Here is a 113797-nt window from a genome sequence, read left to right on the forward strand (position 1 = left end):
CAGCCAAGGCGAGTTGCAGGCCTACGTTGGCCGAACGCTCGATACGCCCGATGCCATCGGCAAGGAGGCAATGCGCATCGTCGAGACCGGCAAGGCCCGGCTCGTGGCGGTGACGATGGGACACAAGGGCGCGGTGCTCGCCCGGGCGGAAGGCCCGGTCTTCCTGCCCGCACTGAAAATCGAGGCGGCCAGCGCGGTAGGCGCGGGCGACAGCTTCGTGGCCGGGATGGTCTATGCCCTTCATGCCGGCAAGAGCGAAACGGAGGCATTCCGTTTCGGCGTCGCATCGGGTACCGCGGCGGTCCTGCGCGCCGGGGCCGGGCTGGCTCACCCGGTGGACATCGAAGACTTGCTGCAGCAGCTCCAACCGCTGTAACGCTAGATCTCTGGCCCGAGCCGGCAAATCATCGAGGCAGGCCTATGAACGATGCGAGTTCACCCCGGGCGCGCATAGACGCCAAAATCGCCGAACTGGACGACTGGCGGGGCGCAACTCTGGCGCGAATGCGCGCACTGATTCACGAGGCGGACCCGGAAGTGGTCGAAACGGTAAAATGGGTAAAGCCCACCAACCCATCGGGCGTGCCGACATGGGAACATGCCGGCATCATTTGCACTGGCGAAGTCTACAAGGCCTACGTCAAAATGACGTTCGCGCGCGGCGCGGCCCTGAATGACCGCGAGGGCGTATTCAATGCCGGCTTCGGTGGTGGCACGCGGCGGGCCATCGACATTCGCGAGGGTGCAACGGTCGACGGCGAGGCATTCAAGGCATTGGTGACCGAAGCCGTCGCGCTCAACATCGACAGAGGTCGAAGACGCGCCACGCCGGCCAGCCCTGAAGACTAGCCGACCGGGACATGCTCCAGGGACCTGAAGGCGGCCGGCCAGATTGACTGGCCGGCGCCGCTTCAACCCACGCTGATCTTCTTTTTCGCGTCCTTGGCCGACTTCGGCAATGTCAGCGTCAGTATGCCGTCTTCGTACTTCGCCGAGGCTTCCTCGATCGAGACTTCCGCCGGCAACGAAATGCTGCGCGAGATGGCACCGTAGTAGCGTTCCGAGTGGATGACCTTGTCGTTTTCCTCATCGGCGTCGTACTGCGATACTTCAGCGGTGATGGTCAGCACATTGTTGTCGACGGAAACGTCGATCTGGTCCTTGCTGACACCCGGCATTTCGGCATGGACGACAAGATTGTCGCCGTTCTCCTTCACGTCGATCTTGATCTTGCCGGGGTGGGGCAAGGGATCGCCATGCAGAGGCGCAATCGAATAACCCAAGGGAAAGTCACGAAAGAGCTCGTCGAAGAGACTGCGGCGAGCAGGGGTTTTAGCCATGAGACCTCTCCATTCCTCAACAGTTGAAGACCGGGGCCGAATAGCTCCGGCGGGAACGGAGTTCATTGCGTTTGCGCAATTTCCACTCAGGGCCCGCAATGCTCCGTTCCTGCTTGCCGATCGCAGATCCGGCCCCTGCCGATAATATGCGCTCGGGAAGGCCTCAGTTCCATACCCAGAGAAGGCCATTTGTCTCCGGAAGGCCGATAGTTCGGATGCCGCAATCCCTCGGGTTTTAATTGACTCGCTCACGCGCCGCATGGTTGCTTGGCGCTTCAAGAAGAGGGGTTGGCATGACTATTCCCGATTTTGCCGGCAACATAATCGATCCGGCCCATGAAGACTTCGATACGGCGCGTTTCGGCTGGAATCGCATGATCGATCGCAAGCCGGCGCTCATCGCGCGCTGCGCCAGCGTCGACGATGTCGTGGCGGCAGTGCGTCATGCAGCGGCGCGAGGCATGACGGCAGCCGCACGCTGCGGCGGGCACTCGGTCTCCGGTGCCTCTTTGCCTGAAAACGGCCTCGTGATCGATCTCTCCGGGGTCAAGGATATCGAAGTCGATCGCGAAGCGCGGGTCGCCCACGTCGGCGGCGGCGCATTGCTCGGCGAACTGGACGCGGCGACTCAGGCCCACGGGCTTGCAGTGACTGCCGGCATCGAGCCGGAAACCGGTGTCGGCGGTCTCGCGCTCGGCGGCGGGATCGGCTTTCTCGCGCGCAAACTCGGCCTGACGATAGACAACCTGATCGGTGCGCAGGTTGTCCTGGCCGATGGCAGCGTAGTCGAGGCCAACGAGAGCGAGCACCCCGACCTGTTCTGGGCCATTCGGGGCGGTGGCGGACAATTCGGCATTGTCACCCGCTTCGATTTTCGCCTCCATCCGATCGGGCCCGACATCATCACCGCATGGTCATTCTATCCTCTGGACAAGGCGCAAGACGTGCTCGGCTACGTCCGGGAATTCATGCGCGGTGCTTCGGACGACGTCAGCCTGGTACCGGCCTTCATGCACGTGCCGGGAGCCGAGCCATTTCCCGCCGAGTGGCAGGGCAAGCCGTGCCTGGCCGTAATCGCCTTCCATGTCGGCGACGAACCAACCGCGCGCAAGGAAGTGCAGCCGCTGCTCGAAAGGGGAGAGATGATCTTCGGCTACCTCGCCTCCCAGCCCTACGTCGAATTCCAGAAGGCACTGGCAGGATCATCGCCCCATGGCGGCCGCTATTACTGGAAGTCGATATTCGTCGAGGACCTGTGCGATGATCTCGTCGATGTGATGATCGAAGGTATCCGCAGCATTCCCGGCGAATACTCGATGATCTTTCTGGAGACGCTGGGCGGTGCAGTGGGCCGGGTCGGCATCGAAGAGACTGCCTTTTCCAACCGCGATGCTCGATACAACCTCGGCATATCCGCCGGCTGGTCCGACTCGGCGACCGATGACGCTGCGGTCGCCGCGGCCCGCGCGTGTTTCGAAAAACTGAAGCCGTTCTCGGACGGCACCGTGTACCTCAACTACCTCGATCGCGACGAAGCGGCACGGGCGCGCGAAGGATTCGGCCCAAATTACGACCGGCTGCAAAAGGTGAAGACGAAATACGATCCGGGCGGGCTGTTCCCGGGGGTGCTCAACGCTCGGCAGGACAACCTTCGCGGAGAATAGCGGCGGCACTCCTTCAGTTCTGGCGACGTGCGCCGCGATGCATTAGAGAACCGCAGCCCGACGACAACCGGGCTCGCCGATGTCGACACGCTACTTCAGGCAGTCAGCCTGTTTCCCCGCGAGATCCGACATTCTACCGATAGGGAGACCGGTATCGTGAAAGATGCAATGGAAGTTCCTGCCCATTCCGGGAGGGCGCACTGGATCCAGCCCGAAATCCAGCAGAAGATCGCATGGCGCGATGGCGATGTCGTCATTTCGGTGCCGCCGAAGAGCGGGACGACCTGGACAATGAACATCGTGCACCAGCTTCTCACCGGGGGGACAAGCGACTTTCGCGATATCTACGAGGAAGTGCCCTGGATCGAGTTCGTCGGCCATCCTGAGGAGACCCATGACGAGATCCTCTCCCGTCTCGACGCCATGCCGACCGATCGCCGCCGCGCCTTCAAGACGCATTCCGCGCCGCCGGTGGTCCCCTTCCTCGCGGCAGGGGAAGGCCCGCACGTCCAGTACATCGTCGTGTGCCGCAATCCGGAAGAGGCATTGGTCTCGTTTCAGCCGTTCATCGCGAAGCACGCCGATGAGTGGTTCGATCTCTGGGGAATGCCGAGGGAAGCCATGGCGAGGCCGGACTTCCCCTCCTTCTACCACGAGGTCGTCGCCGCCAGGGGGATGCACGAAAACGCCTTTTTCCGTTTCCTGGAGGCCTGGTGGCCGCTTCGCAACAACGACAACGTCCTCTTCCTGCACTATGCCGACATGAAGCGCGACCATGCCGGTTCGGTCCGGAAAATTGCAGATTACCTGGGCGTTGCGCCGAGCGAAGGCGAATGGTCCAAGATCCTCGAATACACGTCGTTTCCCTGGATGAAACAACACGAAGACAAGTTCGAGGCCCGCACGGCCGGGAAGGTGCCTATCCTCAAATCCGGCGCGATGATCCGCAAGGGCGAGGCCGGTAAGGCGAAGGCCGACGGCATGACCGACGCAATCGCTGGTGAATTGCGCAAGTTGGGCGACCGGATTTGCTCCGGTGCTGCCGTGGACTGGCTTTACGAAGGCGGCGTTCGCCCCTGAGGGCGTGGCCAGCCCGGCCGCCCCCTATGCGAGGACGCCGCGGCGGCAGAACTCCCAGATCGCGTCGGCCAGTTCTTCGCGCTCCCGGCGGTCGCCCATGCCCTCTTCTTCGGCCAGCAGCATCGTGTGCACCGTGGTCGAGACGAGGTTGTATATCAGGCGGGCCTGCAACTGGCTGTCGGCCTTGCGGAACTCGCCCTCGGCCATGCCCTCGCTGACATAGCCGGCGATCAGGTCCAGCAGTGGTTGCAAGGCGGACTGCAATTCGCCCGGACGCGTCTGCGCCAACCGCAAGTGCTCTCGGCTCAGCGCCGCCCCGCGCCGGTTGGCACCCACGTGATCCTGGCCGAGTTGTCCGACGACGATGTTCCGGACGATCGTCTTCAACGCCTCTTCCGGACTGGCGCAACGTGCAGTGACCTCGCGAAACTGCAGTGCGGCCGCGCGCAGCGAGCTGTCGAACACGGCAAGGACCAGATCATCCTTGCCCTGGAAGCACTCGTAGAAGGCGCGGCGGGCCAGCCCCGTACGCGACAGCACGGCACGGATCGTCAGGCCTTCCAGGCCGCTCTCGTCGAGCAGGTCGTAGGCGGCCTGGATAAGCAGGCCCGAGCGATCACGCTCATCGGCGGCGTCCGCAAGCGGCGCGAGTTTTGGATAGGCACTGACCATTGGCAAACCGGTAAGGCGAGTTCTGTTTGCGGTCCAGTGATAGTGTTACGATATTGCTACATGGTGCTGGAGATTGACTCCGCAGGCCCACTCGGAGTAAAACTTTGAGAACGACGTTCTCAACGAGTTTCGCGAGGAGAGATTCATGCCCAAGGTTCATTATGTCGACCACACCGGACAGGACACGCCGATAGATGTTCCTGCTGGTGAGAACGTCATGCACGGCGCCGTCTACAACGGGGTCGAAGGCATTGCCGGCGAATGCGGCGGTGCCCTGTCCTGCGCGACCTGCCATTGCTACGTCGACGAGGCATGGACCGCGAAAGTCGGCGGTCCCTCTTCCGAGGCCGAGAAAGAGCTGCTGGAGAATGCCTCTTGCGAGGTGAAGCCGAACAGCCGGCTGTCCTGTCAGATCGAGATGACCGACGAACTGGACGGTCTGGTCATCCACATGCCCGAATCCCAATACTGATCCGCCCTTACCGACCCGATAGCGCCCATAGGGAGAGAGCCTGTGCCAATCGACGCCGCAAACCCCGTTCCGCCCACCTTTCCGCGCCACGTCGGCATGGATCAGGTGCCGGCGCACGTCCCCAAGGACCTCATCCGCCAGACCGGCCTGACCTTTGGCCCCGAGTTCCTGGCCAACCCGCACGACTTCATGGCCGCGCTGCATGAAAAGCAGCCGACGATCTATTACGACGTCAGCCCGATGGGCAACATGTGGCACCTCATCAAGCATGAGGACGCCCTGTTCGGGCTGCGCCATCCGGAAATCTTCTCAAACGAAGGCGCCACGCCCTTTCCGCGCGATCCGAACGACTATTTCTACTTCATCCCGATCGAGATCGACCCTCCGCACCACCGCAAGTATCGCAACATCGTAGATCCGGTGTTCTCGCCCAAGGGCGTGCAGAGGCTGGAAGGCCTGATCCGCAAGCGCGCAAACGACATGATCGACAGCTTCATCGACAAGGGCGAGTGCGAATTCACCGAGGAATTCGGGCGCCCGCTGCCGGTCTCGGTATTCCTCGACATCATGGGCCTGCCGCAGGACATGCGCGATACCTTCGTCTCGTGGGCCATGGAACTGCTCCATTCCAACGACCGCGAGCGCATGGGCGCGGCGATGGTCAGCATCACCGAGTACCTCAAGGACGCGATTGCAGAGAAGAAGGCGAATCCGGACGACGGTGTCGTCAGCCTGATCGCCCATGCGGCGCCGGACGGGGTGCCGCTCTCCGACAAGGAAATCTTCGGCTTCGTCTGCTTCCTGTTCATCGGCGGGCTCGACACCGTGTTTGCCACGCTGAACAACATCTGGCTCTGGCTTGCCGAGAACCCGGACCGGGTACAGGAAATCATCGATCGTCCGCAGGACATCGATCGCGTCGTGGAAGAACTCCTGCGCCGCTGGTCGGTCACCTTCTCGGGCCGCGTGCTCGACCAGGATTACGAGATGCGCGGAGTGCAGATGAAGAAGGGCGACCGCGTCACCTTCATCCTGCCGGCCTGCAACTTCGATCCGGAAGTATTCCCGAACCCGAAGGAAGTCGACTTCGACCGGCCACGCAAGACGATCCTCGCGTTCACCGTCGGGGTGCACAGCTGCATGGGCGGACATCTCGCCCGACTGGAGCTCAAGATCGCCCTGCAGGAATGGCTCAAGCGCATTCCCGAGTTCAAGCTGAAGGAAGGCGCGAACATCGAATACCGGCCCGGCGGCGTGATCGGTCCGGAGGCCGTGCCGCTGGTCTGGTAACAGCAGACCCGCCGGCAAAAATCACGAATAGGGGAGCCGGATTGCCCGGCTCCCCTTATTTATGGGCGTATTGCAATGGCAGCCCGTGTCGCATGGCCGGTCGTCCTCCGCGCGGCGTCGGTGCGACCCGAAGGGCGTCCCGCGCGGAGGAGCAACCTGCAGCGCGATGGCCATGCCGATCGGCCATCGCGACTGCTCTTTCAGCCCGCCTGACGAAATTGGTCGGGATCCCCCCTCGCCTTGCACCCCGGCGATAGTGCCTCACGTGCATGCGACGATCCCGACCGCGTTCACCCGGGTCTTTCGGCGGCGCGCGGCATTGCCCCGATTACCCGAACGGCGCAGACCCCACGTTCCGCGCGTTGTTCGACGCCGCTTCGCCTCCTGGGCCAAATGCCCGAGTTCAACAAACCGGTCACCGGGATCGGGCGCGAACCCCCATTCTGACGCCCGTTCCCGCTTTCCGGTTAGCCGTGCCCTTCAACGACACCATGCGGTGCCCTGGTGAGGACGGCAGCTTTCAGACCATTGCAGTGCTGACGCGGCAGTTCCCCGCTGGCCGCATCATCCATCGCCGACCGCCCCCCGGTCGATCGTGACGACAGCTTCATGTCCTCAAGCACGTCCCGGAAATTGCCCGATAAGCGCCAATGAGGAAAGTCAGGTTTGGTCCAGATTGTATGGCAACGCGGCATTCGAAGCGGAAATACGCTCACGCAAGCGCGAAAAAAGCACCAATTTGGAAATCAATGCAAACGATTGGCCCCCGCAGGGCTGTTACGTCCTTCCTCGAACCTCTCGATCCAGCGGTGCAGCGAGAATCGACTCAAGCGCCGCCTCGAACGCTTCAGGCCTTTCATACATGGCCCAGTGCCCGGCACCCTCCACGACGCGAAAGATCGTATGGGGCTGGATCGAACGCAGAACCGCTTCCTGCGCAGCGGGATCCGGATGTGGCAGATCGAACTCACCCCAGATCGCGTCGACCGGAACGGGGATGCGCGGCAGTACTTTCAGCAAACGGTCCGGCAGGACCAGGCCGGAGACATCGAGGCGCGCCGCCTTGGCGGTCGGCAGCAGCATATGAATAGCCAGATCATCGGCGCTGTCGGGATGATGCAGCATGAGGCCGAGCAGGTTGGCCTTCAGAGCGGCGCGGCGCTCTTCACCGACCAGTCCGCTGATCCGACCGAGGCGCGGGTGCCCCAGCGGCGTATCGAGGCCGCCACAGCCGACGATCACCAACCTTCGCGCCACCTGCGGATACAGGGCGGCAAGATACGCCAGGGCCACCCCGCCGAAGGAAAAGCCGCACAAGTCGACCGGGAGTCCATCCTCGCCGAGGACTTCGCGCAGGCCGAGCGCGATAGCATTCGATATGCCTTCGTGGTCCTGCGGCTCGGGCAATGCTGACTGACCGTGACCGGGCAGGTCGGCGACGATGAGCCGGCGCCGCTGCGAGAGCCGCGCAATGTTGCGCACCCAGTGCGTCCACGTTCCCTGCGCGCCGTGCGCCAGGACCAGCGGCGGCCCCTCGCCCCAGATCCGCCAGACCATCGTTCCGTTTCCGCACGGCGTCTCGATTCGCTCCGCCTGCGCTTCGAGGGCTTCGAGGTACGCGGCCGGATCGGCGTTCTGATCTGCCACCTCGGTCATGCGTAGCGACCACCCTGCACTTCGCGCGCCGGCATGGCCTGCTCGATTTCAGCAAGGTCGGCGTCTGACAGTTCGATGGAAGCAGCCGCGATATTCTCCTCCAGGCGCTCGAGGCGACGCGTACCGGGTATCGGGACGATATCGTTGCCCTGACGCAGGACCCAGGCCAGCGCCAACTGCGCGGCAGTCACACCCTTCCGACCAGCCAGCGCCTGAAGCGCTTCGACAAGGCGGAAGTTATGTTCAGCAGCCTCCCCCTTGAAGCGCGGCATGTTGGAACGCCAGTCGTCGCGTGCCAGTTCGCCGGGCTTGACCTGGCCGGTGAGAAAGCCGCGCCCAAGTGGACTGTAGGGCACAAGCCCGATCCCGAGTTCGCGAAGGGTGGGGAGTACCGTATCCTCGACCTCTCGCGTCCACAGCGAGTATTCGCTCTGCACCGCAGCGACCGGCTGCACGGCATGAGCGCGGCGGATCAGATCGGCCGGCGCTTCGGACATGCCGAAGTGACGCACCTTGCCCTCGGCGATCAGATCCCTGACCGTTCCCGCGACATCCTCGATGGGAACATCGGGATCCACGCGGTGCTGGTAGAGGAGGTCGATGCAGTCGGTGCCCAGGCGAGCCAGCGAGGCATCGCAGACCTCGCGGATGTGCTCGGGCCGGCTGTCGAAGCCCTGGATCGGCCGGCCGGGTTCCACCTTCCCGCCGGTGCGGAAACCGAACTTGGTGGCGATGGTGACCTGCCCGCGGATCGGGGCGAGCGCCTCGCCCACCATCTCCTCGCCAATGAATGGGCCATAAATCTCCGCGGTATCGAAGAAGGTGATGCCACGCTCGAAAGCGCCGCGCAGGAGCCCGTTGCATTCGTCCTGCGAAAGCTTCGGACCGTAGGCACCGCTCACGCTCATGCACCCCAGCCCCAAAGCCGAAACCACAAGTCCATCGCCCAATGTGCGCCTGTCCACGTGCGCCGCTCCCTTGTTCGTTCTGTCTCAGCGATATCGGATCACGCCAGCCGACAAAGCACAACCGGTCCGGACAAAGATCGCCCCGGTGGCGATGAACGCTTCGACAGCGAGCGTTTGCTGCGCAGCAAATCATGCGATTCTTGCTTGGCGTCGCGCATTTTATGTTGCAAAGTGAACTTGAAAGGTCGTTTTCGACCTTACCGGCGTTGGGAGAGAGCGCGCCGGGGAGATTTCGATCCTCCCGGCGCGCCGATTTTCTTCGCGGTTGCAGCAAATCATGAACTCTCGTTTTTGCCAATACTTGCGCCGCTTTTGCGCGGCAGTGGCGCTGAGCAACCGAACATATTGCACCCGCGCCGCTCTCCATATTGTGCAACGCATCATTTTTCCCGGCGACTCCTGGGGGCCGTGGATGCACGCGGCGAGCGATTCGCCGGTCGGGCAGGTACGCTTGCGAAAGAGGGTCTTCGCCGATGCCGTGCCAACCATCATCCGTCCGGGTACAGGCCAGCCGGAGTCACGGAGCGAAACGGCGCTCGGTGGTCACCGACAAGATTGCCGAGTGCCGCCGGGTCCGGTAGGGCAAGGGTGAAACTCATCGCGCGTCCGGCCGTCTCATTCCCGTGAATCAGATCTACCTGCCCCTAGCCCAACGACGGCTGATGACGTTCTTCGTCATGGCCTCGGCGATCATGAACCAGATCGACACGACGATCGCCAACGTGGCGCTGCCGCATATCCAGGGCAGCACCTCGGCCTCGCGCGAACAGATCACCTGGGTCCTCACCAGCTACATCGTGGCGCTGGCGATTTTCACGCCGCTCACCGGCTGGCTCGCGGGGCGCTTCGGACGCAAGCGGGTGGTGCTGACGTCGATCTTCCTGTTCACCCTGACATCGGGCCTTTGCGGGGCGGCGACGAACCTCGACGAGCTCATCATCTTCCGCGTCCTCCAGGGCATGTCCGGAGCCGCGCTGGTGCCGATGAGCCAGGCCACGCTGCTCGACGCCTATCCCCCGGAGGAACACGGCAGTGCGATGGCCATCTTCGGGCTCGCCGCCATCACCGGGCCGCTGGTGGGGCCGCTCGCCGGGGGCTGGCTGACCGAGCACATGTCATGGCGATGGTGCTTCTTCATCAACCTGCCGATCGGAGTCATGGCCTGGGTGGGGCTGATGGCGACCATGCCCGATTTCCCGGGCCAGAAAGGTGTGAAGCTAGACTTCTTCGGCTTCGTCCTGCTCGCCGTCGGCATCGGCGCTCTGCAACTGCTGTTCGACCGCGGTCAGGTGCAGGACTGGTTTTCCTCGACCGAAATCTGGATCGAAGCAGTGCTCGCCGGTTGCGCGTTCTACCTATTCATCGTCCATTCCCTGACGAAGAAGCACCCGTTCGTCAGCCCGGCGGTATTCATGGACCGCAACTTCGTGGTGTGCTCGATCGTCGGCTTCTTCCTGGGCGTGCTGATCTACAGCCCGATGTCGCTGCTGCCGGAAATGCTGACCAACCTGTTCGGCTACCCGATCATGGACGTCGGTCTGGCCCTGGCACCTCGCGGCCTCGGCGTGCTGGTGGCAATGCTCATCATGGGCCGCGTGATCAACCGGATCGATCCGCGCATCCTGATCGGCATCGGCATGTTGCTCGCCGCGTTCTCGATGTGGCATCTCTCGCACATGACGCTCCAATCGAGCAGTTGGATCGTCATCACGACCGGCGTGATCCAGGGCATGGGATCCAGTTCGATCTTCGTGCCGCTGTCGATGATGACGTTCTCGACACTACCCGCGCACTTGCGCAACGAAGGCGCCGCTCTCAACACGCTGCTGCGCAGCTACGGCGGCGCCGCCGGCATTGCCTTGGTCCAGGTGCTCATCTTCCGCAACGAAGCCAAAGTGCAGTCGCGGCTTACCGAGGGGTTGAGGCCCGATAATCCGGTAGTGCAATCTGCGCTTCCAGGGATGGACTTTTCCGCTCCGACCTCGGTTGCCGGGCTCCAGCACGAACTGGTGCGGCAGGCGACCATGGTAGCCTACGTCGATGCCTACTGGGCACTGTCCATCGTCGGCCTGCTGGCCTGCGCGATGGTCTTCCTGCTTCGCCGCCCGCGCCGGTCCGAAGCGCCCGAAGAAGCGCTGGCAGCGGAGTGACCGCCCCGCCCTCGCACCCCGGTACGGCGCGCCTGCTTTGGACCATCGCCCTGCCGGCGATGCTGACGAATGTCGCGACCGCGCTGTTCGGCCTGGCCGACATGTGGGCCATCGGCCGCCTCGGCGATGCTCCAGCGCAAGGCGCGGTCGAACTCGGCGCCAAGTACATGATGGGGCTGCTCAACGTCTTCAACTTCCTGCGCACGAGCACGGTCGCGCTGACGGCGCAGGGCGCAGGCCGGGGCGACCGCGCGGCACAGGGACAGACCCTCGCCAGAGCCATGGCGGTGGCCCTGGGCATCGGCGCGCTCCTGCTGATGGCAATGCACTGGGCGATCCCGATCGGCCTGGACCTTCTGGAAGCGAAGGGACAGGTCCGCACCGATGCGCAGCTCTACATCGGCATCCGCTACTGGTCCGGTCCGGTCTGGCTCGCCAACTGCGTGCTGGTGGGCTGGCTGATCGGGCAGCGGCTCGTGCGGCACGTGCTGGTGGTGGAGATCACCGCCAACGCCGTGCATATCGCTCTCGACCTGTTGCTGGTGCTGGTGGCGCACTGGGGCGTCGCCGGCGTGGCTTCGGCGACGCTGGGGTCGGAGATTCTCAAGTTCATGCTTCTCGCCGCGATCGTCCTGCGCCAGCCTGCAGCCCGCGACGCCTTCGCCGCGGCCTGGGACCGCGCTACCTGGCACCGCAACGCCCTCGCCCGGCTCTTTGCGCTGAACCGCGATCTTTTCGCGCGCACCCTGCTGCTTACTGCCGCGATCCTGATCTTCGCCCGCAGCGGCGCCCAGCATGGGCCCGTGATACTGGCCGCCAACGGCATCCTGTTCCAACTCTTCATGCTCTCCACCCTGATCCTGGACGGCTTCGAGAACGCCTCGCAGGTCCTTTGCGGAGAGGCGCTGGGCGCAAAGGACCGCGCACGCTTTGCCGCGACCGTGCGGGTGGCGCTGATCTGGGGCGCCGTGATCGGCGTGATCCTGACGTTGACCTACGCCATCGGCGGGGCACCGCTGGCCGCATGGTTCAGCACCGATGCGAATGTCGTTGCCACAACCGCCACCTATATTCCCTGGATCGTCGCCCTGCCGCTGGTGGGCGTGGCCTCGTTCGTACTCGACGGCGTATTCGTCGGCGCCGGGTGGACGCGCGCGATGCTCGGCACCATGGCCGTGGCGATGGCGCTTTATCTGCTGCTGCTCTGGCTGCTGCATCCACTGGGCAACCACGGTCTGTGGGCGGCCTTCACGGTCTTCTTCGTGGTTCGCGCGGCAGGCCAGTTCGTCGTCCTGCCGCGTCTGACACGTCGCAGCTTCAGCGTTTCCTGAACACCACGGCGAGATTGTTGGCCGGCATTTCGGTCACGCGCTCAAGCACAAGGCCATGGCGCGCCCCACAGGCCTCCACGTCCTCCAGACGGCGCAGCCCCCAACGGGGATCGCGCCGCTTGAGGTCCTCGTCGAACGCCTCGTTGCTCGGCGCCGTGGGCCGGCCTGATCGCCGATAGGGACCATAGAGGATCAGCGGCTGTGCGGGCGAAAGCAATCGCCCGGCCCCCGCCATCAGCCCCTCGGTCGACGCCCAGGGACTGATGTGGATCATGTTGATGCACACCACGGCATCTGCGCGGTCCACCGGCCACGTCGGCGCAGCGGCATCCAGCTCGAGCGGTTCCAGCAGGTTGGGCAGGTTCTCGAGTTCACGCCAAGCGCAAATGGAGGCGCGCGCATCGGCATCGGGATCGCTGGGTTGCCAGCGCAGGCCTGGCAAGGCGCGGGCGAAGTACACGCCATGTTCGCCGGTCCCGCTCGCCACTTCCAGTATCTGGCCGGACGCCGGCAGAACCTCACGCAGAACGGCAAGGATGGGATCGCGGTTGCGGGCGGTCGCGGGGGCATGGCGGCGTGCGTCTTCGGTCATGGTCCGCCATTGGGGATGGCGCGCCTGCAGTTCAAGGCAGGACGACGTTTCAGCCCGGACGCACGTGGCCCGCGGCTCGACGACCCGCATCGTCAAACCGCGGGACAGCGTTTTCAGTGTGGCACGCGCATCCGCGAGCGCCGGAAGGGCATCAATCCCACAGGTTCACGTTATCCGGCGTGACGGGGGCATCAAGCGGCGCGGCGGCGGAAGACACGTCCTCCTCCATGAAGCCGCAGAAACGCCGGCGGATGGCCTCGAGGCTGATCCGGCGCATTTCCGCTTCGCTGAAACCCGCCGCGATAATCGCGGCAAGCGCACGCTGCTTCTGCGCGATCAGATCGATGGCCTGAAGCTCGCGCATGTGCCTTGCGGCGAAATCCTCGTCCCGGCACAGCACTTCGCCCAGTGCCTCGATCTCGGAACCGAGTTCGCCAAGCACGTCGGCCATTGCCGTGAATTTGGGTTCGTGGATCATCGGTTTCAGGCCGCGATCGCGCGGTCCTCGGAGGCGCTGAGGGCCTGCAGGTCGAGCACCATGACCATGCGTTCTTCGATCGCCGAGAGGCCTTCGAGGAACGGCGCCACGTCTTCCTGACCGGCGGTCGGCGGCGGCTGCAGGTTGTCGGTATCCAGCGCGACGATGTCGCTGACCGAGTCGACAATGAGCCCCTGCGACTGCCCATTGACCTGGCACACGATGATCGCGTGGCGCGGCGTGGCCTCGGTCGGTGTCCAGCCCAGACGTGCGGCCAGGTCGATCACCGGCAGCACGGTGCCGCGCAGGTTGACCACGCCAGCGACGTAGGATGGAACGCGCGGCATCGGGGTGACCGGCGTCCAGGCCCTGATTTCGCGGATCGCCATGATGTCGAGCGCGAATATCTGGCCGGCGACTTCGAAAGTAATGAGTTCGCGGTACATATCCTGAACCTCCTGTACGGGCAGTGTCAGTGCGCGACGCGGCGCACGGCCGCGACGAGCTTGTCGGTATCGAATGGTTTGACGATCCAGCCGGTCGCGCCAGCAGCGCGGGCGCGGGCCTTCTTCTCGTCCGAACTCTCGGTCGTGAGCACCAGGATCGGACGGTCGCGATGGCGCGTGCCGCCGCGAACCTGCTCGATCAGGCCGAAGCCGTCGAGACGGGGCATGTTGATGTCGGTAATGACGACATCGACCTCGTTCACGGCAAGCCATTCAAGCGCGGAGACCCCGTCGTCAGCCTGGGCGACGTCGAAGCCATTGGTGGAAAGGGCATGATTGAGCAGCGCACGCATGGATGCGCTGTCATCGACGGTGAGAATGCGGGTAGTCTTGGACATCAGATGCCTCGTTTGGTCAGAACAGTTCGACTTCGCCGCGCGGAACCGGGCGGAACACGGGTTGTGGTTTAACCTCGGGCGCATCCGAGGAGGCGACAGTTCGACATCGGACCTGGCCGGATGCCGGACGGAAATCGACGCGGCGGGCATTGGCCCCACCGAGGTCCTCGCGGACCAGTTCGATGCGTTCGCGCAGCAGGAAGCCGCGCGCGAAATCGGCATTTGCCGTGCCGATCTGCTGCATACCGCTGCGAATATTGGCCCCGCCGTAGAGATGCGCGCGCAGCCTGTCCTTGCGTGCGCCATAGGCGAGCATTTCGTTGATGAGCATTTCCATCAGGTAGACGCCGTAGTGCACGTCGACCTCGCCCCGGTTGTGGCTGGCCGGGGGTTCGGACAGCAGGAAGTGATTCATCCCGCCCAGTTCCACTTCCGGGTCGTAAAGACAGGTGGCGACACAGGAGCCCAGAACCGTGCTCAGTTCCACCTTGGGCCCGGCGCTGACCTTGAACTGCCCCTGCAGCACGGTCAGCCGAGTCATGTTGGGCGGGGAAAGATCGAGGGGCATGGCGTCAGGCTGCCTTGTTGAGCGCGTGACGCGCGATGCTGTTGATGGGGGCGACGACCTGCGCGGCGCCGAGCGAAATGGCAGCGCGCGGCATGCCGAAGACGGTGCAGGTCGCCTCGTCCTGGGCGATGGTGTGTGCCCCGGCCTTGCTCATCGCCAGCAGACCCTTGGCACCGTCCTGCCCCATGCCGGTAAGCAGGATTCCCACTGCGCCTGCACCGACGAACTGCGCAACCGAATTGAACAACGCATCCACGCTGGGCACGTGACCCGAAATCGGCTCGCCCCGGCGCAGCTTGGCGTAGAGCGTCGAGTCTCCCTTGACCATTAGATGGTGTTCGGCTTCGGCGGCCAGATAGACGTGGCCGGTCTTGAGCGGCATGTCGTTGACAGCGACCTGGACAGTGGCCGGGCAGACCTGGTCGAGAGTGCGGGCAATTGCCGGCGCGAACCGCGGGTTGACGTGCTGGACGATCACGGTGGGCGGACAATCGCGCGGGAACTCGCGCAGGAGCACCTGCAGCGCCTCGACTCCGCCGGTCGACGAACCGATCGCGATCAGGCGCGTGTCGCGCTTGATGGAGCGGCGGCTTTCCTCGACGACCGAAGGCGTGCTGCGGACCGGCTTGGAAAAACGGACTTGCGCTGCATCGCGGATCATCTTGGCCAGTTCGCCACTGTCCTGCAGGGCCAGCTTGCCGGTGGGATCGTACTTCGAATAACAGTTCACCGCGCCCAGCGCGAGCGCGCGCGCCGTCACCTCGTTGCCCTCCTGCGTGGCGCCGGAAACGATGATCACGGGCGTGGGCCGCAAGGTCATGATCTTCTCGAGGAAGTCGAGGCCGTTCATGCCGGGCATTTCGATGTCGAGCGTGACCACGTCCGGGTCGAGCTTCTTGATGAGCTCACGGCCTTCGGCGGCATTCGACGCGGAGCCGACCACTTCGATGTCGGGCTGTTCGCGCAGGCGCGACATCAGGATCGCACGCATGGTCGGCGAATCGTCGACGATCAGGACGCGAACGCTCATGCGGCCCTCCTGCGGTAGATGGTCGGCCCGACCAGCTGAAAGTCGTTGCCGGCCGGACCGGTCACGCGTTCCGAATGGCCGATGTACAGAAACCCGTTGGGCACGAGCGCGTCGCTGAACCGCTTCACCAACCGTTCCTTGGTCGGGTTATCGAAATATATCATGACGTTGCGACAGAAGATCGCATCGAACTTGCCCTTGATCGGCCACTCGCCGTGCAGGTTGAGCAGGCGGAAGCGGACGATCGCCCGCATGGCATCGGCCATTACAGACTGGTCGCCTTTCTCGCTGGTCCAGGCACGCCGCAGATCTTCGGGCACCGGCTTGAGGTCCTTGGTGGGATAGGTGGCTTCCTCGGCGCGCTTGATGGCGTGCGGGGCAATATCGGTGGCCAGGATGCGCAAGTCGCCGCGTCCGATGTTCAGCCCTGCAGAACGGTCTGCGCCCAGCAGGGTCATGACCAGCGACCAGGTCTCCTCGCCGCTGGAACAGCCTGCAGACCACACGCGCACCGGCTGGCGATTGCGCAGCTTCTCGATCAGGCGCGGGCGCACTTCATTGCCGAGGTGTTCGAAGTGATGCGCCTCGCGGTAGAAGAACGTGTGGTTGGTGGTGAGCGCCGCCACGGCCTTGTTGAGTTCGGCCGGATCGTTGCCGATCAGTTCGATGTACTTGGAAAAGGTGACGCTGTTCGCCGCACGCACCAGCGGCGCGAGCCGCGAGTAGACCAGCATAGCCTTGCCCTGAGGCAATACGATGCCTGCAGCGCCGTAGATGATCTTCGCGATCTGCGCGAAGTCCGCGGCACTGTAGATATCCGGGCTGACGCCAGGAATCGTATCGGTCGGGGCGGTCAGCGCGTTCACGCAGCCTGCCTTTCATTGGAAGGCAGCGCGCAGGCGACGAGGCCATCGACATCGACGATGAGAGCGACACGGCCGTCGCCCAGGATCGTCGCGCCGGCGACGCCTTCGACCGAGCGGAAGTTGGTCGCCAGGCTCTTGATGACGAACTGGCGCTGGTCGCAGATGTCGTCGACCAGGAGCGCGGCCTGACCGGCGCTTTCGGTATCGACGACGATCAGCACGCCATCCCTGGGATCGGTGGCGCCTGTGGGCGCCCCCAATGCATCCTTGAGCGAGATTATCGGAATGAAGCGACCACGCACGTTGAGCATGCGGCGGCTCGATCCCAGGCCGTGGATCTCGGCCTCGCCGGGGCGCAGGCTTTCCACCACATGCGCAAGCGGAACGACCAGCGTCTGGTCACCCACATCGACGATCATGCCATCGGAGATCGCCAGCGTCAGCGGCAGGGTCAGGATGAAGGCAGTGCCCTTGCCCGGCGTGCTGTCGATGGTGATGCGACCGCCGAGGTCCTTCACGTTCTGGCGGACGACGTCCATGCCGACGCCGCGACCGGAAATGTTCGAAACGACCTGCGCGGTGGAGAAGCCAGGCGCAAATATGAGGTTGTCGATTTCCTCGGCCGAGAGCTGAGCATCGGGACTGACGATGCCCTTCTCGATGGCCTTTCGAAGCACAACCTCGCGATTGATGCCGGCGCCGTCATCGGAGATCGAGATGACGATGCGGCCCGAACGGTGCTCGGCAGACAGCGTGAGCGTGCCTTCCGGCGGCTTGCCGGCGGCGATTCGGTCTTCTGCGCTTTCGATGCCGTGATCGACGGCATTGCGGATGAGGTGCGTGAGCGGCTCGCCCAGGCGTTCGATGACCGTCTTGTCGAGCTCGGTGGTCTCACCGAAGACGTCGAGCTTCACGTGCTTTCCGGTCGAGGCGGCGAGATCGCGCAGGATCCGCGGAACGCGGCTGAAGACGCTGGCAATCGGCTGCGCTCGGATCGACATCGCACTTTCCTGGATGTCGCGCGTCAGGGTTTCGAGAAGGCTCAGTTCTTCTGTGGCCGTCACGCTGGCCCCATCGAGACGCTGCACCAGCATAGCCTGGGCGATCACGAGTTCGCCGACGAGGTCGATCAGTCGGTCGAGCTTGAACAGGTCGATACGGATCGACTGGCCACTGGTCGCGGCAGGGGCTCCCGAAGCCGGCCCGGCCGCCTTTTCAGGTGGAGCGGGCTTGTCCGCAGTTACAGCCTTATCGGCGGCAGCCGATTTCACCTCGGCAACTGGCGCCGGCGCCTCGGGCGCCTTTTCGGGCGCCGGTGCGGGAGACGCCGCGGCGGCAGGTTCAACGGCCGGCGCCGGGTTGATGGCGATCGGCTCCGGCTTGGGCGCCGGTGCGGCCTCGACGATCTGCACGGCGGGAATTTCCACGTCGTCACCAATCGCCAGCGCACAATCGTCGCCGATAAAATCGAAGATGTCGCGCACAGCCTCTTCGGACACGTCTGCCGGCATCGCGAATGTCCAGCCGAGATAGCCCTGCGAAACATCGAAAGCGTCGAGCGGGGGAACCTGGCTGACGTCGCAGATGGCGCACTCGCCGCCCAGCTCGGCCATGTCACGCAACATGAGCAGCGGCTCGGAACCATTGCGCATGGCGCCGGCGCGCGGTCGCAGATGGACCTTCCAGCGCTTGTCCTCTGCCGCCGATGCCTCGGCGGCTGGAGCTTCGGCGGCCTGGGGAGCGGGCGCCTCAAAGCCCGCGGTCAGATCGTCGAGCAACGCATCGAGATCGAGATCGTCGCCGGCGCCTTCCGAAGCCTCAGCCTCCGGCGCAGGCTCCGGTGTCGGCTCGGGTTCGGGCGCCGTTTCCGGAGCCGCGGCGGCACCGCCGCCGTTGGCTGCCATCGCGCTTTCCATCTCGGAAATCAGCGCCGCATCGGCCGGCGCATCGCCGCCTTCGCGGGCTGCTTCGACATGGTCGGAAAGGGTATCAAGCGCGCGCAGCAGCAAGTCGACGAGTTGGCTCTCGATCGCGACGAGACCCTCGCGCACGTCGGACAGCAGGGTCTCGAACGTGTGCGTATAGCCCTGTAGCGCCGTATACCCGAATGCACCGGCACCGCCCTTGATCGAGTGGACCGCGCGAAAGACCGCGTTAACCGTATCCGAATCATGCGTGCCGGCATGGCAGGCCGCCAGTCCCGATTCGGCCGCGGCGAGCGATTCCTCGCATTCGGCAAAGAATATCTGCTGGATTTCTTCGGGGCTCATAGTTCGCTCTCTTCGAACAGTTCGGCGGTCAGCCCGGTCAGGCGGGCGGCATCTTCAAGTGCCGGCGACGGCGTGATTTGCGCACCGTCGCCGCTGCGCCGCGCGGAGACGAGAAGCTGCAGTACAGCCTGGCCCACGTGCTCGACCGCGCTGGCGTCGATGCGGATGGCGCCACTACCCAGCGCGGCAACGAGCTCCGGCCAGACCACTTCTGCCGCGGCCCGGTCGCAACGCGCTGGCAAGGTAATGCTGTTCATCATTGTCCCCCATTTCTCCGGTCTAGGTTAACGGCCGGCAGTTCCTGCTCGGTATCAAGCCCCATCCGGAATTTCCCTCGTGCGCATGCAATACTTTCCCGCTTGAGGCTCCCCGGGGCTGAAATCCGTAAAAAGTGAAGCACTTAACCATCCTCTTTCGGCCGGATCGACTGGTCGCCCCGGATTGCCGGCGCGGGTGAACAGTGCAGTGTTAGAAGAAACCGTGCGAACGTGACGTTTGCCCGAAACTCAGGCGAAGTGCGTAGTGTGGTTAAGGAATTTCATCGGACCTTTAGCGGTATGTCGTAATCACGAAGCGATTAGAGATAACAGAAGGTCCCAATCCCATGCATGACGCCCGCGTTCTGGTAGTCGACGATTCGGCGGCAATGCGCGCCCTGTTCTGCGACGTGCTCGAGCAGACCAAGAACGTCCTTGTCGTCGGCACTGCAGCCAACGCGGACGAAGCACGCGACCAAATCGCCGAACTGCGCCCCAATGTCGTCACTCTCGACGTCGAAATGCCCGGCATGAGCGGAATCGAATTTCTCGAGGAAATCATGAACACCAATCCGCTGCCGGTGGTCATGCTCTCGAGCCTTACGCAAAGCGGCACGGAAACGTCGCTCAAGGCCTTCGAACTGGGCGCTGTCGAATGTTTTCCCAAGCCGCTCAAGGCAACGCCGGAGCAGTTCCAGAAAACGGTGGGCAAGCTCGGCAAGATCGTGCTTGCCGCTGCCAATTCGAACTTGCGCGAAAAGCCCCGCCCCCGCGCCGCGAAGGCCGAAGGCGATGCCGGTCCCGACTATTCCCCCAACGGCAAGATCGCTGCCTTCAGCACCTCGATGGGCGGCGTCGACGCGCTGACCGAAGTGCTGGGCCACTATCCCAAGAACTGCCCGCCCACGGTCATCGTCCTGCAGACCGAACCGGCGCTGGCCGAAATGTTCATCGCGCGCGCCGACAAGGAATGCGCCTGCTCGGTCAAGGCCGCCGCCGATGGCGCCGAGTTGAGCGCCGGCACCGTCCACATCGTGTTCGATCCCAACAAGCACGTGATCGTCGAACCCGGAATTCCCGCCAAACTGCGCATGGTCGAACGCGAACCCGTGGAAGGGTTCCGCCCTTCTGCGACGCTGCTGTTCGGCTCGTTGTCTCGGGCCGGAATGGCCACCATCGGCTCGGTCCTGACGGGCATGGGCGAAGATGGCGCAAAGGGCCTGAAGCTGTTGAAGGCCGCGGGCTTCCGCACGCTGGCGCAGGACCGCACCACCGCAACCGTGCCGCAGGCTCCGGCAGCGGCCGTCGAAGCCGGCGCAGTCGATGCCGAACTCAAGCTCGAGGATCTGGCCGCCGATGTGCTGGCCAACTGCGGCACTGCCGCCGTTGCCGAGGCCGTCGCCTCCTGACCGTACCCAGCCGCACCCGTTACCGAAAACGCTGCGTCCGGCCATGCCGGGCGCAGCGTTTTCATTTCGCAGGGGATGATTGCCCGGTCCGCGAGGCCTTTTTCGCGTCCGGGGAAAGGTCGGTCAGTGACCCGCCGCCGGCTTCACGTTCTTTGGCGGCCGCGGTGCCAGCCAGATCGTCGTAGCTGCAAGGAACAGCGCAACGGCCGCCAGCGCGAAGAGGTGCGTAGTGCCTTGCGCCATGCCCTGCCTCGCCACCATCTGCGCAATCGCGGCCCGCGCCTGCTCCGCCGACATGCCCACGGACTGCAAGGCCGATGAGACGGCATCGGCACCGTTGAGCGTACCGGCCATTTCCGCTGCGTCGGCCCGGCCCATGTTGCTCCAGAGCGTCGTGACGATGGCCGTCGCGACCGCACCGGCCAGCGTCCGCCCGAAATTCGCGATACCGGCGGCGGACGCTGTTTCCTCGGGATCCACTGCGGCCAGGCTGATCGTCGTGAGAGGCACCATGAACATCGCCACGCCCATGCCCTGAAGCAGTTGCGGGTAGGAGAACTCCCAAAACGTCGAATCGGTCGACCACCACGTGCGGAAGATCGCGCAGACCCCGATCCAGGCAATGCCGATGAACACCAGCAGGCGAGGATCGTAGCGCTGCATCAACAGCGGCACCAGCGGCGACATGATCACCGCCAACACACCGGAGAAGGCCATGGCATAGCCGGCCTCCGTCGCGGTGTAGCCCATCGTGATCTGCAGGAACTGGGGGATCACGACCACGGACGAGAAATAGGTACCGAAGGCGATCATCAAGGCAATGACCGCCGCCGTGAAGCCGCGATGGCGAAACACCTTGAGATCGACGATGGGGTGATCTTCCGTGAGCTCCCAGATCAGGAACACGCAGAAGAAAAAGGCCGCGCTCGCTGCCAGCAGGACGATGCGGGTCGAGCTGAACCAGTCCTCCTCGCGGCCGAGGTCCAGCATCATCTGGAACGAACCCACCCAGAGCACCAGCAGGACCAGGCCGACGAAATCGATCGGCAGCTTCACGGTCGGCGTCTCGACACCCCGAAGCAAGGCTACGATCGCGGTGAAGATGATCGCCACGATCGGCACGTTGATGAAGAATATCCATTCCCACGACCAGTTGTCGCTGATGTAGCCGCCCAGGATCGGCCCGAAGATCGGTGCCGTGACCACCGTCATCGCCCACAGGGCCATGGCCTTTGCATGCATGTCCTTGGGAAAGATGCGCAGCATCAGCGTCTGGGTAAGCGGCATCAGCGGGCCGCCGCAAAGGCCTTGCCCCAGACGGAACACGACAAGCATGTTCAACGTCCCCGACAGACCGCAAAGCGCGGAGAACACGCCGAAGCCTGCCAACGAGAACAGGAAGGTACGCAAGGTGCCGAAGCGGCCGGCCAGCCATCCGGTCAGCGGCACGCAGATCGCTTCCGCCACGGCGTAGGAAGTGATCACCCAGGTCGCGCTCTGGGTCGACACCGCGAGCCCGCCCGCGATGTGCGGGATCGAGACGTTGGCGATCGTCATGTCCAGCACGACGATGAAGTTCGCCATTGCCAGCACAAACCCGGCAAGGACCAGGCGCGCACCGTGGAAGGTGGTTGCGCCGTTACCGTTGCCCGCGCCCTGCGCGGGAGCAGCTCCGGCTGTTCCCGAAGAGGCCATCAGTTCTTGCTCGTAAGGTCGATCGTGGCTTCCATCGACAGGCCGATTCGCAGCGGATGCTTGTTCAGTTCCTTGGGATCGAGCTCGATCCGCACCGGCAGGCGCTGCACGACCTTGATCCAGTTACCGGTCGCGTTCTGCGCCGGGATCAGCGAGAAGGCCGCTCCCGTACCACCGGCAAAGCCGACAACCTTGCCGTGGAAGACGACGTCATCGCCATAGAAGTCAGAGATAACGGTCGCCGTCTGGCCGCTGCGCACCTTGCCGAGTTCATCTTCCTTGAAGTTCGCATCGACATAGAGCCTCCCTACCGGCACGATGATCATCGCCGCCGTCCCATTTTCCACCTTCTGGCCGACCTGGATCGTGCGCTTGGCGACGACTCCGTCGATCGGCGCACGGATCACCGTGCGTTTCAGGTCCAGCTCGGCCGCTGCGAGTCGGCTCTTGGCAAGAAGCACCTCGGGGGCAGTGGCGACGTCGGTTCCGCGCGTCAGCGCGCGCGCGGCCTCTTCCTGCCGGCGGGCGCTGTTTGCATCCGAACGGGCAGAGGCGAGCCCGGCCTTGGCTTCCTGCGCGGCTGCCCTGGCGGACGCCAGCGCTTCACGCGCCGCAGTCAGTTCCTCGGCAGAAACGGCTCCGCTGCCTTCAAGCGCGGCCCGGCGATCATAATCGGCCTTTGCCTTTGCCAGAGCCGCACGGGTTGATTCGACTTTGGCCTGGGCCGCGCCGATCTGCGTGGAACTGGCGTCGGCAGCGGCAGCCAGCGCCTTGTTGTTGGCGAGCGCCTGGCCGTACCGCCGCTTGGCATATTCCAGCCCGGCCTGAGCCTGGGCAAGCGCGATCTTCTGATCCGCATCGTCGAGCCGGAACAGGATCTGTCCGCGCCTTACCGGCTGGGTGTCGGTAACGTAGACTTCCGCCACCTTTCCGGACGTCAGCGGCGTTACCTCGGCCGTCTCGCCGGCGACATAGGCATTCTCGGTCGATACCGAACGGCTGCCGATGAACACCTCGTAGAGATAATAGAGCCCGGCAATCGCGACCACCGCGATGGCGAGACCGATCAGCAAGGGCTGGCGCTTGTTCTTGTCGACGACGCTCCCGGATGACTTTCCTGTCTCGCTGGTTTCGGCGTTATGCGCATCATCGGGGGCGCCGGCAGGCTGATCCTGCACGTCTTCACTCATTGTCGGGAGCCTTTTCATTGGAATTGTCTGCGAACCCGCCGCCCAGCGCGCGCTTGAGAGCGACTTCGCTGGCGAGGGTGCGGAAATGGGCATCGACCTCCGCCTCGCGCGCCTGCAGTGCGGCGGTCTGGGCATCGAGTGCCTCGAGATAGCTCGACAGGCCAGCGCGATAGCGCTTCATCGCGAGATCGAAGGCCGCGCCGGACGTCGAGGCGGCCTCGACCGCCTCCTGCTCCTGCACGGCGGCGGCCTCTTGGCTGGCCAGCGCATCGGCAACGTCCTGAAGCGCTCCGGCGACCGTAGCGTTGTAATCGGCCACTGCCGCATCATAGGCGCCGCGGGCCTGGGTGAAGTTGCCCTTGAGCCGCCCGCCCTGGAATATCGGCAGGGTCAGCGCCGCACCGGCATTCCCGTAGGTCGATCCGCTGTCGACGAGGTTGGAAATCCCCAGCGACGTCATCCCGATCAGGCCGCGCAGCGAAATGTCGGGCATGAACTGCGCCCGCGCGACGTCGATCCGCGCTGCTGCCGCTTCGGCACGCAAACGGGCCGCGACGATGTCTGGACGGCGACCGGCAAGCGCGATGCCCGCTTCGGCCGGAATACCGGTCCCGGGCACGGATGCCGGCGCCGGGGGATTGATGGCGAGGCCACGGTCGGGCCCTGCCCCGAGGAGGGCTGCGATGGCATGGCGGCGCAGCGCGATCTGTTCTTCGTTTGCGGAAACGGCCGCCCGAGCGGACGCCGCAGCGGCCTGAGCCCGGCGCAGCGGCGTATTGTTCTCGAGTCCATGCTGCACGCGCTTGGCGAAAAGGTCGACCATCGCCGCGCGAGCCTCGCTGGCTTCGCCAAGCGCCTTCCCGCGCTCGATGAGGCGCGCGAGATCGAAATAGGACGAGACGACATTGCTCGACAGCATCAGCTCTGCCTGCCGTGCGTCGGCCATGGCCGCTTCGGCCTCCGATGTTGCAGCCGCGAGCGCCTTGCGGTTCTTGCCCCACAGATCGAGATTGAAGTCGCCCGAAAGCGCCAGCGTACCCGTGCTTTTCCAGCCATGGGGCACGAAGGCCGATGGAATGCCCATGTTGTAGCTTTGCTTGGTCAGACCGCCGGATGCTTCCGCGCCGACCGAAGGGAGCGTGGCAGCACCGGCCACCTGTGCGGCTCCGCGGGCTTGCCGGATACGGGCCTGCGCCAGGGCGACGCTGGGTGAACCTGCCAGGGCTTCCCCCACAAGGGCATCGAGCTGCGGATCGCCATAGACGGTCCACCAGTTGTCTGCCGGCCAGGTCCGCGCGGCGCCGTGGTCATGCAGCGACTGCGCCGAAGCCAGCGCCCCGGGCGCAGTCATTTTGGGACGAGGGCCGAGGTCAGGTGCAGCGCAAGCGGAAAGTGAAAGCGCGCTCGCCAGCATCACTGCGGCGACTCGCGGACGATTACGTGTACTCATTGGTACACTTTTATCGAGATGCCCATTGCAAGTGTCAACTGGAAAGTGTACTACCTAGTACAAATATGACAAACCTCATGGGAAAGAGAGAGCTCAACAAGGCCCGCAAGCGCGCGGAGATCGTGAACATTGCGACACGGTCGTTCTTCGAACGCGGCTATGCCGCCACCACCATGTCGGCCATTGCCGAAGAACTGGGCGGCTCGAAAGCCACTTTGTGGGCGCACTTCGGCTCCAAGGAAGAGCTGTTCGAAGCCGTCATCGACCAGCAAGTCGAATCGTTTTCGCGCGACATCGACGAGGTCCTGACCAGCCAGACCTATTCGAAGCCTGCGCTGCGGCGTTTCTGCCTTCGCTTCCTGGAATGCATGATGCGCGACAATGCCGTGCGCCTGTTCAGCCTGATACTGAGCGAAGGCGAGCGCTTTCCGGAAATCAGGGAGATGTTCTACTCGCGCGGCCCGGCGAAAGTCCGCAAGTGCATCATCGCATTCTATGCCACCCATGTTTCCGAAGCCGAAGCGCACAGCCTGATGCAACTGACGGTCTCGGCCATCTCGGGCTACCGCTCCGACGTCCAACTGCGCCCCAAGCGGCCCACCAGGGCGGAACAGGAAGAATTCGTCAACTGCCTCGTCGAGTTGATCGCGGCGCGCGCCGAACACGAAGGCGACGCCTCGCTTCAGCCGTAACGCGCCAGGGCCTCGGCGACCCGGGCCTTCGCAGCGCCGACCGGGTCCTGCTCCCCGAGCATCGCGAAAGTTCCGTTGATCGCGAAGAAGCAGTGGCCGTGCACGCTTGCCAGAAGCGAACGCGCGAGCGGCAGCGCGTGCTGCCTGGCATCGGCCGGCAGAACCGCGGCAATCTCGCGCACGATCACACCGGTGATCGCCTCCACTTTCTCACGGTAGCTTTCCGATGGCAGTTCGCCGGCAGGCAACCGAAAATCGTAGAGCGCCGTCCACGCGTGGCGATGGCCCAGCGCGAAGTCGAAATAGGCTTCGATCGCGGCATCCAGCCTGTCCTTCTCGCGCCCCGCCAGCCGCTCTTCGAGAAAGGCGAGCCATATATCCAGTGTGCGCCCGTTCAGTGCCAGCATCAGGGCGCTATACGAGCCGAACACATTGTAGATCGTGCCGATCGAATAGCCGATGCCCTTGGCAACCTCGCGCGCGGAAAATCGCGCGAATCCGACCTCGGAAAGCTGGCGATGCCCTTCCTCCAGTATCAGCTCGCGCAGTTCCTCGCGCGTGTGGTCGGACCGTCGTCCCATGTCTGCAAACCCTTTCCTTTCCGGCCCTTTTGCAAATTAATTGAACGCCGTCCAATTTTTTAATTGAACACTGTTTAGTTTTGTGGGACACGAAGCCTGCCAAACGCGGGTCGTCCTATTAACGCCTTGCGTCTAGAGCATCGCTATCAGGAGGAACCGGCGTGTCCGCACCAGACTTCTCACTGCTTGCAAAACGGCGTTTCGCGCCGATGTTCACGGTCCAGTTCCTGGGCGCCTTCAACGACAATCTGCTCAAGTACGCGATGCTGCTGCTCGCGAACTACGGCCTGTTCCGCGATGCGCCGGACAAGGCGGGCATGCTCTCGGTGGTGGCCACCGGGCTGTTCACCCTGCCCTATTTCCTGTTCTCGGCGCTCGCAGGCCAGGTGGCCGACCGCATCGACAAGGCCACGCTGGTGCGCTGGGTCAAGCTCGCCGAGGTCGGCATCATGGGCATCGCGCTTGTCGGCTTTGCGTGGGAATCGATCCCGCTTTTGCTCGCCAGCCTGTTCCTGATGGGCCTGCACTCGACCGTATTCGGCCCGGTCAAGTATTCGATCCTGCCCCAGCACCTGCACGAGCGCGAGATCATGGGCGGCACCGGCCTGATCGAGGCAGGCACGTTTCTGGCCATCCTGACCGGACAACTGCTCGCCGGGCAGGTCCTGCCGTGGGAGGCCGGACTCGTCGCCATGGGGCTTGCCGTGCTGGGCTATGTCTCGGCGCTCGCGATCCCGAGCGCACCGCCCAGCCGCGGCGGCCATCCGGTCGACTGGAACATCGCACGCGGGACCTGGCACGTGCTCACCACCGCCCACAAGGGCCGCGGCGTGTGGCTGGCGGTGCTGGGCATCAGCTGGTTCTTCACCGCCGGCGCGGTGCTGCTGACCGAATTCGTCCCGCTCGTCTCCGATACGCTCAATGCGCAAAAGGACGTGGCAACGCTGTTCCTCGTGATCTTCTCGGTGACCATCGCGCTCGGCTCGATGACGGTGAACCGCCTGCTGCAAGGCGAGGTTTCGGCCAAGTACGTGCCGATCAGCGCGCTGGCGCTGGCTCTCGGCCTGATCGACCTGTCCTTCGCCGCGGGCGGCTTTGCCGTCACCTATCCCAACGCCAGCATTGCCGAATTCGCCGCCAGCCCCGGTTCGTGGCGGATCTTCGCCGACCTGTTCGTGATCGCCTTTTCCGGCGGCATGTTCATCGTGCCCCTCTACGCCATCCTGCAGGTCCGCTCTCCGGCCGAGGAGCGCTCGCAGGTGATCGCGGCGAACAACATCCTCAATGCGGGCATGACGGTGATTGCCGTCGTCATCGTCGCGCTGCTGCTGTCCGCCGGGTTCAGCGTGGCGCAGGTCATCGGCGTGCTGGGCTTTGCAACGCTGGTCGTCGCGATGGTCTCGATCTGGCTGCTGCCCGAAACGCTGTTCAAGGCGGTGATCCGCGTGGTGCTGAAAGTGCTCTACCGCGTCGATGTGACCGGGATCGAGAACATGCCGGCGCCCGGCGAGCGCGCGGTCGTGGTAGTCAACCACCTCTCGTTCCTCGACGGTGTATTGCTCGGCGCCTTCCTGCCCGGCAAGCCGACCTTCGCGGTCCACACCGCCATCGCGAAGAGCTGGTGGATCCAGCCCTTCCTCAAGCTGTTCCGCGCCTTTCCGGTCGATCCCACCAACCCGATGGCAGCCAAGGCCATGGTGCGCACCGTGCGCGAGGGCAATACGCTGGTGATCTTCCCCGAAGGCCGCATCACCGTGACCGGCGCGCTGATGAAGGTGTTCGACGGCCCCGGCATGGTCGCCGACAAGGCCGACGCGCCGATCGTACCGGTGCGCCTCAACGGCCCGCAATTCACCCCCTTCTCGCGCCTCAAGGGCAAGGTCCGTACCCGGGTCTTCCCCAAGATCAGCATCGACGTGCTGCCCCCGCGCCGCTTCCGGATTGAAGGCGAGATGTCGGCGCGCGAACGCCGCGCCATCGCCGGGCGCCGTCTCTACGACGAGATGAGCGCGATGATCTTCGCCACCACCGACACCGACCGGACGCTGTTCTCGGCCCTGTGCGCCGCCCGCGCGGTGCATGGCGGCAAGGCCGAAGTGGTCGAGGACATCAAGCGCGAACCGCTCTCGCTCGACCGGCTGATCCTCGGCTCCGAACTGCTGGGCGACCGGCTGGCCCACCGCACGCGCCCCGGCGAGGCGGTCGGCCTGCTGCTGCCCAACGTCAACGGCGCGGCGCTCGCGTTCTTCGCGCTGCAGGCCGAAGGGCGCGTGGCGGCGATGCTCAACTTCACCGCCGGTCTCACCAACCTGCTCTCCGCTTGCGAGACCGCCGAAATCCGCGCGGTCGTCACCGCCCACGCCTTCGTCGAACAGGCCAAGCTGCAGGACACGATCAACGTGCTGGAAGCCAGCGGACGCCGCGTGCTCTATCTGGAAGACCTCGCGCAGGAGATCGGCACCGGCGCCAAGCTGTGGCACCTGCTGCTGAAGAACGGCGCGGAAGGGCGTCATCTCAAGCGCAAGGTCTCGCCCGATGCGCCCGCGGTGATCCTCTTCACCAGCGGATCGGAAGGCACGCCCAAGGGCGTAGTCCTCACCCACCGCAACCTGCTGGCCAACTGCGCCCAACTTGCCGCGCGGATCGATTTCAATACCAGCGACGTGGTGCTCAACGCACTGCCGGTGTTCCACTCGTTCGGACTGACCGGGGGCACGCTGCTGCCGATCCTCAACGGCATCAAGACCGTGTTCTATCCCAGCCCGCTGCACTACCGGATCGTCCCGGCGCTTGCCTACGACGCCAATGCGACGATCCTGTTCGGCACCGACACGTTCCTGTCCGGCTATGCTCGCATGGCGCACAGCTACGACTTCTACTCGCTGCGCTACATCTTCGCGGGCGCCGAGAAAGTGCGCGAGGAAACCCGCAAGACCTATGCCGACAAGTTCGGCCTGCGCATCCTAGAAGGCTACGGCGCCACCGAATGCGCGCCGGTAATAGCGGTGAACACGCCGATGCACTTCAAGGCCGGCACTGTCGGCCGCCTGCTGCCCGCGATGGAAGCGCGCCTCGAACCGGTGCCGGGCATCGAGGAAGGCGGCCGTCTTTACGTGAAGGGCCCCAATGTCATGGCCGGCTACATGCTGGCGAGCGATCCGGGCAAGCTGCAGCCGCCCGCCGAGGGATGGCACGACACCGGCGATATCGTCACCATCGACGATGCCGGCTTCGTGACGATCCGCGGCCGCGCCAAGCGGTTTGCCAAGATCGGCGGCGAAATGGTCTCGCTTCCGGCCGTGGAAGGCTATGCCGCGAAAGTCTGGCCGAATGCCGATCACGCGGTCGTGACCCGGCCGGACGCGAAAAAGGGCGAACAACTGGTGCTCTACACGACTACCCCCGACGCCGATCCCAAGGCCCTGCTCGCATGGGGTCGGGCCAACGGCGTCACCGAACTGATGCTGCCGCGCGACATCCGCGTGCTGGATGCGCTGCCGGTGCTGGGCACGGGCAAGCTGGACTACGTGACGCTGGGCGAGATGGCGAAGGGGTGTTAGACGGCCCGGCATGGACCTGCCCCCCATCCTTGTCGTCACCACCGGCGGCACCATAGACAAGCAGTATTTCGACGCGCTCAGCGAGTACCAGATCGCCGAGAGCGTGATCGAGGACATGCTCACTATCTCGCGCGTCACTCACCCGTTCCGCATCGTCGAGCTGATGCGCAAGGACAGCCTGGAACTTACCGACGCGGACCGCGCGCTGATCAGGGCAACCATTGCCGCGGCGCCGGAAACGCATGTCGTTGTCACGCACGGCACCGATACGATGACCGAAACCGCCAGGGTGCTTGCGGACGTCACGGGCAAGACCATCGTCCTGACAGGCGCGCTCGCCCCGGCGCGCTTCGCCGAGAGCGATGCCCCGTTCAACCTCGGCATGGCCTTCGCCTGCTGTCAGGCGGCCCGGCCCGGCGTATGGATCACCATGAACGGTTCGGTGTTTGATGGCCTCAAGGTAAAAAAGGACCGAGCCGCAGGAAAGTTTTCAGGAATTTAACCCGCGCAATCGTTTGTAGCGCAATGCAATCGTTGCGAATGGGTCGCACCTAGGTAAACTTTCGGAAACCTTTTTTCGCTATACGCAAAGAACGCTGCACTATTCCTTGCAGTCGACAGGTAGCGGTGCTCTTCCCCCCCCCCGTTCCGCCGTAGCATCGCTGCCTGTCTGCCCCCCGGGCGGCAGGCTTTCAGGCCGCCCCTGCAAAGGGAGATCCAGCAATGCCTGCAAGCATAGCTACGGATGATTTCAAGGGCGCGCTGGCCCATGCCCCCATCGGCGCAATGATCGTCGACGCAGCCGGTGCCGTATCCTGGGCCAACGACGCTGCAAGCGCCATGATGGGCACTGCCGCTTCCGCAGACCTTGAAGATTTTCCCCTCACCCTTCGGCTTTCGGCGCAAGATGCCGCGACCTTGCGCCGGATGCTCGCCCTGCATTTCGGCGCACCGGTTTCCAAGCGTACGACACGCGACGCCTCGCTGGCCCTGCCAAGACAGTCCGGCACCTGTCGCCCGGCGCTCTGGACTCTCGCGCCGCTCGAGGAAGGCGACGGGCGTCACGCCGTCCTGTTCCTGCAGGACGTGAGTGACGAAATTTCCGCCGACCCTGGAATGCCCTTGTATTTCAGGGGGGAGCTGGTTCACCTCGCCCCCTGCTCCCGGCGTTCGCGCCCCGCCAAGGGCCCGGCATTCCTGGAGCGGCTGGGCGGCGGACCCACTGGCGCCGTCTGAACCGAGACGCCGGGATGCCGTCGCAAGGCCCGAATCCGCCCCGATGATACTTCGCCACGGCGATGCGCCTTGACTGGATCGGCACTGGACCGGGGCCGCGCTATCCGCGATCCTCTTACCTCATTCCGGGCAGAGGCTCGGTAAGGAGAGGGAGAAGCGCCATGAGCGACGAATCGTCCGCGGCCATCCGCGATACGCGCAAGGACTGGGTTGTCGAACACCGGGACATGTACCTCAGTTCCGGCGGGGCCCAGGGGCACATCATGGACGTCACCCCTGTGGGCGGCCGCAGCTTCGCCACGCACTGCCTGGTCAAGTACACCGGCAGGAAGAGCGGCAAGGTCTTCATCACCCCGCTGTGCTACGGCGACATCGGCGGCGAGGTGGTCATCTGTGCCTCGAAGGGCGGCGCGGACCATCACCCGGCCTGGTACCTCAACATCCGCGAGCAGGAATTCGTCGAATTCCAGGTTGCCACGCAGGCGTTTCGCGCCACCTGGCGCGAGCCGGAAGGTGCCGAGCGCGAGAAAGTGTGGAACTTCATGGTCGATTGCCACCCCTTCTACGGCGACTACGCCAAGGCCACCGACCGCGTGATCCCGCTGGTGATGATGAAGGCGATCGAGCCGATCCCGGTCTTCAAGGCGAGCGACGCCACCGGCATCCGCCAGTTCTAGGCCTGCCCGGACATCCGGCCTCCGTTCGCGAGGCCGTCTAACGATATACCCAAGAAGGCCACGAGATATGAGCACGGCAACTCTCGATACCTCCGACATCGACCAGTACCTCGGCAAGGTCATGGATTTCTCGCCCCTGCGCGAGCCGATCGCCGCCAACGACATCCGGCGCTGGGTCCATGCCATGCACTACGCCAACCTGGTGCATTTCGATCCGGACTATGCCGCCGAAAGCCGCTGGGGCGGGCTGGTCGCGCCGCAGAGCTTTCCCATCGCCACCGACGACGGCCACGGCGCGGCGCCCGCCTGCGTCGGCTGCATTCCCAATTCGCACCTGCTTTTCGCCGGTGACGAATGGTGGTTCTACGGCCCGCGCATCAAGCCGGGCGACATGGTGAAGAACGAGCGCATTCCCTTCGACTATACGGTCAAGGAAACCGGCTTCGGCCCCACTGCCTTCCAGCGCGGTGACAACAACTACTACAACCAGGACGGCGATGCGATAGCCAAGCAGCGCTCCACCTCGCTGCGCTACAACGCGCAGGCTGGCGGCGCCTCGGTCAACCAGGCAGACTTCGACGACCCCGACTGGTCCGACGAGGAAATGGCCGACGTCGAAAAGCGCGTGTTCTCCTGGGTGCAGATGCTGCACGACCTCGGCCACAAGGAGCGCTGGTGGGATGACGTGAATGTGGGCGACCAGTTGCCCGAGCGCGTGTTCGGCCCGCATTCTATCGCCAGCTTCGCCACTGAATGGCGCGCCTACATCGTCAACACCTGGGGGACGATGAACCTGCGCAAGAACGACCTGGAAGCGCTGGGCTTCACCCGCGAAATGGCCGGTTACGAGAACGACCCCGACATGATGAAGGAGAATCCCTTCCTCACCGACGGCGCCTACTACGGCCCGTCGCGCGGGCACCTCTTCCCCAAGTATGCCCGCCGCATCGGCATGCCGCGCGGCTACGGCTACGGCGCCTCGATGGGGTCGTGGGTGACGGACTTCCTCTCGGGCTGGGCCGGCGAATACGGCATGGTCGTGCACTCCACCGCCAACTATCGCGGCCCGGCGCTGACCGGCGACATCACTATCCAGACCGCCGAAGTGACGGAAAAGTCGGTCGATGACGAGGGTCGCCATCTCGTCCACGTCAAGCACCTGATGACCAACCAGCGCGGCGTGAAGATGTGCCTCGGCACGGCGGAGATCGCGTTGCCGAAGAAGCCGGCTTAGCGCGGCAGAGCCCACTCCTCCCCCTCCCGCTCGCGGGAGGGGGATGGCAGCAACTCACGCCATGGCTTTACCGCCTCCGTTCGTGTCGAGCGAAGTCGAGACACCGTAGCGCCGGTTTAACGTGTCTCGACTTCGCTCGACACGAACGGCTGATAACTTGTCCCAGCAGGGACGTCCGCTCACCAACCCGCCAAGTCACCGCCCGCAGAAACGGTCGCCACGTTTCCGGCCACCCACACCGCGTCGTCTTGCTGCGAGCAGCGGACCCGCCCGTCGGCGCCCACCTTGCGCCCCTGTGTGGCGACATAGCTCCCATCCGCCAAACCCGCGCCGAACAGGTATTGCGCAACCGCCGCGTTGAGACTGCCCGTCACCGGATCCTCGCACAGGCGCCCGGTCGGATCGGCGAAGAAGGCGCGCACTTCCCATTGCGCAGGACCACCCGGCACGCAGGGGCCGAGTAGCGCCACGTCGGTCGGCACCGGCGCGCGGGGCGCAGGCTCGGCTGCGAGTACCGCTTCAGCCGACTCCAGATGAAGCAGCCGCCAGTTGGGCCCGTTGTTGGCGTGGACGGCCGCGACGACCTGATCGGGCGCGACACCCGTGAGTTGCAGCACCTCGGACCGGTCGGACTCATCCAGCGGGCCGGACCGGATCAGCGGGGGCGCCTTGAAGGCTAGCCGTTCGTCCTCCTGTCGCACCTCGACAAGACCGATGCCGCATTCCTGCACGATCCGCCCCGACGCCTTCGGTGTCCCGCCAGCCGCCAGCCACGCGTGGGCTGTGCCGAGCGTGGGGTGACCGGCAAAGGGCAGTTCGCCTGCCGGATAGAAGATGCGGACCTTGTAATCGGCTGCCGGGTCGGTGGGCGGCAGCAGGAATGTCGTTTCGGAAAAGCCCAGCCACCGCGTAAGGCGCAGCATTGCCGCGGCGTCCAGATCCTCGCCGCCACGCACGACGGCCAACGGATTGCCGCTGAGCGGGCCGGAACCAAACACGTCAACCAAATCTAGCAACATTCTTGCATCCTTGCCTTGCGATCTGACGATTCATCGCAGGATTGCTTCACCCTGTCTGCACTTGCCTCTGTGTAATGTCCGGTTCATCCCGTGTTGAGGAGTGAACAGACAATATCGGCGCCAAGATTCAGGCTTTGCTTTCGCAGGAGGACTACGATGAAAAAGATGTTGCTGGCTCTGGCCATGGCCGCGGTCGCCCTTCCGGCCGTGCCGGCTGCCGCCGATCCGCCGCCGTGGGCACCGGCGCACGGCAAGCGCTACAAGGACGACTACCGCCGCCACCATAACCGCGAGCGTATCTATGATTCGCGCGGCCGCTACCTCGAGCCACGCCGCATTACCCGCAATTCCTACGTCTGGCGCGGCCGCGACGGCCGGTATTACTGCCGGCGGGACAACGGGACGACCGGGCTGATCATCGGCGCCGGAGTCGGGGCGCTTGCCGGTCATGAACTGGCGGGCCGCGGCGACCGTACGCTGGGGGCGATACTGGGCGGCGTGATCGGCGGCGTCCTCGGCCGCGAGATCGACCGCGGTGATCTCAAGTGCCGCTGATCTGATATCCGCCGACATGCGAATAGAGGCGCGTCGCAGCCACCTGCGGCGCGCCTTGTTCTTGCCCGCGCTCCGGCATTTCACCGTGAAACAGCCTCCATTTGGCGCGCTTTCGCCACTCTGCCGATCCGTTCATCTGAGGTTGTGGATCCATGAACAAGGTACGGTGTTAGCCATCCACCAATGCAGCAGACTATGAGGGTCCGAACATGCGCAAGGTAATCGTGGCCGCCACCATGGCGGCGCTCAGTATCCCCGCCACCTTGGCGGTTTCCGCCCCTGCCGCGGCACATGACAGGCATGAACGGCGCTACCATCACACCGACAATGGTATTCGCTACTGGCGCGGCGATGACGGCCGGTACTACTGCAAGAAGTCCAACGGCACGACCGGCCTGCTGATCGGCGGCGTTGCCGGGGCCCTTGTCGGCAGGGCCATCGACACGCGCGGCGACCGCGCCACGGGCACCATTCTCGGCGCCGCGGCAGGTGCCCTGCTGGGCCGCGAAGTGGATCGCAACAACTCGCGCCCCCGCTGCCGCTGAGACGATTTCCCGTCGAAACGACCAGGCGCGCCCTTCCTATCGGGACGGCGCGCCTTTTTCGTTTGAAGAGGCGATCCAATTCCACCCATACTGTGACCAAACAGAGCCGGAATGGGAGAAAGGCATTGGACGACGTCGAGGAAATCAAGAAACTCAAGGCCCGTTATTTCCGCTCGCTCGATAGCAAGGACTGGGACCTTTACGGCTCGCTTTTCTCCCCGGACGTAGTGGTCGACCTGCGGCGCGCTGGCGGCCAGTTGTTCGAAGGGCGTGACACCTACATGGAATATGCGCGGGGCATGAAGCTGATCCAGAGCGTGCACCACGGCCACATGCCCGAAATCGAGATGACCGGCCCGACGACGGCCTCCGGAGTCTGGGCCTTGGAAGACTACAACATCTGGGAAGACGGCAGCCAGAACCATGGCTGGGGCCATTACCTCGAAACCTACGAGAAGAGCGACGGACGCTGGACCATCAAGACCATGGCCCTGTCCTACCTGCGCATCGAACGCAGCCTCGGCGCGCCACCGATCATCGCGGGTGTGGAGAACACGGCCCACTTGCGCGGGCTGAACCCAGCGGGCTTCTGAGTTTGTGGACCGGCGATGAGCGTGATCTTCGCTGAAAGAGATTTTTTGCGATTTCACAAATACGCGGATGGCAGATACGGTAGAGTGGCTGGGCATGGAATTGCTGAGCAGGATACCACACACTTCCATGCAACACCTTGAAACGCAAACCGGTTAGGAGCTGTCAATGTCGAGCGAAGGTCTTCATGCCCCCCGCGAACGCTTGAGCAAGAAAACGCTGTCCATGCATCAGGCGATCGTGTCGCTGATGGAGGAACTCGAAGCGACCGACTGGTATCGCCAGCGCGCCGACGACTGCGACGACGAAGCCCTGAAAGCCATTCTCCTGCACAACATGCGCGAAGAGATCGAGCACGCCTGCATGGCGCTCGAATGGCTGCGTCGAAACAGCGAAGACTTCGACCGCGAGCTTCGCGAATATCTCTTCACCGAAGGCGATATTGCAGCCCTCGAAGAAGAGGCGACCGGCGATTAGTCGGTAGCAGACCGTCAGGCCTTTGCCCGCGCCACCTCCGGCAGGCGCGCAAGGTTGGCGAAGGCCTGACGCACCGACCTTCCACGCATCGCCGGCGCATGGGCGCTGACCAGCGCCGCAATACCCAATTGCTCCAGCCCGGACAGTTCTCGTTGGAAGGCCGCTGGCTCGACCAGCCCGATCCACGGGCAAAGCGATGCCAGATGGAATTGCGCCATGGTGGTCGCCCACGCTGAGGGATCGATGTCTTCGACCCAGTCCACCGGCGCTTCCGGATTTGGCGCGCAAAAGGCGTCGGAAGCATAATAGACCCCGGTGGAATGATCGAACAGGCCGCGCGTGTAGGGGCTGTCGTAGACCGGCGGCCGCACGGCACGCAGTGTGCGGTCTCCCGCATCGAAGGTTTCGCCGGGATCGACCATGTGCATCCGCTCGTAGGAAATGCCGAAGGAGGCTGCACAGCGGAAGGCCTCGCCGCGGCTGGTTACCAGTTTCGCGTTGGGGCAGCGCTGCAGCGCCTCGACCATGTTGCCCGAATGATCGCTGTCGTTGTGGGTGATGAAGATCCAGCGCACCTCGTCCGGTGCGACGAGCGAAAACAAGTCGGCAAACCACTGCTCCCGGCTGGTGACCATGCCGGTATCCACGATCACCGGCTCGGCCGCGCGGATGAGCATGGCGTTGAGGTTCGTCCACGTCCCACCTACCGACGGCGTCAGTGCCCGGATCACGAACGTCTCCGATGCAACCTGCAGCGGTTCCTGCCGGGGCGGGGTCAAGGTCAGGTCGGGTATGAACAGGCTCACGCTCGATGCTCCGCCACTGGAGAAGATCGCTTCGGTGTACCTTCACAGGGCCAGCGCGTAACTGCTGAAGTCTTTAAGATCGTTCGCTTCCGTTCTTCCTGCCTCAACACCGATCACGCCGACCGTTATTCCCGCAAGCGGGTTTCCTACCGGACCAAGCTATGCTCCAATGGCGCAACATGACCCGGCCTGCACATTCCTACGCGAACCAACCTTCCGACCCGCCGCGCCCGCGTGGCGCCCGGCGGAATTGCTTCGCTCTGGACAGTGTAAACCGTGTCAACTGTGTCACCTTGCGCGACAGGGGGCTCTCGGCATGAGGACGCGGCCTGCGATGCTCGTCACCGGGGGCGCCAAGCGAATCGGCGCTGCCATAGCGCGGGCCTTCGGCGAGGCGGGCTGGCACGTAGTGATCCATTACGGCCGATCACGGGACCAGGCCGAAGCGCTGGCCGCCGAATTGCCCTCCGCCGAAATCGTCAGTTGCGATCTGAACGACTGGGACCAGGGTCCGGCCATGGTCGCGCAGCTTGCGGAGCGGCTGGAAGACTGGCGCGTTCTGGTCAACTGCGCCGGCGTTTTCGACCTCGATACCTCTCGGGACCTGGAACCGGCGGTGTTCGAAGCCGCCATGCAGGTCAACGCCGCCACACCGGCACGCATAGGTCAGACGTTCCTGGCGCGTGCGCGCAGCACAACCGGGCGGCGCTTGATCCACGTGACCGACCAGAAGCTGGAAAATCCCAATCCCGATTTCTTTTCCTATACGATGAGCAAGCACGCGCTGGCCTCCACCGTTCCGATGCTCTCCATGGCCCGCGAGGATGCGCGTGACCGCATCTACGCCATCGCCCCGGGGGCGATCCTCGCCAGCCACGACCAGACCGAGGCGGAAACCGAGGTCTCGCATCGGATGAATCTGCTCCACCGCAAGACCACCCCGCACGACATCGCCGGCGCCGCACTGTTTCTGGCAGGCGGCTGGCTCGCATCCGGCGAAACGATCTTCGTCGATTCCGGGCAGCACCTGCTGGCGCAGGAGCGCGACGTGTTGTTTCTGGCGCGACAATGAATGGGCCCGAAAAGTCGCATTTGCCAGCGCTGGAGATAACGCTAGACTCATCCGGATCTTTACTCAGTCCTCGTCCGCAAGGCATTCAATACCATGGCAATTCTTGATCGATTTCTCGAACGCGGGGTCCGCCGGGGCGTACTCGAAGTGGCCCGCCCCGACGGCAGTGTGAAACGTTTCGGAGAGCCTGCGGAAGGTTTCCCGGAAGTGCGCGTCCGCTTCGCGAGCGGGAAGGCGGAACGCCGGATTCTCGCCGATCCCCGCCTGGGCGCCGCGGAGGCGTTCATGGACGGCGAAATGACTATCGAGCAGGGCGACATCATGGCGCTCGTGCATTTGCTGCGGGCGAACAGTCCTTGGGACAAGGGCGGGGAAGTGCGCGAAGCTTCCAGGCTCAAGGCGATGCGCAATCGGCTCGTCACGCTCTATGACGGCCTCAATCGTTCCTCGAAGGCCAAGGCCAACGTCGCCCATCACTACGACATCGGCAACGCGCTCTACCGGCTGTTCCTCGACAGCGAGCACATGCAGTACAGCTGCGCCTACTGGCCGCGCGACGGCATGACCCTTGAGCAGGCGCAGGAAGCCAAGCTTGCGCATATCGCGGCCAAGCTGGCGCTGGAACCGGGCCAGAAGGTGCTGGACATCGGGTGCGGCTGGGGCGGCATGGCGATCTATCTCGCAAAGCATGCGGATGTTTCGGTCAAGGGCATCACCCTCAGCGAAGAACAGCTCGCGCTCGCCAGGGAGCGCGCCCTTGCCGCGGGCGTCGCCGGGCGGATCGAATTCGAACTGGTCGACTACCGCGACCTCGCCGACCGCGGCGAAACTTTCGACCGGATCGTGTCCGTGGGCATGTTCGAGCATGTCGGGCAGGCCCAGTACGACCGCTATTTTCGCGACTGCGCCAGGATGCTGGCCGATGACGGGGTGATGCTGCTCCACACCATCGGTCGCATGGGCGGCCCCGGCGCCACCGACGCCTTCACCCGCAAGTACATCTTCCCCGGCGGCTATATCCCCGCGCTCAGCGAAACCGTCGCCTCCAGCGAGAAGGTCCGACTGATCGCTTCCGACGTGGAGAACTTGCGCCTGCACTACGCCCTGACCTTGCGCGAATGGTACAAGCGCTGCGTGGCGAACAAGGACGCGATCGTCGCGCTCTACGATGAGCGTTTCTACCGGATGTGGACCTTCTATCTTTCCGGCGCGACCGCCGCTTTCGAGAGCGGGAGCATGTGCAACTACCAGATCCAGTACACCCGCAATCGCCGCGCCCTGCCCCTCACGCGCGACTACATGGCCGCAAGCGAGGCGGACCTGCTTTCGTCGCGGGTACAACCCGCCATTGCGCCTTAGGGCCAGCGCTGATAGGCGCGCGTCGCAAATGTAGCGTCGATTTCAGCGGAGCCGCAGAGCCCATGTCCGATATCAAGAAGGTCGTCCTCGCCTATTCCGGCGGCCTCGACACCAGCGTCATCCTCAAGTGGCTTCAGGTCACCTACAACTGCGAGGTGGTGACTTTCACCGCCGACCTCGGCCAGGGCGAGGAGCTCGAGCCCGCCCGCGCCAAGGCCCAGCTCATGGGCGTGCCGGACAAGCACATCTACATCGACGACCTGCGCGAGGAATTCGTGCGCGATTTCGTCTTCCCGATGTTCCGCGCCAATGCCCGCTACGAAGGCGACTATCTGCTCGGCACCTCGATCGCGCGCCCGCTCATCTCCAAGCGCCTGATCGAGATCGCCCGTGAGACCGGCGCCGACGCCATCGCCCACGGCGCCACCGGCAAGGGCAACGACCAGGTGCGCTTCGAACTCAGCGCCTACGCGCTCGATCCGAACATCAAGGTCATCGCCCCCTGGCGCGAGTGGGATCTCAATTCCCGCACCGCCCTCATCGAGTGGGCCGAGCAGCACCAGATCCCGGTCCCCAAGGACAAGCGCGGCGAGAGCCCATTCTCCACCGACGCCAACCTCCTGCACACCTCCTCGGAGGGCAAGGTGCTCGAGGATCCGTGGGAAGAGACCCCCGACTACGTCTATTCGCGCACCGTCAATCCCGAGGATGCGCCGGATAGCCCCGAATATATCACCATCGACTTCACCAAGGGCGACGGCGTTGCCCTCAACGGCGAGGCGATGAGCCCGGCCACGCTGCTCACCGCGCTCAACGAGCTGGGCCGCAAGCACGGCATCGGCCGCCTCGACCTCGTCGAGAACCGCTTCGTCGGCATGAAGTCGCGCGGCATGTACGAGACTCCGGGCGGCACCATCTACGCCGCCGCCCACCGCGGCATCGAGCAGATCACGCTCGACCGGGGTGCCGCGCACCTCAAGGACGAGCTCATGCCCAAGTACGCCGAGCTCATCTACAACGGCTTCTGGTTCGCGCCGGAGCGCGAGATGCTGCAGGCGGCGATCGACCACTCGCAGAGCCGCGTCAACGGCACCGTCCGGCTCAAGCTCTACAAGGGCAGCGCCTCGGTCGTCGGCCGCAAGAGCCCGGATTCGCTGTATTCCGAGCGCCACGTCACCTTCGAGGACGATGCCGGCGCCTACGACCAGAAGGACGCGCAGGGCTTCATCAAGCTCAATGCCCTGCGCCTGCGCCTGCTGGCCCAGCGCGATTCCGGCGGCGCCTGAAGCCTTTCGCCGCAAATGGTTCCCGCTTTCCGGCGGCCCGTTGCCAAAGCGCGACGGGCCGCCGGCGCACGGGTGCAAATCTCAGGACATAATTCCTACATAGCTTTCGATCGGAAACGACGAAGCGGGGAAATCTTGATTCTCAAGCACACCGGAATTCTGGCGCCCATGGCGCTTGCAGTGATGACACTTCCGCTTGCCGGACCGATTCACGCCGATGTCGAAACCGTAGACGTCACCATCAACGACAACGACGCGCTCTCCACCGCGCCCATCGCCAAGTCGCCGGCCTATGCCGCGATCGGCCAGGGCATGGCGAGCTACTACGGCAACGAGTTCGCCGGCCGGCCCACCGCCAGCGGCGAGACCTTCGATCCCTCTGCGCTCACCGCCGCGCATCGCACCCTGCCCTTCGGCACCGAGGTCCAGGTGACCAACGAGCTGACCGGCGCCTCGGTGGTGGTCACGATCAACGACCGCGGCCCCTTCCACGGCAACCGCGTGATCGACCTGTCCGAGGCGGCCGCCCGCAAGATCGGGCTGGTGCGCCGGGGCAGCGGCATGGTCGAACTGGCCGTACTCACGCCCGACGCCTGATCTTCCAGACCATTTCCAGACCGTAACCGGCTGTCTTTTTTGAGGAAAAAAGGGCGGCCGGCGCGGTTGTGGGAGGGGGTGGGGGGAGGACCGCGCCGGCCTTCACACCCCAAAAGCCCGAAACCGGCACTCCGTTCCCGACAATATCCCGCCTGCGCCCAGCCGTGCGCTTATTTCGACGAGTCGACAGGTTGACACGGTTTACACGGTCCAGAGAGAAATCCGTGCCCGGGCCGTGGAGAGATTTGTACTCCATCGGGGGGTGGTCAGAACCACTGCCCCCCTCCCGCAGGCGGGAGGGGTTAGGGGTGGGCAGTCCGGACGCTGACGTAGCGTTTGCGCCGTCGGTGGCTGCGCGAGATTCCGGATCTGAACCGCACGCTGCGTTTGCGAGCCCACCCCCGGCCCCTCCCGCTTGCGGGAGGGGAGAGTCAGCGCTGCCCTTCTCCGTCCCGCCAACCTCATCCCCCAAGAACCCATCCACGCGCCCAAAGGCATGGCCCTGCCAGCCGTCCCACTGCGCGCCGCTTTCGGCGTGGAAGTCGGCATATTCCGGCGCGGGGGGATAGGACGGGTCGGGCAGGCCTTCGGGCCGGTCGGGATCGTCGACGCTAACCCCGTGCTTCTCCTCGAAGGCAGCCTCGGCCTCCTCGGCAGCCTCGATCCAGGCCTCGTTCGCCGCGACGAAGGCCGGTTCGGCCCGCTCGCGCACGAACGCCGCGCGGTCCGGCGGCAGCGGCAGGGGATCGGCTGCGCGCTCCTCCTGCGCATGGTACTCCTCCACCGGGCGCGGCGGCAGGCCCTCCTCGTCCTCGCTGCCGAGATGCGCCGCCGCATCCTCGCCCGCGATCACCGCGAGCGCCTCGTCGAAGCGGCCCGCCAGCGCCTGCACCGCGCTCTCCTCGTCCCCGGCCAGCCGGTCGAGCCGCGCGAGGTGCGCCAGCAGCAGCCGCGTGTCGTAGCGCTGGCGCTTGCCGACCAGCTCGCCGCGGAACCAGACCGCCTCCTCCACCCCGTCGAGCGCGCGCGTCGCCAGCACTTCCTCGGCATGGCCGCGCGCGAGCACCAGCGCCGCCTGCCACCCCCGCGCAAAGGCCGCATCGCGCCGCCGCAACACATAGGCCGACTGCCGGCTCATCCCGACCCGCGCGCAGGCCGCGCGCACATCGCCCTTTTCGGAGAGGTGATGGAGAAACCGCACCTTGCGCCCCGCATCCCAGGCATGGTGCGAGACGAAAGCCCCGTCCCCGGCCACGGCATCCGCCGCCGACGGCTTGCGGCAGATCCCGCCCGTCGCCGGACAGACCCACGCGCTGACCACCCCCGTATCCGAAGGCAAGGGCCGGGGCGGCTCATCGTCCGGATCGTGCGGCGCCCACCCCGCAAAACCCGCCTCGTCCGACGGCAACCCGATATCGCGCTCCACCGGAATCCACCCCCGCCCGAACCGCACAGACGGACCATCCCATTCCTCCCCGAGCTCGTCTCGGGGAGGGGGACCGCCCGGCGCAGCCGGGTGGTGGAGGGGGACATCCTCCCCCGCTGGGGGAGGGGGACCATCGGAACGATGGTGGAGGGGCACACGCGGCAAGCCCCGCCCTCCCCCTTCAGAATCACGGGCAGCGGACGGACGCGGATCGGCAGGCTGGGACATGGTTCACCCCCAAGGCTGGAGCAACAGGACCGGCGCCCTCACGCGCGCCGGGGTGAACCGGGATATTTATGGCAGATTGGGGTGTGTAGGAAAGACGCACGCGAACGAAAAGCGTTAACCTTGCTCTACTGCCTCACGCAAACTTCTAAATTCAAGAACTTCGATAATTCTTCAAATTAAAAATTATACACCACCAGATTTTGAACTTGATGGAAATTTAAGAGATAGCAATATCTAAATATCTCTATTTAGATATTTAAGCGAGCCCTAAAAATGAAGCCATTTCAAAAATTTTTGAATATAGCAATGATTTCTATAACATTACTTTGCATTGTTACTTTCATTTATATCGCATATAAAAGCAATATATTCATATATTCTACCAATAAACAAAATATAGATGAACACAACTTAAGTAACCAAGATGCAATAAATGCCGTTTTTGGAACCTTACAATTTAGCATTTCGGTTATATCGTCTCTAGTAGTTATAATATCAGTTGTAATTTCTGTATTTGTAGGGCGAACACTTAGAGATGCTCAATCGACAGCTAGAAAAGAAATAGAAGAGTTTGCGAATTTATACAGAAACAATCTAGACCAAATCGACAAAACTCTATCAGTTCAAGCATCATCAGCAATAAGCGCGTATATGTCATCGAATGATGTTTCTAAACTACTTGATCAATATAAAAAAGATTTGAAATCAATAGAAAAAGACAGAGAAGACATACTGCCAATTATACGTGAGTATAGGGAATTTAATAACGCAAGAAAGGAACAAGAAACAGACTTCAACGGCCCCTTCCTTTCACTTAACGGAGAATACGATGAAGTTAAAGAAATTGATAGAAATAGTGAAGAAATTGACAGAGAAAAGGCGATATCAGAATTCAAATTCTCCAATAGATCGAAAATGAGACAATCTCTTCTTCTTTTGGAAGAAGGGGCTTTGAGGCGAAAAGTATCAGCAAATGATGCATTCAACGGAGCTCAAGTCGCAAGTAGTTTTCATTTTTCAGAGCTGTCGCATAGACTAGCAGTATGTGCAAACTGGCTTCACTCTACAATACTTTATCAGGCAAGAGTATTTCGAGCCGAATACGAAAGAGGTGACCGCTTCACGGCCATTCCCTCAGCTGAAGAAGGGCGCTTTACGCTTGTTAGCGACAACCCAAGTAACAATGAGCTCATTTCTAACGAGATACGCAACAATGCTCATGAAAAAATATTTGGTCTATTTAATCAAGGGGACTTCTTAGAAATTCACCTTGTTCTTTCCGAAATTTGGAATGTAGCAGTAAGATCAAACTCCCTAGAAACTTATATATCGGAAGCTGAAACCAATATCTCTCGCCACAACGAAGCTGGGATAAGGGTGCCTGCTTACGCATATGCACAACTAGCTAGGGCATATGCAATGTTCTGTCCTACAGGATGGGCAACTAGAGCTGAGGACGTCCTGCAAAAAGCAAATGAAGCACTTCAAGAGGAGAGCATAATAAGCATGTCGTATATACACTCTCTACAAGAGATGCGCTATGTACAACAAGCTTTGTCTTCTATTTGATTTCAGTTAATATGAATACATTTTGAAATGTCATTTTATGCGTATTCAAGGCCAAAGTTAACCGCTCTTCCCTACCGCCAACCGCCTGACAGCAGGCCAATGAGCGTACTGCATCAGGGGCGCACCACACTTCCTAGCTGGAATTGAGCCCGCCGCTCGCGTCGGGGTCGAAAGCATAAACCGCGAGCATCGCGAGATCCTGGCGGCGCAGACGGCCTGAGGACTCCCACCAGCGTTCGTCATTGCGAGCGGAGCGAAGCAATCCAGAGCGGTTGACGGTCGCTCTGAATAGCCGGGGCCCTGCGGGCCTCGCCATGACGATGGAGGTGAGGCCTCCGTCACCCCCGCTTCGTCGCCCCGACGCAGGTGGGGGTCCCGCTTGTGGCGTCTGGCGCCGGGCAAGAAAGCAGGATCCCCGCCTGCGCGGGGATGACGGGTGGGGGTAGCTGAGATGAGGGATCGGGGAACGGTGCGGCAAGGCCGAAGACGCGCCCTCTCCGTTCGTGTCGAGCCCCTCGGCATGCTCGGGATAAACTTCGGCCGAAAGGCCGAAGTCGGGACACGGGTGGCGCTGGCGTGTCTCGACTTCGCTCGACACGAACGGGATGTGGGGGCGAACGGGACGTGGGGGCGCAAACGGGGGCCGGTGACGTATTGCCGGGGAGCCCACCCCGCTGCGACTAGCGCCGTGGGCGCAAGTCTCGCGGCCCTCCCGCTTGCGGGAGGGCGGACCTCGCGCGGTCTTTCGGCGGGGCGCTGGCACTCCCCTCCCGCAAGCGGGAGGGGTTGGGGGTGGGCTTCCTGGCGCGGCGCTCGCGTTGCGGCGGCTGTGCCCCTCCACCATCCTGCGGATGGTCCCCCTCCCCGAGACAAGCTCGGGGAGGAATTATCAGGCCCCCAGCAGCGGTTTCAGGTAGTGGCCGGTGAAGCTGCGCGGGTTCTGCACCACTTGCTCGGGCGTGCCTTCCGCGACGATCTCGCCGCCGCGCACGCCGCCTTCCGGGCCGAGGTCGATGATCCAGTCGGCGGTCTTGATCACGTCGAGGTTGTGTTCGATCACCACCACCGAATTGCCCTGGTCGACGAGGCGGTGGAGCACTTCGAGCAGTTTGCGCACGTCCTCGAAGTGGAGGCCGGTGGTCGGCTCGTCGAGGATGTAGAGCGTCTGCCCGGTCGAGCGGCGGGCGAGTTCCTTGGCGAGCTTCACGCGCTGGGCCTCGCCGCCCGATAGCGTCGTCGCCTGCTGGCCCACCTTGACGTAGCCGAGGCCCACTTCGTTCAGCATGTGCATCTTGTCGCGGATCGGCGGCACCGCCTTGAAGAACTCCTCCGCGTCCTCGATCGTCATGTCGAGCACGTCGGCGATCGAGTGGCCCTTGAACTTCACCTCCAGCGTCTCGCGGTTGTAGCGCTTGCCGTGGCATTCCTCGCACGTCACGTAAACGTCGGGCAGGAAGTGCATCTCGATCTTGATCAGGCCGTCGCCCTGGCACGCCTCGCACCGGCCGCCCTTGACGTTGAAGCTGAAGCGCCCGGGCTTGTAGCCGCGCGCCTCGCTTTCCGGCAGGCCCGCGAACCAGTCGCGGATCTGGGTGAAGGCGCCGGTGTAAGTGGCCGGGTTGGAGCGCGGGGTGCGGCCGATCGGGGACTGGTCGATCTCGATCACCTTGTCGCACATTTCGAGCCCGGTCACGCGGTCGTGCGGCCCGGCGATCACCCGCGCCCCGTTGAGCGTGCGCGCGGCGGCGGCGTGGAGCGTGTCGAGCGTGAGGCTGGACTTGCCCGAGCCGGAGACGCCGGTGACGCAGCAGAAGGTGCCGAGCGGGAACTTCGCGGTGACGCCCGTCAGGTTGTTGGCGCGCGCGTTCTCCACGGTGACGAAGTGGCCGTTGCCCCGGCGGCGCGTTGCGGGCACCTCGATCCGGCGCGCGCCGGTGAGGTACTGCGCGGTGAGGCTGGTCTTGGACTTGAGCACCTGCTTGAGCGTGCCTTCGGCCACCACCTCGCCCCCGTGGACGCCCGCGCCGGGGCCGAGGTCCACCACATGATCGGCGGCGCGGATCGCGTCCTCGTCATGCTCGACGACGATCACCGTGTTGCCGAGGTCGCGCAGGCGTTTCAGCGTTTCCAGCAGCCGGTCGTTGTCGCGCTGGTGCAGGCCGATGCTGGGCTCGTCGAGCACGTAGAGCACGCCCGAAAGCCCCGAACCGATCTGGCTGGCGAGACGGATGCGCTGGCTCTCCCCGCCCGACAGCGTGCCGCTGGTGCGGTCGAGGTTGAGGTAGTCGAGCCCGACGTTGTTGAGGAAGCCGAGCCGCTCGTTGATCTCCTTGAGGATGGCGTGTGCGATCTGCTGCTGCTGGCTGGTGAGCTTGCCCTCCAGCGTGCCGAACCACTTGTAGGCATCGGCCACCGAAAGCCGCGCGGCATCGGCGATGTCGCTCTCGGCGATCTTCACGCTGAGCGCCTCGGGCTTGAGGCGCTTGCCGTCGCACACCTCGCAGGGCTGCGCGGTCTGGAACTTGGCCAGCTCCTCGCGCATCCAGGCGCTGTCGGTCTGCACCATGCGGCGGTTGAGGTTGCCGATCACGCCCTCGAACGGCTTGTTGACGGTATATTCCTTGCGCCCGTCCTTGAACGTCAGCGGCACCGGCGCGCCCGCGGTTCCATAAAGCACGACGATGCGCACTTCCTTGGGCAGGTCGTGCCAGGGCGTGGTGAGATCGAACCCGAAATGCTTGGCGAGGCTGGAGAGCACCTGCATGTAATAGGGGCTCGGCGGGTTGGACTTCGCCCACGGCGCGACCGCGCCCTGCTTGAGCGTCAGCCCCTCGTTCGGGACCACCAGCTGCGGATCGAACAGCAGTTTCTCACCCAGCCCGTCACAGGCCGGGCAGGCCCCCTGCGGCGCGTTGAAGGAGAACAGCCGCGGCTCGATCTCCTCGATCGTGAAGCCGGAGACCGGGCATGCGAACTTTTCGGAGAACACGATGCGGTTGGGCGGCAGGCCGGCGCCTTTCATCGCGCCCCCCTTCCCGTTCGCGTCGAGCGAAGTCGAGACGCCCTGCCCCCGTGTCTCGACTTCGCTCGACACGAACGGAGGTTGACTGACTTCCGCCACCGTCTTGTCTGCCAGATCGACATAGGCCAGCCCCTCGGCCAGCTTGAGCGCCTGCTCGAAGCTGTCGGCCAGCCGCGTCTGGATGCCGTCCTTCACCGCGATGCGGTCGACCACGACTTCAATGTCGTGCTTGTACTTCTTGTCGAGCGCGGGGGCGTCCTCGATCTGGTAAAGCTCGCCGTCGATGCGCACGCGGGTGAAGCCGGCCTTCTGCCACTCGGCCAGTTCCTTGCGGTATTCCCCCTTGCGCCCGCGCACCACCGGGGCGAGCAGGTAGAGCCGCGTGCCCTCGGGCAGCGCCATGACCCTATCGACCATGTTGGACACCGTCTGCGCCTCGATCGGCAGGCCGGTGGCGGGCGAATAGGGAATGCCCACGCGCGCCCAGAGCAGGCGCATGTAGTCCCAGATCTCGGTCACGGTGGCGACGGTGGAGCGCGGGTTGCGGCTGGTGGTCTTCTGCTCGATCGAGATCGCGGGAGAAAGCCCGTCGATATGCTCGACGTCGGGCTTCTGCATCATCTCGAGGAACTGGCGCGCATAGGCGCTCAGCGATTCCACATAGCGGCGCTGCCCCTCGGCATAGATCGTGTCGAACGCCAGGCTCGACTTGCCCGAGCCCGACAGGCCGGTGATCACGATCAGCTTCTCGCGCGGTAACGCAATGTCAAAGCCCTTGAGGTTATGCTCGCGCGCGCCGCGCACGGTGATGTGGGTGAGACTCATGGGAGGCGTATGTTCCAGATTTGTTCGCGCCTAGCAAGAGGCGGTAAGTCGAGCCCTAGATGGGATCGCAACGGCTCATCGCAATCCCTTTGCCTCGCCAACGCGCGGACGGCATAAACGTGGCAAGGGACAAAAGGGACCGGGAATCATGAGGGTATCGCACTTCGCACCCGCGCTTTGCGCGCTGGCTTTCGTCACAGGCCTGGCTTCGGCACCGGTCAGCGCGGACGATCCGAAAGATCCGGCCATGGCCACCCGTGCCGCACGCGAGCGGGACCGGGCGATCATCCGGCAGCTCAACCGCGACCAGGCAGCCTACGTGCAGCGGCGCGACGCCGAATATGCCAAGGGCTGGGCGGCCTATCGCCGCGCCCAGACCGGCGAACGGGAACACCGCGAGGACCAGCGGGCCTACGCCGAGGCGCGCAGCGACTATGAAGCTGCGATGGCCGACTGGCGAAGGGACGTCGACGCCTGCCGTGCCGGCTACTACGAGCACTGCGCGCGTTAGGCACCGGCCTAACGCGGTCCACTGCGACCACAACCACAGCAACGCCTCATCGCACACCCGGCGCGGTTCGTCGCGGGACGAGAGCGTTTCGCTTTAGAGACGCCGTGAATAAGCATATATTGCTTAAATCGCAGGGAGAGGCGTAATATTTGTACAACGAACTGTTGCTTAAAGAGAATTTAATTAAAGAAGCAGCGTAACGGACAATTGCGAGTCGCCCCTTAATTCCATGCATATCCCGCTTGCCGGGACGCGACTTGCCACGCTGCCTCACCACCGTCGATTTACAGAGCTGTCTAACGGGTCGCGTCAGTGCTGTCGCCCAAGTCCACGGATTTGGGGCTCCTTTTCCTGCGTGGATCGAGAGAGGAGTAAGACCATGAAGACGCTATCTTTGGCGGCCGTTGCCGCTGCCCTATTGCTGACCGGCGCACCTTCTTATGCCGATGTCGTGGTGAAGGACCGTGACACTGCGAATGTCCCTTTCCGCGAAGTGCACTACGACGATCTTAATCTCGACACCCAAAAGGGCATCGATTCCTTGAACGGCCGCATCAATCTGGCCGTTCGGCAGGTTTGCGGCTCGAACGACATCCGCCGGTTGCGCGAACATCTTGCAGTCAGAGCCTGCCGTACGGATTCGCTTGGCCGCGCATATGCAGACCGTGACGCCATCCTCGAAGCCCGGATGGTCGCCCGCGAAAACCATGTCGACCTTGCAGCCATGGAGATGCCGCCACTTCGCGTTCGGCATTGAAACCCCGGGCAAGGTGACAGCGATTTGAAGCGATCGAAGCCGCTCCCTGTTGAAATGCACGCCTGATCGACTGCCACCTGCTGCAGCAAAAGGTCCGCGCCATCCTGTGATGCGCGGATCTTTTGCTTTGTGCGCCCGCGACGCGACGGCCCAACGCACTCGTGCCCGGCCTTGCCTCGCACTGGCCAGCGCCTAGGATGCCGGCCATGAAAACCACACTCCCCCTCGCTTTAGCCGCCGTATCGCTTTTGGCGTGCGCGCATCCTGCCCTTGCAAAGGTCTCGGTCGATCCGGACCGGATCGTAGAAGACGTCAAGACGCTCGCCTCCGACACATTCGAAGGCCGGGCCCCGGGCACGGCCGGCGAAGACCGCACGATCGGCTACCTGATTGCCAGGATGCAGGACACCGGGCTCGAACCGGCTGGCCCCGACGGGCAATGGGTGCAGACCGTACCGCTGCTCCACACCGCGCTGCAGCCCGCCAAAACGATGACCTTTGCCACGCCCAAGGGCGCCATGCCGGTCGAGCAGGCAAAGGACATCTACGTTTCGACCGTCCGCCCGGACGACGAGGCGGTGATCAGCAAGGCGCCGGTGGTCTTCGTCGGCTACGGCGTCGATGCCCCCGAGCGCGGGTGGGACGATTTCAAGGGCGCGGACCTCAAGGGCAAGGTCGTCGTCTTCCTCGTCAACGATCCCGATTTCGCCGCCGCCAAGGGCGAAGCGCCCTATGGCAAGTTCGGCGGGCGGACGATGACCTACTACGGCCGCTGGACCTACAAGTTCGAGGAAGCGGCGCGGCAGGGTGCGGTCGGCGCGCTGATCGTCCATGAGACCGAAGCGGCCGGCTATGGCTGGAATGTTATCAAGAGCCCGGGCGGCGAGAACTACGACATCGTCCGCAAGCCCGACGAGCTGACGACGCTCAAGCTGCAGGGCTGGATTTCGGGCGATGCGGCCAAGACGCTCTTCGCCGATGCCGGGCTGGATCTGTCCAGACTACGCAAGGAGGCGCGCAAGGCGAGCTTCAAACCGGTGCCGCTAAGGGGCGTCACTTTCGATGCCGATGTACCGGTGAAGCATGAGGAAATCGCCAGCCACAACGTGCTCGGCCGCATTCCCGGCACCTCGCACCCCGATGAAGTGGTGATGTTCGGCGCGCACTGGGATGCCTACGGCAAGGGCGAGCCCGACGAACAGGGCCGCATCTACCGTGCGGGCGCGAACGACGACGCGCTGGGCATTGCCGGCATCCTCGATATCGCGCGGGTCATGAAGGCGGGTCCGCCGCCGCAGCGCAGCGTCGTCTTCGCGGCATGGACCGCAGAGGAGCGCGGACTGCTGGGCTCCGAATACTATGCCTCCAATCCGGTCTATCCGCTCGACAAGACCGTCGCCAACCTTGCCATCGACATCCTGCAGACTGCGGGCGCGGCCAACGACGTGGTGCTCGTCGGCAAGGGCCAGGACACGCTCGAGGACGACATGGCGCGCGTCGCGGCGACGCAGGGCCGCACCGTCACGCCCGAGAGCCTGCCCGAGCGCGGGCTGTTCTACCGCGCCGACCACTTCTCCTTCGCCAAGCGCGGGGTGCCGGTGATGCTGCTGATGGGCATCGCCGGTGCCGCTGACCTGAAAGAGGGCGGAACGAAGGCCGGGCAGGCGTGGATCGATGCCTATACCGGCAACTGCTACCACCAGGCCTGCGATGCCTGGTCGGAAGACTGGGACATGGCGGGTGTCGTGCAGGACATCGACCTGATCGGCACCATCGGCGAGGAACTGGCGAATTCGCGCCGCTGGCCCGAGTGGAAGGCCGGTTCCGAGTTCAAGGCCATCCGCGAGAAGAGCGCGGACGTGCGGGACTAGGCAGCGGTGTCTGCCACCGTCTCACGCAGTGCCTCTCCATTCGTGTCGAGCGAAGTCGAGACACGGGTGCGCGGTATTGACGTGTCTCGACTTCGCTCGACACGAACGGGAGTTGGGCGGCTAACGGCCATCGCCGTCTTGGCCTTGACCCTCTCCGCTTGCGGCGGCGGCACCAGGTACCGGCCGGTCAGCGATATCCCGGTGCGGATCGGCCCCCCCTATACCGTGCGCGGCGTGACCTACACGCCGGCGGCCGATCCCGACTACGACATGCTCGGCTATGCGACCTGGTACGGCAACGAGTCCGGCAATCAGGTCGCCAATGGCGAGAAGTTCCGGCCCGACTGGATTACCGCCGCGCACCGCACGCTGCCGCTTCCCTCCTATGTCGAGGTGACTTCGCTCGATACCGGAAAGCGCATTCTGGTGCGGGTCAACGATCGCGGGCCATTCGGCGACAAAGCGCGGATCATCGACCTTTCGAAGGGCGCGGCCGAATTGCTGGGTGTGCGCGCGAGAGGCAAGGCGGCCGTGCGGGTCCGGGTGGTTCAGCCCCCCGAACGCGACCGCGAGAAGCTGCGCAAGGGCGATGCCGCGAGGAAACTGCCGCCGATTTCGGGCCGGACGTTGGCGAACCTGCAGGCGCAATTCGCCCGGGGAGTGGGCCCACGCTGACATTTCGGGACACAGATGTCGCGAAAACGACATTGCGCGCGGCAGAGGTCAGAAGTTGCTCAGGTGGCCTTCCCGCTTGGCCTGGGTCCGCGCCGCGGCAGCGATTCCCTTGGCCTTTCCAGGCGGAGAAACCCGCGAAATCAGCCGGTTGACGGCTGTGCTCCCGCAAGTCGGACAGACCGGCGCATCGCCCGAGCGCATCAGCAGCTCGAAATCGGCAATGCAGTCGGGGCAGTGAAACTCGTAAAGCGGCATCGGACCTTCCTGTCGGTTCGGGTGGACAGGAAGGCCCGATGCCAGAAGCGTGCCAGAAAAAGGCCGGTCGCTATCAGGCGGCCTGCTCTTCGTAGAGCGCGGCTTCCTTGGCGATCAGGATATCGGCGAGGAACCAGTAGGCCTCACCCCAGGCGGCGAGAACCTCGTCGGTCGCGGCATCACCCAGCACGTCGCGAATGGCGGGCAGCAGGGCGTTGGCCACGTAGGGATAGTGCTCCGCCTTCACGCCGGTCTCGACGTGGCGTTCGACCATGCGGCGCACGGGTGCATCGAGGTTCTGCAGCTTGTCGACGTTCTGGGCATAGGCGAGGATCGCGGCAGCCAGACGGCGCGGCTGCTCGCCCGATTCCTGGGCAGCCTGGTCGAACAGCGCCTTGACGTCCTCGTCGACGAAAAGCCGCTCGTACATGCGCGTGGTGATGGCAACGCCATGCTCCTGCAGCGCAGGGGCGGTCGCCTTGACGATGGCGATGGTCTGTTCGGAAAGCGGTGCGGCCATGGATGGTCCTCCCTTGAAAGATGCGATTCGAATGCATCTATACAGAAGCGCAAAAACATGTAAATCAAATACATCATAAAATCCGGTCCACTTTCGACGAGGAGAGCCGACCTTGCGCCTTACTGCGCACACCGATTACGCCCTGCGCATCCTTCTGCACGCCGCACTGCTGGCCAGGGAGGAGCCCCAGGGCCTGCTATCGATCGCGGAGGTGGCGCAGCACCACGCGATCTCGCGCAACCATGCGATGAAGGTGGTCAACCTGCTGGCCAATGCCGGCCTGCTGGAGACCGTGCGCGGGCGCGGCGGCGGCTTTCGGCTGGGCCAGCCGGCCGACACCATTCGGCTGGGCGACGTCGTGCGGCTGACCGAGCCGTGCCTCTCTCCTGCCGACTGCGCCAATTGCCTGTTGCGCCGAACCTGCGGACTGACAGCCATTCTCGACGATGCCATGGCCGCGTTCCTGGCCCGGCTCGACGCCAGAACCCTTGCGGACGCCGCTGCCTCTTCCCGCCTGCCGGTGATGAGCGGACAATCGGGAACCCGGCTCGCTCCGCCCGCGTTCTAGAAGCGAGAGGAGGCAAATATGAACATCGGAGCTGAAATCCCCTTTCGCCGCAGCCGCCGCGAGCGCGCTGCGACGGGGTCGCTGATTTTCGATCGCGAGCGCAAGGAATACGTCGACGAGCACGCGGAAACGGCGCAGCAGGACATGCGCATCTGGGACCACGGACGCTTCCGCAAACCCTGAGCGAAAGCACCTCTATGTGGCGGCAGTAGCCGGGCGCAACATGCTTGCGTATCGGCGCACTGCCGCTTTGCATTTTTATTGCCGGCAGGCCCGCGGGAGAAACCGTTTCGGCAAAGCCGTTCAATCCCTTGCAATGGCCTGGATTCTCGGTTTCAAGCGGCACCAATGACCACCCCGGCAACCCCCCGTGCCGCGCTAGAACATGCGCTTTTTGCGTCGAGAGGTTGCCGCATCCCTGGAGAATATAGCGATGAAAACCCGGCTCCTGGCGGCCGCCGCCCCGCTGGTCGTAGCGGCGACCATGGTGAGCGGATGCGCAAGCATGCCTGCTGAAGCGGAAACGGAAGCCCCGGCCAGCGCATCTGCGGTCCCGGCCTATTCCGGCCCCTTCGCGCAGGAAAGCACCCTGCCCTTCCACGCGCCCGATTTCTCGACGATCAAGGACAGCGACTACCAGCCCGCGCTCGAGGCCGGCATTGCCGCCAAGCGCGCCGAGATCGAGGCCATTGCCGATAACCCCGAACCGCCCACGTTCGACAATACGGTCGTCGCCATGGAGCGCGCCGGCGCCCTGCTCTCGCGGGTCGAGAACGTGTTCGACCAGCTCGTGAGCGCCAACACCAACGCGACGCTCGATGCCGTGGACACGGCAACATCGCCCAAGCTCGAAGCGCTCAAGGACCGGATCTACCTCAACGACAAGCTGTTCCAGCGGGTCAAGGCGGTGCGCGACAGTGCCGAGGGCAAGGCGCTGACCGGCGAGGATGCGATGCTCCTCGAGACTACCTACGCCAAGTTCGTCCATCGCGGCGCCGAGCTGGATCAGGCCCAGAAGGCCCAGCTCAAGGACATGAACCTGCGCATCGCCGCGCTGGAAACCGAATTCTCGCAGAAGCTGACCGCCGGCACCGATGCCGCCGCCGTCACCTTCGACAGCAAGGACCAGCTTGCCGGCCTGTCCGACGCCGACATCGCCGCCGCCGCCAAGCGCGCCGCCGATCGCGGCATGGCGGGCAAGTACGTGCTGGCGCTGAGCAACACCACGCAGCAGCCCGCGCTGTCGCAGCTTTCCAACCGCGACAGCCGCAAGAAGCTGTTCGAGGCGAGCGTGAACCGCACCTCGCACGGCGGCGAGTACGACACCACCGCGATCGTCAGCGAACTGGCAACGCTGCGCGCGAAGAAGGCCAAGCTGCTCGGCCTTCCCGATTTCGCCACGTTCCAGATGTACGACCGCATGGTCACCTCGCCCAAGAAGGCGCAGGAATTCCTCAACGGCTTCGTTCCGCCGCTCGGCGCCACGCAGTCACGTGAAGCCGCGATCCTGGCCGATGCGGCCAAGGCGGACGGCATCGCCAGGCTGGAGCCCTGGGACTGGGGCTACTACGCGGAGAAGGTGCGCAAGGCGAAGTACGATCTCGACGACGCGCAGATCAAGCCGTACTTCAACGTGTGGAACACGCTGGAAAACGGCGTCTTCTATGCCGCAACGCAGACCTACGGCATCACCTTCAAGCGCCGCACCGACATTCCCGTCTATCACCCCTCGATGCGGGTCTATGAAGTCTACGACAAGGACGGCAGCCCGCTGGCGCTGTTCTACTTCGATCCCTATGCCCGGCCCAACAAGCAGGGCGGTGCCTGGATGGGCAACTTCGTCGAGCAGTCCTACCTGACCGGCGACAAGCCGGTGGTTCACAACACGCTCAACATCGCCCCGCCCGTCGACGGCCAGGAGCCGCTGGCCACTTGGGACGACGTGACCACGATGTTCCACGAATTCGGCCACGCGCTGCACGGCATCTTCGCCAGCCAGAAGTACCCCTCGCTCTCGGGCACCGAGACGGCGCGCGACTTCGTGGAGTTCCCCAGCCAGTTCAACGAGAACTTCGCGACCGTCCCGGCGGTACTCCAGCACTTCGCCAAGAATGCCGCCGGCGAGACGATTCCCGACGCGCTGATGAAGAAGATCGAGGCCGCGGCGAAGTGGAACCAGGGGCTGTCCTTCGGGGAAACGCTGGAAGCGGCCATGCTCGACATGGACTGGCACACGCTCGATCCCCAGCAGGCGAGCCAGCCGCCAATGGCCTTCGAAGCCAAGGTGCTCGACAGCATGAAGGCCAACGGCCTGGAGACCGGCCTCATCCCGCCGCGCTATCGCACGCCCTATTTCCGGCACATCTGGAGCAACGGCTACCAGGCCGGCTACTACTCCTACATCTGGACCGAAATGCTGGCGCACGACGGCTGGGACTGGGTGGAAAAACACGGCGGCATGACCCGCGCCAACGGCGATCACATCCGCGCGACCTTCCTGGGCCAAGGCCACAGCAAGGACTATGCGGTGATGTACCGCAACTTCACCGGGCACGATCCCGATCTCAACCCGATGCTAGCGGCACGCGGTCTGACCGCACCGGGCGAATAGGACGATCCCGGCGGCAGGACGACCTGCCGCCGGGTTTTCGCATTGCCAGAAAGGGCGCGTTTTCGCGCCCTTTCTTCTTTCAGATCGACAGAAGACGGCCGAAGAACGCACGGTAGCGCTTGAGCGCCATGCGCAGATCCTCGGTTGAGACCCCTTCGCCGCGATCCCACTGGTGTTCGAGGTTCGAGCGTTCTCGCGCGAACGTCTCGGCCAGCTGTTTCATGGCCGAGGCGACAAGGGCATCGGCATCCTCCACCGCGCGACGCGGCTCGTCGACGAAGCCGGTCTGCACGGTATCCCAACGCTTCCGCAGGCTTTCCGCCTCGGCCGGAGGAAACAGCGCATCGGCTGTGTGTCCGGCCGTCTCCGGCTCGGAGGCAACGCCGGCCCGCGCGATATCGGCGGTGCCGCCTATCGCACGACCGTCCGTCTTTCCGCCCTCGATGGGACCGTCACCGGTCGCTGGCGCGTGATCGGCACGCACGCGTTCTTCAACGGGTTCCGTCATGGTGCGTCTCCCTTTCCTTGCGCATGTCGACCACGCGGCCTTCGCGGTTCGCCACGACCGGCCGGCTGTCCACCGGTTCGTGGACGAGATCGTCGAAAAGCGCCCGGTAATGGATCATCGCCTTGCGCAGGTCCTCGGTATCGGCCTCGCCCCGCGCATGGCGTTCGGCGATGGCGTGACCACTGCGGTAGTTGTCGACGACATCGCCGTGATCGACCGAAAGGTCGGCCGAGCGCTGTTCGAAATCGGTGACGGGATAGCCACGCTCTTCCATCACTTCGCCGACCAGCACATCGGCCCGCGTCACGGCGTCGGCAGGCGAGTCCACGAAGCGGGCCTGGATCCTCTTCCAGTCATCGATGTACCGGCGACGGCTTTCCGGCGACAGCGGCCGGATATCGAAGCTTTCGACGCGCTTTTCGCGCTCGTGCAGGATGGTTTCCGCGCGATGGGCGCCACCGGCCTCGTCCACGGTACGGTCGTATTCGTGGCCGAAGCGCTGTCTGAGGGCATGGGAGCGGCGACTGCGCATATACAACACAGCACCGCCGACGATCACGGCCAACACGATAAGGCCGATCGCCAAGGCAAGCGGGGTAATCGTTATCACGGTCCTTCTCCAATCATTCCGCAGGGTGCTTTCGCACTCCGTTCCCGTGGCAGAGAAAGCGCGGATGGACGCCTGAGGTTGCGGCCTGGCCCAACGCTTCGTCGCGTTTGATGCAGCGATTGCGGACAGCGGGCGGCGCGTCCATCTGATACCAATTGTGACACGAAACCGGCGACCGGGAGGCGGTGCGTGCGGAACCTCGTCCGCCGGCCATTCGTTTCAGGACCATGCAATCCGGGGGTGGAAACGCAAACGCGGAGTAGCATCATGGCAAATGCATCGGCTGAGCCCTATCCGACGGCCTCCACGACCGAATGGAACCTGTTCAAACTGCCGCGCCACAATGCCAACTGGTTCCTTCTGCGCGGCGTCCTGGCCATTGCCTTCGGCATCGTGGCCCTGCTGCTGCCCGGCACCGCCGTGTTGGCCGCAGCGCTGGTCTTCGCAGCCTTCACGTTCGCGGACGGCCTGTTCTCGACGATCACCGGCATTCGCGGCGCCCGCCATCACACCGAGCGCTGGGGCTGGTTCATCTTCAACGGCGTGGTCGGCCTTGCCGTCGGCGTACTGTTCGTCATCTGGCCACTGATGAGTACGATGGCCTATGCCTTCCTGCTCGTGGCGTTCATGGCCGCCTTCTACCTCGCCACCGGCATCGGCCAGATCGCCGCAGCCATCCGCCTGCGCAAGGATATTCGCAACGAGTGGGTGCTTGGTTTCCTGGGCGTGACCGGCCTCATCCTCGCAGCAGCCTTGATCTATCTGCTCTGGACGTCACCCGCATTGACCCTGCTCGCCGTCGCCTGGTTGATCGGCGCCTATGCACTGGTTTCCGGCGTCCTGCTGATCGCGCTTTCGTTCCGCCTGCGGCGGCGGGACTGAGGGGACTGCCCCTTACCCCACCGACAACGCCCGCGCGCCCGGCTCTCCCAGCCAGCGCGCGGGGCAGCGCCACACGCGAGCGATCACCTCTTCCGACAACGCCTGTGCGGGTGGACCATCCGCGGCCAGCCGACCCTTATCGAGCACAACCACCCGATCGGCATGGTTCATCGCCATGGACAGGTCGTGCAGGACGAGCACCACGCCCCGGCCCGCCGCCGCCTGCTCGCAGAAGCGGTGCACCAGCGCCGCGGCGTGGGCGAGGTCGAGATTGGCCAGCGGCTCGTCCGCGAGCAACCAGCCGGGCCGCGTCGCCAGCACCCGCGCCATGAGCGCCCGCGCCCGCTCGCCGCCGGATAGCTGCGAGACCGGACGGTGGCGGAAGTCTTCCAGGTCCATCGCCGCAATCGCGTCGTCGATGGCGGCCTGCGCCTCCGATGCCGGGGCGCCGCGCCAGGGCAAGCGGCCCAGCGAGATCAGCACTTCGACCGACACGTCCCAGGCGACTTCGGGCGATTGCGGCAGGTAGCCCAGCGCCCGTGCGCGCGCCTGAGGACGCAGGCGCCCCAGCCATTCCCCGTCGAGCGCAACATGGCCCGCATCGAGTTCCAGCAATCCGGCAAGGCACGAAAGCAGCGTGGACTTGCCTGCGCCGTTTGGCCCGCAGATCGCAGTAATCTCGCCCGGGTTCAACGCGAGCGTCAACGCCTCGAGCCGTTCTTTCACGCCGAGATCACAGGCCTGCAGGCTCATGCCAGCCCCCTGCGCATCTTGAGCAGCAAGTGCAGGAAGAACGGCGCGCCGAGCAGGCTGAGCGCTATGCCAAGCCGCAGTTCGCCGCCCGCCAGCGGCAGGATACGGCAGAGGCAGTCGGCGATCAGCAGCAGCAGCGCCCCTGCCAGCGCGCTCGGGACGATCAGCGAACTGGGCCGCCGGTCGGTGAGCGGACGCACCAGATGCGGCACGACCAGTCCGACGAAGCCGATGATCCCCGCGACTGCGACGCCCGCGCCGACCGTAAGCCCGATCCCGGCGATCATCAGCGCCTGCAGACGGCGCGGATCGACCCCGAGCGAACGCGCCGCCGCTTCACCCAGCGTCAGAGCATCGAGGCTGCGCCCGGCAGCGATCAGCACGCCGATGCCCGCCAAAGTGAAAGGCGTGGCGATCCAGACTTCGCGCCACGAGCGGTCGGCCAGCGTGCCCATCAGCCAGGTCACGATCTCGCTCATGGCGAAGGGCGTGGGCGAAAGGCTGATGGCAAGGCTCATCAGCGCCCCGGCGAGGCTGGAAATCATCAGACCCGCGAGCGTAAACAGCGCCACCCCACCCTCGCGCCCGGCGATCAGCGCCAGCAGCGCCATCGCCCCGCCCGCCCCGACAAGCGCGAAGACCGGAAGCAGATAGGTGGAAGCGGCATAGCCGGTCCAGAAACTCAGTACCGCGCCGAGTGCGGCGCCGGGCGCAATGCCGAACAGGCCCGGATCGGCGAGCGGATTGCGCAGAAAGCCCTGCATGGCCGCGCCCGACGCCCCCAGCCCGGCGCCGAGCACCAGCGCCAGCACCGCGCGCGGCAGGCGAAGCTGCATGAGGATCACCGAGGCATTGCGCGTTTCGGGCGCCAGCGGATCGATCCAGACCCGGCCCGCCAGCAAAGAAAGCGGCACGGCCGCCGCGATGGCCAGCAGCAGGATCAGGATGAGACGCTGGTTCATGGTGCCGCCACCTCCCGCCGCACCGCGCGCAGCCTTTCGAGCGCGCGCGGGATGGTCGGGCCGCCGCACCACAGCAGCGAACTGTCGAGCCGCTTGCGCACCGTGCCCTCAAGCGCCGAGAGCGCGGGATGGCGCAGCATCCGGTCTTCCTGCGACTGCCGATTGCCCACTGCGAAGATCACCCGCGGCGGCTGGGCCAGCACGCGTTCGAGCGGCAGGAAGTCCGCCTGCGACAGCCCCCGCGCCGCCGCGCCATTGGCAAAGCCCGCATGCTTGAGAAGGTCGGCGATCAGCGTGCCGTCGCCGGCGACGATCCCGCCAGATTCCCATACCAGCGCAGGCACCGGCGCCTGACCGGCAGGCGCGGCGCTCTGCGCCATGGCGTTCTCTATGCGATCTATCATCGCCCTGCCCGCCTGCGGATTGCCGGAAAGATCCGCCAGTTCGCGCACTTGCGCTTCGGAAGTCGTGATGTCGGCGGGCATCGCCATGGTCACCACGCGGATGCCCAAGTCGTCGAGCGCCTGACGCGTGGCGGGGGCAAGGAAGCTGCCCGCCACCACCACGTCCGGGTCCAACGCGGCCACTTCCTCGACCGATCCCGACGTCGCCGGGAAGCGCCGCGCGAGATCGACGTCCATCGAGGCGGAGGCGCGGTCGTGGCTGTAGTGCGAGACCGCCAGCAACTGGCCGGGCGCGGCCACTTCGGCCAGCACCGCGTCGCTGCAGGGGTTGAGCGAGACGATGGTGGGCCGCTTCACTGCCCGCGCCGGGGTATCCGCTTCCACGGCACACCCCGCCAACGCCATCCCCGCGAGCACAAAGAACCCGATCCACAGCACAGTGCGGAGGTCCGGGCCCTTCCGCTTGCGCGGGGACGACGAAGGAAGGCGCAAGGTCACATCTTTACCCGCACCCCGGCATAGGCCGAGCGGCCGGGGGTGCCGTAGGTCCGCACCACTTCATAGTGCTCGTCGAACAGGTTCTCGACCCGGCCATAGACCTCGACATTGTCGGTCACGGCAAAGGCGCCGCGCAGGCCGACGACGAGGTGCCCATCGACGTACTGGCTGTTCGCCATGTCGTCGTAACGCCCGCCGCCCACGCGCAGGTCCGCGCCGAGCCGCAGCCCGAGATCCCAGGCCTTGTCGAGACTGGCGTAGAGATTGGACTTCGGCCGCCGTGCCAGCCGCGTCCCCGTATTCTCGTCGGTCGCGTCGAGATAGGTGTAGGACAGGTTCACGTCGAAGCCGTTCCAGTTCGCCACCTGCATGCCCAGTTCAACACCCTGCGCGCGGGCACGGCCGACGTTGTAGTAGTTCCAGTTGGCGAAGTCGTAGTCGATGAGGTTCTTCGTCTTGCGGTCGAAGTAGGTCAGCGTGAAGCGGCCCGTGCCTTCGGCAAAGGGCTGCTCGAATCCCACGTCCCATCCCTTCGAGGTCTCGGGATCGAGCGCACGGAAACCGGCGTTGGTATAGAGCTGATAGAGCGAAGGCGCCTTGAAGCCCTCGCCATAGCTGGCGCGCAGCACCGGGGCATCGACGCCCGAACCGATCACCCAGGCGCCGTTGGCGGCGAAGGTGGTCTTGTCGCCGAAGTCCGAATTGTCGTCGTAGCGCAGACCGCCGTTGAGCGTGAGGCCCGCCAGCAGGTGCAGGGTGAGGTTCCCGTAGACACTGTCGATCGAGGTCGAATCCTGCGATCCGTAGTTGTCGTCGAATTTCTGCTTCTCGGTCTCCGCCCCGACCAGCACCGAGACCAGCTCGACCGGCGCGAACGAGGCCTGCCCTTCGAAGCGCTCGACCTTGCCGTTGGTCTCGTAGGGGCCCCATACGGCATCGTCGGAAATGCGGCGGGTGTCTGTCAGGCCATAGCCGAGACGCGCGGAAAGGCGTCCGTCGACCCCCTTGTAGCGCACATTGGCATAGCCCAGCGTGTCCCGCTTGAGGCCGACATTGAGCGCGTCGGCACCGAAACCGTCGTAATCGTAGTTGGCCTTGGTCCAGTACCCGCCGGCATCGACCGACAGGCCCGGGCTCAGTTCCACTTCGGCGCGGGCATTGGCGCTCTTGCTTTCGAAGCCGTCCTTCTCGGTACCACCGCGGCGTTCGTTGAAGGCGGAATAGCCGTCGCCCTTCAGCCAGTTGCCACCCAGCGTCAGGCCGACGGGGCCGAGCATGCCGGCCGCCGAGGCGCTAACCTGCTTGCGGTCGCGCCAGCCGTATTCCGCCTGCGCCTGCCCGTGCCACTGCTCGGTGGGGCGCTTGGTGATGAAGTTGATGACGCCGCCGATCGCGCGGCTACCCCAGATCACGCCGGCCGAGCCGCGCACCACTTCCACGCGGTCGAACTGGCCGATGGTGAGCGCGCCGAAATCGAAACCGCCGCCGACATCACCCGGATCGTTGATGCGCACGCCGTCGATCAGCACCAGGCTCTGCGCATTGTCCGCACCACGGATGAATACGCTGGAGGGCTGGCCGAAGCCGCCCGAATTGGTCACCGAAACGCCGGGCACACGCGCAAGCACTTCGGTGGCGGTGGTCGCCTGCGTGCGTTCGATCTCGTCGCGAGTAATGATGCTGATCGCCTGGCCGATCTGGGTAACCGGGGTCGGCTCACGCATGGCGGTCACGACGATGGGATCGTTGTCCGCCGCCATGGCGGGTGTACTGACCACAAGAGCAGCACCAAGCAGATACAGATATTTCATAAATAGACTCCGAACCTTGAACGAAATGCCGTTCATGGCGGAGGACGCACGTCTGCGACGCGGGTCTCGCTGCTTTCCGGTACACCCCGCCCGGCGCGGAACGACCGTCTCGGGCAGGTCTCCTGGCTCCCGGATCAATGCCCGCCCTCGCCTTCCCAGCCCATTCGCGGCCAGTGGCATGTGGAGTGCGGACTCCCCGGTCACAGTTGCGGGGGCAGCGCCGGAATTGAACCGACTTCCCTCTTAGGCCCGGTTACCCGGACAACCCATGACGTGACCGCGCCGATAAAGCGATCGCGCAAGCTTGGCAAGTAACCGGGGCGGTGCGGTCAGTGCGAATTCTTAAGGGATTAAGGCTAAGCGAAGACCATGTCCCACCCGGGGACGGGAGCGAATGCCGGGATGCGGGGACCATGAAGCCGGGCTAGCGACAGGGTTGCGTCCCTGCGTTTCGACGCTGCGAAAGGAAGCGAGTGTCTTCAGCCACCGACATGTCTGACCAGCCGTGGGCCGATTGGCGCGAAGAGCGGCCGCGCGCCTTTGCCGCCCGCTTCCATCGCAAGGCTCGCCATGCCGGACGCGCGCCGATGCAGGTGAAACGGCCCTGGGCGTTGAGCGTCACGGCACTCGCGGCGGTCGCCCTGCCGGCCTTTGCCGCGCCCCAGGGCTGGGAACGGTTTCGGATCGCCGATGCCGTCGCAAACGACACCCCGGTCGAACCGATGCCGTTCGAAAAGGCGGGATCCACCTTTCCCGGTTCGGCCTTCTATTATCTCGAGGTCGAAAAGCCTGTCCTGAAAGTCGGGGAAGGCATCCATTCCGATGCCGACGTGGCGCCGAGCAATTCCGCTGCCGGCGACGGGCCGGCGGCCCGCCCGCTCCAGATCGACAATTCGGGCGTCGACCGCACGCGGGCGCTGCAATGCCTCACGGCGGCCATTTACTACGAAGCCGCCAGCGAATCCGAAGCCGGACAGCGTGCAGTGGCGCAAGTGGTGCTCAACCGCGTCGCCCATCCCGCCTATCCCAACAGCGTATGCGGGGTCGTCTACGAAGGATCCGAACGGGCATCGGGGTGCCAGTTCTCCTTCAGCTGCGACGGTTCGCTGGCCCGGCACCCTTCCCGGCTGTTCTGGGATCGCGCGAGGACCGTGGCGCGACAGGCCCTGGACGGTTACGTCTATGCGCCGGTCGGGCTCGCCACGCATTATCACACGCTTCAGGTTCACCCCTACTGGGCTTCGAGCCTGCACTACATGGGCACTATCGGCGCCCACCGGTTCTATCGCTTCAACGGCGCTGCCGGGCGTCCCGCCACTTTCCGTTTCGCCTATCTCGGCGGCGAGCCGGCAGCCCGCCCGCACGCCCGGCTTCCGTCCGACGCGCCCGACACCGTTCTGGATCCCGCAGCGGTGCAACGCACATTCGCATCCGCAGAACCGATAAAGGCGCGCACGGAGGAAGCCCCCTCCCCTGCGGCGACGGCCACACCAATATATACCAGCGAATTGCGCAGCCGGGGCGGCGACGCGCTTTACCGGGCATCGAACCTTCCAGAGGCGCGAGGCATCAAACCCGAATTCGCTAACTCAGGCCGATGGATCGCCCAGCCCGGAAGCTGATCCCCAGACGAAAACGGCGCAGCCCCAGACGGTTAGAATCTTAACAAAGTGATTCGGCGTGATGAAGAATTAGGCAACCAAAGCCGAACACCATTGCTTAGCGCCTGATGGCTAAACTCAGGGCATGAAGCCGCTTGATATGCTTGGAGCCCCCCGACCATGACAATCCGATTTGCTGCGGCATGGGGTGGCGCGACACCCGCGATTGCCCGCGCGCTGTGCCTTTCGGCCCCGCTTGGGGCGGCAAACGACAATCGTCCCTCCACGCCTCTGCGCAGATCCAACCGTCCGGCCAGGCCGGCCAACAGCAATTGCGATGGCCATGACCAGGTTCTTGCCGAAGCGCTGCGGCACTTTGCCCGTCACGGTCTGGGCGCTGCGGTGAAGGCGTGCGAGGAAGCCGAACAGGCCGACGCCTGCGGCGACAGCGACAGTCGCGAGCAATGGCTGTCGATCTGCCGGCACTTCGATCGCCGCATGGCGGACGCTTGCGCCCGTAACTTTTCGCAAGACGCCTGACTCCTACCGACACTCCGCCTGACTGAAGGTCTTGCCCGGCAGCAGGGCAACCGCGCCGTGCTTGGGACGAGTCGTGTCCGCACGTCTTGTGCCCGACCGATTTTATCGGGAGAACAGGGCTGCACGGCTTTCGACTTGCCCTCAAAGGGGCCTTTTGCACGAAGGCAAAGAACAGCCCGCCACGTTTACTTGCAATTGCGAACTATTATCATTTAAATATGCCCCGTTCGAGCTGAAATGCGGCTTTTCGCGGTTGCAATGTCGGATCGAGGGGCGTAGGGCCCGCTCTGCAACATCGGCGCCTGCCTTTGCGGGATGGAGCAGGCCGCCTTGAAGTCCGGCAATCCCGCCTTGGGAAGGACACGCACGCATCATGGCTCGTAAGAAGATTGCCCTCATCGGCGCAGGCAACATCGGCGGTACGCTCGCGCACCTCGCCGCGCAGAAGGAACTGGGCGACGTCGTTCTATTCGACATCGCCGAAGGCATTCCCCAGGGCAAGGCACTCGACCTGTCGCAGTGCGGCCCGGTCGAAGGCTTCGACGCCTTCATCACCGGCACCAACGATTACAAGGACATCGCAGGCGCCGACGTCGTGATCGTCACTGCCGGCGTTCCCCGCAAGCCCGGCATGAGCCGCGACGACCTGCTGGGTATCAACCTCAAGGTCATGAAGGCAGTCGGCGAAGGCATCCGCGACAACTGCCCCGATGCATTCGTGATCTGCATCACCAACCCGCTCGACGCGATGGTCTGGGCGCTGCGCGAATTCTCCGGACTGCCCCACAACAAGGTCGTCGGCATGGCCGGCGTGCTCGACTCGGCCCGCTTCTCGACCTTCCTCGCCTGGGAATTCGGCGTGTCGGTCCGCGACGTGACTTCGTTCGTTCTGGGCGGACACGGCGACACCATGGTGCCGATCGTCGAGTACTCGACCGTCAAGGGCATCCCCGTTCCCGACCTCATCAAGATGGGCCGCTCGACGCAGGAGCGCATCGACGCCATCGTCAAGCGCACCGCAAGCGGCGGCGGCGAGATCGTCGGCCTGCTCAAGACCGGTTCGGCCTTCTACGCGCCTGCCGCCTCTGCGATCTCCATGGCTGAAAGCTACCTCGGCGACCAGAAGCGCATCCTGCCCTGCGCCGCGCACCTCACCGGCCAGTACGGCGTCGACGGCCTTTACGTCGGCGTGCCCGTCATGATCGGCAAGGACGGCGTCGAGCAGGTCATCGAAATCGACCTCGACGAGAAGGCCAAGGCCGGCCTTCAGGTCTCGATCGATGCGGTCAAGGAACTGCTGGTTGCCTGCAAGGGCATCGACAGCTCGCTGGCCTGAATGCCAATCGGCCCGGCGACACCGGCCTCCTTGTAAGGCCAGTGTCGTCCGAGGCGAATAGTTGCTTGGTGCCTCCCCAGCCTTCACGGGCTGTTTCCAAGATCAGGAACAGGAAAATCCCATGTCCATTCTCGTCGACAAGAATACCAAGGTCATTACCCAGGGCATGACCGGCTCGACCGGCAGCTTCCACACGCAGGCCGCGCTCGACTACGGCACGCAGATGGTTGCGGGCGTGACCCCGGGCAAGGGCGGCACCGAGCACCTCGGCCTGCCGCAGTTCAACACCGTGGCCGAAGCCAAGGCCGCGACCGGCGCCACCGCTTCGTGCGTCTACGTACCGCCGGCAGGCGCCGCCGACGCGATCCTCGAGGCGATCGATGCCGAGATCGAGCTGATCATCTGCATCACCGAGGGCATTCCCGTTCTCGACATGATCCCGGTGAAGCGCGCGCTGACCGGTTCGAAGTCGCGCCTGATCGGCCCGAACTGCCCCGGCGTGCTGACGCCGAACGAGTGCAAGATCGGCATCATGCCCGGCAACATCTTCTCCAAGGGTTCGGTCGGCGTCGTCAGCCGTTCCGGCACCCTCACCTACGAAGCCGTGTTCCAGACCACCAACGCGGGCCTCGGCCAGACCACGGCCGTGGGCATCGGCGGTGACCCGGTCAACGGCACCAACTTCATCGACGTCCTCGAACTGTTCCTGGCCGACGACGAGACCAAGTCGATCATCATGATCGGCGAGATCGGCGGCTCGGCCGAAGAAGAAGCCGCGCAGTTCCTCAAGGACGAGGCCAAGCGCGGCCGCAAGAAGCCGATGGTCGGCTTCATCGCGGGCCGCACGGCGCCTCCGGGACGCCGCATGGGCCACGCCGGCGCGATCGTGTCGGGCGGCCAGGGCGGCGCCGAGGACAAGATCGCGGCGATGGAAGAGGCCGGCATCCGTGTCAGCCCCTCGCCCTCGCTGCTGGGCGAAACCCTTGTGGAAGTCCTCAAGGAAACCGTCTGATTTCTTCCGGTCGGGGCGCGGATCTAGGGGAAACACCCGATCCGCGCCCCACCGGACAATAACCATAAGGTGCAAAGACACCACTCCCCTGCGGACTTGCGGCCCTCCTCCCCGGGAACCCGAAGTCCGAAACTAGATTGCTCAAATGTGGCGGACGCATGGCTCCGGCGCGCGAAAGGTAATTCCTATGGGCAACGAGAATATGGATTTCACGCCGGAGATGGGTCTCGACGAGACGCAGCCGGGCCCCAGCTGGCAGCGTAGCAACTGGCCCCGCGTCGGTGCCGAGTTCGAGGACGACTGGACCCAGGGCCTCGACCCCACGGCCCTCAAGGCGGAAATCGCCAAGGCCGCGGCCAAGGGCGGCGGCAAGGTCGACCAGTCCCGCATAGACGAAGCGGCCGCCGATGCGATCCGCGCGATGATGCTGATCCGCACCTATCGCGTGCGCGGCCACCTCGCTGCCGATCTCGACCCGCTCGGCCTCTCCCAGCGCAAGCTCCCCGCCGACCTTACGCCCGAATACCACGGCTTTGCCGGCGCCGCGCAGGACCGCCCCGTCTATGTCGGCGGCAACCTCGGTCTCGAATGGACCACCGTGCGCGAGCTGGTGCAGATCCTGCACGCGAACTACTGCGGCAAGGTCGGCCTCGAATACATGCACATCGCCGATGTCGAGGAACGCCGCTTCCTGCAGGAACGCATGGAAGGCGCCGACAAGGAGATCGAGTTCACCGAGAACGGCAAGAAGGCCATCCTCCAGGCGGTGGTGCGCGGCGAGCAGTACGAGAAGTTCCTCGGCAAGAAATACGTCGGCACCAAGCGCTTCGGCCTCGACGGCGGCGAATCGATGATCCCCGCGCTCGAAGGCGTGATCAAGTACGGCGGCCAGCTCGGCGTGAAGCAGATCGTCTACGGCATGGCCCACCGCGGCCGCCTCAACGTGCTCGCCAACGTCATGGCCAAGCCCTACAAGGTGATCTTCCACGAGTTCTCCGGCGGCACCGCCAATCCCGAGGACGTGGGCGGCTCGGGCGACGTGAAGTACCACCTCGGCACCTCGACGGACCGCGAATTCGACGGGATCAAGGTGCACATGAGCCTGATGCCCAACCCCTCGCACCTCGAGACGGTCAATCCGGTGGTGCTGGGCAAGGTGCGCGCCTATCAGACGATCTACGACGACATCGGCGATGACGTCGGCCCCGATGCCCGCCACAAGCAGGTCCTGCCCGTGCTCATCCACGGCGATGCGGCCTTTGCCGGCCAGGGCGTGGTGTGGGAGTGCTTCGGCCTTTCGGGCGTGGCCGGCTACAACACCGGCGGCTGCATCCACTTCGTCATCAACAACCAGATCGGCTTCACCACCTCGCCGAACTTCGCGCGCAATTCGCCCTATCCGACCGACGTCGCCAAGGGCGTCCAGGCGCCGATCCTGCACGTCAACGGCGACGATCCGGCGGCCGTGACCTTCGCCTGCAAGCTGGCGATCGACTATCGCCAGACCTTCGGGCGCGACATCGTGATCGACATGTGGTGCTATCGCCGCTTCGGCCACAACGAGGGCGACGAGCCCAGCTTCACCCAGCCGCTGATGTACGCGCAGATCAAGAAGCATCCGCCGGTCAGCAAGATCTACGCCGAACGGCTCAAGGCCGAAGGCGTGATCGACGATGCCTTCCTGCCGGAAACGGAAAAGGCCTTCAACGAACACCTCGAGAAGGAATTCGAGGCGGCCAAGACCTACAAGTCCAACCATGCCGACTGGTTCGGCGGGCAGTGGAGCGGCTTCAACAAGCCGGCAGATCCCGAAACCGCGCGCCGCAACGTGCACACCGGCATCGAGGCCAAGCTGTTCGACAGCCTCGGCCGCACGCTCACCACGGTCCCCGACGACCTGACCATCCACAAGACGCTCGGCCGCGTTCTCGATGCCAAGCGCGAGATGTTCGCGACAGGCGAAGGCTTCGACTGGGCGACCGCCGAGGCACTCGCGTTCGGCAGCCTCGTTTCCGAGGGCTACGGCGTGCGCCTGTCCGGCCAGGATTGTGAACGCGGTACTTTCTCGCAGCGTCACGCCGTCTGGGTCGACCAGAAGGACGAGCACAAGTACACGCCGATCGACACCCTGCCGCACGGCACCTTCGAAGTCCTGAACTCGACGCTGTCCGAATACGGCGTGCTCGGCTTCGAATACGGCTATGCCAGTGCCGATCCCAAGACTCTGGTGCTGTGGGAAGCGCAGTTCGGCGACTTCGCCAACGGTGCGCAGATCATCATCGACCAGTACATCGCCGCGTCCGAAGCCAAGTGGCTGCGTGCCAACGGCCTCGTGCTGCTGCTGCCGCACGGCTACGAGGGACAGGGCCCCGAGCACTCCTCGGCCCGCCTGGAACGGTTCCTGCAGCTCTGCGCCCAGGACAACATCCAGGTGTGCAACATCACCACGCCGTCGAACTACTTCCACGTGCTTCGCCGGCAGATGCACCGCCCGTTCCGCAAGCCGCTCGTCATCATGACACCCAAGTCGCTGCTGCGCCATCCGATGGCGAAATCGACGGCAGACGACTTCGTGGGCGAAGGCCACTTCTTCCGCATCCTTTCGGACCCCAAGGCGCCCGAGGACAAGGACACCAAGAAGGTCATCCTGTGTTCGGGCAAGGTCGCCTACGACCTGTTCGAAGCGCGCGACGAGAACGAGATCGACGATACCCAGATCATCCGCCTCGAGCAGCTCTATCCCTTCCCGGGCGAGCCGCTGGCCCTGCGCCTTTCGCGCATGAAGAACCTCGAGGAAATCGTCTGGTGCCAGGAAGAGCCGCGCAACAATGGCGCCTGGTTCTTCGTCGAATCGCAGATCGAGGAAGCCGCCAAGGAAGCCGGGGCGAAGGCCCCGCGCCCCCGCTATGCCGGCCGCCACGGCTCGGCCTCTCCGGCAACCGGCCTCGCCAAGCGGCACGTATCCGAACAGGCCGCGCTGGTCGCCGACGCGCTGCACCTTTCCGTCCGTTCCGAACTCCGTCGCAAGCAGAAGGCTTGAGATAAATCATGTCCACCGAAGTCAAGGTCCCCACGCTCGGCGAATCCGTCTCCGAGGCCACCATCGGCCAGTGGCTCAAGCAGCCCGGCGAAGCCGTCGCTGCCGACGAACCCATCGCCAGCCTCGAGACCGACAAGGTCGCCATCGACGTCATGGCGCCCCATGACGGCGTGATGGGCGAACAACTCGCCGCCGAAGGCGACACCGTCACCGTCGGCGCGCTGATCGCCACCATCGAGGAAGGCTCGGGCTCCGCGCCTGCACCCAAGAAGGAAGCCGCGCCCAAGGCCGAAGCGCCGGCGCCGGCCGCTGCCAAGCCTGCGCCTGCCCCCGCTGCGAGCGGCGAGGAAGCGCCGGGTGGTGCCGCCGTTCTCTCGCCCGCCGTGCGCCGCGCCGTGCTCGAATACGGGATCGATCCCTCGACCATCAAGGGTACCGGCAAGGACGGCCGCATCACCAAGGACGACGTGATCGCCGCCGCCAAGAACAAGTCGACCTCGCCCGCGCCCGCAGCGGCAGCCCCGGCGACCGCGCCTGCCGCCGGCCGCAACGAGGAACGCGTCAAGATGACGCGCCTGCGCCAGACGATCGCCAAGCGTCTCAAGTCCGCGCAGGACAATGCAGCGCTGCTCACGACCTTCAACGACGTCGACATGTCCGCCGTCATCGAGGCGCGAGAGAAGTACAAGGACATCTTCGCCAAGAAGCACGGCATCAAGCTCGGCTTCATGTCCTTCTTCGCCAAGGCTTCGGTGCTGGCGCTCAAGGACATCCCGGCAGTCAACGCCCAGATCGACGGCGACGAGATCATCTATCACGACTACGTCGACATCTCGATCGCGGTCTCGGCCCCGAACGGCCTCGTCGTTCCCGTGGTGCGCGACTGCGACAAGCTGGGCTTCGCCGGCATCGAAAGCGCCATCGCCGACTATGGCAAGCGCGCCAAGGAAGGCACGCTGACCATGGAAGACATGAAGGGCGGCACCTTCACGATCTCCAACGGCGGCGTCTTCGGCGGCCTGATGTCGACCCCGATCATCAACCCGCCGCAGAGCGCCGTGCTCGGCCTGCACCGCATCGAGGACCGTCCGGTCGTGCGCGATGGCCAGATCGTCATCCGCCCGATGATGTACATCGCGCTGAGCTACGACCACCGCATCATCGATGGCCGAGAAGCGGTCACCGCGCTCAAGACCATCAAGGAAGCGATCGAGGATCCCACGCGGCTTCTCATTGACCTCTAAGTGAATCGTCGCCCCAGCGAAAGCTGGGGCCGCTCTCGGCCAGGCCGGAGTTGAAAGGCGAACGATCCCAGCTTTCGCTGGGATGACGGAGTTGAAAATGGCTGATTACGATTACGACGTCCTTGTCATCGGTGCCGGCCCCGGCGGTTATGTCGCCGCTATCCGCGCGGCGCAGCTTGGTCTGAAGACCGCCTGCGCCGAAGGCCGCGCGACGCTCGGCGGCACCTGCCTCAACGTAGGCTGCATTCCCTCGAAGGCACTGCTCCACGCATCGGAGTACTTCGATGCGGCCAATGGCGACACGATGGCCAAGATGGGCATCAAGGTGAAGCCCGAGCTCGACCTCGATACCATGCAGGACCAGCGCAAAGACGCGGTGAAGGGCCTGACCGGCGGCATCGAGTTCCTGTTCAAGAAGAACAAGGTCGACTGGCTGAAGGGCTATGCCCAGTTCAAGGATGCCCACACCGTCGAGGTGGACGGCAAGACCTACTCGGCCAAGAATGTCGTCATCGCCACGGGCTCCTCGGTCACCCCCCTGCCCGGCGTCGAGATCGACAACGACAAGGGCGTCGTCGTGGACTCCACCGGCGCGCTGGAACTGTCGTCCGTCCCCAAGAAGATGGTCGTCATCGGCGGCGGCGTGATCGGTCTGGAACTCGGCTCGGTCTGGCGCCGCCTCGGTGCAGAAGTCACCGTCGTCGAATTCCTCGACCAGCTCCTGCCCGGCATGGACATGGACGTGCGCAAGGAAGCGTCGAAGATCTTCAAGAAGCAGGGCATGACGCTCAAGCTCGGCACCAAGGTCACCGGCGTCGACGTGAAAGGCAAGAAGGCCAAGATTTCGGTCGAGCCCGCCAAGGGCGGCGATGCGGAAACCATCGATGCCGATGTCGTGCTGGTTTCGATCGGCCGCCGTCCCAACACCGAGGGCCTCGGCCTCGACAAGATCGGGCTTGAGCTGAACCAGCGCGGCCAGATCGAAACCGACCACGATTTCGCCACCAAGGTGGACGGCGTCTGGGCTATCGGCGACGTGATCCCCGGCCCGATGCTCGCGCACAAGGCCGAGGACGAAGGCCTTGCCGTGGCCGAGAACATCGCCGGCATGACCGGCATCGTGAACCACGACGTTATCCCGGGCGTGGTCTATACCCAGCCCGAAATCGCCGGCGTGGGCCTGACCGAGGAAGCCGCCAAGGAGCGCGGCAAGGTGAAGGTCGGCAAGTTCCCGATGCTCGCCAACTCGCGCGCCAAGACCAACCACGAGCCCGACGGCTTCGTGAAGGTCATCGCCGATGCCGAAACCGACCGCGTGCTCGGCGTGTGGTGCATCGCCTCGGTGGCGGGCACGATGATCGCGCAGGCCGCACAGGCCATGGAATTCGGCGCCACCAGCGAGGACATCGCCTACACCTGCCACGCCCACCCGACGCACTCCGAGGCGATCAAGGAAGCGGCCATGGCGGTGACGGGCAAGCCGATCCACATCTGATCGGGCTGATCTCCGGAAGTCTTTGATAGTGTGAAATTCTCTCCCGGCGCTATAAGTCCTTGAGACTTATTCACCGGGGGATTTTCATGTCGGTCCTATTGATAGCTGCCGCAGCGGCCTTAAGCGCACCTTCGGCCAAGACGGCAATGCCGGAATACCCTGTCTGGGCAGCTCGCAAAGATCGATCCGCTGGCATCATCTATGAATTGGTTGTCGATCCGCAGGGCAAACCTATCCGTTGCGACACCCTGCGATTTGCCGGAGACGAAAAACTCGCATTAGCGATTTGCCCCCTCCTGATACGAACACGGTATCGGCCGGCAACGTTAGCGGACGGAACGCCTGCTACAGGTCTAATCCGATCCTTTATCTACCTGGTGCTTGATGGTTCCGCGCAGGCGAATGCCATTCGCGCGCTCCAGGTCGATCCTGACGTCATCCTGAATGTAAATCATCTTCCCGATGGCACCCAGAGTTTGGATGCAGATCTCGTTCTCCAAATTGACAAGACTGGGGGCGTCGTCGATTGCGCCGCAGGTGCCAAACAGGCACCGGGACCAATTATCGATGCCGTGTGCGCCAACCGCGAGGTCCTAACCCAACCGCCACGGCAAGACGCTCAAGGCAATCCGCTGGAATATGTAACTAACTTGAAAGTCCGCCTCGTAGCTGCCTCAGCCTCGAGCTAGACCTTATTCTTGCAAGGACCTTCGCCGCGCCATGACCCTGCGCCCCTTCCACCTCGCCTTTCCGGTTCACGATCTCGATGCCGCCCGCGCATTCTGGGGCGGTCTGATGGGTTGCACGGAAGGGCGCAGTGCGGAAACCTGGGTGGATTTCGATTTCTTCGGCCACCAGATCGTCGCGCATCTGGTGCCGGGCATGACGGGCGCCGATGCAGGCACCAACCCGGTGGACGGCCACGGGGTCCCGGTTCCGCATTTCGGCATAGTGCTGGACATGGCCGACTGGCAGGCGCTCGCCGACCGCCTCAAGGCCGCCGGCGTCACCTTCGGGATCGAACCCTACATCCGGTTTGCCGGCCAGACCGGCGAACAGGCCACGATGTTCTTTCGCGACCCGTCCGGTAACGCCATCGAAATGAAGGCCTTTACCGATCTGACACGGCTCTTCGCGCGCGACTGAACCGCGCATCTTTTCCTAAACCGGTAAAGAGGAAATCAGCCTGCGGCTGCGATCGCGGCTTTCACCTGGTCGTCCGCGCGAGCGACGGCTTCATCGACGCATTGGTTGTCGGTCGTCATGGGCGCGCTCATCGGATAGACTTCGTCCAGCCATTCGCATGCGCTCTCTGCCGCCGATTGCACGCGGTCGTGAAGTTGTTCGCGGCCAGCCTCCGTGGCAAGATTGAGATCATCGGTATAGACCACGGACTGCGCGGTCAGCGTTTCCACCGGGATCCCCGTATAGGTGCGTCCGGTCTGCCGTGCACGCGGCGCAAAAACGGTGATGGACGGGCGCGTGTCCGGCTTGGATGCACTCATGTCCTGCGCGCTGGCCGGTGCCAGGGGCATGAATCCGGCTACGGCAATGGCGGTGGCTGCTGTCAGAATCTTGCGGGGCATGGTTGGCCTCCTCTCTTGTTCAGTTCAGATACCGCCTCCCACGAGCCCTCAACGCATGCAGGGCTTGCGGTGTTCCTGAACAAAGCAAGTTAACCAGCCGAGCACTGTGCCCGGCAGCCTTTTCCACCAAGCTTTTACTTCACGACGTCGGCTTCGTACCAGACTACAGCCTGCGCCGCCTTCATGCAGTTGTGTTCGACATCCCAGCTCAGCGACGGCGAGCCGTAGAGCCGCCATCCCTGCGCAAGGGCCTCGGACACGCGTTCGCAGAAAGCGCGGTCGTCCTTGCCGGTGAGCAGGCGATAGACGGGCCGGTCCTCGGGGGTCTTGTACATGGTCTTTCCTCTCTGAAAGTCTTTCAGCCCGACTGACCGGCTCTTTGCAAGTGCTCAAGCACGGCCAGCGCCCGCGAGGCATCGCTTTCGGGCACGAACACGTGATCGTGGTGATAGGCGGCCACCATGTTGCAGGCGATGCCCTCGGCCGCCAGGGCCGTTGCTACCGCCGCGGTGAGGCCGGCTGCTTCGAGCGCCGAATGGACCTGCAGCACGATCCGCGCCATCGGCAGCGCAACGTCGAAACCGGCCTCGCGCGCCTGGTCCAGCGAGAGAATCTGGCTTGGCCCTTCGTCCTCGCGAAACGTCGCCAGCGCCCCGTCTTGCAGGGTGCCCCCGGTGCAAAAGACGTATCTTTGCGGATCGAGCCGGGGATCCATCGCCGCGATCATGGCGGCGCCTTCTCTGACCGGCTCGGCCACGGCGGTCAGAGGATGTACTTGGACAGGTCCGCGTTGCTGGCAAGGCCTTCCAGCTTCTCGCGCACGTAGGCTTCGTCGATCTTCACCGTCTCGCCCGCGCGGTCCTCGGCTTCGAAGCTGAGTTCCTCCAGCAGCTTTTCCATCACCGTCTGCAGGCGGCGAGCACCGATGTTCTCGACGCTGTCGTTCACCTGCGCAGCGATTTTCGCGACTTCGGCGATGGCATCGGATGTCACGTCGACGCTGACCTTCTCTGTGCCCAGCAGGGCCCGGTACTGTTCGACCAGGTTCGCACGGGTCTCGGAAAGGATGCGCACGAAGTCTTCCTCGGTCAGCGCCTTGAGTTCGACGCGGATCGGCAGGCGGCCCTGCAGTTCGGGAAGCATGTCGGAAGGCTTGGACACGTGGAACGCGCCGCTGGCGATGAACAGCACGTGGTCGGTCTTCATCGGGCCGTACTTGGTGGACACGGTCGTGCCCTCGATCAGCGGCAACAGGTCGCGCTGCACGCCCTCGCGCGAAACCGAGCCCCCGCCGCGCACGTCCGAAACGGCGATCTTGTCGATCTCGTCGAGGAATACGATGCCGTTGGTCTCTGCATTCTGCAGGGCGACGCGGGCGACGTCATCCTGGTCCATGCGCTTTTCGGATTCCTCCTCGACCAGCTTGTCCCAGGCATCGGGCACCTTCATCTTGCGGCGCGTCAGCTTCTGCCCGCCGAAGGCCTTGCCCATGATGTCGGACAGGTTGATCATGCCCACCGAGCCGCCCATGCCGGGGATCTCCATCGGCGCGGAGGGGCTGTCCTCCACCTCGATTTCGACCTCGGTGTCATTCATGGCATTTTCCACGACGCGCTGGTGAAAGGCCGCGCGGGTGGCCTCGGAAGCGCCTTCCCCGACAAGCGCGTTCAGCAACCTTTCCATGGCCGCCTTCGACGCCGCTTCGCGCACGGATTCGCGCCGACGGTCCTTTTCCAGCCGGATCGCTTCCTCGACGAGATCGCGGGCGATCTGATCGACGTCGCGGCCGACGTAGCCGACTTCGGTGAACTTGGTGGCTTCCACCTTCACGAAGGGCGCATCGGCAAGCTTCGCCAGACGGCGGCTGATCTCGGTCTTGCCGCAGCCCGTGGGGCCGATCATCAGGATGTTCTTGGGCGTGACCTCGTCGCGCAGGTCGTCCGGCAATCTTTGCCTCCTCCAGCGATTGCGCAGCGCCACGGCGACCGCCTTCTTGGCTTCGGATTGGCCGACGATGTGCTCGTCGAGAGCGCGGACAATGGCTTTGGGAGTCAGGTTGTCGATCATTCTCTTCTCTCCCCTCCCGCCTGCGGGAGGAGCAGGGGAGGGCATGTTGTGCGGTTTGGCAAGGGAAGGAACAAAGCCGTCCCCTGACCCCTCCCGCAGGCGGGAGGGGAATTAAACGGTTTCCACGGTCACCCGGTCGTTGGTGAATACGCAGATGTCGGCAGCGACCTGCATGGCCTTGCGCGCCATGGCCTCGGCATCGTCTTCATAGACATCGAGCGCGCGCGCGGCGGCGAGGGCATAATTGCCGCCCGAGCCGATCGCGGCAATTCCGCCTTCGGGTTCGAGGACGTCGCCATTACCGGTGAGAACCAGCAGCGTATCGGCGTCGGCCACGATCATCAGGGCTTCGAGATTGCGCAGGTACTTGTCCGTTCGCCAGTCCTTGGCCAGTTCCACGGCGGCACGCATCAACTGGCCGCGGTACTGCTCCAGCTTTCGCTCGAGGCGTTCGAATAGCGTGAAAGCATCGGCCGTGGCACCGGCAAAACCGGCAATGACCTTCTGCCCCTCTCCTATCCGGCGGACCTTGCGCGCATTGGGCTTCATCACCGTGTTGCCCATGGAAACCTGACCATCGCCGGCGATAACGGTCTTGCCGCCCTTGCGCACTCCGATGATGGTTGTTCCGTGCCACTCGGTCAGGCCGTGGCTCGCCCCGTTGTTAATCATACGGGGGCATATATGCTGCGCCCGGCGAGGTTCAAGCAAGGGGAACTTCGCAGGGGCGGAACGTCAGCTTCCGTTCGGTCCCGGACCGCTGGGCGCGGCCGCACCACCGGCGCCCCCGGCGCCCACCGCGCCGATATTGCCGAACAGGTCTTCCAGCAGCGAACGGTGACGGCCCAGCGTCGGCGTCTTGTCGCCTTCGGGACTGATCCGCGCCACCTGCTCCATCCCGCGCTTGTCGACGGCAACGACATTGCCGGCAGGATCGAAGCGGACGCGCAGGATGGTCTCTTCCGCCGTGCGCGGACGACCGAACGGCGGCGTCTTCACCAGCTGCGAAACGTAGTAGTAATCCTTGGTGCCGAACTGGCTGACGAAAGTCGGGCGGCCCAGCGTCTTTTCCACCGAAAGGCGATTGTCGACGCCCGGCTGGATCGAATCGAGCAGGGTCTGGTCGATAATATAACCGCGGTGATCGCGGATCGAAGAACAGCCTCCGACAAGCGCCACGAGCGCCAGCGCCATGCCTGCCGTCCTGATCTTGAGACCCACCTCACGCATTTTCATACTCCAAACCCGGCAGATACCCCTGCTGTGCCCATCACAGGCATTGCCAGCAGCGCTCCGCCCCATATATCGCCTCTGGCCTTAAGGCCCCGAAAGCGCCCGCGCAATGGGCGTCGGTCCGGGGACGCTTGAATTGCCACGATTGAATTGCCGCTGAACGAAAGGCCGAACGCCCGTGTCCCTGATTTCCCGCATCTTCGGCAAGAACGCCGATTCCCGTGAAACGGTCCGCCCGCTGTGGCACCGGGTGGTCGAGATCGCACGCGAGAAACAATGGTACGCGCAGTGCGGCGTGGCCGATACCGTGCCCGGCCGGTTCGATGCCGTCACCATGGTGCTGGCGCTGGTCATGCTGCGCATGGAGCGCGACAAGGACAGCGACGACGCGCTGATCGAACCCTCCGTGCGGCTGACCGAGCTGTTCGTGGACGACATGGACGGGCAGCTTCGCCAGTCGGGTGTCGGCGATCTCGTCGTGGGCAAGCGCATGGGTAAGCTGATGAGCGTGCTGGGCGGGCGCATCGGTGCCTTTCGCGAAGCGCTGCGCAAGGACGACGCGGCGCTCATCGAAGTGCTGGAGCGCAACGTCACGTTGAACGATGGCGCCGACATGCCGCGCCTCGCCGGCGAAGTGCGCGCCCTGCACGCGCAGATCGATGCCCTTTCGAACGAAGACCTGCTGGCAGCAAGGATCGAACGGTGAGTACTTCCGAATTTTCCAGGCCCTTCGACGTGCGACAGGTGGAGGGAAAGACGCCCCGCCTCGAGGCGAGCGAGACCGAGCGCGCGGCGCTCGCCCGGCGCTTCGAGCTCGTGCGCATCGACAGCCTCTCGGCCGAGCTCGAACTGCACCGCGAAGACCGCACGGTCGAGGCCCGCGGCCGGCTCAGGGCCGAGATCGTGCAGTCCTGTGCGGTTTCCGCCGAGGACCTTGCGGTTTCCGTGGATGAAGACCTGTTCTTTCGCTTCGTGCCCGAGCGCACAGACCACGTGCCGGACGAGGAAGTGGAAATCGACGCCGACGACTGCGACGAGATCGAATATGCCGGCACCCATGTCGACCTGGGCGAAGCGGTGGCGCAGAGCCTTGCCCTCGCCATCGACCCGTTCCTGACCGGCCCCGATGCCGAAGCCACGCGCGAAGCTGCCGGCATCGGCAGCCCCGAGGATCAGGGACCGTTCGCCGCGCTCAAGGGAATGAAGCTGGGTAAGAAGTAGCAACATGCAGCGAAACCGCATTGGCACAATCGTTCTGATTGCCGCCATTGCAGGCTGCTCTCCGCAAGACCATCTGAAGCCCGCGCCGCAGCCATTGCCCTATATCGCCATCGAGAAACCGTCTCCGCCCGGGCAGACGCGGATCATGTTGACAGCGCGGATACGAGGCCGATTCGTTATCGATGACGAATGCGTGCGCATCAAGGCCGGGAAATCGCTATTCACCCCGATCTTCTATGACGGAACGCGCATAGATCGGGATACTGAAGGGCTGTTCGTACAGGACGCCGAAACCGCCATACGTTTTCGCAATGGCGACCGTTTCGTGGGCGGAGGAGGCGAAATGCCTGCGGACCACTTGAAGGAATTGAGACTTGCAAGCAGTCCGATACCTCAAGCTTGCCAAGGCAAGATGGGGACAATCAACCCAGGATTGCAGCGGGCCCAGCGCTGACGCGAGAACCATGCCGGCTTGCAGGCATTGAATTCCGCAGAGTGCAGCGCCCGATCAGAACGGGATATCGTCGTCCAGGTCGTCGCCGAAGCCGCCGCCGCTGCTGCCGCCCGACGAGCCGCCGCCGCTGCCCCAGTCGCCGCCGCCAGCGCCAGCGCCTCCGGTGCGTCCCCAGTCGCCGCCACCGCCGGAACGGCCGCCGCCCGAGGAACCGCCCTCGTTCCAGCCGCCACCGCCGCCGCCACGCTGACCGCCACCTCCGGCGCTGTCGAGCATGGTGAGCACGCCGCCCATGCCGCCAACGGAGATTTCGGTGGTGTAGCGGTCGTTGCCGCTCTGGTCCTGCCACTTGCGGGTGCGAAGCTGGCCTTCGATGTAGACCTTGGAGCCCTTGCGCAGGAAGCGTTCGGCAACCCCCACCAGGCCGTCCGACTGCAGGACCACGTTGTGCCATTCGGTGCGTTCACGACGCTCGCCGGTCTGGCGGTCCTTCCACGTTTCCGACGTTGCGATGCGCAGGTTGGCGATGCGTCCGCCGTTCTGGAACGACTTGACCTCGGGATCGGCCCCGAGGTTGCCGACGAGAATGACCTTGTTGACGCTGCCTGCCATGATGGAATCGCTTTCCTTTGAAATTCGAAGGACGGGGTAGCGAATGGGCCATCGGGGGGCCAGTTAACAAGGGCTGTTTTCCCCACCCCGTGCTGGCGAGCGTGCTACAACCCGGCTGCGGTCGCCAGCCAGAACGTCGCGCCCGCCGCGATATACGCAAGCGTGAACAGGTACGCGAGCATGAATGCCGGCCATTTCCAGCCATTGGTCTCGCGCCGGGTGACGGCGATGGTCGACATGCATTGCGGCGCGAAGACGAACCACGCGAGGAACGCCAGCGCCATCGGCAAGGTCCACGAATTGCGCAGCCGGTTGCCGAGATCGACGGCCTGCTGCGCTTCGTCCTCGTCATCGACGGCGTAAGTCGTCGCCAGCGAACTGACCGCGACTTCGCGGGCGGCCATGGCCGGGATCAGCGAAAGCGCCATGTCGCGGTTGAAGCCGATCGGCTCGACCACCACGGCAAGGCCGTTGGCGAGATGCCCCGCGATCGAGGCGTCGACCTGGCTTTCGCCCGGCGCGGCCTTGGGGAAATTCAGCATGACCCAAAGGATCACCGTCACCGTGAAGATGATCGTGCCGGCGCGGCGCAGGAAGATCCATCCGCGCTGCCAAAGGCCGATTGCCATGTCCTTGAGGCGGGGAAGCTGGTATTTCGGCAGCTCCATGATGAAGCCCGACGCCTCGCCCCTGGTGATCGAGCGGCGCAGCACCAGCGCGGCCAGGAACGCCCCCATGATGCCGGAGATGTAGAGCGCGAAGAGCACCAGCCCCTGCAACCCGATACCCCAGCCGACGGTGCGGGCGGGAATGAACGCCCCGATGATCACGGCATAGACCGGCAGGCGGGCCGAGCAGGTCATCATCGGCGCGATCAGGATCGTCGTCAGCCGGTCCTTGGGATCGGAGATAGACCGCGTCGCCATGATGCCGGGAATCGCGCAGGCGAAGCTCGAAAGCAGCGGAATGAAGCTGCGTCCGGAAAGCCCGACATAGGACATCAGCCGGTCCATCAGGAACGCCGCACGCGCCATGTAGCCCGAAGCCTCCATCGCCAGGATGAAGGCGAAGAGGATCACGATCTGCGGCAGGAACACCACTACCGACCCGACTCCGGCGATGATGCCGTCGGTCAGCAGGTCGCGCAGCAGCCCGGCAGGCAGGATGGCAGTCACGTAATCGGAGAGGGCAGCCATCCCCTCTTCGAGTCCGTCGATAAGCGGGTTGGCCCAGGCGAACACCGCCTGGAACACCACGAAGAGCAGTGCCAGCAGGATCACCGGGCCGATCCACGGATTGAGCAGCAGCCTGTCCAGCCGCGCGTGCAGGCGGTGGCGCTTCGATTCGGACAGGATCGCCGCCTCGGCCATGGCATGCGCCGCGACGCGTCGCTCGGTCTGGCCGAGATCGGTAATGCCCGGGCCCGCATGACGGCTCTCGGCAGAGGCGATCGCCTCGCCCAGCTCGATCAGTCCCCGCCGCCGCACGGCGACGGTGGGAATGACGCGCACGCCCAGCTCCTGCTGAAGCACTTCGGGATCGAGGACCAACCCGTCGCGCTCAGCCAGATCGACCATGTTCAGCGCAATGACGGTCGGCTTGCCGAGACTGAGCAGTTCCTGCGCGAAGACGAGATGCTGCTCGAGATTGGAGGCATCGAGCACGATGACCAGCACGTCCGGCTCGGCCTCGCCGGGAAACTGGCCGCGCACGACCTTTGATGTCACTTCCTCGTCCGGGCTGGTGGGATCGAGACCGTAGGCGCCGGGCAGGTCGGTCATCTCCACCGGTTCGCCGGTGGGCAGGACGACGCGGCCGAACTTGCGCTCGACAGTCACTCCCGGATAGTTCGCGATCTTCTGGCGCGCGCCGGTCAGCGCGTTGAACAAGGCGCTTTTGCCCGCATTGGGGTTGCCGACCAGAGCAATCTTGCGCGAACGACTCACGCGCTTACTTCTTCGAGCAGTTCGACTGTCATGGCCGAGGCATGAGCCCGGCGCAGCGCCACGGTCATCCGGCCCACGGCGATCGCCAGCGGATCCCTTCCGCCGAATACGCCGCGATGCGCCAGCGAGACCTTTGCGCCTTCCTCGAGCCCGAGCGCGCGCAGGCGGCGCGCCTCTTCGGGCACGAGAGCCGACCAGTCGACCGTCACGATACGCGCGGTCCGGCCGATAGGAAGCAAGTCGAGAGTCATCGAGGCTGCGCTGCCAGATTACGAGTTCAATTGCAACTGGTTCGCAATAACTTCTTTGCCTGTCTTTGTCCCGGATCAAATCGGAGCGACCGCCGGAAAAAATTTCCGTGCAGTCGCCACCCCCGGGGCCTACCGGGCGGGATACCGCATCCGGCCCAGAAGCCGCGTGAAACTGAAGCGTTCGTCAGGCTTGCGCAGCAACTGCGCCTTGGTCTTTTCGAAGCGGATGATTCCCTCGATGCGGCGATCTAGGAAGGCGTGGGTCTCGGCCTTGTGCTCACTGGAGTCGTGCGCGAACACGTTGAGCGTGGCGGCATAGATCCCGGCCAGGATCGCCCGCTTGGTGTAGTGGTTGTAATCTGTCGCAGTATCGCCGGCCAGCCGCCACATGGCATCGGCGCTGCCCCAGCCGAGCCGCGCGGCCGCGGCAAGGTTCTGCGGCATCGCCATGATCGCCAGGGCGCGCGCGAGCGCCTCCTCGCGTCCGGTGACGGCATCGAGCCGCGCCATGACCAGCCGGCGTATCCGCTCACGGATGGGCACCCCGGCCAGCGACTCGGCCGGTTCCGCCTTGGCCATCTGCGCATCGACATGGTGGATCCAAGCCGTGATCATCGCCATCGGTCCATCGCGGAAGGCGAAGGCGGCGAGGTCTGCATCGACACCGGCCATCGACGCCGCCTGCGCGACGGCTTCCCTCGTCCATCCATCGAACACTGCGGCGTCGGCGATGGCCGGGGCGAGCTGCAGGCGCAAGGCCTCGAGCGTTGCGGGATCTTCCATGGCCCGACTCAAAGCACCGGGCCGTAGACCGGCTTGTCGGACCTTGAGGCACCCGCCTTGGCATAGGTCTCGATCGTCGCGAGCAGGTTGTTGCCCTCCTGCCCCTCCAGCTTCGCATAATCGCGGGCGCTGCGACCGGAATTGTCTGCGCGGTCCGGATTGGCGCCGGCCTGCAGCAAGACCTTCATCATCTGCGCATCATGCCGGTGCACCGCCGAGATCAGCGGCGTTTCCCCGGCATCGTTCGAAACGTCGGTATTGGCGCCGTTCTCGACGAGGAACTCCACGCCGTCTCGCCAGCCCAGCCCGACCGCAAGCTGCAGGGGGGTGACGCCATGATCGTCGGCCTGGTTCGGATTGGCGCCCTTGGCGATGAGGTAGTTGAGCCAGGTCGGGTCGCGCCGCTTGGTGACGATATGCAGCGCCGTCTCGCCGGTCGAGATATCGCGGGCGTTGACGATAGAGGCCGAATCCATGATCGCCTGCTCGACCTTTTCGCCTTCCTTCTTCTTTACCGCTTCGAGGAATTTGTATCCGTCCGAGAAGTCGGCCAGCGCGGGGGTCGAGAGCAGAAGACTTGCGGCAAGAGCGGGAACCGCAGCCTTGAGCACCGCTCGCAAAAGAGCCGTCCCGTTTCCGATCTTGAACATCGACACCTTGAAATTCCTCCGAACCTGTCTTCGTTTAAGGGGCGATCCCGCCATGCCGCGCCTTGCATGGAAGCGTTTAGCAGAGCATGAACCGCCACGCCATGACATACCTGAATGATCGGATCGCATCGCGCAGCCGCAGCCTCCTGCGCTGGCTGGCGCCTCTCGCCCTGGGTCTCTCGCTCGCGGCCTGCCAGCAGCAGGGAGCGGCCACCGAGGAACCACCGCTTGCCGGCGCCGCCATCGGCGGGCCGTTCACGCTGGTGAACAAGGAAGGCAAGGAGGTCACCTGGGCGCAGTTCAAGGGCGAGTGGCGCATCGTCTATTTCGGTTACACCTTCTGCCCCGATGCCTGCCCTCTGGACGTGCAGGCGATGATGCGCGGCTTCAACCAGTTCTCCGAAGCCCATCCGGAGCTGGCCGAGAAGGTCCAGCCGATCTTCATCTCCATAGACCCGGCGCGCGATACGCCCGAGGTCGTCGGCCAGTGGACCGCCGCCTTCGGCCCGCGGCTGATGGGCCTGACCGGAACGCCCGAACAGGTGAAGAAGGCCGCCGATGCCTTCGCGGTCTACTACAAGCGCGGCGAGGATACCGCCGGCGGATACCTGATGGACCACAGCCGGATCACCTACCTCATGGATCCGGACGGCAAACCCATCGCCATGCTCCCGACCGACAAGGGCCCCGACGCCGTCGCGGCCGAAATCGCGAAATGGGTGAAGTGAGCGGCGACAAGCCTTTCTGGGAACGGCCGCTCGCCTCGCTCAACCGCGAGGAATGGGAAGCGCTGTGCGACGGGTGCGGGCAGTGCTGCCTGCACAAGGTGGAGGATGCCGATACCGGCGAGATCTACCACACCAACGTTGCCTGCAAGCTGCTCGACCTCAAGACCGCGCGCTGCTCGGACTATACCAACCGGCGCAAGTTCGTGCCCGACTGCCTGCAACTGACGCCGGACAAGGCCGAGTCGCTGGATTGGCTGCCGCCGAGCTGCGCCTATCGCCTGCGCGCCGACGGCGATCCACTGCCCGAATGGCATTATCTCGTCTGCGGCGACCGCGATGCGGTGCATCGGGCAGGCATTTCGGTGGCTGGCAAGGTCATCAGCGAAACCGTTGCCGGGCCGCTCGAACATCACATCGTCTGGCCCTATGGCGAGGAAGAGGATGACGACGATACCAATCCGTGGGATATCGTCGAGCAGCGCAAGGAGGACTGACCCGCGTGCTCGATTGGTTACGCCGCGATCCGCGTGAGGAACCCGCGATAGACGTGGCCGGACGCACGCTGCCGGTGGTGATCCGGCGGCTCGAACGCGCGCGCCGGCTGACCATGCGGCTTGCGCCCGACGGCAGCGAAGTACGCATCTCGATCCCGCGCTGGACCCGCACGGACGAGGCGCTGGCCTTCGCGCAGTCACGCCGGGAATGGCTGGCCAAGCAGATTGCCGCCCTGCCCGTCACCGCGCCACTGGGCCATGGCGCGACGCTGCCCTTTCGCGGTGAGAGCCTTGTCCTGCACCATGCGCCCGACGCACCGCGCCGTCCGGTTGTGGCCGAGGGCCTGTTACGCGTCGGCGGGCCCGAGACTTCGCTGACACCGCGCCTCACCCGCTGGCTACGCGCCGAAGCCACCGAGGCGATGGCCTCGGACCTGCACGAGTATTGCGTGCGTGCCGGGCAACCCACACCGCGCCTTGCCCTCTCCAATGCCCAGCGCCGGTGGGGTTCGTGCGCCCCCGACGGTGCGATCCGCATCAACTGGCGGCTGATCATGGCGCCCGACACGGTCCGCCGCTCGGTCGTCGCGCACGAAGTGGCGCATCTGGTGCATTTCGATCACTCGCCCGCCTTCCACCACTGCCTGAAGGAACTGTTCGAAGGCTCGATTCACGAGGCCAACCGCTGGCTCAAGGCTCATGGCCGCTCGCTCTACGTTCCCTTCGGCTAGGTCAGGACTCTGGCGCTGCGCGCCGATAGCGCCTACATAGCCGCCATGGCTCTATTGAAGCGCTCAGGATACTGGAAAGACGTTAGCCCCACCGGGATGGTCGCCGACTTTCGGCTGGTGTGGAACCAGGCCGGCCACAACCGCTGGCGCATTGCCGCGCTGGCCGGCGCCTGCACCTTCGGCGTGTTCTACCTGATGTCGACGCAGGAAGGCGAGGCCCCGCACCCGCCGCCGAAGGTAACCTATATCTCTACCCTGCCCGCGCACCGTACCGACGAGCAGATCATGGCCGAGAACATCGCCAACCAGAAGCGCAAGGAAGCCTGGGAAGCCGAACAGGCCAAGCGCGACAAGGAAGTGCGCGACATCTACCGGACAATCGGACGGGCATCGGGAATGGACGTGGACAAGATCGAACGCGAAGCCGCTGCCGAAAGGGCAGCAGAGCAAAAAGCCGCCGACGAAAAGGCCCGCCGGCAGATCGAAGCCGGTCTCGCCGCGCGTGCCCGGCAGGAAGCCGAACAGCAACAGAGCCAGCAACAGCAGTGAGCAAGGATGCGCGCTGGCTGGCGGCAGCCGCGGCGCTCGCTGCGCGTGGCCGGCCGCTGAGCCGCCCCAATCCCGCCGTCGGCGCCATCCTGGTCAAGCGCGGACGCGTGATTGCGCGCGGATGGACCCAGCCCGGCGGGCGTCCGCACGCGGAAGCCATGGCTCTGGAAGCGGCCGGAGACGCTGCGCGCGGGGCGACGCTATACGTCACGCTGGAGCCCTGCGCCCACCGCTCCGAGCGCGGTCCGGCCTGCGCCGACATCGTCAGCGCCTCGGGCGTGGCGCGGGTGGTGATCGGCTGCATGGACCCCGACCCGCGCACCGCTGGCGCCGGCCTCGTTCGTGTCCGCGAAGCTGGGATCGCTGCGGATCACCTGCCCTCCCCCGCCTGCGAGGCGAGCCTCTCGGGCTATCTCATCGCCAAGCGCCTCGGCCGTCCGGAAGTGACGCTCAAGCTGGCGCTGTCGCTCGATGGCTGCATTGCGCTCACCAATGGCGAGAGCCAGTGGATTACGGGAGCCGAGGCGCGCGCCCATACCCACGCGATGCGCGCCAGAGCCGATGCGATCCTCGTCGGCGGCGGCACCCTTCGCTCCGACAATCCCCGCCTCGACGTACGCCTGCCGGGCCTTGCCGAGCGCAGCCCAGAGCGCTGGGTACTCACCCGTGGCGAGGCTCCGGAAGGCTGGCATACCCTGCCCTTGCCCGACGCGATCACCGGCATGGACGGCGTGCAGTACCTCTTCGTCGAAGGCGGTGCGCAGGCGGCCACGGCCTTTCTCGCCGCCGGTCTCGTCGACCGCCTGCTGATCTATCGCGCGCCGATCCTCGTCGGTGGCCGCCCCGCGCTGGGGGACTTCGGTCTTGCTTCGCTTGCCGGTGCACACGGAAAATGGCGCATGAGCGAACGGCGGCAGCTTGGCAGCGACACGCTTGAAGTCTACGAGGCGTCTCCATGTTCACCGGAATAGTCACCGCCGTCGGCACCATCCGCGAAGCCCGCAAGTCCGGGGACCTGCGCCTCGTGATCGCCTGCCCGTTCGATCCGGCCGGCATCGCCATGGGCGCCTCGATCGCCTGCTCGGGCGTCTGCCTCACCGTGGTCGACAAGGGCGGGGAAGCGGGCAACGCGTGGTTCGCGGTGGATGTCTCGGGCGAATCGGTGGCGCGTACCGTCGCCGGGCGCTGGGAAGTGGGCAACCATCTCAACCTCGAACCCGCGCTCAAGCTGGGCGACGAACTGGGCGGCCATATCGTCACCGGCCACGTCGACGGCGTCGGCAACGTCGTGAGCATCACGCCGGAAGGCGATTCCAAGCGCTTCGTCATCGCCGCACCCAAGGACCTGGCGCCCTACCTCGCCCCCAAGGGCTCGATCACCGTCGACGGCGTATCGCTGACCGTGAACGAGGTGTCCGACCAGCCCGACGGCACCTGCCACTTCACCCTCAACATCATCCCGCACACTGCGGACGTCACCACCATCGGTGCCCTGCAGCCCGAAGACGGCGTGAATCTGGAGATCGACGTGCTCGCGCGCTACCTGCAGCGGATGCAATCGCTGCGGGGGTGAGCTCGGCGCAAAGCTGGGTTTGCGAGCATTGTGAGGACCACGTCATGCCAGCGGATGCTGGCATCGCCCTCGGTATTGCGGGCCCTGTCGCACTGGTCGGTTTCTTAGGCCGTCGTCTTTGCTGATAGCGATCCCAGCCTTCGCTGGGATGACAGCAGTCAGCACGCGCCCCAGCGCTTCTCAAACCCCTCACGGGTGATCTCGTAGACCACATGCCGCACCATCACCCCGCCGCCGCGTTCGAAAGTGCGGGTGCGGTCGGTCAGGACGCCGCCGATGTTTTCCATCGCCTTGCGCGAGATCACGTTGTCCTCACCCACCTGAAAGATGGCGCGCTCGTAGTGTTCGAGTGCGTGGGCGAGCATCAACCGCTTGAATTCGGCGTTGTAGCCCTTGCCCCAATAGCGGTGCGCGAGGAACGACCAGCCGATCTCGATTTCGCCCGGACCTTCCAGCTCGGGCTTGTCGAACTGGCTGGAACCGATGATCTCGCCAGTGACTTTGTCGAAGATCGCCAAGGCACCGCCGCGCGCCATGGCATCAGCGAAGAACTCGCGGAAGACGGGCTCCTGCCAGCGGTCGTACGAGGGATGCCCCGCCCAGACCCGCGAATCCGAGGCGACGGCGTAGAGCGCGTCCCAGTCTTCGGGGAGCAGAGGACGAAGCGTCAGCCGATCCCCTTCCAGAACCGGCTGACGGTTCATCATCAGCCGGTCACGTCCGCCACGGCGGCAATGAACTTGTCGATGTTGCCCATCGTCAGGCCGGCCACGTTGATGCGGCCCGAACCGGCGAAATAGATGCCGTGTTCCGAACGCATCGCCTGCACCTGCTCGGGCGTGAACGGGATGATCGAGAACAGGCCGTTCTGGATACCGATAGGGGTAAGATCCACGCCCCCGGTCTTGCCGGCCTCGGCCAGCCTGGCGCGGACCTGGCGCATGCGATCACGCATCTGGTCGAGCTCGTCGAGCCACTGCGCGGTCAGCGCCTCGTCTTCCAGGATCAGGCGAACCGCGGCTCCGCCGTGATCGGGCGGCTGCGACCAGTTGGCGCGGGCCAGCGCGTGCGCGTTCGACATGACCTTGGCGAGATCGGCCGGGTCGGCGACCATGGCGTAGAGTGCGCCGACGCGGTCGCGATAGAGACCGAAGTTCTTGTCGCACGAATAGCAGACCATCGCCTCGGGAACGGCGGCCAGCACGCGGCGCACGCCATAGGCATCTTCTTCCATGCCGCGGCCGAGGCCCTGATAGGCCAGGTCGATCACCGGCAGCACCTTGCGCTCGGCCAGCAGGCCGGCGATTTCGTCCCATTCGGCGTTCGAATAGTCGATGCCCGTTGGGTTGTGGCAGCAGCCGTGCAGCAGGACCGCATCGGCTTCGCCGGCGTCGGCCAGAGCGGTGCGAATGGCATCCATGTCGGTGGTGCCGTCCGCCCTGGCGTGATTGAACTCGAGGACTTCGAGGCCGAGGTCGGCGCAGATCTGGTTGTGGTTCGGCCAGCTCGGCTTGCCGACGATCAGGCGCTTATAGCCGGCGCGCTTGACCATCGCGAGCGCGAGGCGCAGCGAACCGGTGCCGCCCGGGGTCTGCATGCCTTCGATGCGGCCGCCCATGCTCGGGCTGTCCTTGCCGAAGACATAGGGCATCAGCGCTTCGACGAAGCCCATGTCGCCCTCGGGGCCGAGGTAGGCTTTCGAATCCTGCGTCTCGACGAGTTTCTTCTCGGCCGCCTTGATCGCACCGAAGACCGGGGTTTCCCCCTGCCCGGTGCGGTAGACGCCCACGCCGAGGTCGATCTTGTCGGCGCGCGGGTCGGCATTGTGGAGCTTGATCAGCGCGAGAAGCGCGTCGGCGGGCTGTTGTTTCAGGTCGATAAGCATGGCGGCGCGGCCTTACTCCGCCGCGCCCGAGCGTGCAACAGGGGACTGAGCCCGATCGTGATTATGCGCAGTCGGCCCAAGCGACGCTGCCCGGCGCCTTCAGAACGGCAGCCAGCGCTGCTTGTGCGAGAACTTCATGTATCCGATGTTCGCACCCAGCCGCAGACCGGCACCGGCGCGCACCGGAATCAGCACGACGTCGCCGCGGCGCAGGTAGCTGACCGTGAAGCCGCCGACGAGATAGGCCTGCCCCTCGCCAGCACCGAAACGGTGGAACAGGTCCTCGGTATCATAGAGGTTGTAGACCAGCACGAAGGCATTGCCGGCATTGGCGCCGGCATCGAAGCCGATCGACGGGCCGGTCCAGTAGACCGGCTTGTTGCCTTCGATCTTGTGATGCAAGGTTCCCGATCCATAGCGGAGCCCCAGCGCGAAAGCGCCGCCAGCTTCCCGGCCGACGATATAGGCATTGGGTTCGCCCTGCTTGGCCAGCAGGTCCTTGATGAGATCAGCAAGCCCCTTCGCCCCCTTGCCGAAGACGCCTTCGGCCGCACCGATGAGGTCGTCCTCGCGGTACGTGGCGGTGGTATCCTGCGTTTGCGGGGAAGCCGAAGCGGTCGGTGCCGGGCTGCCGATGTCATTGCCATTCCAGGTCGAGACGCCGGTTGCCGTGTCCGTCGGAGCAGATTCCATCGGCGTGCCGTTGCCGGTGGCAGGCGCGGCCGGCTCGGTCGAGGGTAGCTCGCCGCTCGGTGTGGGGGCCGGGCTGGACGTGGCTCCGGAATTGAGATCTGCATCGATCGCGGCATCAGGATCGACCGTGGTGACCTGGGCGATCGCGGGAGCCAGCGGCGCGACCATGGCGAGCGAGCCCGCAACCAGGGCGACGAGCGATCGGCGCACGCGGCGTCGCACGGTCTCCGGCTGGTGATTGCTGACTGGCATAGTGGGCTCCCCTCGCGAGAATTATCTGAAAAATCGAAACATCGCCGCCCCGAACCCGCCCGGGACAAGCGGCGACAGCCCAAAAGAATCCACGGCACCTTACCCCGCAATGAATGGGCGACGGGCCGAGTCCGTTTTGCGGCGGACCGAATCCGCAAATCGCTTCCTCGCAAGCGCCGAGAGCAAAACCACATAATCCGCACCACGCCCCCTTGCCGCCCCCGAAGGGCATCGCTATAGGGGCCCGCCTGAGCCGGCACCGGAGACGTGGGTGAGTGGCTGAAACCAGTTCCCTGCTAAGGAACCGTACTCTATCAGGGTACCGAGGGTTCGAATCCCTCCGTCTCCGCCACTCTTTCGCAGGATGACTGCGGCATCTTCCCCGAATTTTTCTGATTTTCTTCAGGGCGACCGGTGTTCCCGAGACCTGACTTTTGCCTTCGCCGTGAAAGGCAGCATACCTGCGTTCGGATGTCCCGGAAGGGATGCATGACGGGTCCTGCCTGCTTCGCTCGGACCGTAGACCGATCCATACAGCAAGGTCGCGCGTCAAGCGCCGAGGCTTTCGGTCGTAGCGGGTTATGGATAGTTACAACGCCATGATAGCCAATGCCCGAAGAGTTCGGACTCAACGAAAGCCATGTAAACCCACGGCCGTCAGGAGGTGAGACGACAATGCCTATCGTGGTCGACAAGGATGAACGGCGAGCGCAAGTGGTCGCGGTCGCCTTCGATCTGGTCGCCGACAAGGGGATCGAGGCGCTGACATTCCGCGAGATTGCGGCCGCCAATGGCTGCAGCACATCAATCGTCTCGCACTACTTTCGCAACAAGAACGAACTGCTCTTCAAGGTCTATCAGGTCGCCAACGACCGCGCACGAGAACGATTGGAGGCCGCGCACGAGGCAGGATTGTCGCTCCTGGGTTGCTTTGATGCCATCCTTCCCGTCGATCATGCTTCCCGGCGAAACTGGCGTGTCTGGCTGGCCTTCTGGTCGCGCGCTCATCTCGAACCGGCCTATCTCGAGGAGCGCCGGCGTGCCGCCGAAGACAGCCTTTCGCTCTACCGCACGATGCTGGCGGAAAAGCTGGGCAAGCCGCAGGAGACCCCCGCCATGGAAATCGCCGCGCGGCGGTTGATCGCAGCCATCGCCGGGATCGGTCTCGAAGCCTGTTTCGCGCCCGACGACTGGACCACCGATCGCATGCACGCCGTGCTGGCATCCGAGCTTTCCGATCTCGGCGTGGCCCAAGACGCCTGACCCCCTATTTATTATGACAGTCATCATAAGAAAAATTGGCAGATACTCTCCATCCCAATGATGCGTGGGCTCCCGCCGATTCCCGGCCGAAGCGAACCCCGCGCGAGACATGGGAGAAAGTGCCGTGATCCGCCACGTTGTGATGCTCAAGTTCAAGAAGGATGCCGACCCCAAGAAGATCGACACCTTCATCGAGGAAGTTAAGAAGCTGCCGCACCTCAATCGCGAGGTGCGTGACTATAGCCACGGCATGTGCGTGAAGACGCGCTTTCACTCGGGCGACTTCGATTTCGCGAACTGCTGCGACATCGACAGTTACGAGGCGATGGAGCGCTACATGTCGCACTGGGCGCATCTTCGGATGACGCCGTTCCTGCCCGACATCCTAGAGAACATGCTCTCGTTCGACTGGGAAATCGACTACCACGGCCCCGAATTCGACGAAAAGCTGGCCGCCGAGGAAGCCGAGAAGGAAAAGGCGCGCGTCCTCAAGTTCCATGACGACCCGGCCAAGGCCTATGTCCCCGAGGTTCGTGGGCAGACCCGTGAACGCGCCCGCGAAATGTGCGAAGCGGTCGGTCTCGTCCTTTCCGGTGATGAAGAGGAAATCATCGGATCGGTGTGGGCTCCCAATCGCATCATGTTCCAGAGCCCCGATCCCGACACGGAAATCGAAAAGGGTGCCGAGGTGAAGATCGGCATTACTGGCGACTGGCTCACCGGCCCCGCCGTGCCCGAGGGCGATGCCCCGGCTTGGTAACACGATCAGGGGAGAGCGCCATGACGACCGTGCGCGAAGCCTATGGCGATGTAGCGGAAAAGCTCCTGCATTTCGTCGAAACGAAAACCACCGACCAGACCGGTTCGATCATGAAGGTACCGGTCGAGGCCTATCTCGACGCCGATCGCTGGCAGCGCGAAATCGACCTCATTTTCAAGCGGCTGCCGCTCATGCTGGCGTTTACCATCGAGCTTCCGGAGCCCGGCGACTACAAGGCCATGGCTCCGATGGGGATCCCGATCCTGGTCAGCCGCGGCCAGGATGGCAGGGCGCGCGCGTTCCTCAACGTGTGCAGGCACCGCGCCATGAAGCTCGTCGATGAGCAGGAAAATGGCGGAAAGGGCAATTGCCGCGCCTTCTCCTGCCCCTACCACGGCTGGACCTACGCCAGCGACGGGCGGCTGCTGGGAATCGCCGAAGCAAGCACTTTCGGCGATGTCGACAAGGCAACGCTGAATTTGACCGAGCTGCCGTGCCAGGAGGTAGCCGGCATGATCTTCGCGATCCTCACGCCAGGCCTTCCCATCGACGTCCCTGCCTTCCTGGGCGGTATGCTCGAGGACCTCGCGGCGCTCAAGCTGGAGACATGGTACTTCCACAAGGCGCGCGAGATGCGGGGCGCCAACTGGAAAGTGGCTTACGACGGGTACCTGGAGGGCTATCACTTCCAGGCCGCGCACCCCGAGACGGTGACGCCCCGCACACCCTCGAACCGGGCCAACTACGAGGCATTCGGCCCGCACATCCGCCTCGGGTATCCGCAACATGGCATTGTCGATCTGAAGGATCTTCCCCGCGACCAGTGGGGCGATCGGGAAAACCTGAACTACGACTTCATCCGTATGCTGTTCCCCAACTTCGCGATGTTTCTTGCACCGGAGATGTGCCAGGTCGCTCAGCTCTATCCGGGCGATGCGCCGGATCGCAACGTCACGGTGATGAACTACATCTTCCCCCAGGCGCCTGCTTCCGAAGACGAACGCAAGAAGCTCGACGAGATGAGCGACTTCTTCTTCGACGTCGTCGAGAAGGAAGACTACCTGATGGGCATGCGCGTGCAGCAGGGACTGGAAGCGCAGGCGACAGGGCACGTGACGTTCGGTCGCAACGAGCTGGGCAACCAGTACTTCCACCGCTGGATCGAGCACTACCTGTCGCAAGGGACAGTTCCCGAACCGCACCTGCGGTCGGAATGATCGCATCAAACGAGAATCGAGAGGATCACTGGCCATGCTAATTCTTGCCGGGCACCTGAAAACCAGCCCCGATCTGGTCGTCGAACTGGCCGGGACGCTACGCGCCCTCGTCGAGCCGACACTCAGGGAAGACGGGTGCCTCGCCTATCATTTCGCGGTAGACAGAGCGGACCAGGGAACCATCCTCGTCTACGAACGCTGGCGCGATCAGGAAGCGCTGACAGCGCACCTGTCCCAGCCTTCCGTGGCGGGCGTATTGGGCACCTGGGCAGAGAAGATCGACACATCGGGCGTGCGCAAGTTCGATGCCCACAACGAACGGGGATTCATGGACTGAAGTCCGCCCCTTCGAACCGCAACGGCATTCGGGAGAGTGACAATGATGAACCGCCGTATCGTGCTGCAATCGCGCCCCGCCGGCGTGCCGGTACCTGGGTGGATGACCGGACCGGCCCGATGAACTTTGGCGATGGGCTATCGCCGAAACATCCTTTTGCACTCCAGGGCTTGTAGCTCACCGGGAGCCCCTCGCCGTCCGGCCTGGCACCCGGCGCACGATACCGCGGTCATGGACGAGGGGCGTCATCACGCGTCTCGATGCGCGGCCGGCTGCGTTTCAAACGCGACGAGGAGCCGCAGATCGCGTGGTTATCGTCGCCTCGCCCTGTCGCCGTGCAGGGAACGCCTGACCCGCCCCGCGCGCTGCCTCCGCTCCCGGACGATTGCGCAGCCCGCGTAAGACTTGGCCTGCCAAGCCGCTGACCTTGCGAGCTTTCTTTTTTGAAACCTATTGGTTGCATTAATTGTCCGACCGGCTACAAACGGCGGACGGGGCAAGCCGTCTCGCATCGTTGCCGGACGTGGCGAATGCGTGCGTTCGATTTTCAAAGCGAAGGCCAAACCCCTCCGGAAGGTCCGGGACGAGGAAAGAAACCAACACGGGGAGGCAAAACTGGACACGGCTGCAAACGGTATACGCCCGTTCGAAATCGACGTCAGCGACGCCGCGCTCGAGGATCTGCGCGCACGATTGCAGAGAACGCGGTGGCCCCATGCCATTCCGGGTGTCGGCTGGTCGCAAGGATCCAATCTCGAATTCATTCAGCATCTCGTCGAGCGCTGGCTGGAGTACGATTGGCGCCACCACGAAGCGAAGCTCAACGCATTCCATCATTGCCGCGCGGAAGTGGACGGACTGGGCCTGCATTTCGTCCACGAACGGGGGGTGGGACCGGCCCCGGTGCCCATTCTGCTGGGGCATGGCTGCTTCAGCAGCTTTTATGAATTTCACCACGTGATCCGCGCGCTGGCCGATCCGGCGAGCTACGGTGGCGATCCTGCCGACGCATTCGACGTGGTTGCGTGGTCGCTGCCGGGGTTCGCCTTCAGCGACAAGCCGGACGAGCGCGGCTGGGGCTGCGGTCGGATGGCGGATGCCGCCCACAGCCTCATGCGCGATGTGCTGGGATATGAGCGCTATGGCGCTGTGGGCGGCAGTTGGGGCGGCACGATCGCCTGGCGGCTATGCACGGAGTACAAGGATTCCAGCCTCGGCATGTTTCTGACGCAGCCGCCGGCGATGGGCGCCCATCAGGCGCCCGGGCAGCCGCCCCTCACGCCCGCCGAGGAGGAATATACGCGCAAGGGCGAGGAATTCGAGCTCGAGGAACGCGGCTATTACCGGATCCTGACCACCCGCCCGGAATCTCTGGCATTCGCGTTGGCGGATTCGCCTGCCGGCCTGGCCGGCTGGGTTGCCGAGAAATTGCGGGTCTGGTCGGATTGCCACGGCGAACTCGGCAGCGTCGTGCCGATGGAAGAGATCCTGACCAGCCTGTCGATCACCTGGTTCACCGAGTCCATCGCCTCTAGCCACCGGATCTACTACGAATCCATGCACGGCGACTGGATGCTGGGGCCGGAGGATCGCTTCGACGTGCGCACCGGCGTGCTGAGCTTGCCGGGCGGGTTGCCCTACGAGGCGATACCGGAAGAGACCTGCAGGCGCATTTTCGACAACCTCCAGTACTACAAGGCAGCCCCTTCCGGTGGACACTGGCCTGCCTGGGAACAACCGGACGTGTTCGTGGAGGCCGTGCGGGACTTTTACCGCCCCATACGCGCCGCTGCGGCCTGAAGCGGCCATGCCGACGGCTCTCCAATAGAAAGATCACGCATGCACAAACAGACGATCCCGGCGCTGGTAGTGGGAACAGGCTTTGGATGTCGCACCCAGATCCCGGCCCTTCGCGGCGCTGGCTTCGAGGTCGTAGGCCTGATCGGCAGGGACGCGGAAAGGACGGCGCAAAGGGCCGCTGCGAACAGCGTACCGATGACGTTCACGGACCTCGAGCAGGCCATCCGCGAGACCGGGGCGGAACTGGTCGCCATCTCGACACCGCCGAACACCCATGGTCCGCTGGCGATGACGGCCTTGGCCCGAGGCTGCCATGTCCTGTGCGAAAAGCCGTTCGCACGCGATGCCGGCGAGGCGAAGGCGATGCTGGAGGCTGCGCAGAGTGCAGGCACGGTCCATCTTATCGGAAACGAGTTCCGCTTCATGCCGCAGACCGCGACCATCGCCCGCGCAATTGCCGAGGGCATGATCGGAGAACCGCGACTGGGCAGCTTCGTGTCGCATTCCGGCTTCGTCTCGGCATTCGAGGACGACATACCAGACTGGTGGTTCGACCCCTGCCAGGGTGGCGGCTGGCTGGGCGCCTCTGGGTCGCATCTCGTGGACCAGATCCGCTTCTGGCTCGGCGAATTCACGTCTATCAGCGCGACCCTTTCGACCGTTTCCGCTTCGCGAGGCCGAGTGGAGGACTCCTTCTCTGCCCGTTTCACCCTGGCCAATGGCTTCGAAGGCACGATCCAGCAGTGCGCGGGTGCATTCGGGCCTCCAGCCGACCTCACGCGAATATGCGGTACCCAGGGAACCATCTGGCTGGACGGCGCCACTGTTCGCCTGGCAGACGGCTCGGGCGAGCGCGAATTGCCGATTCCGCCCGACCTCGCCCTTCCTGTGCCGCCCCCCTTCAGCGACGACCCGCGCCATTCGCGGCCCGAGTGGCAAGTGATCGCGGCCGCCGAGATCGCGCCCTACGCACAGTTGTGCCGTGTGCTGCGCGCCGCGATAACAGGCGAGGGCCCCGTCAGCCCGGTAAAGCCGGCCGACTTCGCGGATGGGGTGGCTCACATGGCGGTACTCGATGCCATCCGCGCCTCGGCCCGCAGCGCGGGTGCGCGCCAGGAACTGCAACGGGACCCGTGAGCGCCTCGGTGGGCTTCCCGATCTCGCGAAGGCCGCCCCCCTCGCCCCTGCACACGGGGCTTGTAGCGCCGGCAATCCTCGGATATATAGAAACCAATTGGTTTCATAAATGATTCCCCGGCGGCACCGTGTGCCCGAGCGGAGAGGATGCGGACCGCCCGCCAAGACGGGCTGCCGCAATGGTCGAGAGGATCAAGGTGCGCGAAAGTCTTCAATTCTACATCGATGGGGCATGGGTCGATCCGATCTGGCAAGAAACCCTCGCGGTCGAGAACCCCGCAATCGAAAAGGTCTGCGGACATGTCGCACTGGGATCCGCCACGGACGTGGACCGTGCAGTCCGCGCGGCGAGGCAGGCCTTTGGTGGATGGTCGGCTTCCTCCCGCGAAGAGCGCATCGCAGTGCTGCAAAGCATAGCGGAAGAATATCGCAAACGGGCGGATGATCTGGCCGCCGCGGTGACCGAGGAGATGGGCGCCCCGGTCTCGCTGGCCCAGAACGCGCAGGTTCCGCTGGCGCTGGCGCATCTGTCGATCACGATCGAGGTCCTGAAGTCCCTGCCCTTTGCAGAGGACCGGGGCGCAACGCGGGTGGCCAAGGAACCGATTGGTGTCTGCGGCCTGATCACGCCCTGGAACTGGCCGCTAAACCAGATCGCGGTCAAGGTTTTCCCCGCGATCGCAGCCGGCTGCACAATGGTGCTGAAACCATCCGAAGTCGCCCCCTTTTCGGCGCAGATATTCGCGGAAATCATGGATGCCGCCGGCCTGCCGCCGGGCGTGTTCAACATGGTGCAGGGCGATGGGCCGGGCGTCGGCGTGGCGCTCAGCAGCCATCCCGATGTGGACATGGTGTCCTTCACCGGCTCGACCCGGGCGGGCATCGAGATCGCCCGCAATGCTGCACCGACCGTTAAGCGCGTGTGCCAGGAACTTGGCGGCAAGAGCCCGAACATCATACTCGATGACGAGGCCTTTGCCGAAGGCGTAAGCAAGGGCATTGCCGCGATGATGGGCAACTCCGGGCAGACCTGCGCCGCCCCCACGCGGATGCTGGTTCCCCATACGCGCATGGACGAGGCCATCGCCATCGCCGCCGACGCCGCTTCCGCGATCGTGGTGGGAGATCCCCAAGGCAACGCCCAGATGGGCCCGGTCGTCTCGCGGGCTCAGTTCGACAAGATCCAGGGCCTGATCAGGAAGGGCATCGAGGAAGGCGCGACACTGGTTAGCGGCGGGCCGGGGCGGCCAGAGGGGCTCGAGACGGGCTATTATGTCAAGCCGACCGTCTTCGCCCACGTCGACAACGGGATGGCCATTGCCCGCGAAGAGATCTTCGGTCCGGTCCTGGCGATCCTGGGCTACGACAGCGTGGATCAGGCCGTAGGGATCGCCAACGATACCGAATACGGCCTTGCCGCCTATGTGCATGCCCATGACCTCGACAAGGGCCGCGAGATCGCCGCGCGCCTCAGAGCCGGACTGGTCTCGATCAATCAGGCGTCCGATCTGGCCGGCCCATTCGGTGGCTACAAGCGCAGCGGCAACGGCCGGGAATGGGGCGCATACGGCATCGACGAGTATCTCGAGACCAAGGCCATCATTGGCTATGCGCCGGAAATGGCCGACTGAGCATCCCGCGCTGCCTGGCGCGATGAAAGATGACAAATCCAACAAGCCGACAAGGGCAAAACATTCGAGAGGAGCCGGCATGAAAGCCGCCATATTCCGTGAAGTGGGAAAGCCGCTCACCATCGAGGACGTCGAGATCGGCGAGATGCGCGCGAATGAAGTCCGCATACGGGTCGCCGCGAGCGGGCTTTGCCACAGCGACTACCACATCATCGCCGGCGACATACCGTGCCCTGTGCCCGTACTGCTCGGGCACGAGGCCTCGGGCATCGTCGAAGCGGTGGGCGAGAACGTCCAGCACTTCCGCCCGGGAGACCGCGTCGTCTCCTGCCTGTCCGGCTATTGCGGCGAATGCGGCGAATGCCAGACAGGCCACTCCAACCGCTGCGACAACAAGCCGATCCGCCCCGCGATAGCGGGCGAGGCGCGCATAACCGCGAAAGGAGAGCCGATCTACCAACTCGGCGAACTGGGCGGCTTTGCGGAGGAAATGCTGGTTGATGCTCGATCGCTGGTGAAGCTGCCCGATGCCATGCCGCTCGATCTCGCCGCGCTGCTCGGCTGTGCAGTGCTCACCGGCGTCGGCGCCGCGACCAACCGGGTGAACATTCGGGCTGGAGAAAGCGTGGCGGTCATTGGCTGCGGGGGTGTTGGCCTGAACGCCATACAGGGCGCCAAGCTTGCTGGCGCCGGTCGCATCATCGCCATCGATCTCAATCCGGCGAAGCTTGAACTGGCGCGACAGTTCGGCGCCACCGAAGTGATCCACGGCAGTGCCGAGGCTGCGGAAGAGGTCCTCGAGCTTACCGGCGGCGGCGTCGACTTCGCCTTCGAGGTGGTCGGCCTTCCCGCTACCATCCGCCAGGCCGTGACGATGCTTCGCAAGGGCGGAACCGCCGTCCTCGTCGGTGTCACCAAGTTCGGAACCGACCTCGCAATGCCAGCCGGTCCCTTCATTCAGAAAGAGATCAATGTGGTCGGCTCGCTGCTGGGCTCGGTGCCCTTCCAGATCGCCATTCCCCGCCTTGCCGATCTCTATTTGCAAGGCGCGCTCAAACTCGAGCCTCTGGTCTCGCAAAAGATCGCGCTGGAAGACATCAACCGAGGCTACGACCAGCTCGCAGCCGGAGAAATAGCCCGGAGCATCATCACCTTCGACACGTAACGCCCTGCGCATCGCAGAGCGAACGCAGGAAGGGCTTGCACGATTTACCGGGCCTCGGGCCGTGGAGGGAGCGAAGGGATGAACGAATTGCAGGCCACGAGCCTATTCCGGCTCGACGACAAGACAGCCATCGTCACCGGGGCGGGCTCCGGCATCGGACGCGCGATAGCCCTGCTCTATGCGGCCGCAGGAGCCGGTGTCGTGGCCGCTGATCTCGATTCGACGGCTGCCGAGGAAACCGTTGCGCGGATCGTGCGGGGTGGCGGACGGGCCCATGCCGTGACGGTCGACGTCGCCGCGCCCGAAGGCATTGAAGGCGCCGTGACAGCCGCCGTCGAAACATTCGGCGCGCTCGATGTGCTCGTGAACAACGCGGGCATCTATCCGCTGGGCGAACGGCTGCCCGGCATCGACTGGGAAACATACGAGCGGACATACGCCGTCAACGTCTTCGGCGCCCTTCGCTGCATATCCGCTTCAGCGGGACGGATGCGCCCCGGAGGCGCGATCATCAACATCTCATCGATGGAGTCGCTCAGCCTGAGCGGGCCGGGCAATGCCCACTACAGTTCCGCCAAGGCGGCGCTCAACGGCCTGACGCGGGCAGCGGCCGTGGATCTGGGGCCGCAGGGCATTCGCGTGAACGCGATCCTGCCCGGGCTGGTAAAGACCGAGGGGACGAGCGGCGCGCCTCAGCCCCTGTTTGACAATATCGCCGCAAAGGCGCCGAGCGGAAGGGTAGGCGAGCCCCTCGATATAGCCGGCGCCGCCCTGTTCCTGGCATGCCCGGCAGCGAGCTATGTGAACGGTCATTGCCTTCTGGTCGACGGCGGCATCACCATCTCGCGCTAACCTGCGCCCTCCGGCTCGCCGCGGGATGGCGGCGCGAAGGCGTCGGGCGTTCCCAGGACGATGAAGATGTTCTCGTCCTGGCGGCAGATTTTCCAGGCCTCTCCATCGAAAACGGTCTGGAAGTCGAAGCGCCCCAGCGATTCCTCGAACAGATGCGCGCGGTCGCCATTGCCGACATGATGCGCGCGCAGATAGCACGATGCTGTTGCGCGACGCCCGTCGCCTGCCAGGTCCACGACGTAATTCGAGAGCATGTGATGCGTGGCCGACAACCCGCGCCAGATCTCCTGCAGCGTCGACAGAATTGTCTCGCGTCCGGCCATGACCATGAAGTCCTCCTCCGGGCGAACCGCGTTCTCCAGGTACTGGCGCGCGTGGAATCTGGCGTCCTCGGTGTAGAGCGAAGCAAGCAGGTCCCAGTCCCGGCTATCGAGGGCATGGGCAAATCTGTTCATCAGATCGACGTTGGCCTGATGGTCTTCGAAAGCCCTTTGCGGCAATGCTTCTCTCCTCCTGCAGTCCGTATGGCCCGATCCCGTACGCGTTCAGGGGCGCATGCTCGCGCCGCCATCAACGCTGATCACCTGCCCCGTCACGTAGCGACCGTCGTCCGACATCAGCAGGGCCCCCATGGCCGCTATGTCGGCCGGCGAACCGAGATGGCGGATCGCGGTCTGCGCCTCGAATGCCTTTACCACATCGGCCGGCATCACCTCGTCGAAGCGCTGATGGGCGATGACGCCGGGAGCGATGACGTTGGCCCGTATGCCCCGGGGACCGAACGTTTGCGCCACATGGCGCATGAGGGCATGGATCGCAGTCTTGCTCATGGCATAGGCCACACGGACCGTCTCGCCCATGAAGGCTGCGTTCGAACTGGTGTAGACGATGGCTCCGCCGCCGCGCTCCAGCATGGCAGGCACTGCGTGGCGCGTGCACAGGAGAAACCCGCGCGTGTTGACGCGCATGACGTCGTCGAAGACGTCCAGCGGCAGGCCTAACACGTCATCGCTGCTCTCGCCGTCGCGAAAGCTCGCGTAATTTGCGTGGAATCCGTCGAGGCCACCGAAACGCGCAACGGCCAGGTCGACAACGGCCTTGATCGATGCCTCGTCGGAGCCGTCGAGGTGGGTCGCGACGATTGTCCCTCCCGTCCCGGCAATCTCCGCCGCCGCCGCATCGGCCGCAGCAGCATCGATGTCTCCCAGGACCACCGCAGCACCTTCGTCTGCATAACGCCGCGCCAGTCCGTTACCGATGCCGCCTGCACCGGCAACGACGACGACCTTGTCCTTCAACCTCATATCGCTCTCCCTACAAGCGGCTACGCCAATTCCAGCCCTTCGAAGACGCCCGTTCTGTGCTGCTCGTCCAGCTTCGCCGCGAAATCGATGAAGGAGCCCGTATAAGACCCGTTGCGCGCGGCCTTCAGCGAATATTCGCCCTCATTATTGTAGTAACCCGGCGTGCAGTTCTGGAAATATTGCTGGCGGCTCTCGTTCATTGCGACGACCTGGTCCACCCACTCGTCCTGGGCCTGCTGCGTCGGCTCGACCGTTTCGATGCCGGTATCGAGGCAATGCCTGACGAGGTGGGCGAGATGGTTGGTCACCACGTCCAGCATGTGCACGAAATTGGCCGTCTGCGGCTGCTGCGAGTTGCAGATGACGAAGCGGTTCGGGAAGTCACGGCTGTGGACGCCGTAGAGGCTGAGCACACCGTCCTTCCAGGCCTCGCTTTGGGTCACACCGTTCCGCCCGTATGTCTCGAAACCGCTGCCGACCTTGTGCTCTGTCAGCCATTCGAAGCCTGTGGCGAATATCAGGCAGTCGAGTTCATAGTGGCGGCCATCGACCACGGCGCCGGTTTCGGTGATGCGCTCGACGCCCTTGCCCTTGGTATCGACCAGCGTGGCGTTGGATCGGTTGAACGTCTGCAGATACTCGTCGCTGAAACCCAGCCTTTTGCACATCAGGCCATAGTAGGGCTTGAGCGCCTCGGCCGTGTCCTTGTCTTCCACGAGTTCGTCGATTGCGCGGCGGATCTGCTCCATCTTCCTGAAATCGTTCAGGTCCATCACGTCGGCGACCTTGTCCGGTGGGACATCGAGATTGTCGAACAGCAGGCGGAATGTCTTGGTCCACCCATCCTGGATCATGTCCTTGTCGACATGGATGCCGCTGATGATGGACGTGAAGTTCTCGACCCTTTCCTGCTGCCAGCCCGGCTGTAAGTCGCTTGCCCATTGCGGATCGGTGGGACGGTTCTCCCGCGGCTGGATCGAGGACGGCGTCCGCTGGAACACGTAGAGGTGCTTCGCCCACTTCCCCAGGTGCGGCACGCACTGGATCGCCGTCGATCCCGTGCCGATGATGCCGACGCGTTTGTCCGCGAGCCTGGTCAGCCCGCCCCGCGCGTCGCCGCCGGTATACTCGTAGTCCCAGCGACTGGTGTGAAAGGCATGGCCCTTGAAGGTGTCGAGACCGGGCACCCCGGGTAGCTTGGCCTGGTTCAATGGACCGGTCGACATCGCCACGAAGCGGGCACTGATCCTGTCGCCCCGGTTGGTGGTGACGATCCAGCGTCTGCGCGCCTCTTCCCATCGCATCTCGGTCACCTTGGTCCGAAACAGGGCCTTGGCGTACAAATCGAAATGCCGGGCGATGTCCTGGCAATGCTGGAAGATCTCCGGCCCGGATGCGTAACGCATAGACGGAATCTTCCCGAGCTCCTCCAGCATCGGCATGTAGATGTAGGATTCGATGTCGCAAGCGACGCCGGGGTAGCGGTTCCAGTACCAGGTGCCGCCGAAATCGCTGGCGTTCTCGACGATCAGGAAGTCGTCGATCCCCATCTCCCGCAGCCGCCGGCCCATCAGCAGTCCGCCGAATCCGCCGCCCACCATCAGCACATCGACGTCGGTGACCCTCGCGTCGCGCTGCAGATCGCCTTCGGCATACGGGTCTTCGACGAATTTCCCGAACTTGCCCGCGGCCGCGCCGGGACGGATGTACTGATCGGCCCCGTCTCGCCGCAAGCGCCGGTCTCGTTCCTCCAGGTATTTCCGCCGCAAGGCGTCGCGATCGATTTCGATGTCAGCAAGCGGATCGTTCTTGCTGCTTTGGCTATCCATACGTTCATCCCATCCCGGTTCGCATGCCGACTTTTCGGCCTGCGTTCTTCCGTGCACCCCGCCTGCCCCGGCCATCGGACGGTACCGGCAAATCCGCCACCCAATCTAGCTTGCACGATGGTGCAGTAGGTTGGGCTTGCACATGCCTCGCTCCTCGGCTACTTAACGAGACCCATTGGTTTCATAAATAGCTTGTCCACACGGCGCAAGGAAAAACATGAAAGTGAACCAGTCGAATCCCGAAGCGCCGGATGTGCGCCAGGTCTCAAGCAAGGCGCGACCGACCGTGCGCGGTCTCTCGCACAGCGCACTGAGGAGCCTGGGGGTGTGGTGCTCGATAATGACCGCCGACAGCGCGGCACCGGGCGAGGACAAGTTGGCCGACGTCCTGTTCGAACTGTTTGCGTCCGGTCCGTCAGGGCCTGTGCAGGACGGCATGGTCACCAACCGGGACCGCGTGTGACGGACCGAATTTCCCCTGGAGAGGATGCCTTATGACTACCGCCGACAACACGGCCACATTTCCGGACCATGTGCCGCCCGAGCTGCGCTGGGACCATTCGCTGGAAGCGTTCAATTCCGAACTCGACGATCCCTTTATGGCCGCCGCGAGGCTGCTGGACGGCCCGCCGATATTCTGGGCGCGCGATGCGCTGCAAGGCGCTCCGGGCTGGGTCATCGCGCGCCATGCACTACTTCAGGAAGCCTTCGTCGACTGGGAACATTTCAGCAGTACGCCCGGCCCCGGTCTCATGAAGCTGCTCGGCATCAAGCTGAACCCTGTCAATTTCGATCCGCCGCAGCACACCGCCTATCGCAAACTCCTGACGCCACTGTTCACGCCGAAGGCGATCAACCACATGGAATCGGCGGTACGCGACACCTGCGACCGCCTTATCGCCGATTTCGCGGACCGCGGTTCGTGCGACTTCATCAGCGATTTCGCCATCCCCTTTCCCAGCTACATCTTTCTCGCGCTGATGGGTATGCCAGTCGAGGAAGCGCCCAAGTTCTTCGCCTGGGAACAGATGATGCTGCGCGGCGAAACTGTCGAGGAACGGATCGGCGCGGCGAAGGATGTCCTGGCCTACCTGGAAGGTCACCTTGCACGGCAAAAGACCAAGCCGGCCACACCGCTGATGGAAGCGATCGTCAACGGCCAGCTTGCCGACCGCCCGCTCGACGATCGCGAGATGCTGGGCATGTTCTATACCTTCTACACGGGCGGCCTGGACACCGTCTACGGCACGCTCGGCTGGTCGATGCGCTACATTGCCGACCGGCCCGGATTCCAGCGGTTCCTGCGCGACAACCTCGACCAGTTGCCGCGCGCGGTCGACGAGCTTCTGCGACTGTTCAGCGTCGTGTGCACCCAGCGGCGGGTGACACGGGACTTCACGTTCCACGGCGTGGAGATGCGCAAGGACGATATCGTCGCCATGCCGATCTACGTCGCATGCCGCGATCCTGACGCCTACCCCGAGCCCCACGAAGCGGACCTCGGACGCAAGACTCCGATGCTCGCCTTTGCCAGCGGGCCGCACCTGTGCCTCGGCATGCACCTGGCGCGCCGCGAAATCCGCATCGCCATCGAGAGCTTCCTGACCCGCTTCGAGAACATCCACATCCCGGATGGCGAAAACTATACCTACCACGCCGGGCCCACATTCAATGTCGACAGCCTGCCTCTCGCATGGTCGCCGACCACCTGACGAGGCACCGACCCGGCGCGGCGTTGCCCACCGCCAGGCGCTGATGCCCAAAAAACACAATCAATCTGGACGGGAGAGAAGAATGGACACGATTACCTTTGAAGGCCGGGTCGCGATCGTGACCGGCGGCGGCGGCGGCATTGGCCGCGCTCATGCGCTCGAGCTGGCCCGGCGCGGCTGCGCGGTCGTCGTCAACGACCTTGGCGGAGACGTGGCCGGTCGCGGCGGTTCGGCATCGATGGCGGAACGCGTCGTGGACGAGATCACGGCGGCGGGAGGCAAGGCTATCGCCAGTCATGATTCCGTGGCGGATCCCGCGGCCGCCGCCGGCATCGCGGATACGGCAGCAGACCGTTTCGGCAGAATCGACATCCTCATCAACAACGCCGGCAACTTGCGCAACAAGGCCCTCGAAAGCCTGACCGACGACGATTGGCAAGCGCTGCTGGCAACGCACCTTACCGGGAGCTTCAACATGGCGCGCGCCGTCTGGCCGCACATGAAAGCCCGCAAATACGGCCGACTGGTATTCACGGCCTCCAGTTCGGGTCTGTTCGGCACCGCCCTGCAGACCGGATACGCAGCGGCAAAGGCCGGCATCATCGGCCTGATGAATGTCGCTGCGATCGAGGGCGAGGCGCATGGCATCCATGCAAATGCGGTCATGCCGAATGCCGATAGCCGCATGGCTCGCCAGACGATGGCCGACTGGGGACCCGAAAAGCAGGAACAGGGCGCCGCGCTGATGCTGGACGCCATCGGCAACTCGATGGATCCGGAATTCAACACGCCGCTGGCGCTGTTTCTTGCCAGCGAAAGCTGCCAATCGACCCACGCGATCTACTCGCAATGCCTGGGGCGGGTAGCCCGCGTCTTCGTCGGCGTTGCCCAGGGCTGGCAGGCCCAGCGCCAGGCGCCGCCCACGCTGGAGGACATCGCTGCCCACTGGGAAGAGATCTGCGATACGTCGCGCGGCTTCACCACGCCAACCAGCTCAAGCGAGGAACTGGCGCTGGTGCTGTCGCAGGACGCGGCCCGGCAGTAGGCCGGGCCAAGCCGGCGAAGCGCGATGGGCAGCCTGCGACACTCTGCGGCTGACGGCGCGGCGTCGGCCCTGTCTGCACTACCTGCGGTCGTTCCCCGCCAGGCTTGGAGTCACGACCAGCTGATCGAGGATGTCGGCCATGCTTTCGACCGAGGGCGGATCGGATTGCTTCAGCCACCAGGCCAGAATCTCGATCGTCGCCGCAACGGAGAAAACGACACCGAGGTTACCGGGAAGCCAGCTGTCCTGCCCCTGTTCGGCCGCTGCGGTTTCGGCCTGGCGGATGAACTCGTCCTTGAGCGTGGCGGACGCGCCGCCTGTGAGCAACGCCGACCACAACTTGCGATGTTCCCAGAGGTAAGCGCAGAGGGCCTGCGTCGATGCGCGGCTGTCAACCGTGTACAGGATCGGCAAGGTCATCGCCAGAAGCTGTCTGATCTCGCGCTCGGCCACGTCGTTCAGGAGCGCGTCCTTGTCCCGGTAGCGCCTGAAGAAGGTGGCATAGCCTACCTTGGCGCGGTCCGTGATGTCGCGAATCGTGATCTGCTCGAACGGTTCCTCCTCGAGGAGGGCCAACAGGGCGCTGCAAAGCGCGGATCGCGTTCGCGTGTTCCGCCTTTCGCGGACCGCAACGGTTGCACCCGCCTTTTCCGTTGCGGGCTCCGCCGCCTCTACCGGGGCCAAACCGCCCCCCTTCGCCGTGCCATTCATTCCGCGTGTAGTGCCGCAAAGATCCTCCGGATGCAAATCGCACAGCCCGGCATTACGATGATATATAAAGTATCATAAGATGGATTTTATCTCGAATTGACGAATCATGTTCTCGTCACTAATGATACATTATAGATCATTAAAGGCGGTCGCGCCATTTTCGTGGAATGGCCGGACGCAAAGCGGAGCACAGAGGACCGAACGCCTGCGCCAGGTGCCGCGAGCAGTCGCCATGTGCGGTTGCGGGCGGCGATGGCCTGTTCGGGTTCGACAGGCTCGCGCCATTTCGTGAAGGGAGAGGACAATGACCAACTTCGAAACCGCCGACGTTTTCAAGGACCTGGACGTCAACGACGATCCCTATTCCTACTTCGAATATCTGCGCGGAAAGGGACCGGTGACGCCATTGGCCTTGCGCAATGTCGTGGCGGTGACCGGCTATGACGAGGGCGTCGCCATCTTTCGGGACGACGAGAACTTCTCCGCGATCGATTCCACGACCGGCCCCTTTCTTCCGCTCGACTACGATCCGTCTCTCGACATCGACGATCAGATCGCCCGATGCCGCCAGGAGAATCCCTTCGCCAACACGATCATCAACCAGGACCTGCCGGACCACAATCGCTCCAAGGCGATCCTCAACGGCATCATCACGCCTGCGCGCCTCAAGGAAAACGAGGCATTCATGCACACGCTGTCGGACCAGATCATCGACGAATTCATCGATCGCGGCACATTCGACGCCGTCAGCGAATACGGGCAACCCTTCGCCCAACTGGTCATCGCCGATCTGCTCGGCGTGCCCAAGGAAGATCACGGGCAGTTTCGCGACATGATCGGAGATCCCGCCCAGTTGCCCGGCGCGCTCGGCGGAGACTTCGATTTCTCGAAGAACCCGTTCGTCGGCATCGCCACGTACTTCGCCACGTATATCCAGGAACGTCGCGCCAATCCGCGCGGCGACGTGCTGACGAGACTCGCGCAACAGACCGCGGACGATGGCAGTCTGCCCGACGTGATGGAAGTCGTCGCGGTGGCCACGTTCCTGTTCGGTGCCGGACAGGACACTACGGTCCAGCTGTTCACCGGCATGATGCGTTACCTGGCCGAAAACCCGGGCCTCGAGGACCGTCTGCGCGAAAACCCTGCCCTGATCCCCGACCTCGTCGAGGAAGTGCTGCGGCTGCAGGGCACGGTCAAGAGCACATTCCGCTACGTGCGCCGCCCCGTGACCGTCGGCGGCGTCGATCTCGAGCCGGGAATGCACGTGATGATCAACCTGGCGGCCATGAATCGCGATCCCAAGCGCTTCCCCGACCCGACCACGTTCGACATAGAGCGCAAGAATGTGCGCTCGCACGTCTCCTTCGGGCGGGGCATCCATGCCTGCGCCGGCGGTCCCCTGGCAAGGGCGGAGGCGCGCGTGACCATGGAACGCCTGCTGCCGCGGATCAGGAATATCCGCCTCAACGAGGCCAAGCATGGCCCTGCCGGAGCAAGACACTTCGACTACCTGCCGAACTATTCGCTGCGCGGCGTATCGGAAATGCAGGTCGAGTTCGACCGCATCGACTGAGAACGGATCCAAGGAGGCCAACTTGGTAAAGATCACCTACGTCGAACATGACGGCGAGAGAACCACCGTCGATGCCCAACCAGGCGAGTCCATGATGAAGGCGGCCGTGAGCCACGGCGTCGCAGGCATAGAAGCCGTTTGCGGGGGTAACTGTGCCTGCGGGACGTGCCGCATCTATGTCGACGACAACTGGCGGGCGAAGCTGCCCTCCCCCGGCGAAAGCGAAAGCGAAATGATAGACTTTTGCGGCGACCCGGACCCCCGGGTTCGTCTCTCCTGCCAGATTGCCGTCAGCGAAGACCTCGACGGCATGGAAGTGACACTTCCGGAAAGCCAGCAGTAAGCACCTTGTACCGCGCGGCAGCGGGCCGGAAGATCTGGCGGCCCGCTGCGTGCACCAGCGCCCCGCGCTTCTTGCATCGCCGATCGCCACAGTCGCGGAAAAGCGGTCACGTGGGCCGAAGACGCCAGCGGCGTACACGTTAACATATTGCCTATTATCGATTTTCCTAGACTCCAATCTCGAAGGCAGGCGCCCGGACCGATACCCGCAATACGCGCCTTGCAATTGATACTATTTGGTTTCATACCGATAGGTATCAAAATAAAGCTGATTCATCAGCGACGAGGAGAGAGGTGTCATGAGGTCCGTAAACTTACGCGGGATGACGTCGGTCTGGATTGTGCTCGCGAATGCTGCCCTGCCCGGTATCGCCTTCGCGCAGGACGGGCCGGCAAGCGATCAGAAGGCGGTTGTCAGCAGCGAGATCATAGTCACCGCGCAGAGGCGCGAGGAACTGTCCCGCGACGTGCCGATCACCGTGACGACGCTGGGCACCGACCAGCTGACCACCGCCAATGCCAACAGCCTGGCGGACATCAGCAAGCTTTCGACGTCCCTGCGCTTCGATTCGCAGGGCACATTCGTACAGCCGACGATACGCGGCGTCGGCACCACCGTGACCACGACGAACAGCGGGCCCAACGTCGGGATCTACGTCGACGGCTTCTTCCAGTCGAACCCGGAAGTTGCTGACTTCCAACTCCTGCGCGTGAAGAGCATCCAGGTTCTGAAGGGACCGCAGGGCACGCTGTTCGGGCGCAATACGACCGGCGGTGCCATCCTGATCACCACGGACGAACCGAGCACCACGACCGCCGCGCAGTTCAAGGCCAGCTACGGCCGCTTCAACACGCTTACGCTGCAGGGCTACGCCACCACGGGCTTAAGCGACAACGTGGCGGTGGACATCGAGGGACTCTATCGCAAGGGCGACGGATTCCAGGACAGCATCTATGCCGGATACAAGCATCCGGGCGCCTTCGAAAACTGGTCCGTCCGGGCCGGCATCAAGGCGGATCTGTCGGATTCGATATCGGTGCTCGTGCGCTACACGCATTCGAGCACCGACGATCCCACCGCCTTGATGAGCAACGCCTATGTCGATCGCAGCGGCGCCGCCGGCATATTCGACAAGGTCTCGCCCACCGGAATGGCGATCTATCAGGCCAACTTCTTCCCCACCGCATCAGCCGGGCAGCCGCTGCTCCCGCTCTATCTGCAATCGCCGATATTTGGATTTTCAGTCGGCAACCTCATCGCCGGCGGCCTGCTTCCGCCCGACTGGTCGGCCAGCGACCTACCCTATGCCACCAAACCAGGCGATATCGCCTCGCTCGACAAGATCAGCTTCAGGAACAAGTCGGACTCGGTGCAAGGTACGGTGAAGGCCGACCTGGGCTTTGCGGATTTCACCTCCTACACCCAGTATCGCAAGGACAAGGCCGTCAACATCCAGGATCTGGACGCCACGGCTGCCTACACCTGGCTGATGCATATCGGCGTGATGAACGAGACGTTCTCGCAAGAGTTCCTCGTCAACTCGAAGCCCGGTTCGCGCCTGCAATGGACGGTCGGGCTCAACTATTTCGAGAACACGGACGACTGGGACGACAGCCTTGCATCGTTCCTCAACCAGCCCTTCGCCCCGTTCGGTGGCGCAAGCGCCAAGGCCAAGTCCTACGCCGCCTTTGCGGACCTCACCTATGCGGTGACGCCCAGGCTCTTCATCACCGTTGGCGGACGATACAGTCACGACCTAGTGACCGATGCCTATTTCCGCAACAGCTTCACCAATGCCTTCTACGAAGATGAAAACGGCGATCTGGTGCCGCTGATCGCGCCCGACGGAACCTATCTCTATCCGCCCGGAACGGCCTTCCCGCTCGACACCCTGAAGAATGACAGCTTCACGCCGCGCGCCGTTGTTCGCTTCAAGCCGTCGGAAGAATCGAGCATCTACGCCTCGTACACGCGAGGATACAAGGCGGGGATGCTCAATGTCGGCGGCCTGTCGAAGCGGCCGATCAAGCCCGAAAAGATCAATGCCTACGAGATGGGCTTCAAGTACGAGGACCGCGTCTTCAGCCTGGACCTTGCAGCATACTATTACGACTACAAGGACCTGCAGGTATCGAGCTTTCAGGACGGGGCCGTCCAGCTGCGCAACGCGGCCAGCTCCGAAATCTACGGTGTCGAAGGCCAGCTGCGCTACAAGGTCGACAGCCACTTGAGCGTGACGGCCGGCGCCGCCTGGACCCATGCCCGCTACAAGAAGTTCCCCAACGACCCCTACTACAGCTACTGCGATCCGGTTGCCGCCGCACCGGATCCGCTGGCCTGTGGCGCGGGGGGCATAGGCTCCCTCGTCCAGACCACCGTGGACGGCAAGGGCTTTCGCATGCAGCGGGCTCCGGACTTCACGGCCAACCTCGGGGCCGCCTACGGCTTCGATCTCGGCGGGGGCCGCACAACCTTCTCCGGAAACCTGTACTACACGTCGAAATTCTTTTTCGATTCCGCTGAGCAATTCCTGCAGAAAGGCTATGCCACCCTATCGCTGCGTGCGCAGTGGGAGGATCCGTCCCAGCACTTCACCGTGGCGGTCTACGGCGACAATGTGACCGACCAGCGCTACCTCACGCAGGTCCAGTACAACACGCTAGGCGTCGGGGCCGTCTGGAATGCGCCGGTCACATGGGGCGTCCAGTTGGGCGTGAAGTACTGATGTCCGATGTCAGCATGCCTTCCGATCTGGTCGCCTTCGTCCGAGAGCAGAAAGACCGGCAGGAAATCTGGGACTGCCTGGTTCGCTACGCGCGGGGGCTGGACCGTTTCGACATGGAACTGATGGCGTCGGCCTACCATCCCGATGCCTGGGACGATCACGGCCTGAAATCCGCCGGCGGCGGGGATTTCTGTGAATGGGCAATCGGGTTTCATGGCCAGATCCAGACCCGCCACCAGCACTTCATAGGCAACCATTCTGTCGAACTGGAAGGTGAGACGGCCCATGCCGAAACCTACTATTTCTTCTGGGGCGAGAACCTGGAAGGTCCGCCGACGCTGGCTTTCGGACGCTACCTCGATCGCTTCGAAAAGCGTAACGGCAAGTGGGCGATCGCGTATCGGCGATGCATCACCGAAAAGACCGGTACCTTTCGCGATGCCGACCTGCCCGACGGCTTCGCGGAGGCAAACGCAGCGACCGGGCCGTGCCGCCGGGACCGGCACGATGCCTCCTATGCCAGGCCATTAACGCGCGAGACGCCTAATGAGTGACCTGTCCCTGCCCCGGGACGTTCTGGATCTCGTCGACCCGGACCTTCGACCATACGCTGCGCAGATCCAGCCAATGCTGCAGCAATTCCTTCCGATGTCATACGAAAGACTGAAAGACTGGCGAACGCTGATGGAAGCGAACGCTCCGCCTCCAATGCCGCAGATCGCCTTCGAACGGCGCACGATTCCCCGCGTATCGGAAGATGGGTTCGTGGCCGTCTACCTCATCAATGCCGCCCCGGACCGATCGCGTCCGGGAATACTGCACACGCATGGCGGCGGCTTCTATGCCGGTTCGGCGCGAGGATCACTTCGCGAGATGCAGAAGATCGCGGACCTTCTGGATTGCACTGTCGTTTCCGTCGACTACCGCCTCGCCCCGGAAGCCACCTATTCCGCTTCGATCGAAGATACCTATTCGGCGCTGTGCTGGATGCACGAAAGCGCCGCTTCGCTGGGTCTCGACCCCGAGCGCATTGCGGTCATGGGGGAAAGCGCCGGCGGGGGACATGCCGTTCTGCTGTGCGCGGCAGCGCGCGAACGCGGTGGCCCCTCCATCCTCTTTCAGGCCCTGTCGTATCCGATGCTCGACGACCGGACAGGCCAAGCGAGAGCGACACCGGCGCACATTGGCAGGGTCGGATGGAATGAAGAGATGAACAGCTTCGGGTGGCGATGCTTTCTCGGTCAGCCTCCGGGCGGCGCTGCCGTTACCCCCGCGGCGGTTCCGGCCAGGATATCGCACTTGGCGGGGATGCCGCCCGCGTTCATCGGTGTCGGTGCCCTAGACCTGTTCGTCGAGGAAGACATCGCGTTCGCTAACCGCCTGATACAGGCCGGCGTGCCCACGGAACTGCTGGTCGTTCCGGGCGCATTCCATGCCTTCGACACCGTAGCCGCAGAAGCTGCCGTCTCACGGCGCTTCACGGCCGCCAAAGCAGCCGCATTGCGCAGGGCCTTCGCGACGATCGATGAACGCACAGGCGATACGGGGCCCTCTTCGCCACGCAGGAAGGCATCCGCGTGAATATCGGC

General features: G+C 64.2%; 114 protein-coding genes, 1 tRNA gene and 1 riboswitch (1 of these 116 running past the window's edge). Of the genes, 68 read left to right on the forward strand and 47 right to left on the reverse strand.

What is annotated here, in order from left to right:
• Together LK12_RS01685 and LK12_RS01690 are read left to right on the forward strand one after the other, a co-directional pair.
• Positions 1-376 carry the 3' portion of a 1-phosphofructokinase family hexose kinase gene (locus tag LK12_RS01685; RefSeq protein WP_039278527.1) on the forward strand. 554 nt of this gene lie to the left of the window's left edge, so the window shows 376 of its 930 coding nt (coding positions 555-930); its start codon lies off the left edge, out of view; it ends in the stop codon at positions 374-376.
• 44 nt (positions 377-420) lie between these two features.
• Entirely contained in the window at positions 421-849 is a 429-nt protein-coding gene (locus tag LK12_RS01690; RefSeq protein WP_039278528.1) for a DUF1801 domain-containing protein, read from the forward strand.
• A gap of 62 nt (positions 850-911) precedes the next feature.
• Here the strand turns inward: LK12_RS01690 and LK12_RS01695 are convergent, their stop codons facing one another.
• Entirely contained in the window at positions 912-1340 is a 429-nt protein-coding gene (locus LK12_RS01695) for an Hsp20/alpha crystallin family protein (protein ID WP_039278530.1), read from the reverse strand.
• A gap of 293 nt (positions 1341-1633) precedes the next feature.
• Between LK12_RS01695 and LK12_RS01700 the strand changes: the two genes are divergently transcribed.
• Positions 1634-3004 carry an FAD-binding oxidoreductase gene (locus tag LK12_RS01700; RefSeq protein ID WP_052223081.1) on the forward strand — a complete coding sequence of 457 codons (1371 nt, stop codon included), beginning with the start codon at positions 1634-1636 and terminating at the stop codon, positions 3002-3004.
• Positions 3005-3160: 156 nt separating this feature from the next.
• A complete protein-coding gene (locus LK12_RS01705) occupies positions 3161-4084 on the forward strand; it encodes a sulfotransferase domain-containing protein (RefSeq protein ID WP_156135351.1) in 924 nt (307 codons plus the stop codon).
• A gap of 24 nt (positions 4085-4108) precedes the next feature.
• Here the strand turns inward: LK12_RS01705 and LK12_RS01710 are convergent, their stop codons facing one another.
• Positions 4109-4756: a TetR/AcrR family transcriptional regulator gene (locus LK12_RS01710; RefSeq protein WP_039278536.1), complete on the reverse strand. Its 648-nt coding sequence runs from the start codon at positions 4754-4756 to the stop codon at positions 4109-4111.
• Positions 4757-4901: 145 nt separating this feature from the next.
• Between LK12_RS01710 and LK12_RS01715 the strand changes: the two genes are divergently transcribed.
• Positions 4902-5228 (forward strand): 2Fe-2S iron-sulfur cluster-binding protein, encoded by a 327-nt coding sequence (locus LK12_RS01715; protein WP_039278538.1) that lies wholly within the window; start codon positions 4902-4904, stop codon positions 5226-5228.
• Positions 5229-5270: 42 nt separating this feature from the next.
• Complete coding sequence (locus LK12_RS01720; protein ID WP_039278541.1) at positions 5271-6518, forward strand: cytochrome P450; 1248 nt, start codon at positions 5271-5273, stop codon at positions 6516-6518.
• Between the two features lie 777 nt (positions 6519-7295).
• Here the strand turns inward: LK12_RS01720 and LK12_RS01725 are convergent.
• The gene (locus tag LK12_RS01725) at positions 7296-8174 is read right to left on the reverse strand and encodes an alpha/beta fold hydrolase (RefSeq protein WP_052223082.1); all 879 of its coding nucleotides are present in this window, start codon (positions 8172-8174) and stop codon (positions 7296-7298) included.
• Positions 8171-9139, reverse strand: a complete 969-nt coding sequence (locus tag LK12_RS01730) for an aldo/keto reductase (protein WP_039278542.1) — start codon at positions 9137-9139, stop codon at positions 8171-8173. The genes LK12_RS01725 and LK12_RS01730 overlap by 4 nt, the downstream gene beginning before the upstream one ends.
• A 626-nt stretch (positions 9140-9765) precedes the next feature.
• On the opposite strand from LK12_RS01730, the gene LK12_RS01735 reads away from it, so the two are divergent.
• A complete protein-coding gene (locus tag LK12_RS01735; RefSeq protein ID WP_231568187.1) occupies positions 9766-11292 on the forward strand; it encodes a DHA2 family efflux MFS transporter permease subunit in 1527 nt (508 codons plus the stop codon).
• On the forward strand, positions 11289-12623 hold the full coding sequence (locus tag LK12_RS01740; RefSeq protein ID WP_039278545.1) for an MATE family efflux transporter: 1335 nt from the start codon (positions 11289-11291) through the stop codon (positions 12621-12623). The genes LK12_RS01735 and LK12_RS01740 overlap by 4 nt, the downstream gene beginning before the upstream one ends.
• Here the strand turns inward: LK12_RS01740 and LK12_RS01745 are convergent.
• The 9 genes from LK12_RS01745 to LK12_RS01785 form a co-directional block, all read right to left on the reverse strand.
• On the reverse strand, positions 12610-13215 hold the full coding sequence (locus LK12_RS01745; RefSeq protein ID WP_039280084.1) for a DUF938 domain-containing protein: 606 nt from the start codon (positions 13213-13215) through the stop codon (positions 12610-12612). The two genes, LK12_RS01740 and LK12_RS01745, sit on opposite strands and share 14 nt — an antisense overlap.
• 151 nt (positions 13216-13366) lie before the next feature.
• On the reverse strand, positions 13367-13693 hold the full coding sequence (locus LK12_RS01750) for a hypothetical protein (RefSeq protein ID WP_039278546.1): 327 nt from the start codon (positions 13691-13693) through the stop codon (positions 13367-13369).
• Positions 13694-13698: 5 nt separating this feature from the next.
• A complete protein-coding gene (locus LK12_RS01755) occupies positions 13699-14139 on the reverse strand; it encodes a chemotaxis protein CheW (RefSeq protein ID WP_039278549.1) in 441 nt (146 codons plus the stop codon).
• A gap of 26 nt (positions 14140-14165) precedes the next feature.
• Complete coding sequence (locus LK12_RS01760) at positions 14166-14537, reverse strand: response regulator (RefSeq protein WP_082010295.1); 372 nt, start codon at positions 14535-14537, stop codon at positions 14166-14168.
• Between the two features lie 16 nt (positions 14538-14553).
• The gene (locus LK12_RS01765; RefSeq protein WP_039278552.1) at positions 14554-15105 is read right to left on the reverse strand and encodes a chemotaxis protein CheD; all 552 of its coding nucleotides are present in this window, start codon (positions 15103-15105) and stop codon (positions 14554-14556) included.
• 4 nt (positions 15106-15109) lie between these two features.
• A complete protein-coding gene (locus LK12_RS01770; protein WP_039278554.1) occupies positions 15110-16135 on the reverse strand; it encodes a protein-glutamate methylesterase/protein-glutamine glutaminase in 1026 nt (341 codons plus the stop codon).
• Complete coding sequence (locus LK12_RS01775; protein WP_039278557.1) at positions 16132-17001, reverse strand: CheR family methyltransferase; 870 nt, start codon at positions 16999-17001, stop codon at positions 16132-16134. Before LK12_RS01775 ends, LK12_RS01770 begins: the two co-directional genes overlap by 4 nt.
• Positions 16998-19271, reverse strand: coding sequence for a chemotaxis protein CheA (locus LK12_RS01780; protein ID WP_039278559.1), 2274 nt, complete (start codon positions 19269-19271; stop codon positions 16998-17000). Before LK12_RS01780 ends, LK12_RS01775 begins: the two co-directional genes overlap by 4 nt.
• A complete protein-coding gene (locus LK12_RS01785; protein ID WP_231568188.1) occupies positions 19268-19528 on the reverse strand; it encodes an STAS domain-containing protein in 261 nt (86 codons plus the stop codon). Before LK12_RS01785 ends, LK12_RS01780 begins: the two co-directional genes overlap by 4 nt.
• A gap of 347 nt (positions 19529-19875) precedes the next feature.
• On the opposite strand from LK12_RS01785, the gene LK12_RS01790 reads away from it, so the two are divergent.
• Positions 19876-20937, forward strand: a complete 1062-nt coding sequence (locus LK12_RS01790; protein ID WP_039278561.1) for a chemotaxis protein CheB — start codon at positions 19876-19878, stop codon at positions 20935-20937.
• Positions 20938-21060: 123 nt separating this feature from the next.
• On the opposite strand, the gene LK12_RS01795 is transcribed toward LK12_RS01790, so the two are convergent.
• Genes LK12_RS01795 through LK12_RS01805 form a run of 3 tightly spaced genes read right to left on the reverse strand, consistent with a single transcriptional unit; the run spans position 21061 to position 25272 of the window.
• Complete coding sequence (locus LK12_RS01795; RefSeq protein ID WP_039278563.1) at positions 21061-22632, reverse strand: DHA2 family efflux MFS transporter permease subunit; 1572 nt, start codon at positions 22630-22632, stop codon at positions 21061-21063.
• Entirely contained in the window at positions 22632-23822 is a 1191-nt protein-coding gene (locus tag LK12_RS01800; protein ID WP_052223085.1) for an HlyD family secretion protein, read from the reverse strand. The genes LK12_RS01795 and LK12_RS01800 overlap by 1 nt, the downstream gene beginning before the upstream one ends.
• Positions 23815-25272 (reverse strand): efflux transporter outer membrane subunit, encoded by a 1458-nt coding sequence (locus LK12_RS01805; RefSeq protein ID WP_039278565.1) that lies wholly within the window; start codon positions 25270-25272, stop codon positions 23815-23817. The genes LK12_RS01800 and LK12_RS01805 overlap by 8 nt, the downstream gene beginning before the upstream one ends.
• Positions 25273-25349: 77 nt before the next feature.
• Here LK12_RS01805 and LK12_RS01810 point away from each other — a divergent pair, with 77 nt between their 5' ends.
• On the forward strand, positions 25350-25964 hold the full coding sequence (locus LK12_RS01810; RefSeq protein WP_156135352.1) for a TetR/AcrR family transcriptional regulator: 615 nt from the start codon (positions 25350-25352) through the stop codon (positions 25962-25964).
• On the opposite strand, the gene LK12_RS01815 is transcribed toward LK12_RS01810, so the two are convergent.
• Positions 25955-26545 carry a TetR/AcrR family transcriptional regulator gene (locus LK12_RS01815; protein ID WP_039278568.1) on the reverse strand — a complete coding sequence of 197 codons (591 nt, stop codon included), beginning with the start codon at positions 26543-26545 and terminating at the stop codon, positions 25955-25957. The two genes, LK12_RS01810 and LK12_RS01815, sit on opposite strands and share 10 nt — an antisense overlap.
• 161 nt (positions 26546-26706) lie before the next feature.
• On the opposite strand from LK12_RS01815, the gene LK12_RS01820 reads away from it, so the two are divergent.
• The 5 genes from LK12_RS01820 to LK12_RS01840 all read left to right on the forward strand — a co-directional run bounded on the left by LK12_RS01820 (position 26707) and on the right by LK12_RS01840 (position 33252).
• Positions 26707-30105: an acyl-[ACP]--phospholipid O-acyltransferase gene (locus tag LK12_RS01820; RefSeq protein ID WP_231568190.1), complete on the forward strand. Its 3399-nt coding sequence runs from the start codon at positions 26707-26709 to the stop codon at positions 30103-30105.
• A 10-nt stretch (positions 30106-30115) separates the two neighbouring features.
• Positions 30116-30607, forward strand: coding sequence for an asparaginase domain-containing protein (locus LK12_RS01825; protein ID WP_039278570.1), 492 nt, complete (start codon positions 30116-30118; stop codon positions 30605-30607).
• 221 nt (positions 30608-30828) lie between these two features.
• Positions 30829-31341, forward strand: a complete 513-nt coding sequence (locus LK12_RS01830; protein ID WP_039278572.1) for a PAS domain-containing protein — start codon at positions 30829-30831, stop codon at positions 31339-31341.
• Positions 31342-31502: 161 nt separating this feature from the next.
• The gene (locus LK12_RS01835; protein ID WP_039278575.1) at positions 31503-32018 is read left to right on the forward strand and encodes a nitroreductase/quinone reductase family protein; all 516 of its coding nucleotides are present in this window, start codon (positions 31503-31505) and stop codon (positions 32016-32018) included.
• 67 nt (positions 32019-32085) lie between these two features.
• A complete protein-coding gene (locus LK12_RS01840; protein WP_039278577.1) occupies positions 32086-33252 on the forward strand; it encodes an FAS1-like dehydratase domain-containing protein in 1167 nt (388 codons plus the stop codon).
• A 179-nt stretch (positions 33253-33431) separates the two neighbouring features.
• On the opposite strand, the gene LK12_RS01845 is transcribed toward LK12_RS01840, so the two are convergent.
• On the reverse strand, positions 33432-34271 hold the full coding sequence (locus LK12_RS01845; protein WP_039278580.1) for a PhzF family phenazine biosynthesis protein: 840 nt from the start codon (positions 34269-34271) through the stop codon (positions 33432-33434).
• A 156-nt stretch (positions 34272-34427) separates the two neighbouring features.
• Here LK12_RS01845 and LK12_RS01850 point away from each other — a divergent pair, with 156 nt between their 5' ends.
• From LK12_RS01850 to LK12_RS01865, 4 genes are all read left to right on the forward strand, one after another.
• Positions 34428-34826, forward strand: a complete 399-nt coding sequence (locus LK12_RS01850) for a glycine zipper 2TM domain-containing protein (RefSeq protein ID WP_039278582.1) — start codon at positions 34428-34430, stop codon at positions 34824-34826.
• Between the two features lie 209 nt (positions 34827-35035).
• Positions 35036-35371: a glycine zipper 2TM domain-containing protein gene (locus tag LK12_RS01855; RefSeq protein WP_039278584.1), complete on the forward strand. Its 336-nt coding sequence runs from the start codon at positions 35036-35038 to the stop codon at positions 35369-35371.
• A 125-nt stretch (positions 35372-35496) separates the two neighbouring features.
• Positions 35497-35964 carry a nuclear transport factor 2 family protein gene (locus LK12_RS01860; protein WP_052223086.1) on the forward strand — a complete coding sequence of 156 codons (468 nt, stop codon included), beginning with the start codon at positions 35497-35499 and terminating at the stop codon, positions 35962-35964.
• A 166-nt stretch (positions 35965-36130) separates the two neighbouring features.
• Complete coding sequence (locus LK12_RS01865; RefSeq protein ID WP_039278585.1) at positions 36131-36439, forward strand: ferritin family protein; 309 nt, start codon at positions 36131-36133, stop codon at positions 36437-36439.
• 14 nt (positions 36440-36453) lie between these two features.
• Here LK12_RS01865 and LK12_RS01870 read toward each other — a convergent pair whose 3' ends face one another.
• Positions 36454-37245: an oxygen-binding di-iron domain-containing protein gene (locus tag LK12_RS01870; RefSeq protein WP_052223087.1), complete on the reverse strand. Its 792-nt coding sequence runs from the start codon at positions 37243-37245 to the stop codon at positions 36454-36456.
• Between the two features lie 316 nt (positions 37246-37561).
• Here LK12_RS01870 and LK12_RS01875 point away from each other — a divergent pair, with 316 nt between their 5' ends.
• The 4 genes from LK12_RS01875 to LK12_RS01890 all read left to right on the forward strand — a co-directional run bounded on the left by LK12_RS01875 (position 37562) and on the right by LK12_RS01890 (position 41559).
• Positions 37562-38317, forward strand: a complete 756-nt coding sequence (locus tag LK12_RS01875) for an SDR family oxidoreductase (RefSeq protein ID WP_039278587.1) — start codon at positions 37562-37564, stop codon at positions 38315-38317.
• Between the two features lie 93 nt (positions 38318-38410).
• Positions 38411-39676: an SAM-dependent methyltransferase gene (locus LK12_RS01880; RefSeq protein ID WP_039278590.1), complete on the forward strand. Its 1266-nt coding sequence runs from the start codon at positions 38411-38413 to the stop codon at positions 39674-39676.
• 62 nt (positions 39677-39738) lie between these two features.
• Positions 39739-40962: an argininosuccinate synthase gene (locus LK12_RS01885; protein ID WP_039278593.1), complete on the forward strand. Its 1224-nt coding sequence runs from the start codon at positions 39739-39741 to the stop codon at positions 40960-40962.
• Between the two features lie 135 nt (positions 40963-41097).
• Positions 41098-41559, forward strand: a complete 462-nt coding sequence (locus tag LK12_RS01890) for a septal ring lytic transglycosylase RlpA family protein (RefSeq protein WP_231568191.1) — start codon at positions 41098-41100, stop codon at positions 41557-41559.
• Here the strand turns inward: LK12_RS01890 and LK12_RS23670 are convergent.
• Complete coding sequence (locus LK12_RS23670) at positions 41543-42985, reverse strand: hypothetical protein (RefSeq protein ID WP_156135353.1); 1443 nt, start codon at positions 42983-42985, stop codon at positions 41543-41545. The two genes, LK12_RS01890 and LK12_RS23670, sit on opposite strands and share 17 nt — an antisense overlap.
• Before the next feature lie 501 nt (positions 42986-43486).
• Between LK12_RS23670 and LK12_RS24505 the strand changes: the two genes are divergently transcribed.
• Positions 43487-44782: a hypothetical protein gene (locus tag LK12_RS24505; RefSeq protein WP_156135354.1), complete on the forward strand. Its 1296-nt coding sequence runs from the start codon at positions 43487-43489 to the stop codon at positions 44780-44782.
• Between the two features lie 889 nt (positions 44783-45671).
• On the opposite strand, the gene uvrA is transcribed toward LK12_RS24505, so the two are convergent.
• Positions 45672-48629, reverse strand: a complete 2958-nt coding sequence (gene uvrA / locus LK12_RS01900) for an excinuclease ABC subunit UvrA (protein ID WP_039278595.1) — start codon at positions 48627-48629, stop codon at positions 45672-45674.
• Positions 48630-48777: 148 nt separating this feature from the next.
• Between uvrA and LK12_RS01905 the strand changes: the two genes are divergently transcribed.
• The 4 genes from LK12_RS01905 (at position 48778) to LK12_RS01920 (ending at position 52443) form a co-directional block, all read left to right on the forward strand.
• Complete coding sequence (locus tag LK12_RS01905) at positions 48778-49140, forward strand: hypothetical protein (RefSeq protein ID WP_039278597.1); 363 nt, start codon at positions 48778-48780, stop codon at positions 49138-49140.
• 379 nt (positions 49141-49519) lie between these two features.
• Complete coding sequence (locus LK12_RS01910) at positions 49520-49897, forward strand: UrcA family protein (protein WP_039278599.1); 378 nt, start codon at positions 49520-49522, stop codon at positions 49895-49897.
• A 206-nt stretch (positions 49898-50103) separates the two neighbouring features.
• Entirely contained in the window at positions 50104-51768 is a 1665-nt protein-coding gene (locus LK12_RS01915) for a M28 family metallopeptidase (protein WP_039280104.1), read from the forward strand.
• Positions 51769-51906: 138 nt separating this feature from the next.
• Complete coding sequence (locus tag LK12_RS01920) at positions 51907-52443, forward strand: septal ring lytic transglycosylase RlpA family protein (RefSeq protein WP_407938117.1); 537 nt, start codon at positions 51907-51909, stop codon at positions 52441-52443.
• Positions 52444-52491: 48 nt separating this feature from the next.
• On the opposite strand, the gene LK12_RS01925 is transcribed toward LK12_RS01920, so the two are convergent.
• Complete coding sequence (locus LK12_RS01925) at positions 52492-52698, reverse strand: FmdB family zinc ribbon protein (RefSeq protein WP_039278601.1); 207 nt, start codon at positions 52696-52698, stop codon at positions 52492-52494.
• A 73-nt stretch (positions 52699-52771) separates the two neighbouring features.
• The gene (locus LK12_RS01930; RefSeq protein ID WP_039278603.1) at positions 52772-53218 is read right to left on the reverse strand and encodes a globin domain-containing protein; all 447 of its coding nucleotides are present in this window, start codon (positions 53216-53218) and stop codon (positions 52772-52774) included.
• A gap of 112 nt (positions 53219-53330) precedes the next feature.
• Here LK12_RS01930 and LK12_RS01935 point away from each other — a divergent pair, with 112 nt between their 5' ends.
• The 3 genes from LK12_RS01935 to LK12_RS01940 all read left to right on the forward strand — a co-directional run bounded on the left by LK12_RS01935 (position 53331) and on the right by LK12_RS01940 (position 56397).
• Entirely contained in the window at positions 53331-53786 is a 456-nt protein-coding gene (locus LK12_RS01935; protein WP_039278606.1) for an Rrf2 family transcriptional regulator, read from the forward strand.
• An 18-nt stretch (positions 53787-53804) separates the two neighbouring features.
• Complete coding sequence (locus LK12_RS24845) at positions 53805-53969, forward strand: hypothetical protein (RefSeq protein WP_197063437.1); 165 nt, start codon at positions 53805-53807, stop codon at positions 53967-53969.
• 250 nt (positions 53970-54219) lie between these two features.
• A complete protein-coding gene (locus LK12_RS01940; RefSeq protein WP_039278609.1) occupies positions 54220-56397 on the forward strand; it encodes a M3 family metallopeptidase in 2178 nt (725 codons plus the stop codon).
• Positions 56398-56476: 79 nt separating this feature from the next.
• Here the strand turns inward: LK12_RS01940 and LK12_RS24850 are convergent, their stop codons facing one another.
• Together LK12_RS24850 and LK12_RS01950 are read right to left on the reverse strand one after the other, a co-directional pair.
• The gene (locus tag LK12_RS24850) at positions 56477-56905 is read right to left on the reverse strand and encodes a hypothetical protein (RefSeq protein ID WP_052223089.1); all 429 of its coding nucleotides are present in this window, start codon (positions 56903-56905) and stop codon (positions 56477-56479) included.
• Positions 56889-57515, reverse strand: coding sequence for a hypothetical protein (locus tag LK12_RS01950; RefSeq protein WP_039278612.1), 627 nt, complete (start codon positions 57513-57515; stop codon positions 56889-56891). Before LK12_RS01950 ends, LK12_RS24850 begins: the two co-directional genes overlap by 17 nt.
• A 267-nt stretch (positions 57516-57782) precedes the next feature.
• On the opposite strand from LK12_RS01950, the gene LK12_RS01955 reads away from it, so the two are divergent.
• Positions 57783-58397: an HdeD family acid-resistance protein gene (locus LK12_RS01955; protein ID WP_052223090.1), complete on the forward strand. Its 615-nt coding sequence runs from the start codon at positions 57783-57785 to the stop codon at positions 58395-58397.
• Between the two features lie 12 nt (positions 58398-58409).
• On the opposite strand, the gene LK12_RS01960 is transcribed toward LK12_RS01955, so the two are convergent.
• From LK12_RS01960 to LK12_RS01975, 4 genes are all read right to left on the reverse strand, one after another.
• On the reverse strand, positions 58410-59150 hold the full coding sequence (locus LK12_RS01960; protein ID WP_039278614.1) for an ABC transporter ATP-binding protein: 741 nt from the start codon (positions 59148-59150) through the stop codon (positions 58410-58412).
• Positions 59147-60112 (reverse strand): FecCD family ABC transporter permease, encoded by a 966-nt coding sequence (locus tag LK12_RS01965; protein WP_039278617.1) that lies wholly within the window; start codon positions 60110-60112, stop codon positions 59147-59149. Before LK12_RS01965 ends, LK12_RS01960 begins: the two co-directional genes overlap by 4 nt.
• On the reverse strand, positions 60109-60900 hold the full coding sequence (locus LK12_RS01970) for an ABC transporter substrate-binding protein (RefSeq protein WP_231568193.1): 792 nt from the start codon (positions 60898-60900) through the stop codon (positions 60109-60111). Before LK12_RS01970 ends, LK12_RS01965 begins: the two co-directional genes overlap by 4 nt.
• A gap of 110 nt (positions 60901-61010) precedes the next feature.
• Positions 61011-62825 carry a TonB-dependent receptor domain-containing protein gene (locus LK12_RS01975; RefSeq protein ID WP_039278619.1) on the reverse strand — a complete coding sequence of 605 codons (1815 nt, stop codon included), beginning with the start codon at positions 62823-62825 and terminating at the stop codon, positions 61011-61013.
• A 95-nt stretch (positions 62826-62920) separates the two neighbouring features.
• Positions 62921-63110, reverse strand: a riboswitch (cobalamin riboswitch).
• 206 nt (positions 63111-63316) lie between these two features.
• Here LK12_RS01975 and LK12_RS01980 point away from each other — a divergent pair.
• The 9 genes from LK12_RS01980 (at position 63317) to LK12_RS02015 (ending at position 74239) form a co-directional block, all read left to right on the forward strand.
• The gene (locus LK12_RS01980) at positions 63317-64447 is read left to right on the forward strand and encodes a cell wall hydrolase (RefSeq protein WP_052223091.1); all 1131 of its coding nucleotides are present in this window, start codon (positions 63317-63319) and stop codon (positions 64445-64447) included.
• Positions 64448-64606: 159 nt separating this feature from the next.
• Positions 64607-64966 (forward strand): hypothetical protein, encoded by a 360-nt coding sequence (locus tag LK12_RS01985; RefSeq protein ID WP_039278623.1) that lies wholly within the window; start codon positions 64607-64609, stop codon positions 64964-64966.
• A 373-nt stretch (positions 64967-65339) separates the two neighbouring features.
• The gene (mdh, locus tag LK12_RS01990; protein WP_039278626.1) at positions 65340-66302 is read left to right on the forward strand and encodes a malate dehydrogenase; all 963 of its coding nucleotides are present in this window, start codon (positions 65340-65342) and stop codon (positions 66300-66302) included.
• A gap of 121 nt (positions 66303-66423) precedes the next feature.
• Complete coding sequence (gene sucD / locus LK12_RS01995; RefSeq protein ID WP_039278629.1) at positions 66424-67314, forward strand: succinate--CoA ligase subunit alpha; 891 nt, start codon at positions 66424-66426, stop codon at positions 67312-67314.
• Positions 67315-67501: 187 nt separating this feature from the next.
• Positions 67502-70354 carry a 2-oxoglutarate dehydrogenase E1 component gene (locus tag LK12_RS02000; protein ID WP_039278631.1) on the forward strand — a complete coding sequence of 951 codons (2853 nt, stop codon included), beginning with the start codon at positions 67502-67504 and terminating at the stop codon, positions 70352-70354.
• A gap of 8 nt (positions 70355-70362) precedes the next feature.
• Positions 70363-71598 carry a 2-oxoglutarate dehydrogenase complex dihydrolipoyllysine-residue succinyltransferase gene (gene odhB, locus LK12_RS02005; RefSeq protein ID WP_039278632.1) on the forward strand — a complete coding sequence of 412 codons (1236 nt, stop codon included), beginning with the start codon at positions 70363-70365 and terminating at the stop codon, positions 71596-71598.
• Between the two features lie 97 nt (positions 71599-71695).
• Entirely contained in the window at positions 71696-73093 is a 1398-nt protein-coding gene (gene lpdA / locus LK12_RS02010) for a dihydrolipoyl dehydrogenase (protein ID WP_039280117.1), read from the forward strand.
• 86 nt (positions 73094-73179) lie between these two features.
• Entirely contained in the window at positions 73180-73782 is a 603-nt protein-coding gene (locus LK12_RS24515; RefSeq protein ID WP_156135355.1) for a hypothetical protein, read from the forward strand.
• A gap of 31 nt (positions 73783-73813) precedes the next feature.
• Positions 73814-74239 (forward strand): VOC family protein, encoded by a 426-nt coding sequence (locus LK12_RS02015; RefSeq protein WP_039278634.1) that lies wholly within the window; start codon positions 73814-73816, stop codon positions 74237-74239.
• Between the two features lie 35 nt (positions 74240-74274).
• Here the strand turns inward: LK12_RS02015 and LK12_RS02020 are convergent, their stop codons facing one another.
• The 6 genes from LK12_RS02020 to LK12_RS02045 form a co-directional block, all read right to left on the reverse strand.
• A complete protein-coding gene (locus LK12_RS02020; protein WP_039278636.1) occupies positions 74275-74679 on the reverse strand; it encodes a UrcA family protein in 405 nt (134 codons plus the stop codon).
• A gap of 134 nt (positions 74680-74813) precedes the next feature.
• Positions 74814-75014: a DUF1737 domain-containing protein gene (locus LK12_RS02025; protein ID WP_039278639.1), complete on the reverse strand. Its 201-nt coding sequence runs from the start codon at positions 75012-75014 to the stop codon at positions 74814-74816.
• 23 nt (positions 75015-75037) lie between these two features.
• Positions 75038-75406, reverse strand: coding sequence for an ACT domain-containing protein (locus tag LK12_RS02030; protein ID WP_039278641.1), 369 nt, complete (start codon positions 75404-75406; stop codon positions 75038-75040).
• Between the two features lie 35 nt (positions 75407-75441).
• Positions 75442-76746 carry an ATP-dependent protease ATPase subunit HslU gene (gene hslU, locus LK12_RS02035; RefSeq protein WP_039278644.1) on the reverse strand — a complete coding sequence of 435 codons (1305 nt, stop codon included), beginning with the start codon at positions 76744-76746 and terminating at the stop codon, positions 75442-75444.
• A gap of 111 nt (positions 76747-76857) precedes the next feature.
• Positions 76858-77418, reverse strand: a complete 561-nt coding sequence (gene hslV / locus LK12_RS02040; protein ID WP_039278645.1) for an ATP-dependent protease subunit HslV — start codon at positions 77416-77418, stop codon at positions 76858-76860.
• A 63-nt stretch (positions 77419-77481) separates the two neighbouring features.
• Positions 77482-77976 (reverse strand): outer membrane protein assembly factor BamE, encoded by a 495-nt coding sequence (locus LK12_RS02045; RefSeq protein WP_039278646.1) that lies wholly within the window; start codon positions 77974-77976, stop codon positions 77482-77484.
• A 181-nt stretch (positions 77977-78157) separates the two neighbouring features.
• On the opposite strand from LK12_RS02045, the gene LK12_RS02050 reads away from it, so the two are divergent.
• The 3 genes from LK12_RS02050 to LK12_RS02060 are packed head-to-tail and all read left to right on the forward strand — an operon-like array spanning position 78158 to position 79654.
• A complete protein-coding gene (locus LK12_RS02050; protein WP_039278648.1) occupies positions 78158-78685 on the forward strand; it encodes a ubiquinol-cytochrome C chaperone family protein in 528 nt (175 codons plus the stop codon).
• Entirely contained in the window at positions 78682-79200 is a 519-nt protein-coding gene (locus LK12_RS02055) for a YceD family protein (RefSeq protein ID WP_039278650.1), read from the forward strand. The genes LK12_RS02050 and LK12_RS02055 overlap by 4 nt, the downstream gene beginning before the upstream one ends.
• Positions 79201-79204: 4 nt before the next feature.
• Positions 79205-79654 (forward strand): hypothetical protein, encoded by a 450-nt coding sequence (locus tag LK12_RS02060; protein WP_039278652.1) that lies wholly within the window; start codon positions 79205-79207, stop codon positions 79652-79654.
• Between the two features lie 54 nt (positions 79655-79708).
• Here LK12_RS02060 and ssb read toward each other — a convergent pair whose 3' ends face one another.
• From ssb to LK12_RS02085, 5 genes are all read right to left on the reverse strand, one after another.
• Entirely contained in the window at positions 79709-80266 is a 558-nt protein-coding gene (ssb, locus tag LK12_RS02065) for a single-stranded DNA-binding protein (RefSeq protein WP_039278654.1), read from the reverse strand.
• A 104-nt stretch (positions 80267-80370) separates the two neighbouring features.
• Positions 80371-82212 carry a ferrous iron transporter B gene (gene feoB, locus LK12_RS02070; RefSeq protein WP_039278656.1) on the reverse strand — a complete coding sequence of 614 codons (1842 nt, stop codon included), beginning with the start codon at positions 82210-82212 and terminating at the stop codon, positions 80371-80373.
• The gene (locus LK12_RS02075; protein WP_039278658.1) at positions 82209-82463 is read right to left on the reverse strand and encodes a FeoA family protein; all 255 of its coding nucleotides are present in this window, start codon (positions 82461-82463) and stop codon (positions 82209-82211) included. The genes feoB and LK12_RS02075 overlap by 4 nt, the downstream gene beginning before the upstream one ends.
• 129 nt (positions 82464-82592) lie before the next feature.
• Positions 82593-83246 carry a COQ9 family protein gene (locus tag LK12_RS02080; RefSeq protein ID WP_039278661.1) on the reverse strand — a complete coding sequence of 218 codons (654 nt, stop codon included), beginning with the start codon at positions 83244-83246 and terminating at the stop codon, positions 82593-82595.
• A gap of 8 nt (positions 83247-83254) precedes the next feature.
• Positions 83255-83896: an ankyrin repeat domain-containing protein gene (locus LK12_RS02085; protein ID WP_052223093.1), complete on the reverse strand. Its 642-nt coding sequence runs from the start codon at positions 83894-83896 to the stop codon at positions 83255-83257.
• A 101-nt stretch (positions 83897-83997) separates the two neighbouring features.
• On the opposite strand from LK12_RS02085, the gene LK12_RS02090 reads away from it, so the two are divergent.
• From LK12_RS02090 to LK12_RS02115, 6 genes are read left to right on the forward strand one after another with little or no spacing between them, the layout of a single operon-like run.
• A complete protein-coding gene (locus tag LK12_RS02090; protein ID WP_156135399.1) occupies positions 83998-84624 on the forward strand; it encodes an SCO family protein in 627 nt (208 codons plus the stop codon).
• Complete coding sequence (locus tag LK12_RS02095) at positions 84612-85118, forward strand: YcgN family cysteine cluster protein (RefSeq protein ID WP_039278666.1); 507 nt, start codon at positions 84612-84614, stop codon at positions 85116-85118. Before LK12_RS02090 ends, LK12_RS02095 begins: the two co-directional genes overlap by 13 nt.
• 5 nt (positions 85119-85123) lie before the next feature.
• Positions 85124-85849, forward strand: coding sequence for a M48 family metallopeptidase (locus LK12_RS02100; protein WP_039278668.1), 726 nt, complete (start codon positions 85124-85126; stop codon positions 85847-85849).
• A gap of 45 nt (positions 85850-85894) precedes the next feature.
• Positions 85895-86398 (forward strand): hypothetical protein, encoded by a 504-nt coding sequence (locus LK12_RS02105; RefSeq protein ID WP_039278672.1) that lies wholly within the window; start codon positions 85895-85897, stop codon positions 86396-86398.
• On the forward strand, positions 86395-87369 hold the full coding sequence (gene ribD / locus LK12_RS02110) for a bifunctional diaminohydroxyphosphoribosylaminopyrimidine deaminase/5-amino-6-(5-phosphoribosylamino)uracil reductase RibD (protein WP_039278675.1): 975 nt from the start codon (positions 86395-86397) through the stop codon (positions 87367-87369). The genes LK12_RS02105 and ribD overlap by 4 nt, the downstream gene beginning before the upstream one ends.
• On the forward strand, positions 87354-87971 hold the full coding sequence (locus tag LK12_RS02115; RefSeq protein ID WP_039278678.1) for a riboflavin synthase: 618 nt from the start codon (positions 87354-87356) through the stop codon (positions 87969-87971). Before ribD ends, LK12_RS02115 begins: the two co-directional genes overlap by 16 nt.
• Positions 87972-88129: 158 nt before the next feature.
• On the opposite strand, the gene LK12_RS02120 is transcribed toward LK12_RS02115, so the two are convergent.
• The 3 genes from LK12_RS02120 to LK12_RS02130 all read right to left on the reverse strand — a co-directional run bounded on the left by LK12_RS02120 (position 88130) and on the right by LK12_RS02130 (position 90801).
• Complete coding sequence (locus tag LK12_RS02120; protein WP_039280121.1) at positions 88130-88675, reverse strand: GNAT family N-acetyltransferase; 546 nt, start codon at positions 88673-88675, stop codon at positions 88130-88132.
• Between the two features lie 2 nt (positions 88676-88677).
• Positions 88678-89856: an amino acid aminotransferase gene (locus tag LK12_RS02125; protein WP_039278682.1), complete on the reverse strand. Its 1179-nt coding sequence runs from the start codon at positions 89854-89856 to the stop codon at positions 88678-88680.
• Between the two features lie 99 nt (positions 89857-89955).
• Positions 89956-90801: a DUF1134 domain-containing protein gene (locus LK12_RS02130; RefSeq protein WP_052223094.1), complete on the reverse strand. Its 846-nt coding sequence runs from the start codon at positions 90799-90801 to the stop codon at positions 89956-89958.
• Between the two features lie 261 nt (positions 90802-91062).
• On the opposite strand from LK12_RS02130, the gene LK12_RS02135 reads away from it, so the two are divergent.
• From LK12_RS02135 to LK12_RS02180, 10 genes are all read left to right on the forward strand, one after another.
• Positions 91063-91153: transfer RNA gene (locus tag LK12_RS02135), tRNA-Ser, on the forward strand.
• A 323-nt stretch (positions 91154-91476) separates the two neighbouring features.
• On the forward strand, positions 91477-92064 hold the full coding sequence (locus tag LK12_RS23675) for a TetR/AcrR family transcriptional regulator (RefSeq protein ID WP_052223095.1): 588 nt from the start codon (positions 91477-91479) through the stop codon (positions 92062-92064).
• Positions 92065-92188: 124 nt separating this feature from the next.
• Positions 92189-92824 (forward strand): Dabb family protein, encoded by a 636-nt coding sequence (locus LK12_RS02145; RefSeq protein ID WP_039278685.1) that lies wholly within the window; start codon positions 92189-92191, stop codon positions 92822-92824.
• 20 nt (positions 92825-92844) lie between these two features.
• Positions 92845-94041, forward strand: a complete 1197-nt coding sequence (locus LK12_RS02150) for an aromatic ring-hydroxylating oxygenase subunit alpha (protein ID WP_039278688.1) — start codon at positions 92845-92847, stop codon at positions 94039-94041.
• Between the two features lie 34 nt (positions 94042-94075).
• The gene (locus LK12_RS02155) at positions 94076-94378 is read left to right on the forward strand and encodes a putative quinol monooxygenase (protein WP_039278691.1); all 303 of its coding nucleotides are present in this window, start codon (positions 94076-94078) and stop codon (positions 94376-94378) included.
• A gap of 534 nt (positions 94379-94912) precedes the next feature.
• Complete coding sequence (locus LK12_RS02160; RefSeq protein WP_052223096.1) at positions 94913-96178, forward strand: epoxide hydrolase family protein; 1266 nt, start codon at positions 94913-94915, stop codon at positions 96176-96178.
• A gap of 39 nt (positions 96179-96217) precedes the next feature.
• Positions 96218-97315: a Gfo/Idh/MocA family protein gene (locus tag LK12_RS02165; RefSeq protein WP_039278694.1), complete on the forward strand. Its 1098-nt coding sequence runs from the start codon at positions 96218-96220 to the stop codon at positions 97313-97315.
• Between the two features lie 179 nt (positions 97316-97494).
• Positions 97495-98946, forward strand: a complete 1452-nt coding sequence (locus LK12_RS02170) for an aldehyde dehydrogenase family protein (protein ID WP_231568194.1) — start codon at positions 97495-97497, stop codon at positions 98944-98946.
• 79 nt (positions 98947-99025) lie between these two features.
• Entirely contained in the window at positions 99026-100111 is a 1086-nt protein-coding gene (locus LK12_RS02175) for a Zn-dependent alcohol dehydrogenase (protein ID WP_039278697.1), read from the forward strand.
• 78 nt (positions 100112-100189) lie between these two features.
• A complete protein-coding gene (locus LK12_RS02180) occupies positions 100190-100963 on the forward strand; it encodes an SDR family NAD(P)-dependent oxidoreductase (protein ID WP_039278702.1) in 774 nt (257 codons plus the stop codon).
• Here the strand turns inward: LK12_RS02180 and LK12_RS02185 are convergent.
• From LK12_RS02185 to LK12_RS02195, 3 genes are read right to left on the reverse strand one after another with little or no spacing between them, the layout of a single operon-like run.
• Positions 100960-101463: a nuclear transport factor 2 family protein gene (locus tag LK12_RS02185; protein WP_039278705.1), complete on the reverse strand. Its 504-nt coding sequence runs from the start codon at positions 101461-101463 to the stop codon at positions 100960-100962. The two genes, LK12_RS02180 and LK12_RS02185, sit on opposite strands and share 4 nt — an antisense overlap.
• Before the next feature lie 45 nt (positions 101464-101508).
• Positions 101509-102267, reverse strand: coding sequence for an SDR family NAD(P)-dependent oxidoreductase (locus LK12_RS02190; RefSeq protein WP_039278708.1), 759 nt, complete (start codon positions 102265-102267; stop codon positions 101509-101511).
• A gap of 20 nt (positions 102268-102287) precedes the next feature.
• Positions 102288-104096, reverse strand: a complete 1809-nt coding sequence (locus LK12_RS02195) for a flavin-containing monooxygenase (RefSeq protein WP_039280132.1) — start codon at positions 104094-104096, stop codon at positions 102288-102290.
• Positions 104097-104319: 223 nt separating this feature from the next.
• Here LK12_RS02195 and LK12_RS02200 point away from each other — a divergent pair, with 223 nt between their 5' ends.
• The 3 genes from LK12_RS02200 (at position 104320) to LK12_RS02210 (ending at position 106853) form a co-directional block, all read left to right on the forward strand.
• Positions 104320-104559 carry a hypothetical protein gene (locus LK12_RS02200; protein WP_156135356.1) on the forward strand — a complete coding sequence of 80 codons (240 nt, stop codon included), beginning with the start codon at positions 104320-104322 and terminating at the stop codon, positions 104557-104559.
• 31 nt (positions 104560-104590) lie between these two features.
• Positions 104591-105808 (forward strand): cytochrome P450, encoded by a 1218-nt coding sequence (locus tag LK12_RS02205; protein ID WP_039278714.1) that lies wholly within the window; start codon positions 104591-104593, stop codon positions 105806-105808.
• Positions 105809-105890: 82 nt separating this feature from the next.
• Positions 105891-106853 (forward strand): SDR family NAD(P)-dependent oxidoreductase, encoded by a 963-nt coding sequence (locus LK12_RS02210; RefSeq protein ID WP_039278718.1) that lies wholly within the window; start codon positions 105891-105893, stop codon positions 106851-106853.
• 78 nt (positions 106854-106931) lie between these two features.
• Here LK12_RS02210 and LK12_RS02215 read toward each other — a convergent pair whose 3' ends face one another.
• Positions 106932-107429: a TetR/AcrR family transcriptional regulator gene (locus LK12_RS02215; protein WP_231568195.1), complete on the reverse strand. Its 498-nt coding sequence runs from the start codon at positions 107427-107429 to the stop codon at positions 106932-106934.
• 439 nt (positions 107430-107868) lie between these two features.
• On the opposite strand from LK12_RS02215, the gene LK12_RS02220 reads away from it, so the two are divergent.
• The 5 genes from LK12_RS02220 (at position 107869) to LK12_RS02240 (ending at position 113789) form a co-directional block, all read left to right on the forward strand.
• Positions 107869-109140, forward strand: coding sequence for a cytochrome P450 (locus LK12_RS02220; RefSeq protein WP_039278722.1), 1272 nt, complete (start codon positions 107869-107871; stop codon positions 109138-109140).
• Between the two features lie 22 nt (positions 109141-109162).
• Entirely contained in the window at positions 109163-109483 is a 321-nt protein-coding gene (locus LK12_RS02225; protein ID WP_039278726.1) for a 2Fe-2S iron-sulfur cluster-binding protein, read from the forward strand.
• Positions 109484-109781: 298 nt separating this feature from the next.
• Entirely contained in the window at positions 109782-112208 is a 2427-nt protein-coding gene (locus LK12_RS02230) for a TonB-dependent receptor (RefSeq protein ID WP_052223097.1), read from the forward strand.
• The gene (locus LK12_RS02235; protein ID WP_039278733.1) at positions 112208-112762 is read left to right on the forward strand and encodes a nuclear transport factor 2 family protein; all 555 of its coding nucleotides are present in this window, start codon (positions 112208-112210) and stop codon (positions 112760-112762) included. Before LK12_RS02230 ends, LK12_RS02235 begins: the two co-directional genes overlap by 1 nt.
• Positions 112755-113789 (forward strand): alpha/beta hydrolase, encoded by a 1035-nt coding sequence (locus LK12_RS02240; protein ID WP_082010303.1) that lies wholly within the window; start codon positions 112755-112757, stop codon positions 113787-113789. The genes LK12_RS02235 and LK12_RS02240 overlap by 8 nt, the downstream gene beginning before the upstream one ends.
• Positions 113790-113797 lie beyond the last annotated feature (8 nt).

Source organism: Novosphingobium malaysiense (genome assembly GCF_000802225.1).
Classification (GTDB): domain Bacteria; phylum Pseudomonadota; class Alphaproteobacteria; order Sphingomonadales; family Sphingomonadaceae; genus Novosphingobium; species Novosphingobium malaysiense.

Excerpts from the sequence above, each read along its gene's own strand:
- LK12_RS01690 (WP_039278528.1), top strand. The coding sequence starts at position 421 with ATGAACGATGCGAGTTCACCCCGGGCGCGCATAGACGCCAAAATCGCC.
- LK12_RS01695 (WP_039278530.1), bottom strand. The coding sequence starts at position 1,340 with ATGGCTAAAACCCCTGCTCGCCGCAGTCTCTTCGACGAGCTCTTTCGT.
- LK12_RS01700 (WP_052223081.1), top strand. The coding sequence starts at position 1,634 with ATGACTATTCCCGATTTTGCCGGCAACATAATCGATCCGGCCCATGAA.
- LK12_RS01710 (WP_039278536.1), bottom strand. The coding sequence starts at position 4,756 with ATGGTCAGTGCCTATCCAAAACTCGCGCCGCTTGCGGACGCCGCCGAT.
- LK12_RS01715 (WP_039278538.1), top strand. The coding sequence starts at position 4,902 with ATGCCCAAGGTTCATTATGTCGACCACACCGGACAGGACACGCCGATA.
- LK12_RS01725 (WP_052223082.1), bottom strand. The coding sequence starts at position 8,174 with ATGACCGAGGTGGCAGATCAGAACGCCGATCCGGCCGCGTACCTCGAA.
- LK12_RS01745 (WP_039280084.1), bottom strand. The coding sequence starts at position 13,215 with ATGACCGAAGACGCACGCCGCCATGCCCCCGCGACCGCCCGCAACCGC.
- LK12_RS01750 (WP_039278546.1), bottom strand. The coding sequence starts at position 13,693 with ATGATCCACGAACCCAAATTCACGGCAATGGCCGACGTGCTTGGCGAA.
- LK12_RS01755 (WP_039278549.1), bottom strand. The coding sequence starts at position 14,139 with ATGTACCGCGAACTCATTACTTTCGAAGTCGCCGGCCAGATATTCGCG.
- LK12_RS01760 (WP_082010295.1), bottom strand. The coding sequence starts at position 14,537 with ATGTCCAAGACTACCCGCATTCTCACCGTCGATGACAGCGCATCCATG.
- LK12_RS01765 (WP_039278552.1), bottom strand. The coding sequence starts at position 15,105 with ATGCCCCTCGATCTTTCCCCGCCCAACATGACTCGGCTGACCGTGCTG.
- LK12_RS01770 (WP_039278554.1), bottom strand. The coding sequence starts at position 16,135 with ATGAGCGTTCGCGTCCTGATCGTCGACGATTCGCCGACCATGCGTGCG.
- LK12_RS01780 (WP_039278559.1), bottom strand. The coding sequence starts at position 19,271 with ATGAGCCCCGAAGAAATCCAGCAGATATTCTTTGCCGAATGCGAGGAA.
- LK12_RS01785 (WP_231568188.1), bottom strand. The coding sequence starts at position 19,528 with ATGAACAGCATTACCTTGCCAGCGCGTTGCGACCGGGCCGCGGCAGAA.
- LK12_RS01790 (WP_039278561.1), top strand. The coding sequence starts at position 19,876 with ATGCATGACGCCCGCGTTCTGGTAGTCGACGATTCGGCGGCAATGCGC.
- LK12_RS01795 (WP_039278563.1), bottom strand. The coding sequence starts at position 22,632 with ATGGCCTCTTCGGGAACAGCCGGAGCTGCTCCCGCGCAGGGCGCGGGC.
- LK12_RS01800 (WP_052223085.1), bottom strand. The coding sequence starts at position 23,822 with ATGAGTGAAGACGTGCAGGATCAGCCTGCCGGCGCCCCCGATGATGCG.
- LK12_RS01805 (WP_039278565.1), bottom strand. The coding sequence starts at position 25,272 with ATGAGTACACGTAATCGTCCGCGAGTCGCCGCAGTGATGCTGGCGAGC.
- LK12_RS01810 (WP_156135352.1), top strand. The coding sequence starts at position 25,350 with ATGGGAAAGAGAGAGCTCAACAAGGCCCGCAAGCGCGCGGAGATCGTG.
- LK12_RS01815 (WP_039278568.1), bottom strand. The coding sequence starts at position 26,545 with ATGGGACGACGGTCCGACCACACGCGCGAGGAACTGCGCGAGCTGATA.
- LK12_RS01825 (WP_039278570.1), top strand. The coding sequence starts at position 30,116 with ATGGACCTGCCCCCCATCCTTGTCGTCACCACCGGCGGCACCATAGAC.
- LK12_RS01830 (WP_039278572.1), top strand. The coding sequence starts at position 30,829 with ATGCCTGCAAGCATAGCTACGGATGATTTCAAGGGCGCGCTGGCCCAT.
- LK12_RS01835 (WP_039278575.1), top strand. The coding sequence starts at position 31,503 with ATGAGCGACGAATCGTCCGCGGCCATCCGCGATACGCGCAAGGACTGG.
- LK12_RS01840 (WP_039278577.1), top strand. The coding sequence starts at position 32,086 with ATGAGCACGGCAACTCTCGATACCTCCGACATCGACCAGTACCTCGGC.
- LK12_RS01845 (WP_039278580.1), bottom strand. The coding sequence starts at position 34,271 with ATGTTGCTAGATTTGGTTGACGTGTTTGGTTCCGGCCCGCTCAGCGGC.
- LK12_RS01850 (WP_039278582.1), top strand. The coding sequence starts at position 34,428 with ATGAAAAAGATGTTGCTGGCTCTGGCCATGGCCGCGGTCGCCCTTCCG.
- LK12_RS01855 (WP_039278584.1), top strand. The coding sequence starts at position 35,036 with ATGCGCAAGGTAATCGTGGCCGCCACCATGGCGGCGCTCAGTATCCCC.
- LK12_RS01865 (WP_039278585.1), top strand. The coding sequence starts at position 36,131 with ATGTCGAGCGAAGGTCTTCATGCCCCCCGCGAACGCTTGAGCAAGAAA.
- LK12_RS01875 (WP_039278587.1), top strand. The coding sequence starts at position 37,562 with ATGAGGACGCGGCCTGCGATGCTCGTCACCGGGGGCGCCAAGCGAATC.
- LK12_RS01880 (WP_039278590.1), top strand. The coding sequence starts at position 38,411 with ATGGCAATTCTTGATCGATTTCTCGAACGCGGGGTCCGCCGGGGCGTA.
- LK12_RS01885 (WP_039278593.1), top strand. The coding sequence starts at position 39,739 with ATGTCCGATATCAAGAAGGTCGTCCTCGCCTATTCCGGCGGCCTCGAC.
- LK12_RS24505 (WP_156135354.1), top strand. The coding sequence starts at position 43,487 with ATGAAGCCATTTCAAAAATTTTTGAATATAGCAATGATTTCTATAACA.
- uvrA (WP_039278595.1), bottom strand. The coding sequence starts at position 48,629 with ATGAGTCTCACCCACATCACCGTGCGCGGCGCGCGCGAGCATAACCTC.
- LK12_RS01905 (WP_039278597.1), top strand. The coding sequence starts at position 48,778 with ATGAGGGTATCGCACTTCGCACCCGCGCTTTGCGCGCTGGCTTTCGTC.
- LK12_RS01910 (WP_039278599.1), top strand. The coding sequence starts at position 49,520 with ATGAAGACGCTATCTTTGGCGGCCGTTGCCGCTGCCCTATTGCTGACC.
- LK12_RS01915 (WP_039280104.1), top strand. The coding sequence starts at position 50,104 with ATGAAAACCACACTCCCCCTCGCTTTAGCCGCCGTATCGCTTTTGGCG.
- LK12_RS01925 (WP_039278601.1), bottom strand. The coding sequence starts at position 52,698 with ATGCCGCTTTACGAGTTTCACTGCCCCGACTGCATTGCCGATTTCGAG.
- LK12_RS01930 (WP_039278603.1), bottom strand. The coding sequence starts at position 53,218 with ATGGCCGCACCGCTTTCCGAACAGACCATCGCCATCGTCAAGGCGACC.
- LK12_RS24845 (WP_197063437.1), top strand. The coding sequence starts at position 53,805 with ATGAACATCGGAGCTGAAATCCCCTTTCGCCGCAGCCGCCGCGAGCGC.
- LK12_RS01940 (WP_039278609.1), top strand. The coding sequence starts at position 54,220 with ATGAAAACCCGGCTCCTGGCGGCCGCCGCCCCGCTGGTCGTAGCGGCG.
- LK12_RS24850 (WP_052223089.1), bottom strand. The coding sequence starts at position 56,905 with ATGACGGAACCCGTTGAAGAACGCGTGCGTGCCGATCACGCGCCAGCG.
- LK12_RS01955 (WP_052223090.1), top strand. The coding sequence starts at position 57,783 with ATGGCAAATGCATCGGCTGAGCCCTATCCGACGGCCTCCACGACCGAA.
- LK12_RS01960 (WP_039278614.1), bottom strand. The coding sequence starts at position 59,150 with ATGAGCCTGCAGGCCTGTGATCTCGGCGTGAAAGAACGGCTCGAGGCG.
- LK12_RS01965 (WP_039278617.1), bottom strand. The coding sequence starts at position 60,112 with ATGAACCAGCGTCTCATCCTGATCCTGCTGCTGGCCATCGCGGCGGCC.
- LK12_RS01975 (WP_039278619.1), bottom strand. The coding sequence starts at position 62,825 with ATGAAATATCTGTATCTGCTTGGTGCTGCTCTTGTGGTCAGTACACCC.
- LK12_RS01980 (WP_052223091.1), top strand. The coding sequence starts at position 63,317 with ATGTCTGACCAGCCGTGGGCCGATTGGCGCGAAGAGCGGCCGCGCGCC.
- LK12_RS01985 (WP_039278623.1), top strand. The coding sequence starts at position 64,607 with ATGACAATCCGATTTGCTGCGGCATGGGGTGGCGCGACACCCGCGATT.
- mdh (WP_039278626.1), top strand. The coding sequence starts at position 65,340 with ATGGCTCGTAAGAAGATTGCCCTCATCGGCGCAGGCAACATCGGCGGT.
- sucD (WP_039278629.1), top strand. The coding sequence starts at position 66,424 with ATGTCCATTCTCGTCGACAAGAATACCAAGGTCATTACCCAGGGCATG.
- LK12_RS02000 (WP_039278631.1), top strand. The coding sequence starts at position 67,502 with ATGGGCAACGAGAATATGGATTTCACGCCGGAGATGGGTCTCGACGAG.
- odhB (WP_039278632.1), top strand. The coding sequence starts at position 70,363 with ATGTCCACCGAAGTCAAGGTCCCCACGCTCGGCGAATCCGTCTCCGAG.
- lpdA (WP_039280117.1), top strand. The coding sequence starts at position 71,696 with ATGGCTGATTACGATTACGACGTCCTTGTCATCGGTGCCGGCCCCGGC.
- LK12_RS24515 (WP_156135355.1), top strand. The coding sequence starts at position 73,180 with ATGTCGGTCCTATTGATAGCTGCCGCAGCGGCCTTAAGCGCACCTTCG.
- LK12_RS02015 (WP_039278634.1), top strand. The coding sequence starts at position 73,814 with ATGACCCTGCGCCCCTTCCACCTCGCCTTTCCGGTTCACGATCTCGAT.
- LK12_RS02020 (WP_039278636.1), bottom strand. The coding sequence starts at position 74,679 with ATGCCCCGCAAGATTCTGACAGCAGCCACCGCCATTGCCGTAGCCGGA.
- LK12_RS02025 (WP_039278639.1), bottom strand. The coding sequence starts at position 75,014 with ATGTACAAGACCCCCGAGGACCGGCCCGTCTATCGCCTGCTCACCGGC.
- LK12_RS02030 (WP_039278641.1), bottom strand. The coding sequence starts at position 75,406 with ATGATCGCGGCGATGGATCCCCGGCTCGATCCGCAAAGATACGTCTTT.
- hslU (WP_039278644.1), bottom strand. The coding sequence starts at position 76,746 with ATGATCGACAACCTGACTCCCAAAGCCATTGTCCGCGCTCTCGACGAG.
- hslV (WP_039278645.1), bottom strand. The coding sequence starts at position 77,418 with ATGATTAACAACGGGGCGAGCCACGGCCTGACCGAGTGGCACGGAACA.
- LK12_RS02045 (WP_039278646.1), bottom strand. The coding sequence starts at position 77,976 with ATGCGTGAGGTGGGTCTCAAGATCAGGACGGCAGGCATGGCGCTGGCG.
- LK12_RS02060 (WP_039278652.1), top strand. The coding sequence starts at position 79,205 with ATGCAGCGAAACCGCATTGGCACAATCGTTCTGATTGCCGCCATTGCA.
- ssb (WP_039278654.1), bottom strand. The coding sequence starts at position 80,266 with ATGGCAGGCAGCGTCAACAAGGTCATTCTCGTCGGCAACCTCGGGGCC.
- LK12_RS02075 (WP_039278658.1), bottom strand. The coding sequence starts at position 82,463 with ATGACTCTCGACTTGCTTCCTATCGGCCGGACCGCGCGTATCGTGACG.
- LK12_RS02080 (WP_039278661.1), bottom strand. The coding sequence starts at position 83,246 with ATGGAAGATCCCGCAACGCTCGAGGCCTTGCGCCTGCAGCTCGCCCCG.
- LK12_RS02085 (WP_052223093.1), bottom strand. The coding sequence starts at position 83,896 with ATGTTCAAGATCGGAAACGGGACGGCTCTTTTGCGAGCGGTGCTCAAG.
- LK12_RS02090 (WP_156135399.1), top strand. The coding sequence starts at position 83,998 with ATGACATACCTGAATGATCGGATCGCATCGCGCAGCCGCAGCCTCCTG.
- LK12_RS02095 (WP_039278666.1), top strand. The coding sequence starts at position 84,612 with ATGGGTGAAGTGAGCGGCGACAAGCCTTTCTGGGAACGGCCGCTCGCC.
- LK12_RS02105 (WP_039278672.1), top strand. The coding sequence starts at position 85,895 with ATGGCTCTATTGAAGCGCTCAGGATACTGGAAAGACGTTAGCCCCACC.
- LK12_RS02115 (WP_039278678.1), top strand. The coding sequence starts at position 87,354 with ATGTTCACCGGAATAGTCACCGCCGTCGGCACCATCCGCGAAGCCCGC.
- LK12_RS02120 (WP_039280121.1), bottom strand. The coding sequence starts at position 88,675 with ATGAACCGTCAGCCGGTTCTGGAAGGGGATCGGCTGACGCTTCGTCCT.
- LK12_RS02125 (WP_039278682.1), bottom strand. The coding sequence starts at position 89,856 with ATGCTTATCGACCTGAAACAACAGCCCGCCGACGCGCTTCTCGCGCTG.
- LK12_RS02130 (WP_052223094.1), bottom strand. The coding sequence starts at position 90,801 with ATGCCAGTCAGCAATCACCAGCCGGAGACCGTGCGACGCCGCGTGCGC.
- LK12_RS23675 (WP_052223095.1), top strand. The coding sequence starts at position 91,477 with ATGCCTATCGTGGTCGACAAGGATGAACGGCGAGCGCAAGTGGTCGCG.
- LK12_RS02150 (WP_039278688.1), top strand. The coding sequence starts at position 92,845 with ATGACGACCGTGCGCGAAGCCTATGGCGATGTAGCGGAAAAGCTCCTG.
- LK12_RS02155 (WP_039278691.1), top strand. The coding sequence starts at position 94,076 with ATGCTAATTCTTGCCGGGCACCTGAAAACCAGCCCCGATCTGGTCGTC.
- LK12_RS02165 (WP_039278694.1), top strand. The coding sequence starts at position 96,218 with ATGCACAAACAGACGATCCCGGCGCTGGTAGTGGGAACAGGCTTTGGA.
- LK12_RS02170 (WP_231568194.1), top strand. The coding sequence starts at position 97,495 with ATGGTCGAGAGGATCAAGGTGCGCGAAAGTCTTCAATTCTACATCGAT.
- LK12_RS02175 (WP_039278697.1), top strand. The coding sequence starts at position 99,026 with ATGAAAGCCGCCATATTCCGTGAAGTGGGAAAGCCGCTCACCATCGAG.
- LK12_RS02180 (WP_039278702.1), top strand. The coding sequence starts at position 100,190 with ATGAACGAATTGCAGGCCACGAGCCTATTCCGGCTCGACGACAAGACA.
- LK12_RS02190 (WP_039278708.1), bottom strand. The coding sequence starts at position 102,267 with ATGAGGTTGAAGGACAAGGTCGTCGTCGTTGCCGGTGCAGGCGGCATC.
- LK12_RS02195 (WP_039280132.1), bottom strand. The coding sequence starts at position 104,096 with ATGGATAGCCAAAGCAGCAAGAACGATCCGCTTGCTGACATCGAAATC.
- LK12_RS02205 (WP_039278714.1), top strand. The coding sequence starts at position 104,591 with ATGACTACCGCCGACAACACGGCCACATTTCCGGACCATGTGCCGCCC.
- LK12_RS02210 (WP_039278718.1), top strand. The coding sequence starts at position 105,891 with ATGGACACGATTACCTTTGAAGGCCGGGTCGCGATCGTGACCGGCGGC.
- LK12_RS02220 (WP_039278722.1), top strand. The coding sequence starts at position 107,869 with ATGACCAACTTCGAAACCGCCGACGTTTTCAAGGACCTGGACGTCAAC.
- LK12_RS02230 (WP_052223097.1), top strand. The coding sequence starts at position 109,782 with ATGAGGTCCGTAAACTTACGCGGGATGACGTCGGTCTGGATTGTGCTC.
- LK12_RS02235 (WP_039278733.1), top strand. The coding sequence starts at position 112,208 with ATGTCCGATGTCAGCATGCCTTCCGATCTGGTCGCCTTCGTCCGAGAG.
- LK12_RS02240 (WP_082010303.1), top strand. The coding sequence starts at position 112,755 with ATGAGTGACCTGTCCCTGCCCCGGGACGTTCTGGATCTCGTCGACCCG.